This window comes from Roseivirga thermotolerans, from assembly GCF_014653175.1.
In the GTDB taxonomy this organism is placed as follows: domain Bacteria; phylum Bacteroidota; class Bacteroidia; order Cytophagales; family Cyclobacteriaceae; genus Roseivirga; species Roseivirga thermotolerans.
On record NZ_BNAG01000003.1, the window covers coordinates 634385 to 749727 of the forward strand.

Here is a 115343-nt window from a genome sequence, read left to right on the forward strand (position 1 = left end):
GAAGATACAGATAACCATGCCACAGAAATGGCCACTATTATTGCCGGAACCGGAAATACTTCGGTGTTAGGTTTAGGTGTGGCCTCCAAGGCTTCGCTTACTTCTTCTTTTCCACAAGACCTCTTTCCCGATGATCCAGAGTATTTTAATGATTGGGGTATCCAAATTCAGAATCATAGTTACGGTACGCGCATTGAGAATTTTTACGGTGCTTTGGCTTCGGCCTATGACGAGCATGCCTGGCAAACACCACCTGTTTTGCATGTGTTTTCATCGGGCAACTTAGGTTTGGAAACAAGCAGCGAGGGGCCTTATGCCGGGTTGACCGGGTATGCCAATTTATCGGGTAATTTTAAAATGGCTAAGAACACCCTGCTGGTGGGAGCTGTAGATACCCTTGATCGTCCGGTGTTGTTTTCGAGCAATGGCCCCACCTATGATGGAAGAGTTAAACCCGATTTAGTTGCTTACAGTATGTTTGGTTCGTCCAATTCTGCCGCGCTGACTTCTGGTGTAGCGGTGCTATTGCAGCAAAAATATAAGCAGATAAATAACGAACCAGCTCCGGCCGCTTTGCTGAGGGCTTTGCTAATAAATGGTGCTGATGATGTGTTTACGCCAGGACCCGATTTTAAAACAGGATTTGGCAGCCTCAATGCTTTTACAACCATGAGAGCACTTGAAGAAGAACGGTATATATCAGGAGTGTTGTCAAATGGAGTTGTGAATAATCATACGGTCCAAATTCCGCCAAACATTAGTGAATTTAAGGCAACACTGGTTTGGACCGATCCTGCCGCTGTGGTGAATAGTGACAAGGCTATTGTTCATGATTTGGATTTCAAAGTTTTGGATGTGCAGAGTAACGTTTGGCAACCTTTTGTTTTAAATCCTAATCCATCCAATCTTTCCGATGAGGCCGTAACAGGTCGGGATAGCCTCAATACCGTGGAACAAATACGAATTTTGAACCCTTCGCCCGGTTTCTATACCTTGAGGGTGGAGGCTTTTAATCACTTGGGCGAAGATCAACCCTATGTTATTGCCTACGATTGGAAGGCGGCCAACCAGTTCAATTGGGTGTATCCTACGGGTTCTGATCATGTGCCTTACAACGGTGAGACCACGGGTTATCTACGATGGAATAGTACGCTGGCTGCTCACAGTGGTGAGCTCTGGCTTACACTTAATGAAGGAGACACCTGGCAACAGATTGCTTCCGGCATAGACCTTCGGGCGGGTTTGTTCCGATGGCGTGCACCGGATACTACGGCTACTGCTCAACTCAAAATGGTTGTGGAGGGTAATGAATACCTTTCGGATGAGTTCGTGGTCCATCGTACCACTGTTCCTCGTATCGGGTATTTCTGTGGGGACTCTACTCGCATAGCCTGGAAGCAATTGCCAGCAGCGATGAGCTATGAGGTACTTAACTGGAACAATGGTTCCATGGAAACTGTGCTAAGCACTACCGACACGGCTGCGGTTTTTCAATCGGGTGGTTTGAACTCCCGGTTCCTCTCGATTCGTGCGGTACTAAAAAACGGTAAGAAAACTTTGGCCAGCCTGTCTGTAAACTATGAATTTGGAACGGGATGCTACTTGAATTCTTTTTTCATTACGGAGCAGCAAGAAGGAGGAGGAGTGGAGCTGGAGTTGGCCTTGGGAACTGTGGCGGGCATTGAGCAAATACGTTTTTTACACAGAGAAGGGGTGGAACCAATGAAAGAAATAGGAGTGGTTGCAGCCGGGAATTTTGGAACTACCATAACTTTTGTTCATGATAGTCCGGCTGATGGATATAATGGTTACAGGGTTGAGCTTCATTTCGAAAACGGAGAGCAAATTCGATCGGAAGAGTTAAGCACGTATTGGTTGAATAAAGTTTCGGCTGCGGTGTTTCCTAATCCTGTTGAAGCAGGGGGAGACCTGAATGTCTATCTTCGTGATAACCCGGTGACCCATCGAGCCTTTTTTACGCTCTACAATAGTTCCGGTCATGTGCTTCTTACCGAACCAATTGTGGCCAGAGGCTATAGTTTTAGAATACCAAGCCTTTCAAGAGGAATGTATTTTTATACCGTAACCAACGGTTTGAATAGTCAAAGAGGGAGACTGGTGGTGAAGTAATGAGCATCTAAATAGCGCATTGTCGCTTTGGCAAGTCAATGCTGAAATGAAACTACCTCACCTGGGTTTAAACGGTTTTGAGTTTTAGACCCAAACCGGAAACAGCCCTTCCATCGCTTTGAGACTTGTTTCTGATCTCTCCCTTACGGAGCTTGACTAGTATAGTACCCTGAACTTAATGGTGTGCTCAATCTTCTTCAGCGCAGTGATTAAGTCCTTGTCATAAGCCTTGTTGATGTCGGTGATCACATACCCAACAGTTTCATTGGTTTTGAGATATTGCCCATCAATGTTGGCATCGTGTTCGGCCAGAACTTTGTTGATTTTGGCCAGCACTCCCGGTTTGTTAGAGTGAATGTGAATCAATCGGTGTGCATTATTCAGTTTCGGTAGGGTGATATTCGGGAAATTCACACTCAACGCGGTATTACCGGTGTTGATATAATCCATGATTTTGTTTGGAACAAAATCCGCTATGTTTTCCTGGGCTTCCAGGGTGCTTCCGCCAATGTGTGGAGTTAAAATCGTGTTAGGTAGGCCAATTAACTCCGACTCAAACGGATCATTATTGCTTTTGGGTTCTTCCGGGAACACATCTACACCGGTTCCCCTAATTTTGCCCGATTGTATGGCAGCTTTTAAGGCGGGCACATCCACTACCGGCCCCCTGGCCAGGTTGAGGAAAATAACCCCGTTCTTCATGAGGTCGAAGTGCTCTTTGGTAAAGAAGCCGGTGTTTTCCGGCCTTCCATCAATGTGCAGTGTTACTACATCGGCCAGCTGCAATAGTTCTTCAAGGCTTTCGCATTTGGTAGCATTGCCCAGGGCCAACCGTTCTTCTATATCGTAGTAGTGTACTTGCATTCCCAGGTTTTCGGCTAAAACCGAAAGTTGTGAGCCAATGTTGCCATAACCGATGATTCCCAGCTTTTTACCCCTTATTTCAAAGCTGTTGCTGGCTGTTTTAGACCATTTTCCCCGATGCATATCAGCTGACTTATCGGGAATGCCCCGCATGAGCATAATGATTTCTGCTATGGCCAGCTCAACTACCGACCGCGTATTGCTAAAAGGAGCATTGAATACGGCCACACCTTTGGCAAGGGCGGCTTCTAAATCGATTTGATTAGTGCCAATGCAAAAGGCACCAATGGCCATCAGCTTGTCTGCCGCTTGTAACACCTTGGCTGTAACCTGTGTTTTGGAGCGTATACCAAGTACATGGATTCCCTTAATTTTTTCAACTAGTTCATCTTCATCGAGGCCTGCCGGATAGCTTTCTACAGAGAAACCATCGGCTTTTAGTTTGGCCAATGCATTGGGATGAACATTTTCCAGCAGGAGCATTTTGATCCTGTTTTTGGGGTATGAAAGGGCTCCACTCATTTTATTATCAAAAAGAATTTCGTCAAAACTAGGGGCTATATGATCGGCATAGGCTTTTACCTGGTCGCGTTCTATATTCTCGGTAAAGGCATAGAACTTTTTGGCCACACCGGCTTTCTTAACTTCATAGTCAGTATAGCCATCGCCAATCATATGAATTTCGCCTTCGAGGCGCAACTGCTCAATTTGCTTTACCTTACCACCATTGGAGGAAAGGACATTTTGCCTGTTGAAATCAGTAATGTTTCCTGATGCATCGAATACAAAGTCATTGGCAAAAACGTGCTCGGCTTTTATTCCTAAACCGGTTACCACCGGCACTATGAACTCTTTAAAACCATTGGAGACAATGTAGGTTCTGTCGGCATATTGTTCAAAAAAGTGCTTGTTTCTGCTTACCGACCTGGAAACGAGTTTTTTTAACCGGGTCACCAGCTCGTCCAGGTGTTCTCTTCTGGCATCGAGCAGACGGATTCTGGCTTCTAAAGACTCACGTAACGATAACTCTCCGGCCATGCCCAAATCAGTGACTTCTTTTATTTTTTGAAGTCTTTCTACTTTTTGAGGGTGTCCTGTCAGGGCAATTTCTCCCAGAATATCGAGCGCTTCTACCTGAGTAAAGGTGCTATCAAAGTCTATTACAAAGTGTACATTGGTAGTTATTGTATTCATCGGTTTTCCTTGCCCATCATTAGTCGGCATTGGTTGCCAAAAACTGCAGCCACTCCTGCTGCTATACCACCCAACAGGCCTGTTATCAGAAGCAAGAGCACCACATTTCCATTCAGGAAGAATAGTGTCGCAATTTTTCTTGCCAGAATAAAGTCGTTCGGGTTAGATAGCAACCAGGCGTTGACTATCCAAAATAAGGCGATTGCCAGAAAGGGAACAAAGAAGACGGCTGCTTTTCGTAGGCGAACGATTGCACCACTAATGAAGCCTGCAAGCATAACGGCCCACCAGGGTAGAAACATGGAAAATGTGATGCCTAATACTAAGGTGAGTATAAAGTTGGTGAGCTTTTTCATTGTTTTGGGTTTAGCGTTTGGGTGAATAAAACACCGGTAGGGTTTTCGGTAGATTGCATAAATTGGAGCTCCAGATATTCGCCAGCAGCCCAAATATCAACCAGGTCATCATAGTATTTGCTGCCCGGGTTGCCCGATTGCCCCCCCGGGTACACTCCTAATGCTTTGGGAGGGTCAGACATTTCTACTATCATTCGCCAGGAAGGGCCATGATTTCTTGATGTAGCATTTACAATTCCGCTGTTACCCCCAATGGGAAGGTTGAAGCGTGAGAAAGCCGGTAAGGCCTGAAGCAGGTGACCTACGTAGGTAGCTTTGACATCACCCCAATTGTAATTACCCAGTCGTTCTTTCCAGGTGTTTAGCTCCTTTACTCCTTCTTTGAATGAAGCCACAAACAGATCGGTGGCAGTTTCTATTTCGGGGGTGTTTACTCTGTCCATAAATGGATCGTCAGGAAAGTTTTTCAAAAGGTTAATGGTTTGATAGGTGAAGGGAGGAACCATTGCCAGGGTATCTGCCCTCAACTCGTCCCAGACCATTCGGTTGAGTTTGCTCCACCAGGCTTCCCAAACACTGGCACCTTTAGAGTCAGTGTTGTTGTAGAAGTTCCATGCTTTGGCATCGTTCAGATAAGCCAATTCTTCTTCAGACAAACCGTCAGTTGGCATTACTTTTAGCATATGAGGAAGCAATTCTGCGGCTTTCAGATTGTAGTTGTTGTTGTGCAGGTCTTTAAAGTCCTGAATGGTAAATTTCTTTTTAGACCTGAAGAAATCGTTTATTACCCGGTTTCTGTACATTTCGTACCCATCGTTGAATACGTAGTAAGGATAACTTTTGTCTACCGGGTGTTGGTTGGCCGAGCTCACAAAGCCTCTTTCCGGATTCTTTACATGTGCATTATGCGCCTGTGGAATCCATCCCTGCCAATCATGCTCAGGATTGGTTCCGTCCATTAAGAATTTACCCTGCCCCTTCCATTTATTAGGGAACCTTCCCTGAATCCATAAGGCTATATCTCCATCTCTAGAAGAAAAGACGAAATTTTGGGCCGGAGCTACAAAATGAACGAGAGCAGCTTCATACTCATGGTAGTTTCTGGCTCCGTTCAACTCAATTAAAGTTCTTTGATTATTTCCGCCCAAATGCCCTGTCCATTGCATGGCATATCCCATTTTCTGTCCATTGCCTTTAAAGGAGGTGTCATAACTCACGGGGCCATGGTGAGTGTATACAACCGTATCGTAAAAGGTCTCTCTTCCTCGTATAACAATCTCTTCTACTCTTTTGGTCGTTGGTTTCCATTGATTGTCGTGCCAGTATTCCTCTCTTTTTTCGTCTTTGAATTTTATTTTATACCAATCTCTTACATCACGTGTGGCGTTGGTAACTCCCCAGGAAATGTGGTTGTTAAAACCAATGACAATGCCCAGGGCTCCGGGCAAGGTAGCTCCAAAAGTGTTTTTCTCAGGGGTAGCGAGTTGCATTACATACCAAATGGAAGGAAGATTAAGCTGCAGGTGAGGGTCGTTGGCCAAAATGGCATTACCTGAATAAGATTTATCAGGCCCTACCGCCCAGTTGTTACTACCATTATCCGGGTTTGGTTTATGCAAAACATCAGTAATATAATCCATTGGAAAATCTCCTTCAGGAGTGTCTGGCACAGTAACTTCCCAATCACTCCAATCTGTTTCGGCTGGTATTACAGGGTCATTTGCATCAAAAAAATCAGGGAAAAGAAAGTCGAAACGCTCTCTTCCATAGTTGTTGATAAAGTTGGTAAACTCAAGGTCAGTCTCATATCCGGCCAGCATGTCTGTCATATACATTAGCAGTAGAGCTGTTTTTTTGAGTGTCCAGGGCTCTGGAGCATAATCCAAAAGCTTATACTCAACCGGGTATTTACTGGGTGACAAAGACTCTATATAGCTATTGATTCCATCGCGATAAGCCTTCAGGTACCCCAAAATTTCCGGATCTTTCTGCATGTTTTCCAAGGCTTTTTCGGCTCCAAAGAGCATTCCCTTTCTTCGCTGACTTCGGTCATAATCCAGGGCCGCACTACCCACAATTTCAGAGAGTCTTCCGGCCGATGCATGCGTTTGAAACTCCATTTGCCAAAGCCTGTGCTTCGCGGTTATATACCCTTGCGATCGGTATAAGTCTAAATTGTTTTGAGCAAAGACATGAGGGATGAGGTGTTTGTCGTAATGTACTTTCACCGGTGCTGAAAGGCCTTTAATACTGAGCTCCTCTGTGTTATCTTCAGAAACATCGTTTAACCAGATGCCTTGGTTGGGCGAAAGGAACTTACCGAGAGGGGGTAAAGGGTCAATTTTAGTGTTTAGTGCTAGGAATACACTCAAAGCCAAAAGAAAGGATAGTAAGAATTTTAGAAGCTTCATTGTCGATGAATTTGCTATGAATATAAGGTGATTTTAATGCAAATAGCTACATAGAAAGAGAACAAGTTCCAACATGATGTCTTCCGGGTTTGGTGGAAGTGAAGGTTTCTGTTGTGAGCTTTCTGCTAATCGTTCTACCTTTGTCAGATACACATGAAAGACTTTTCAAAAGAATTGACCGAGAGGGCCAAAAAAATCAGAGCTATTTTCTTTGATGTTGACGGAGTGCTAACCAATGGTAGTATTATTTACGACAACAATGGCTTGGAATCCAAGCACTTCAATGTGAAAGATGGTCAGATTATCAAGTACCTGAAGCAGTACCAAATCGCAACGGTAGTAATTACCGGGCGCGATTCCAGAGTAGTCAGAAACCGATGTAACGAGTTATCGATAGACAGGCATTACCACGGGGTTAAGGATAAAGGGGCGGTGTATGAAGATTTGAAAAAGGAGCTTCATTTACACGATAGTGAGATAGCCTATATTGGAGACGATATTAACGATTTACCCATTTTGAGTAGGTGTGGATTGAGCTGTACTCCGGCCGATGGTCATTGGCAGGTAAAGGAGCATGTTCATTGGGTACTGTCTAAAAAAGGTGGTGAAGGGGCTCTTCGTGAACTGGCCGATATGGTATTGTTGAGTCAGGGTAAGTATGAAGAAATTATTAACAAACTCTTGAAAGCATAAGATGAAAAAATTTGAGGAAGGGTTTCAACTGTCTGACAGTATTACGGTTGGCTCAGGTAAGATGGTTTTGTTTGCCGGACCATGCGCTGTGGAGTCTTATGAGGTGTGCGCGCGCGTGGCAGAAACCCTTAAGGAAATTTGCTTGAGGCTCGATATTCAGTATATCTTTAAGGCATCGTTTGATAAAGCTAATCGTACTTCGGCAAAATCCTTTCGAGGAGTAGGGTTAGACGATGGTCTACGAGTATTAGACCAAATCAAGCGTGATTTCCAGTTGCCGATAGTCACTGACATTCATGAGTCTTACCAGGCTAAACCTGTGAGTGACGTGGCGCAAGCATTGCAAATTCCCGCTTACTTATGTCGCCAAACAGACCTGCTTTTAGCGGCTGGTGAAACCGGTAAAACGGTGAAAATCAAACGCGGACAGTTTATGGCACCGGAAGATATGCAGTACGCAGTAAACAAGGTGAAATCTACAGGAAACGAAAAGGTTATTTTGACTGAAAGAGGAGTATCTTTTGGCTATCATAATTTGGTGGTAGACATGAGGGCACTTCCTGTAATGAGACAATACGCTCCCGTAGTTTTTGACGTTACCCATAGTGTGCAGCAACCCGGAGGCATGGGAGGGAGTTCAGGAGGGCAAAAGCAGTTTGCTCCCTATTTAGCCAGAGCGGCCGGAGCAGTGGGGGTCGATGGGTTCTTTATTGAGACTCATCCCAACCCGGAGAAAGCTTTAAGTGACGGGCCAAACATGATCCCTCTGCATAAAATGAATGATTTTCTGACCATGGCCAAAGCGGCCTTTGAAATGGGTCAGCAAGCAAATAATGACGTTGAATGAAAACAAGAAATAGAAAAAGCCCTTTAGCCCTAAAGCTAATGGGCTTTCTTTTTGTGGTGCTTCTGGTAAGTAGCTGTATTCCCAATGAAAAAATTGTGTACTTACAGAACAAGGAAGACGACCCTGCTTTGGCCAATGATACATTGATTGAACTAAAGAGAATTGACTACCGTCTTCAACCCAACGACATTCTTCTGATTAACTTTTTTTCCAAAGAGACCCAAGCTGTTGAGGATTATTATCCGATTTTTCAGAGAAGAGCCATGATGGGGCTAGGTGGGGGAAATAACAATAATGGAAATAATATCCTCAATGACCCTTACATGACTGGTTATCATATCGATAAAAACGGAGAAATAGAAATTAACGGTATAGGTAGAATAAAGGCGGCAGGATTAACTACCGATGAACTAAAGTACAGCATTGAAGATATAATTAGAACGAAAGATGGTGTAATGGATATTCTGGTTGGGGTTAAGCTGCAAGGAATTCCCTTTACAATTTATGGAGAGGTGGGGTCTCCTGGTAGTAGAGTAGAAAGAGTTTATGAGCTCACCTTACTGGAGGCCATTGCTACTTCTGGCGATTTGACCTTGAATGCCAATAGGGAACACGTGATTTTATTGAGAGATTATCCGGATGGTGTTAGAATTCATGAGATTGATGTAACAGGAAGAGCTATCATTCCCACCGAGTACTGGTTTATTCAACCGGATGATGTGATTTATGTTCCCCCTTTAAAAATTCGTGAGTTAGGTGTTGGTACCAGTGCCTTACAAAACCTCTCAGTAATTGTTTCTGTTATATCCAGTACAACATTGATTATTAGTTTATTGACCAGATTCTAATGGCAGGATCCGAATTCGATTTTTTTGATGAAAGCAATACAGGTTCGGGCGGGAGTTCAGGGAATATAGATCCTGTACTTATTCTTATAAAGGTAATAAGGAACTGGCCGGTAATTGTACTATCCTGTTTGCTAGGTCTGCTGGTGGTATTTATATATCACCGATATACGACCGAGCGGTATGCGCTGAAAGGATCGATTATGATTCCTGAGGAGAACCCAAACATAGCCTCCCAATTCTTTACCGACTTTATAGGTGGGGGCTTCAGTCCTAACTTTCTCAATGAGCTGGAGGTACTGCGGAGTGTAGATATTACTGCTGCGGCTATAGATTCTCTCGATTTTGGTATCGAATATTATTCAAAGGGAAGAATAAAAACCATTGAAGAATATAATACGCTTCCGTTTACCATATTTCCTACAGAAGGTCATAAACAGGTCTATAACAAAGAGTTTCTTATCAGCTTTACTGACAACAATAGTTTCAGACTTACATTTGCTGATAACGACAATCATGAGAAAAGTGAATTGTATCGTCCTAATAGCCTTATAAGTACGGATGAATACAGTTTCACGGTATTCTTCAACCGGACGGTCGATTTAAAAGATAAGAGCTATACTTTTAAATTTCGCGACAAGCAAAGCCTTGTTAATGAGTGGAATAGCCGATTGAAAGTAGACTATTTACGAGCCTTTACTACTATAGCCGAGTTAAAACTTACCCACAGTGAACCAAAGAAGGCAGCAGCTTTTATTAATACTGTGATGGACGTCTACAGAGGCTTGGAGCTTAAGCGAAAGGACGATTTAGCTGACAAAACACTATCCTATATAGATCGTGAGTTAAGGATTCTTGATGACACACTTTCTATCTATGAAACTAAGTTGGATAGAGTGAAAGTGGAAGAAAAAACCCTTAGTTTAGATAATGTCGGAAGTAAGGTAGAGTCGCAGTTGCTTTCACTGGAACGAAGAAAAGGAGAGGTGTTAGCCTCAATTCGGCAACTTCAACAGAACCTCGATTTTTTGGCAGATAGTACGAAATTTGAAGAAGCTTTTGTGCCGATCACTGTAACTGGCGATGATATGTTTGGCACTTACATTGAGCGTTTGCAGAAGCTATTGGTGGACAGGAGCAAACTTTTGATTACTCTGGCTCCGAAACATAAAATGGTAAAGGACATTTCTAATGAAATAGACGGCTTAGTCTCTCTGATTAGAAATAGTGCTCAAGTGCAAATATCAGGCTTCAATGAGGAACTAAAACAGATAGATAAAGATATTAAAGTAGCTGAGAGGGAGTTTGAGAATTATCCGGAGAAGCAGCGAAAACTAACAGATCTCCAAAGAATATATAATGTTTATGTGAGCATGTTTCAGTTCTTGAGACAAAGAAGAGCTGAGGCTGGAATTGCCAAGGCTGGAAATGAATCCAATGCTCAAATTGTTGACAAGGCGGTTTCTAATGTAAAGGCTATTTACCCCAATAAACCATTTAACTATGCTATTGGAGCGGGAGTTGGCTTAGGGCTTCCACTGCTTTTCTTTTTCCTAAGGGAAGTATTGAACGATAAGGTAGAGTTCAGAAAGCAGATCGAAAAGCTAACCTCAATACCGGTAATTGGTATGATTGGCCATAATAAGTATGAGGGCAACCTTGCAGTGCTTAAGCATCCTAAATCGATTATGTCTGAGTCCTTTCGGGCCATTCGATCGAATATGGCGTTTTTTGGAAGAGATCGAAAAATACAGACTGTCTTAGTAACCTCCAATGCCTCCGGTGAAGGCAAGTCTTTTTGTTCGCTCAACCTAGCTTCCATGTTGGCAGTTTCAGGCAAAAAAACCGTACTGATTGGTTTGGACTTGAGAAAGCCGAAACTCTATGACGATTTTGGATTGACCAACGACTTTGGAGTTTCCAACTATTTGGCCGGTTTTGTAGATAGGGATAAGATTATTCAAAAGACAGCTTACGAAAACCTAGACTTAATAGCTGCCGGGCCTGTGCCTCCTAACCCCGCTGAGTTGCTCATTTCAGATGAAATGAAGGAACTGATCCAGTACCTAAAGGATCATTATGAACAGGTGATTATAGATACACCACCGGTGGGTATCGTAGCCGACACATTCAACCTTACTCATCTGGCCGACCTCAATATTTTTGTGGTTCGCCAGAACTATACAGTAAAACAGGTATTTCCATTTTTGAATGATATTACCAAAAAAGGTATTGTGAAAAATGCCACTTTACTACTCAATGACTTTAAGGTAAACAGAGGCTATGGCTATGGTTACGGTTATGGCTACGGCTATGGTTACGGTTATGGCTATGGCTATGGCTATGGTTATGGCTACGGTAATTATGGTGGAGGCTACTATTCGGATGAGGAAACCCAAAGTAGTAAAGGGAATTTTTTAAAGAGATTTAAACGTTGAGACAGGAAAGAGTAAAAACTGTAATTGAACCAAGATCTGCCTGGTTCGATCTAAAGTTTCGTGAAATAGCTCAATACAAAGACTTACTCTTCTTATTTGTCAGGAGAGATCTTGTAGCCCAATACAAGCAGACAATACTAGGCCCATTATGGTATTTTATTCAGCCCATTTTAACCACACTTACCTACACGCTGATTTTTGGGAATGTAGCAGGACTCTCAACTGATGGATTGCCAAAAATGTTATTCTACATGGCTGGTGTTACATGTTGGCGTTACTTTTCTGACTCTCTGAACAAAACCTCTAATACATTCACCCAGAACGCTCAGATTTTTGGGAAGGTGTACTTTCCAAGGGCTATTATGCCCATTTCTATTACGATTACCAATTTGGCCATGTTTGGTATTCAGTTGCTCCTTTTCTTTGGCTTTTATGCATTTTATGTCATTACCGGGCAGTTTAGTTTGAATCTACAGCCAGAGTTGTTTTTGTTTCCACTACTTATTGTAATAATGATGTTGTTGGGTCTTGGCTTTGGTTTTATTCTTTCTGCCCTTACAACTAAATATAGAGACCTGAAATTTTTGATTACTTTCGGAGTACAGCTACTTATGTATGCTACTCCGGTCATCTATCCTCTATCTAGCTTACCTGCTAAGTACAAGCCTTTTATTTTGGCCAACCCAATGACTCCTATTATTGAGACGTTTAGGTTCATGTTTCTGGGTTCAGGTAGCATGAATTATATGCATTTGGGTTACTCAATTGTGTTTGCAATAGTACTGTTTCTTATTGGCCTCATTATTTTCAATAGAACAGAGAAGAATTTTATGGATACTGTATGATCCATAATTTGAGTGATTATTCTTTTCAGGCAATCAAGAAATGTAAGCTGAATGAAAAATTACTAATCGATTACTAAGAGAGTGAGTGACATAGCGATTAAAGTAGAGAACCTTTCCAAGCAATACCGACTAGGTGTTGTTGGTACCGGCACCATAAGTCACGATTTGAATCGTTGGTGGGCCAGAATTCGAGGCAAGGAGGATCCCTTCCTTAAAATTGGCGAAACTAACGACAGAAGTAAGGCAGGAAACTCGGACTATGTATGGTCTTTAAAGGATATAAACTTTGAAGTAAGGCAAGGCGAGGTACTAGGAATTATTGGTAAGAATGGAGCCGGTAAAAGCACGCTGCTTAAGATTTTATCTAAAGTTACCGGTCCTACTACCGGGAAAATAACCGCTTTTGGCAGAATAGGAGCTTTGCTGGAAGTGGGTACGGGCTTTCATCCTGAACTTACCGGAAGAGAAAACATTTTTTTAAATGGGGCCATTCTGGGTATGACCAAGGCCGAGATTAAATCCAAACTTGATGAAATAGTAGATTTCTCTGGCTGTGCACGCTATGTAGATACGCCCGTAAAACGATATTCTTCTGGAATGAAGGTGCGCCTGGCATTTGCTGTTGCAGCTTTCTTGGAGCCTGAGATTCTGATTGTTGATGAAGTGTTAGCTGTGGGAGATGCAGAGTTTCAAAAAAAGGCCATTGGTAAAATGCAAGACGTGAGCAAAGGGGAAGGTCGAACCGTTTTGTTTGTGAGTCATAATATGGAGAGTGTAAAAAAACTCTGCACTCGCGCAATTGTATTAGAGAATGGACAAGTGAAGTTTGATAGTGATGCTAATTCAGCAGTTAATTTTTATGCAAATGCACAGAAGCTAAAACTCAATTTACATAGTAATTCAGTTTGGAATTTTGAAGATGCTCCAGGGAATGAGAATATAAAAATTCTTAATATTAATGTTTCTCCTATAAATGGTGATGTTCTATCGATCAGTTCAGGGATAAAAATTGAGTATAGTTTCTATAATAGAAAAGAAGATATTAATCTAGCTACTACAGTACAGGTTACAAACCTCAAAGATGAAATCGTGATCCATCAAGGACACAAACTAGCCTATAATCCGAAGTCAAGAAGAGGGGTTTATACAATATCGTTCCATATACAGCCCTATATACTTAATGCTGGACACTACAAACTAGGTCTTATCTTTGGAGAAAATGCTAGGTACGTACTGTGGAAGGTAGAAGAGTTTATTGCGTTTGAACTATCTTCAGAGTTCGAAAAAGATTTGCCTAAGGTATTACCAGGGACACTCTATTTAGATATGAGTCCTGAAGTGAATTTCGAACCAGTAGGATAGAATATGTTTGTATGAAAAGAATACTGAATTTTTTAAAAAAGGTCCCTGTTATAAATAGAATTATTGATTCAATTCTTGAAAAAAGAAGAAGTTATTTAATTCTTAAAAAAGGTGAGAACCTTAAAAGCTACGATTATTTAGCTGTGTACTTGACCAAGTTAGATAAAGCGCATGCCAAGAAAGATCGTGATCTTAAAAAACTCCATAAAGACCTCAATAAACTAAGGAAGCAACAAGTTGAATCATGGAATTCTTTTGTCTATTGTAAAGGGTATTTTTATCAAGGGTATAAGAGAGTGGGTATCCATGGGATTAAACCGACTGAGGCAAGAATGAAGAGCTATGATGTATATGATTTCTTTAACGCTAATGGTAGGGTATTAGATATCGGCTCAAATAGTGGCTTCCTTTCGATTTACTTATCTGATTATTACAAAGAAGTTGTAGGGATTGAACTAAACCCTTATCTGATAAGGATGGGTGAATGTGTTAAAAATCATCTTGGAGTTCGAAATGTTAATTTTATTAAGGCAGACTTCATGAGCTACAGTTTCAATAATCAGTTTGACGCGGTTTTCTCACTTTCGAATCACTTTACGATAGATGGTAATTTGAACATGAGTTTTGAGGATTATATATATAAGATATACAATTTACTCAATAATGGAGGAGTACTTTTTTTTGAGAGTCATAATATTAATGGAGATGATAGTGATCTTGATCAAAAGTTCCTTATCGCAAGCCAATATTTTGATTTAAAGAAGTACAAAATGGTGAAGGCTTTTTATCCAGCGGATATCGATAAGCTATTTGCAGTGTTCATTAAGAAACCTTCTATATCTGAAAAATACTCATCTTTTAGTTTGGATAAGGCGAGGCACGAATATGAGTATTGAGCTCCTATTCTTTATTGTTTATCTACTTACAAACAATTGAATCAGTTTAAGGATACGGTAAAAAGCTTTTTGAAGTCTTTAGGTATTTGGAGCTTCTACATATCCTTCAATGAGTATCAACGCAATCGAAGTTTAAGTAAGACTCAAAGGGCTCAGCTTAGGAGAATAAAGTCTGCTGGACAGGTTAAAGTGTTTTTCCTAGTAATTCATGACACGATTTGGAAGTATGATTCTCTCTTCCGCCTCTTGCAAGAAGATAGTAGGTTTTTACCTTATATTGTTGTAATTCCTTTCGTTAGAAACGGTCAACCAGATATGGAGCTTTACAAGAAAGTTGTAAAGTTTTTTGGAGATAAAAACTATCCTAGGTTGTCTGTATACAATAGGGATAATAATGAATGGTTGGATTTACAAGCTACTTATCAACCAGACATCGTTTTTTTCACCAATCCACATCGACTTACTTTTGAGAAGTATTACTCACAAATATATAATAGCGATGTGCTTACTTGTTACGTACCATATGCATTCGTAGTAATCCATTCATTACGAATTCACTATGCACAGGAAATTCATAGGCGACTATGGAAGTACTTCGTTGAAACAAAAACCCATGGGAAGTATGCCACAAGTTTCTTAGGTAAGTTTAATAACCGTGTGGTTGTTACAGGTTACCCAGCGTTAGATACTATTTTTGATTCCAGCTATTCGCCAAAAGATGTTTGGAAGGTGAAGGATAGGAAAAGCGTCAAGAGAATTATTTGGGCACCTCACCATAGTATTGAAGGTCAAGGGAGTAAATTGGATTACTCTTGTTTTACTCTCTATGCCGATTGGTTTATAAAACAACTTAGAAATAGAAGTGATATTCAAATTGCCTTCAAACCGCACCCGCTATTAAAGGAAAAGCTATATAAGCACCCCGATTGGGGTAAGATGAGAACCGATAGCTATTATAGGAGTTGGCAAAATCTACCCAATGGTCAACTGGAGGAAAGCGAGTATTTAGATCTTTTCTATTATTCGGATGCAATGGTCATGGATAGCGCTTCATTTATGGTAGAGTATCTATATTTCCATAAGCCCATAATGTTTCTAGTACATGACGAATTGGTATCAGAAAGGTTCAATTCGTTTGGTAGAGAGGTTTTCTCACATCTATATCATGGTAGAAATAGTAATGATATCAGTGATTTTATAGATGATATTGTAATATCTGGCAATGATAGTCTAAAGAATCAAAGGGAGCATTTCTTTTTTAACGAGGTACTTCCCAAGGGCGAGAAAACGGCCAGTGAAAGAATATATCATGAATTGAAAAACGTTTTATGTCCTTGAAATCAGAGATCAACTATAAACTTACCGGAACAAAAGCCGAGACTCTTCATATTTTGTCTGAGGCCGGCTATAATGTGCCGAAGATTTACTTTTTTACTACCAAAGATTGGCATACTAATAAGCAGAAGGTCATTCTTGAAATTATAAGACAATTTAAAGACAGTGGCAAATTGGCTGTCAGAAGCAGCTCAATCGCAGAAGATACTATTAACTCTTCAATGGCTGGGGCCTTTACCAGTCTACTAAATGTTTCCTGTAAGGAGTCTGATTTAACTGCCGCCATAAATCGGGTAATAGGTTCATATAATGAAGAAGAGTCAAATCAGGTTTTGGTTCAACCAATGGTGACAAATGTGGTAATGAGTGGAGTGGTAATGACTCAGGTTCTAGACGATGGGTCTCCTTACTACGTGATTAACTATGATGATAAGTCTGGTTTGACAGATACTGTAACGAGTGGTAGCTCAATTAACAAAACTGTATATATATATAATGGAGTAAAGGAAGAAGATTTTGACTCTGAACTACTGCTTAAAGTACTTAAATTGATTAGAGAGCTTCAGTCAACATTCCCCGATATTCCACTTGATATAGAGTTTGCAATTGACTCTGAAGGTTTAGTACACCTTTTACAGGTACGTAGGATAGTTACGGTTGATAAATGGGATAAGGCCATAATAAGTCAGGTATCGTCCAGAATGATATACTTGAGGCAATTTATTCATGAGGCCTTCAAGCCCCGTCCAGATCTATATGGCAGCACCACATTGCTGGGATTTATGCCAGACTGGAATCCTGCAGAGATGATTGGAGTATTACCTCACCCTCTTGCTAGGTCGCTTTACCGAAAGTTAATTACCCAATCAACTTGGCAACTGGCTCGCGAGCAAATGGGGTATCGCAAAATGCCCAAAATGGACTTAATGGTTTCACTTTTCGGAAGGGTTTATATAGACGTAAGAAAGAGTATCAACTCTTTTCTACCGGACGGATTACCGGGAGGTATAAGTGAGAAATTAGTAAATGCATTTGTGGATAGACTCAATCGTAACCCTCACCTTCATGACAAGATAGAATTTGAAATAGTTCATACTGCCTTTGATTTCTGTTTCGAGGAAGACTTTGAATCGAGATATAGCGGTACTCTTAACAGGGAGGAGTTTTTGGTGTACAAAAGTTTACTGAGAAAACTTACCGAAGATGCAGTCATAGATAAATTTAATAGTTCTCTTAATCGTTCACTAAGAACCATAGACCTTCTGAAAGAAGCCCAGTTATTTCAGATAGGTTCTTCAGAAGAAAAGAACTCTTTTTTACTCGCAAGTTGTATAAGTAAATTAATTGATGAATGTATTGAGTTGGGGACATTACCATTCTCAATTTTAGCAAGACATGGTTTCATAGCAGAGTCACTCTTGAGGTCTGCAGTGAGAAAAAATGCTATTTCGAAAGAACGACTATTAGAATTCAGAAGAAGTATAATTACTATTTCTGGTAAGATGAGTGAGGATTATTCGTCAGTTATTGAGGGTAGATTAAATAAAGATACTTTTCTTCAAACCTATGGTCACTTAAGACCTAGTAGCTACGACATACTCTCTCCTAATTATTGTAATAGACCCGATTTGTTTTCTGAAGCTCGCGTTATGAGTGGAAAGGAATGCAAGTCTGAATTCAAACTAACAAACAAAGAAGAGTCTCAATTGAATGTACTGATTTATGAAAGTGGGTTTAATGGGATTGATGCTAAAAGACTTATGCATTATGCAGAACAGTCTATAAAAGGCAGAGAGTATGCCAAGTTTATTTTTACCAAGCATTTGTCAGATATTCTTGAGTTAGCAGCTAAATGGGGTGAGTTAAAGGGATTTTCTAGGTATGAGGTTTCAATGCTGGAGATTGAGGACATCCTGAATATGTTATTTGAACCTCTCACAAATGACATTAGACCCTATTATCAAGATAAAATTTCAAAAGCGATCGAAAACTACGATATAGCTTCTTCTTTTAAGTTGAGTTACCTCATTCGATCTGTTCGTGATGTCCATATTGTTCCTATGCAACGAAGTGCAGCTAACTTTATAGGAAATACCAGAATAGAGGCTGAGGTTGTACTAATTGAAGCAAGTAGCAGAAGTGCTCCAGACATGGAGGGAAAAATAGTATGCATTGAAGGAGCAGACCCTGGTTACGATTGGATATTTACTCGTAAAATAGGCGGGCTTGTAACCAAATATGGAGGTGCCAACTCTCATATGGCCATTAGAAGTGCTGAGTACGGTATTCCGGCAGCAATAGGGTGTGGAGAGCAACCTTTTGAACGAGTATTGAGAGCCAGGAAGTGCTTATTGGATTGTAAAAGCAATCGACTTGAGCCCATAACTATTCAAAGCTAAATGAGGATTGGGATTACAATGAGAATTACAAGGGCAGATTCCTACGAGGAATATAGGGACTCCATTGCCCAAGATTGGAATAAGTTCATGGCTTCTAAGTTCTCAAAGGATCAGTATATGTTCATTCCTAATATAGAAGATTCGGTTACAACCTTTGTCCGAGACTGGGGAATAGACATGATTTTTTTGTCTGGTGGAGAAGATATTGGTACCGACAAATCAAGAGATAATACTGAAACAATGCTGATTAAGTATGCTTTAGATTCCAAGATACCTTTAATAGGCGTTTGCAGAGGTATGCAAATGATTAATGCTTTTTTTGGGGGTAATACTGTAGATGGAGGAGAGACATTCAGAAAAAGACACGTTGCGCATGACCATGAGATTTTCTTCTTAAAGAAAAGAAGAGTGGTCAATTCGTATCACTCTCGAAAAATCACGGAGAATAGTCTTGGCAAAGGGTTGTCTGCTTTGGGCTTTGACTCAGTGGATGGAACGGTTGAGGCCTTGGGATATAAGCATGTATTGGGACTAATGTGGCATCCCGAAAGAGAGAGGGATATAGATAAAGATACAGCAGATATTATTATAAATCACATTCGTGAATATGGAAAATAAAGCAATTATCCTTGCCGCAGGAAGAGGTTCAAGAATGAAGGAACATACTGAGACGAAACCCAAGTGTCTTACTGAACTAGCTGGAAAAACCTTATTAGATTGGCAAATTGAGGCGCTGAGAAAGGCTGGGATAGAAGATGTCTATGTGGTAAGAGGTTACAGGAGTGAATTGATAAATCGGCCAGGATTACAGTATATAAAAAATGAAAGATGGGCAGAGACTAACATGGTCGCTTCGCTTTTTTGTTTTGACTCTTCAATAAGAGAACCTACCATTATATCATACTCAGATATTGTCTATCATAAATCTCATATCGAAGAGCTTAAGAAAGTTGAGTCAGATATAACGATTACTGCCGATAAGGAATGGTTCGCACTTTGGAAGCTTAGATTTGAGAATCCTTTTGAAGACGCTGAGACATTCATTACCAAAGATGGAAGATTAAATGCTATAGGAGGTAAAACTCATCACTTCAATGATATTGAAGCTCAATATATGGGCTTGATTAAGTTATCTCCCAAAGGGTGGGGAATTGTACGGTCTGTTTATGATGAGTTGCCTCAAGAGAGGAAGGATAATATTGATATGACTTCACTACTAAATTTACTTCTTGAAAAAGGAGTGCCAATTAATGTGGTTTATGTTAAGGGTCAGTGGTGTGAGGTAGACTCTTATGATGATGTATTATGTTATGAAAGAGAGTTGAATAAAAACCCGGAATGGGCACATGATTGGCGATGAAATATAAATATCTATCAACACAAGTGCCTCGAGTCAAAATTGACTATTCATATTCGGTTTTTGAGGGGGAGAGGTTTTTGGATGCTTGGTTTACAAGTAGGCAAGTAGTACAAGGTAATAATGATTCTGTTTGTTACAAACTAAATCGAATAACTGGCTCTAGCACCGAAGGTTTGTTTTTAGAGTGGATAGGTATTAAAAACAACAAAGGTGAACTCAACAAAGAAAAATTAAACCTACTAGTCAAGAGGTTCGAGGTTACAAAGAAGATATACTCATCCTATGACGAAAATTTTAGGCCTAAGGATAAGAGCTTGTACAACGAGTATAGGTTGTATCAGCTCTTTAGCTTAGTCTTATGTAAGGAGTATGCTGATTCAAACCGACTTCCACTGCTAAATGCTCTTCTTAAACTAAATGATATTGTTTTGAGTGTGTATGAGATAGGTGAGGAATTGGATGTGGAATTGCTAAGAGAAACGTTAGCTCAAGAAGTAAGATTTGTCTTAGAACTTAGAAGGGATTAAATGTCGAATAATAAAAGAATAGTGCTTTTGGCTGGAGAGACGAAAAGAGCACGAACCTATGCCCAGCAATTGGAGAGAGTTTGGCAACTCGATCGGAATGTTGAAATTCTAGGTGTGTTCTATGGTCAAACGCTGAGAACTTGCCCTGAGTCTCTTTTAAACGATGAGACTGGTGAGTATTTTGATAAAGAGAATATCTTTATTCCAGATTTAAACGAACCCATTGAAAAGACATTTGATCGGAATGGGTGGATTTACCATAAAATTATTAGCGATGATGTAAATTCGGAGGAGTTATTGACGCTTTTAGAATACTTATCGGTGGATGTGGTGGTTTATGCAGGCTATGGTGGGCAGATTTTAAAAGGCAAACACTTTAATGGCAAAAGAAAGTACCTCCATATGCATCCAGGAAGTTTGCCCGATGAACGCGGCAGTACAACTCTATTTTACAGCATCCTGAAAGGGCATAATTGCACAGTAACATCATTCTGGATGACTGAAAAGATAGATGATGGTGAAATTCTATACCAGGAAGAATATGTAGTTCCTAATAAAGGAGTTGATTTGGACGGTTGGTTTGATCATGTAATTCGTGGGGATTGCTTTTTCAAGACCATGAAGCGGTACTTATCAGGAGAGTTGAGCTCTTTTAAAGTAGATACATCTAAGTCTGAGGAATATTACATCATACATCCGGTTTTGAAGCACGTGGCATTAATGGGTTTAACCTGATTTGGAATTTGTATTTGATCTGATTTGAGTTTTTGTAGAGAGTTGTTGTTGCCTAAAATAGAAGATATTCGTGGCAACCTTACTTTTTTTGAGGTGGGTAGTAACTTTCCTTTCGAAATTAAAAGGGTGCATTGGATTTATGATGTACCTGGAGATGAGGAAAGGGGAGGTCACGCACTCAGACATAGCCATGAGGTGATTATAGCCTTGTCCGGAAGTTTTGATGTAGAGGTATTCAACGGCAAAGACTTTGATATATTTCCTCTTAGAAGATCATACAAAGCTCTATATGTTCCTAACCTCTGTTGGAGAAAATTGACGAACTTCTCCACTAATTCACTGGCACTAATAGCCTCTTCAAACTTTTTTGATAAGACAGAATATATCTATTCAATAAAAGAACTTGCAAATGACTCGGAGTTTAAGAAAAAGTACGGTCTTTGATTGTTCTATTCTAGATTTAGATAAGGCTCATACCTTGAAAGGTAATCTTACGGTTGTTGAGAACCTGAAGAATATACCGTTCGAAATAAAACGAGTTTACTATCTCTATGATGTTCCTGGTGGGAGTGAGAGAGGTGGACACGCTCATATAGAGTTACAACAATATCTAATTGCTGCTAGCGGAAGCTTTGATGTTAAATTAAGTGATGGTACTAATACAAGAACAGTTTGTCTGAATAGACCATATTATGCCCTTCACATTGTTCCTGGAATTTGGAGAGAATTACAGAACTTTAGTTCGGGTTCAATCTGTCTTGTGCTGGCTTCTCACCCCTATGACGAAACCGATTATGTTCGAAGTTTTGATGAGTTTATCGTAGCAAAAGAGAGAAATAATGATCATATGCGTTGCAGGTAAACATGCTCTAGCTGTAGAAAGCCTAAAGTATCTTGTTAAAGAATTTCCAGAGTTTAATTACTGTGTAGTTCCATCTGATACTGATGATGGTTGTACTTCTTGGCAACCATCACTTAAATATGAGTCTCATAAGTTGGGTATTCCTAGTATAAAATTAGAAGAGGTCTATCCATTGGATAAACTAATATTTTTCTCCTTTCAATTTGATAGAATATTAAAGCCGGGATTGTTTAGTTCAAATATGCTCTTTAATATTCATTATTCACTTCTGCCATTTTACAAAGGGATGTATCCAGCCGTACATCCAATTTTAAATGGTGAAGAACAAACAGGAGTGACTCTTCATAAGATAGATCATGGTATTGATACCGGGGATATAATTGATCAAAAGATTGTGAAGATTGATCACTGTGATACCAGCCAAGATTTATATCTGAAGCTTACCGAGGCTGGTGTTCAATTATTTAAAGAAAATGCTAGAAAACTATTGTTGAATAAGTTTGTAGCTTCTTCACAGCCGAATCGTTTAGGTTCCTATTATTCTGTTAACTCGTTGAATTTTAGTAACCTGTGTATAGACTTTAATAAAACGGCAATAGAGGTCCATAATCAGTTTAGAGCCTTTTCATTTAGGCAGTACCAGTTACCAACTTTTAATGGAAGGAGAATATATAAGACATCTGTAACCAATGAAAGAAGCGTACAAAAACCTGGCTCAATAATAACTGATGATTCAGTTAAAACTGTGATATCATCAGTCGATTATAACCTTGAGTTGTATAAAGATTATTACGATGAACTTTGGTTGGCTTGTATCAATGGTAGTCTTTCTCAGGTAAAGACTTATGCTTCAAGAGTATATGATATTAACTTAAGGAATAATCGGGGTTGGAGTGCGATTATACTGGCAGTCTTCCATGGACATAAGGAAATAGTTCAACATCTGATTTCATTGGGGGCTGATGTCAATTGTACTAACTATAGGGGAACAACCCTCCCAATGTATGCTCTCACTTATTTCAAAAATAGTGGAGATCCCAGCATGTTACATTTGTTAGGAGCATATGAACTAGATATCAAGTTAGAAGATGAATCTGGTAAAAGTATATTTGACTACTGTGATGAAACACAAGCGGTTCTTCTCCAAAAAGCGTTCAAGTCTTAATCCTCCAAAATGGACATAAAATTTTTGTCGTTCGATAAGATTAATAACCAGATTGATCAAGAGTGTTTAGAGGCATATAAAAGAGTGTTTGATTCCAGATGGTACATTTTAGGGGAAGAAGTAAATACCTTTGAGTCAGAGTATGCTTTATTCTCTGAAACTAAATATGCGGTTGGTGTATCAAATGGTTTAGAGGCTTTGCACCTCTCTTTGCGAGCTTTAGGCGTTGGAGAGGGTGATGAAGTTATCGTTCCTTCCAATACCTTCATCGCCACCGTTTTAGCGGTAAGCTATACAGGGGCTACTCCTGTATTTGTCGAACCTCGAGAAGACACATTCAACATTGACCCTGAGAAAATAGAAGGAGCAATCACGAGTAGAACGAAAGCCATTATTCCGGTTCATCTTTATGGGCAAGCCTGTGAAATGAAGCAGATCATGGAAATAGCAGATAACTATAAGATATATGTTGTTGAAGATAATGCTCAAGCTCAGGGCGCAACTTTCAATAATAGAAAAACGGGGAGTTTTGGCCATGTCAATGCAACCAGTTTCTATCCTGGTAAAAATCTTGGTGCATTAGGGGATGCTGGTGCTATAACAACAAATTGTTCAGAATTATATCAATCGCTTAAGACAATAAGAAACTATGGCTCAGAAAAGAAATATCATAATCAAGTAATCGGATATAACGCTAGGCTAGATGAGATTCAGGCAGCATTCCTTTCTGTAAAACTTAAGTATTTGAACGACTGGAATAAGGAACGAAAAAAGATTGCTAAATGGTACAATGAAGGTATTATTTCAGACAAGGTTATTAAAAATGAAATTGCTCAAGGAGCTACTTCAGTCCATCATCTATACGTGATTCGAACAGATCGAAGACCAGAACTACAACAATTTTTATCTCAAAAAGGAGTTGAAACACTCATTCACTATCCTATTCCTCCGCATCTTCAAGGGGCTTATAAATACTTAGGCTTTGCAGAAGGAGCTTTTCCAATTGCTGAGAAACTTGCGCGTGAGGTTTTAAGCTTACCACTTTATATTGGAATGAAGAAGGATGAAGTGGATTATGTATGTGATTTAATTAATCGGTTTTGATATAATGAACAGAGTTGAAGGACCATTGGTGAGTATAGTAGCTGTTTGTTTCAATCATGAGCAATTTCTTATTGAAACCTTGAATAGCATAAGAAGCCAATCATATTCAAATGTTCAATTAATTATTGCTGATGATTGTTCAAAAGATAACTCAGTAGATGTTATTAATCGCTGGATTAGGAAACACTCTGTTAATTGTGAACTTTTGGTTCATGATGTCAATCAGGGGGTATGTGCGACACTAAACGAAGCTTTTAATCTAGTACGAGGACAATACTATCAAATGATTGCTTGTGACGATGTTATGCTCCCTGATAAGATTGAGAAGCAGGTGTCTATTCTAGAAAAACATAAGGAACTATCTGTCATTCACTCTTCAGCACATCGAATAAATGAAGATGGTGAGGTTCTTGATTATAATTTCATTTTAGGAGAGAATTTGGAGGGTATGCAAAATTCCCAACTTCTACTTGAAGGTATGATAAACTCCAGTAAAATTATTGCTCCTACAATATTGTATAGAACCAAGCATTTACCATCAAAGCCTCTGTACGATGAGTCCTACTTGTATGAAGACCTCTACTTAAATCTTAGACTTCTTATTGAAGGTAGAAAGTTTTATTTTATAGATGAACCTTTAGCAAAATATCGTGTCTCAAGTACCTCCTTGATTAGGAATACTGAATTGAAATCTCGATTAATGAGTGACAGAATGAATATTCTGAGAGAGCTATTACTGGGGATTGATAGTAGGATTGATTATGAGCTTTTTACGTATTTCAATAGTCATATTGGTTTGAAGCAGGCTTGTTTAGATTTCATTTCAGGGAGAATTGGTTTGCAACAATTTGGTATGAAGCTAAGATCACGGCTCCTTAAGAAGAAATAGTTAATTTGAAAGTTGTATTCATAGTCCCTAATCTGACTCCCGGAGGGATTCAGAAACAGGCTTATTTACTCGGTAAGTACTTTTCGAAGAGTCTTGGGTTTCAGGTAACTTTTGTTGGAATGATGGCCTATGATGAAATCTATGTTTCTCAATTAAAAGAAGAAGGAATATCAGTTATTTTCAGACCCGACCTGGGGGATGTGATTTGGAATTACAATAACCATGGCTTTTTTAGAAGAGCTTTTGGTTGGTTCCGGCTTTGGGTTTTTCAGCTTAGCTTTGGAAGAAGCCTTCTTTTTACTTTTACACGCAATGCCGATTTATTCATGAATGTTTTGGTGAATTTTAGTCTGATTAAAAGGTCTTTTAGTTTTGAAAGGGGAGGGCATGACTCAATTAAACCTGAAAGTCCAAGCATGATAACATACTTAAGAAGAAAGGCCAATCCTATTTATGTTGCCAACTCGAATCACGGCAGAGATTCAATGGCTAAAATCAAAAATATTAATCCTTCAATAATTTATGTAGTTCCGAATGGTATTGAGCTTAACTCATACATGCCTAGAAAAAATGAAGGCTCTAAATTAAGAATAGTGATGGTGGCGAATTTTTTCAACGAAAAGGAGCATTGCTTTGTCATCGAAAGCCTATTTAAAATTCCGCTAGTAGAATTAAAAAGAATAGAATTGAAATTTGTTGGGTTAGGGGGTGGAAGAGATTGCCAAGACAATTTTAATAAAGCCCAAAAGTTAGTTAATGAACTTGGTATGTCTGAATATATCCATTTTGAAGGCCAAACAAACAATGTCGAGAATTTGTTGTCTCAAATGGATATTGGTTTGCTGGCTACCAAGTCTGAAGGTTGTCCAAATGCTATTTTAGAGTATATGAGAGCATCTTTGCCAGTTTTGGCCAGTAAAATACCGGGGGTTCAAGAAGTAATAAGCAAAGCAAATGAGCAGTTTCTGTTTGAAAACGGTAATGTTAAGGAATTTCAGTCTAAGCTTTTGTTTCTACTTTCCAGTAAACATATGAGGGAAAAAGTTGGTAAACAGAATCGCTTGCATGTTGAAATGAACTTTAGTGTGCAAAAGATGTGTGGTTTATATTCAGATATTTTGAGGAAAGAGAATTTGTTGAACTAAGAATGAATCACTACTTAATCACTCGCTTTAATTTAAAGGTTGCAGGTTGGAACTCAACACGGGATGGGGACCCCATTACCAATACGGAATGGCTATCACATAGATTTGAGTTATTCGAAAAATATTGTTTTCCGTCCATTCGAAATCAAAGTGACCAAGACTTTACTTGGTTAGTGTTCTTTGACTCGAATACTCCGGAAGTTTTTAAGAATAGAATTGAAAATTTCGCAAAATCCTTCCCTAATTTTCAACCGCTTTTTATATCGAGCCTTCAACAACTTATTCCAACCACCAAACAGGTTATTGCTAAATCTTCAAGTACGAGCTTTATAATTACTTCAAGGGTTGATAATGATGATCTTTTACATCGCGACTATATTAAGGTTGTGAAGTTTTTGGCAAAAGAGGAGGATGGGTTGGTTATTGACCTTAGAAAGGGATATCAATTGATTAATAATCAGGAAAAAAACGAGATAAGACTATATAGATATAAATTCAATCCTTTCATAAGTCTTGTGGAACACAGAAGTTGTTTCAAGTCAGTTATGCAAGTTAATCATAGCGACTGGAAAAGGTCTAAAAGTATTGTTGTAGAAAAGCATAAACGACTCTGGATTGAGCATGTGCATAGTAAAAATAAACTTAATGATCAAAAGCCGTATCTCTTTCTAAGTATGAAGCGAGATTGGACAGATTTTGGAATGTTAGACAGCATGAATTGCGATTCATTTTTTTCCATACTTATGCAAAATGCTGGATTAGGGTTTAAAAAGATTGCCAGAAGGGTTGGTGTTTAAAGCAATTGACTCGTGCAATGAAGTATTTACCGAGCATTTGCTTGGTATGAATTAAAGTATGGGTAAGATCAGCACTAACTTAGTTTCAATAATTACTCCGGTATTTAATAGGGAGGCAGATTTGCCCTTAACGATTCATAGCGTTTTAAACCAAACGCATAGTAATTGGGAGCTACTGTTAGTAGATGACGGGTCAACAGATAATTCCTTGAATATTGCCCGATTATTTTCGAGTCAAGACCATCGAATTCACTCTATACGAAGAGATGACTCTTTACCCAAAGGAGCTTCTGCTTGCAGAAATATTGGGATAGATAGGGCAAAAGGTGATTTTATTATGTTTTTGGATTCAGATGATCTTTTGGCCCAAAGCTGCTTGGAGCACCGTGTTCAAACAATAATTGACAAACCATATGATTTCATTGTTACTCAAACAGGAATCATAAGAAAGAGTAATCCACAAATCAAAAAAATATGGAGTTCTTTACTGCATAAAGATGATGTTGAGGCATTTGTCAAAATGGAAGGTTGGTGTGTATCCTCAACTTTCTTCAGAAGTGATTTCGTGAAAAAGTATAAGTTCGACCCTTACGCTCCTTCTTTACAAGATTGGTCGTTTCATTTATCAGTTCTGTTAGACCGACCCAATTATAGAAAATACCCTGATTCAAATCCGGATGTTTTTGTGCGCTCTGGCCATGGCGGACGAATATCCGTCACCAATAATTCTCCTGACAGACTGGTAAAAAGATTAGAAGTATTTTTACGAATGGAGCAGCAATTGATTGCGAAAGGATATCTAGAATATGCCAATAGGCTTGATAGGCAGTACCTGAAGCATTTAAACCATGCAGCCATATTCTTCGAGGGTAAAGATTACACAGAACTAAAAAATGTGTGGAGGAAATCCTGCTCCTATACAATGCCAATTGCGAGAAGTATTAACTTTTACCTAACCTTGCAGCGATGTGTTAGATTCTTAAAACTAAGGATTTTTCACGGTGTTGTTTATAAGGCGGCTAGAGCTGTTTTTCCTAAACATCTTTTTTTGCCAAATCGAAGAGAAGTATTACTACAGAATCCAATACCATTAGAAAAAGGAGTTGAACAGCTAATTCCGCAAACTCAAAAAGTCACCAAAAAATGAGCGAAATTAAGAAAGGGGTACAAATCTTGGATTGTACCCTTAGAGACGGAGGCTATTATACTAATTGGGATTTTGATAAACAGTTAGTACAGGCCTATTTGAATGCGTGTAATAAGCTACCTATAGATTGGATAGAAATTGGTTATAGAAGCCCTGCCAAGGAATCTTACCTAGGGCAATATTTCTACTTACCTGAATACTTGATTCGAGACACAAAATCTAGAACTACAAAAAAAATTGCTCTAATTCTGAATGAAAAGGACATCGATCCTCAAACTGTGAGAGCTTTACTGGGTGATTGTATCGGTCATGTAGATATGATCCGAATGGCTGTTAATCCGATCCGAATGGATCAAGCCATTGAGTTAGCAAAGAGAGTGAAAGAAATGGGATTTCTCGTTGCTTTCAATGTAATGTACATGTCTACGTGGGATCAAATTGAGGGGTTCTACGAGAAGTTGTCTCAGTTGAATGGTTTGATCGATTATTTTTATTTGGTTGATTCCTACGGTGGAGTATATCCTGCAGAAGTAACCAAGGCTGTTGAGAAGGTTAGATCAAAACTTGATGTAAGCATAGGTTTTCATGGACACAATAACCTCGAGTTAGGCCTAATCAATACCTTAACAGCAATAGAGGCTGGAGCAGATGTGGTAGATGCAACATTTACCGGAATGGGGAGAGGAGCAGGAAACTTGAAAACAGAGTTGTTATTAACAAGCCTCAGTTCTCGTCATGGTTTATCAGTAGATTTTAATGCCCTCGGTAATGTAGTGGGAGCCTTTGAACGTTTGCAAAAGGAATATGGCTGGGGTACCAATCTTCCATACATGGTTTCTGGAGCTAATTCTTTGCCCCAGAAGGAGGTTATGGAATGGGTAACGAAAAGATTCTACTCAGTGAATAGTATAATTCAGGCCCTAAACAATCAAAGCGAGGGTATTGAAGACAACCTTAAACTCTCTCTTTTTAATTCAAAAAAGCACTATAAGACCGCACTAATTGTAGGTGGTGGCGACTCTGTGAAGCAACATGAAGAAGCTATTCTTCATTGGGTTAAGAAGCAAGATGAACTTTGTATCATACATGCGAGTTCCAAAAATGCCAATACATTCATAGAACTCTCAAAAGATCAGTTTTTTTGCCTGGTTGGCAATGAAGGACACAGACTAGAAAACCAGGTGCATGGTAGTTTTGGCTTTGTAACTCAATGTGTTTTACCACCATATCCTCGAAAAATGGGTACCTATATTCCGGCCACTCTCGAGAAAAAAAGTGCGGAACTGAAAGAAATCACCTTCACCAATAGAGTTAAAGATTCTCACACGGTCTTGGCACTTCAAACGGCTTTGGAACTGCAGGCACAAAGTATTTATGTTATAGGCTATGATGGTTATTCGGGAGATGCTGTTAGTCAGAATGAGATTGAACTTTCTACAGAAAACGAAGCCTTGTTCTTTGAATTTGTAAAAGTTGGCACTCAACTTAGCTCGCTCACTCCAACACGATACAAAGGCCTTAAGCCTGACTCGGTTTACTCACGCATATAAGATATATGAAGGATATCACTTTTTTCTTACCTACCCGGAAAGGAAGTAGCAGGGTAGTAAATAAAAACACAAGAAACTTTGCCAAGGTAGAGGGAGGGCTCCTTGCTGTTAAGCTTCGGCAGCTTATGGAGAGTAAGGAGATTGCTGAGATTGTTCTTTCAACAAATGATGAAGAGTGCATAAGGGTAGCTTCTCAGTTTGGCGACAAACGTCTGAAGATTATAGAACGCCCCGAACATCTTTGTTTAGATACTACACCTTTGACTGATTTAATTAATTATGTTCCTGAGGTTGTAAGCTCTACCCATGTTTTGTGGGGGCACGTTACCACTCCCATGGTGGACGGTAAAGAGTATGACAGAATCGTTTTGAAGTATTTTGAAGGACTAACAAACGGTTTTGATTCTCTCGTTACAGTTAAAAGACTTCAAAATTTTCTAATTGACCCGGATTTGGGAAAAGTAATGAATGCCCAAACTCATATTGAGAATAGATGGCCGAGGACACAGGACTTGAAACTTCTGTATGAAGTAAATCACGCTGCCTTTATTACTGCCATTGATAACTACCGGGATATTAATGACCGTGTGGGTGTTAATATAATGTTTTTGGAGCAAGACAGCATTCAGTCTATTGATGTAGACTGGGAAGACGACTTTAGAATAGCTGAAGCCGTGTATTCAAATTTAATGAATGGTTAAAACAATATTTTGGGACTTTGATGGGGTTATAATGAACTCTATGCCAATCCGAAACAAAGGGTTTGAGTTAGTGCTAAAGGATTACCCATCAACTGAAGTTGCTCAACTCATGGCTTACCACTTATCAAATGGAGGTCTTTCCAGGTATGTGAAATTCAGATACTTTTTTGAAAAAATAAGAAAGGAGATTAATGTTACGGACGACAAAATCCTGAGATATGCATCTATGTTTTCTAAAGTTATGCTGAAGGAACTTAAAAATCCTGATTTATTGATTGATGATAGCCTAGCTTTTATAAAGAGCAACTACGGCAGGTTTGATATGCATATTGTTTCGGGGTCTGACCAAACTGAATTGAGGCAAATTTGTTCTTCAATAGGTATAGATCAATATTTCTCCACTATCAATGGTTCTCCTGCCAGTAAGACGGAAATTTTAAAAGAGTTATTAAATCGCTTTGAATATCAGACTCAGAACTGCGTCCTCGTGGGTGATTCCATAAACGACTTGTCTGCAGCAAAATCATTTGGTATACACTTTATTGGGTATAATAACCCAGCACTAATGAGTCTGTCAGATTCCTATCTGGAAAGTTTTAGAGAATTTTAACCCACGGTGTGAAGCGTAAAAGAATAGTACTCGGAATAATTCATACATCCTTAGGTGAACTTCAGTGGATTGTTCCGTACTTTTATTGCCTCTCTAAGCAGGATAAAAATTTAGAGTTCGTCTTACTTTTTTTTTCAAAATCTGTATTCAGCAAAGCGCAATCTGAGGAAGCCCACCTTAAAGAATTCAGTCAGATAGGCCGAGTAATCCACAAGAAAGATATACTGCCTTTTTTGCTTTCTTATAGAAAAAACATTGTAGCAGTTTATAAAGACTTTTGGCCCATACATAGACACAGCCTGGCTTCGGCAATTCGATTTTGTTGTCCCAAGGCCACTATGTATTTATATCCACATGCCAATGCCATTTATAGCCTTGATGGTACGGTTGAGAAAAAGGATGATCCAGTTTTAATATCTAAACATGATCATGAATGTTTTGACTACCTATTGTTGAATACCCAATGTGATATTGGATACTGGCGCTTGAGGGTTCCCCAAAATGTGTTAAAAATAGTAGGAAGTCCTGCATACCAGTCAACATGGACAGACAAGGTTAGAGAAACAGCATCAGTTAAAATATCTTCTATTAAGCGACAGTCGGAGGGCAAAAAAATAGTAGCAGTCTTTACCCGACCTGCAGATTCAGAGTTCTTAGATCCTAATGATTATCAATACTTAATTCGATCGATCATTGAGGTTTTTGTATCAAAGAGGGAGTATTTCTTAGTTTTTAAGCAACACCCCAGAGAAGACTCTACCTACTTATTGAATGAATTGAAGGAAGTTAATAATAGTAGCTATTGCCTGTCTGATATTAGTCCAATGCATTTGTGCTCTGAAGCCTACTGTTCAATTAGTTTTTGGTCATCGACCATAACTGATTCGCTGGCTATGAAATGCCCGGCTGTTGAATTTTTCAGGTACCATCAACGGGGTAATGATAAGTGGTACCCCATAAAAGGCAGTGTGAAAGAGTATAAGTCATTTTATTCTGTACTTGGTTTATGCCTTGCGGCATCTAATAAGCAACAGCTTGAGATGGCGATTCGAAATCTTGAAAAGAATAGGGATAAATTGCTAAGTCAACAAATGTTAGCTATGTCTCAGGTGTTTGGCAATGAATTGAGGTTAGAATCCTTACCAGAAAGACATGAAAAACTGGCTACTCCTACTTTTTCCGATTGGTTGAGAGTTGCCATCTCTACGGTTAAATCTTACTTTTAGCTAGTCTGAATTGAAAGAAATCAACGGAGACCTCATAATTATACAAGCCAGAATGTCCTCTACCAGGCTTCCCGGTAAGGTGTTACAGCCAATATGGAAAGGAAAGAATCTGCTAGATTTGCAGCTCGAGAAATTTCAGAGATTAGGTACTCCTTTAGTTGTGGCTACCACTGTAAATCCATCGGATGATGCCATTGTCGATTGGGCCAAAAAGAACAACGTAGAGGCTTATAAGGGAGATGAGCAGAATGTGCTAAAGCGTTTTATCGATTGTGCCAGGCAATACCAGGCTAAGAACCTGATCCGTGTTTGTTCTGATAATCCCTTTATTCAGTCCGATCAGGTTCCGTATTTTCTAAATTCCTTAGCGCAGGGGGTAGACTATATTAGTTTTTGTAACCATTCCGGTATTCCGGCTATAAAAACCCATTGGGGACTTTTTGTAGAGGGAGTAAGGTTAGGTGCATTGGAAAGAGCTTCGGAAATTCTTGAAACCCATGCTGAGGAAAAATTCTATTCAGAGCATGTGACTAACTTTATTTACGGAAATTCTGAACAATTCAAGATAAAGCTCGATCAAGCTCCTGAGGCTGTTGATTCGCGAAGCGACCTTAGGTTTACTATCGACACGCCAGACGATTTCCAAAATATGCATAGCTTGCTCCAATTAGCTGGTTCAGAGGCTAATCTCGAGCAATTAATTGAATTAGTTGACGCTAACCCCAATATTAAATCGGTCATGCGTCAAGGAATTGATCAGTTCAATAAGTGAGTGTTTAATAATATGCTCATTGAACGTTAAACATTGAACATTTTAGAATATGCCTCATACTTACTTAATCGGTGAAATAGGACAGAACCATAATGGCTCTGTAGATTTAGCCAAACTCTTAATAGATAAAGCCGCTCAACCTGTTAAGGATGAACTCTTTGGCTTGGAATTAAAACCTTGGGATGCCGTAAAACTGACCAAGAGAGATTTGGCAGAAGAGCTATCCGCTTCGGCCATGGCAAAACCCTATAATAGCCCACATAGCTTTGGAAAGACCTATGGAGAGCACAGAGCCAAGCTTGAGCTCAATGATGAGCAGCACTTTGAATTGTATCAGTATGCTAAAGAAAAGGGGCTGGATTTTGTAGAGACGCTCTGCGCTATTGGCTGTTTAAGCATGCTTAAGCTATTTACCCCTGACAGGCTGAAAGTAGCAAGTCGTGACCTTACCAATCTGCCTTTACTCAATGCTATGGCCGAAACCAAAATTCCAATGGTTATTTCTACAGGCATGGGTGGAGTAGAAGAGATAGACGATGCATTGGAGGTAATTACTAAGCATCATAATAAGATAACCATCTTACATTGTTTGTCGCAGTATCCGAGTGAATACAAAAACATCAACCTCAATAGCATTCATTATTTAAAGGAACGCTATGCAGGCTTTGAAGTCGGTTATTCCGATCATAGCATAGGAATAGCCATACCTTTAGCCGCGGTGGCCATGGGAGCCACTACCATAGAAAAGCACATTACCTTGGACCGAACCATGAAAGGGACAGATCAGGCCGGCTCGTTGGCTCCGGATGGAATGCGTAGAATGGTTAGAGATATTCGAAACCTTGAAATGGCTTTTGGTGAAATGAAGAAGGAGAGAAGTGAAGCCGTAGAATTGGCCAAGGTGAAGTTGGAGAGAAGCATTGCTACCAAAAGAAATATGAAAAAAGGAGAAGTGGTGACAGAGAATGATGTACACCTGCTTAGTCCTGGAGATGGATTTCAATGGGCCCAGAAGAACGAGGTACTCGGAAAAGTACTCACTCAAGATGTGCCAGCCGATGAAGTGATTTATGAGAAAATGTTAGGTTAACCGCAGAGACGCGAAGCCGCAAAAAAGTAACTTCCGCTTCTTTTCTTAAAGAGCCTCATAAGTCAAAAAATAAAAACAATAACTGAAAAAATGCTCGAGAATGAGATTTCAAAAGTAATTGTTAATGCTGCATTTCAAGTCCATTCAAACTTGGGGCCAGGTTTGCTGGAAAGTGCCTATGAGCATGCTTTACTTTATGAGCTGCAGCAAACAGGTTTGAATGTTGAAAGACAAGTTGAACTGCCCTTGATATATAAGAAAGTTGAACTAAACTGTGGTTATAGAATTGATTTGTGGGTTGAAAGACTCGTTATAGTGGAGTTGAAAACTGTTGAAAAGTTTGATCCACTGCATGTAGCACAGCTATTGACATATTTGAAACTCACTGACAACCATTTAGGCCTGTTATAAACTTTAACTCGACCTTAATTAAAAACGGAATTAAACGAGTGGTAAATAACCTTTAAACAAAACCGCCAAAATACAGAAGAGTACAATTGATTCTTAGCGACTCTGTGTCTTTGCGGTTCCAACTTATGCTACCCAAACTAATATTAACCGATATCGATGGCGTCTGGACAGACGGAGGCATGTACTACGACCAGACAGGTAATGAATGGAAAAAGTTCAACACCTCTGACAGTGCCGGAGTACTTTTTGCCCGAAAGTTGAACATCCCCGTGGGGATTATAACCGGTGAGGACACTCAAATAGTAGCTAAAAGAGCCTCTAAGCTAAAAATTGATTTGCTCTTTCAGGGAATTCAAGATAAGGTGAAGGTGGCTCAGGAATTGGTAGATGATATGGGTATAGACCTTACAGATGTTGCCTACATTGGCGATGATCTGGGAGACCTGCAGCTTCTTAAAAAAGTAGGTACTTCGGCTGCTCCAGCCAATTCACCAGATTACATAAAAAAACATGTACATTATGTGACCAATAAGGCAGGCGGTGAAGGCGCTTTTCGAGAGTTTGTGGAGTGGATAATTCAGCAAAGTGGAATAAATATCGAAGACCTACTTTAATCGATTATCGTCACCATAAGCCCGTCTGCAGGTAGTCAAGTGCTTGCAATCGTCTTTTGCTCGGTAAGCAAAACCCTCCCTTAGCGTGACGAAAAAATGAACTTGATTACTATTTCTAAATGCCAAATAAGTTGGTGAAGGAGAAAAAACATTTCTTAGTCATTTGGCCCACCATTAGGAGAGACTGGGTAAGTACATTTTATAAACTTGAAGACCAGTTTCGGTTTACATTCATTCCTTCAACTTTTCCTCAAGAACCAAATTTTGCCGATTGCTTTGAATGTCGGTATTGGTCAGAGTTTAGTTCTGTTCAGCAGCTCTTAGATGAGGTTAAACCTGATGGAGTGATATTTATGTCCATAGAGTCTGGCTTGAGCATGGCTACTAACTATCTGGCTCAAAAAAGAGGAATTCGAACTTTCATTCTTCAACATGGTATATTTACTAACTATAAAGATTACAGGAATAGAGAAAAACTTTGGAGAAAGAATAGCCTCGCCAGGGAAACCAAAGACTCCCAGGTTCAAAAGGGATTTAGTACTTTGAGATTTCTAAAGAAATCGCTTATAGGCACCGATCGTTTCAAACTTTTATCAATAGCAATTTATACTAAGTTACAACAAAATGTTGGGCCCTATTGGGCAGCAAAACATTTGCCTCTTTCTATTAAAAAAGCCAACCAATACATCTGCTATAGCCCATTTAATGCCACAATACATAGAGAAACAGATAGGGTTTCTGAACATGAAATAAGCTATGTAGGTAGTCATGAGCTAATGAATTATTTGAAAAAAGAAGAGCCTTTGACGGACAAGCCCTTTTACCTTCATATTGATCAGGCCCTGGCCCAGAATTCGTTTGGAGAAGAGACTGTTAGCAGAGAAGCCATGATAGGATTCTACCAAAAACTCAATGATTATTGCCTGAGCCAACAAGCATCCTTGTACATCAAACTTCACCCGGAATCATATAAGTCTGATTGGCTACCGAAGCATGATAATATCCATTACATTCGGCATGTAGATAACTTCAATCAGATTATTCAAAGCGCGTTGGGCTGTTTTGGGTTTTATTCGACCATGGTGATACCGGCTGTTTATTGGAAGCCAACTATTTTATTTAAAATTACCTATTCCGGTTTGCAAGAAGAGCTCGGAAAAATGGGAGCGGCCCAGATTCTTGATTTCCATGACTTTCAATTTTCACAGTTCAGCTTTCAGAAGTTTGAAAATCCACAACTCATTAAGACTTATTTTATTCAACCGGAAGGAGTCTGTGAGGATAGCCTTGCCAATCGCTTAAATGAGCCAACTTAAAGTCTACCTATATCCTAGCCTGGGTGGAAGTTTCAGTATGAATCGCTATTTAAATGGCGTAGTTCAGGGTTTGAAATCTAACGGGCTGGATTATGAAATCGTGAGGCCAAAAGGATCGGGTTTAATAGCAAAATACCTGCACTATATTTTACTTGTTTGGAGAAGAAAGAGAGAAAAGGGCAAACACTTAATAATTAGTGAGAGGTATGCCTACCTTTTGCCATTTATGGGTAAGGAAAGAATTGTGGTTTGCCACGATCTTCACACGCTGTATCCGGAGTCTAATACAGCTTGGATACACAGGCGTATTTACAGACTTTTTCTCAAATTGATGAGCCGTGCTGAGCGTGTGGTTTGTGTTTCCAATCATACGAAAGGCGATTTGCTAGAATTTATGCCCTCTTTTAAAAAACATGAGGGAATTAGAGTAGTTCATAATGGGATAGAACCTTTTTGGGAGGAGAGTGGAGAGGTAAAAACGAATCATGAGGTTTTAAAGACTCTTTTTAAAAGTAAAAGAGTAGTGCTTTCGGTAGGAACGGACGCATGGTATAAGAATAATTCCTGGTCGCTTAAGCTCATGTACGAGTTGCCTGAAGATTTTCATTTATTACGCATAGGCTCGTTCAACTCTTCCAATGAGGAACTCATTAAAGCACTTGATATAAAGAATAGAGTTACCAGACTACAAAACCTGAGTGACTCTGACCTAAAGCATTGTTATCAGAATGCTGAGGCTCTCCTTTTTCCATCATTGACAGAAGGCTTTGGATGGCCGGCTTTAGAAGCAGCACTGTGTGGTTGCCATGTAATTTCGAATGGCACGGGAGCGTTGAAAGAAATTTTTGAAAATACACAAGGTCTGGTGAAACTTGATGAGGCCAAAAGATTCTTGACGAATAACGATAAAGAGAGTGCCTCTTTGAACTATAAGTTTTGGAATGCTCAGGTTATAGAGCTAATCGCATGAAAATATTATTCGTACATCACAGATACCATACCAATCTTTTCAATTGGTTCAGAGGGTTTCGTCAGAATGGTCATGAGGTGAAACTGTTGGTGTATAAGCCAGATACTGTTAATCTTCCCGATCTTCCCGAGTCTGACTATTTGCCTCCTTCCAGATGGTCAATGCGTAAAATGGAAAGGAATCCTCGTAAGCGTGGTGACGGTGTAGATAGTTTTTCACCTTATTATTATCCGTCATTCAAGAGTCTCTATAGGTACTTTAAAGAGCAAAAACCAAAGCTGGTTGTGATCAGACCTGTTTTTTCTCGTTTCGGATATATGGTTCTTTTTTTATCCGTGCTATTTAGGTGCAGGATAGTGTTCCATAGTCGCATTAGAATTCACAGACACTACACTAAGCCGAAGTTGCTGGTATTTAAGTTTGTTTTGGGCATACTCAATGCCTATTGGATGTCTCCCTGCAAGGGAAACCCTGAAAAATATCCCCTTGCATCAAAGCGATTGGTCTATTTTCCTTTTCTAATACAACCCCAGGTTGAAAACAGAACTTACTTCAAAGGTGGGAAAGTCAACATCCTCTGCGTGGCTAAATACTATACCTCAAAAAACCCTGGACTCATGTTAGAAGCCTTCATAAAACTAAGGCAAGAGTTTGAGGATATTCGGTTAACCATTTGCGGAACAGGCGATGAAAACGGGGAATATTATGAAAACATGGTGAAACGGAAGGAGGAGCTTCCATTTGCAGAAGATATCCGGTTATTAATCAACCAGCCACTAACTGGAATGTCCGGGCTTTACGCCTCCCATGACATTTTTGTGTTGCCTACCCGTCACGATCCGGCTTCATTCACTGTGTTAGAGGCTATGGCTCATGGATTGGCTGTTTTAACCACAGATGTTGATGGCTCTTCCGGCTATATCGAAGAGGGTAAGAATGGCTATATTACAAGGTCAGGAGATTTAATGCATTTAATAGAACGGGTAAAGGAAATAATTCAAGATAGACAAAGCCTGGAGAGTTTTGGGGAAAGATCATTGGATATGGTAAAACTGTTGCATGAACCCGGGCGTGTATCTGCAGATTTTATAAAAACAGTAGCGGGATGAACGTTTATATTTTTATATGGAATTTTGAAGTAGGCGGAGCACAAAAGTTTGTAATAAAGCTTGCGAATGCTCTTCATCGGAGAGGTGTTGGTGTGACGATGTTGGTAGCGAACCCCTCCGGGGCATTTCGTTCTCTTCTAAATCAGGAAGTGAAAATTGTTAAGTTTCAAATTCCCAAAACTAATAACCCTATAAAGATATGGAAGTGCTATAAACGACTGACTCAAATTTGTGAGCCCAATTCTATGTTTGTTGTCAATGGGCCAAATAACTTTAGACAACTAAGTAGGTTGAACCTCATATTTCGGCAATGGAATATTGTTGTGAGACTTCATAATGATATCGTAATTAAACCGTCATTTCTTTCTGTATTAAAAAGAATAGAGATGCGGCTTTTGTTTAATCAAAAGAAAGTGCGAGTTCTGGCAATGTCAGATAAGCAGTGTGAAAGTCACAGGGATATTTACAGGCTAAAAAGAATTCAGCATATACCAAATTTTTTTCCCGAGATCCAGTCTGACGAGGAAAATAGGCCTGACCCTCGTGAAGGGATAAAGGCTGTGTGTTTGGCTAGGTTTTCACCGGAGAAAGGATATCAGTATCTGATCCCTGCATTGGCGGAAATTAAAAGCGGGCTTCATGTAGATATTTATGGGGATGGCCCTATGAAAGAGGAATTGGTTGCTCTTGCCAGATCACTTAATTTATCTAATGTGTCCTTTTTGTCACCAGTTATAGAAGTAAATGATATACTGCCTAAATATCATTTTCTGATAATGCCCTCTACCTATGAAACTTTCGGCAATGTTATAATTGAAGCTTTTCGTCATGGGCTACCAGTAGTATCTACGGATTGTGATGGGCCATTGAATTTTGTTGTCAAAAACAAAAATGGTCTTTTGGCGGAAAAGGGAAACATAATAAGCCTAGCCAATAAGATAGATGAAATGTACTTGGCTATTCACAATAATGATTTCGATTCAGATACCATAAAGAATTCTGTTTCTGAGAAGTATAGTGAGGAATTTGTTATAAACTCTTATCTGAAGCTATTCAAATAGCAACCACATATGCTATTCAATTCCTTTGATTTTGCCATATTTCTCCCGGTAGTTTTTCTGCTGTACTGGTTTGTATTTAAGCACAGCTTAAGACTTCAGAACGCCCTGATTGTGGTGGCCAGTTATGTTTTCTATGGCTGGTGGGACTGGCGTTTTCTTTCTTTAATACTGTTCAGCACACTGGTCGATTTTCTGGTGGGCAAACAGCTTGAAAAAGAAGCAAAAGATAACAAGCGAAGGCTCTGGTTGTGGCTTAGTGTTGTGGTTAACCTGGGCTTTCTGGGCTTCTTCAAATACTTTAATTTCTTTCTGGAGAACTTCCAGGCTGCCTTTTCATTCTTCGGTTTTGAAATAGGAGGGCGAGCTCTTTCCATTGTGTTGCCGGTGGGAATCAGTTTTTATACTTTTCAGACGCTCAGCTACACCATCGATGTATACAAAAGGAAGCTGAAACCTACCCAGGACTTCATAGCTTTTGCTGCTTTTGTTAGCTTCTTTCCTCAGTTGGTAGCTGGTCCAATTGAGCGAGCAACTCACTTGCTCCCACAGTTTTATAGGAAGCGGCAATTTAGCTATCCGCTGGCTGCTAACGGTTGTCGTCAGATTCTTTGGGGCTTCTTTAAGAAACTGGTAATTGCCGATAATTGTGCGGAGTATGCCAACCTGATTTTCAACAACAGTGAATCCTATTCAGGAAGTACACTGTTCTTAGGAGCCTTGTTTTTTGCATTTCAGATTTATGGGGACTTTTCCGGTTATTCGGATATTGCCATTGGTACTTCCAGACTATTTGGTTTTGACCTGATGAAGAATTTTGCGTTTCCGTATTTCTCGAGAGACATAGCCGAATTCTGGCGAAGATGGCATATTTCACTTTCCACCTGGTTCAGAGACTATGTCTATATTCCTTTAGGTGGCAGCAGGGGTTCAAAGTGGGGGCAAATTAGAAATGTCTTTATCATATTTCTGGTGAGTGGCTTTTGGCATGGGGCCAACTGGACCTTTATGGTCTGGGGTGGACTAAACGCTTTATACTTTCTTCCTCTGCTTTTACTCAAGCTCAATAGGTCTAATATGGAGGTGGTGGCCGAGAGAAGCTCTTTTCCATCTGCCAAAGAATTACTACAGATGGGGATAACCTTCATTTTAACAGTTCTGGCTTGGGTATCCTTTAGAGCTGAGGACATCGCTCACGCCTGGCAGATTTATGTAGGTATTTTCGACTCTACACTGTTTACAGTTCCAAGGGAGGTGCTTTCCAGCAAACTTTTGATGTGTATTGTTTTAGTCCTTTTCTTTGTTTTTGTAGAGTGGTTGGGGAGAAGAAGAGAGTTTGCGATTGAATATCTGTTGGAGGCACACCCTCGTTGGTTGAGGTGGTCTTGGTATATATTTCTAATCTTCCTGATGGGTATGTTTATGCAAACCGAAGAGACACCGTTTATCTATTTTCAATTCTGATGAAGGTATTTCTTAAGCGCATATTGATTTTCTTTTTGGTGGCTATTCCGGGGTATTGTGTAATTCTGGTTGCCTGGTCCAACTTAATTCCTTTCGAGGCATTTAAGAAAAACATGAACTACAAGATGGGAAGCTATGGGCACATGTATACAAGAACCAATGAAGCGAACAATATACAGAAGACAGACGTTTTGGTGTTGGGTTCTTCACATGCCTACAGGGGCTTTGACCCGAGAATATTTAAGAATGAAGGAATCGAACTATTCAACCTTGGATCGAGCAACCAGACTCCCCGACAAGGGTTGGTTCTTTTAAAAGAGTATTTAAACCAAGTGAAGCCTGAGCTAGTGATTTATGAGGTTTATCCCGGTATTTTTCAGCAAGATGGTTTAGAATCTACCTTAGATATTTTGGCCAATGGCCCATTTTCCTGGCCTGTTGCTACATTGGCTTTTAAAGCCAATCATATTAAAGCATACAATGCTCTTATTAATCGTGCATTTCTGCAGTTTTGTGGAACTTATGAGTCTTACAATGAGCCTTTAGTAAAACCAAAAGACGGGGATACATATGTAAGGGGAGGGTATGTTCAAAAAGATGATAGTTATGTTCGAGCACAGAGAATTAAGAATGCGTATTCATGGAATATTCGTCAAGACCAGTGGAGTTATTTTCTAGAAATTGTCGAATTACTGAAAAAGGAGAAAGTAGAGCTTTTAATGGTACAATCCCCAATAGACTCCACCTATTTTGAGAATATACTTAATAATGATGAAGTGGATAGTCGTTTTAGTGGTCTGGGGAACTACATTAACTTTAGTCGGCTAATGAAACTGCACTATAAAGAAGACCTTTATGACCTGCATCATTTAAAACAAAGCGGTGTGGAGAAGTTCAACAAGGTTTTGATTGAAACTTTAATGGAGGAAGGGTATTTGAAGTGAAAATTCTATTTGTTCAAAAGGAGGGAGGCATATTTGGCGCAGAGAACTACCAGCTCAAAGTAATTCCCGGGCTAATGGCTAAAGGAGTTGAAGTGGAGTTCCTTAGACTATATACAGATTATCAAGGCGGTAAAGGAGGAGCATTTATCGAAAGGCTAAACGCTTTAGGTGTCAAGACTTTTGAAGTAAACATTGGGAAATACCCAACCCCACGGGTACTTAAGAAGATAAAGAAAATTGCCAACGGTGGTAACTACGATATAGTACATACCCATCTGATTCACGCAGATTTACACTTAGCGCTGATAAAGACCTTTATGAAGTTAGAACCCGCGTTGGTTTCAACCAAACATGGGTATGATAACACCTTCACGTCTAAGTTTGGTTTTGATGCTTCTAAACAATCGAGCACCCCGTATTTTCTTATAAGCAAATGGGCTGAGAAGCGAATGTGTGCTTCTTTTACAATTTCGAATGGTTTACGAAATTTCTTTATTGCCACGGGATTAACCAAACCCGAGAAAATGAGGCTAATTCACTATGGCTTTGATATGCCTGATAACTATCTGTCTAAAGGTAAAAAAGAGTTTAAAAAAGCCTCCAAGCAGGTGATTATTGCCGGTAGGCTAGTAGCCTTTAAAGGGCATAGGTTTCTTATAGAGGCCATGAAGATGGTAGTTAGGGTTTTTGGATCTGAGGTTAAGTTATTGATTGCAGGTACGGGAGCTCTGGAAGCTACTCTTAAAGAGCAAGTAGAAATACTTGGGCTATCTGAACATATCGATTTTCTGGGGTATAGTACAGAAGTTGGGGCATTGATGGCTAACTCCGATGCAGTAGTAGTACCTTCTATTTCAGAAGGATTCGGTGTGGTGTTTCTTGAAGCCTTCTCGGCCAAAACGCCTGTGATCGCGTGGGATGTTCCTGCAGGTAATGAGTTGATGGAGCATGGTAAAACAGGATATCTCGTTCAACCTTATGATGTGACCAGTCTGGGTCAGCAGATTATAAGCGTTTTGAACGACCCTGAAGGACAAACCTCCGTTACAGAAGCTGCTTATGAAAAGCTAAAGTCTTATTTTAACCTGGAACGAATGGTGGATGAAACTATTTCCTTCTATAAAGATGCTCTTAGTTGAGTAACTGGGTATTGATAGCTGTGCTGCAATTACCTGTAATCACATAATGATGCTATTGATTCGAAAGGAAAATCATAAGTTTAACCAGTTACTAACCCTCTAATTAACTAGTCTTTGGCTCCATTTGAGATACCGGGTTTAATTATTTCGATAGTCTTTTTTTCATTGATTATCTATTTGGTTGGTCAGCGTAATGTGCCTGCCCAGTTTCGGAACATAGTATCCGGTACAATTCTGATTAGAATATTTGCGGTTTTAGCTTACGCATTGGTCGTTTTTGGGTTGTACGGAGGAGCTGGAGATCCTGTGGTTTACTTTAGATGGGGGCAGCGCTTTGCTGAGTATTTCAGGCAATTTGATTTATCGCCCTTTTTCGATAGAGATGTTTGGAGAGGGCCTGCCTTCACGGGAACCAACTTTGTGGGGTACCCCGCAGCATTGGCCATATTGCTTGTTGGGGAAAGCTTTCGGGGTACGTGGTTGCTATACTCGGCTCTTTGCGTAGTTGGGTTGCTCTATTTTGCCAAAGTGTTCTACAGGGCCTATGGTGGAGCAGAATACAAAACATACCTCTATATTCTTTTATTGTACCCTTCACTTTGGTTTTGGACAGCTAATGTGAGTAAAGATACGTGGATGGTTTTTGGCGTGGCAGTCTTCCTCACCGGCATGGTAGATAAAGGCAGAAAGCAGAACATTTATGTAATGGCTTTCGGCCTTTTGTGGTGCTATCTTGTTAGACCACAGTTGGCAGCTATGCTTGCTTTTGCTCTAGCCGGAGCATACTTCTTAGGAACCTTGAAGAAGCTAACCTTTAAAAATGTTTTCATTCTTGTTCTCTCTGTAGTGGGAGCGTTTTATTTTCTTTCTGTGGTAGGAGTTGAAGACGTTACCGAGGTGACTGATTTTGCTGAGCAAACACAAAGAAAATCGTCCTACGGAGGGAGTGAAATTTCTCTGTCACAGGGGCCATTAAAGTTTATTCAGGCTCCTGTCAATATTTTGCTCAGACCCTTCCCTTGGGAAGTCGGAGGGTTTCTTCAGATAATAAGCTTTTTCGATGTCTACTTCATATGGTATCTGGCTTTTAGGAATTGGCGGGCAGTAAGAAGATCCTTTTCTATGATCCGAAAGGATAGACTGATTGCGTTCTGTTTTATTTTCATAGGTCTTTTTGCTGTGGGTGCGGGTTTAGCACTGGTGAACTTGGGGCTAATTGCACGGCAACGTATTATTCTATACCCGTTTATGTTCATGATTATATATGCTTACAGTGATAAACGGATTGCCTTTTTGAGAAAGAAAAGAAGAGAAGAGCAAGAAAAACGATATCAGGAAATTGCAGAACTTCAGAAAGCCTAAATTTTTACTTATTGGAGGCTTTGCTTCCTCCTTAATCAATTTTAGAGGGCCATTGCTCAAAAGGCTGGTACAAGACTTTGAAGTGTATGCAGCAGCCCCTTTTATAGATGAAGATACCCGAAGTAAGGTAGAAGCCATTGGAGCAAAATGCGTATCTAACTCTTTTGAAAGAACAGGCCTAAACCCCATAAAAGACCTGAAGGCATTAATGGCCTTTAGAAAACAGGTTAAAGCAATAAAACCTGATTATGTGCTGGCCTACACTATCAAGCCCGTTGTTTTTGGGTTAAAAGCCGCTAAGTTCAGAAACGTGAAACGATTTGCCCTAATAACTGGTAAAGGGTCTGGTTTTGATGAGAGTAGTTTCAAGTCCAGAACGATTGCCAGGTTGGTCAAAAAATTGTACCGAGATACCTTGAAATCGGTTGATGGAGTGATATTTCAAAACAAGGACGATAAAGATTTTTTTGTTCAGCATAAACTGGTCGGTCATGTAAACAGGGTGGAGGTAATTGAAGGAACAGGAGTAGACCTAGAATACTATCGTCTAAAAAGCAAGCCCTCCATACCTGAAAAGGTTAAGTTTCTTTTTATTGCTCGTTTGATCAAAGAGAAAGGAATACCGGAGCTTGTTGAGGCAAGTGAGATTTTGCGTAAAAAAGGACATGCTTTTGAGGTACAGCTCTTAGGCTGGATTGATCCTAATCCCGGAGGAATATCCAAAGCAGAGATCGATAGCTTACACAATTCTGGAGTTATAAATTACCTGGGCACTACCAGTGACGTAAGGCCATATATTGAAGCGGCTGACGTTTTTGTGCTACCCAGCTATTATAATGAGGGGCTTCCAAGAACCATTCAAGAAGCCATGGCCATGAAAAAACCGATTATTACTACAGATCATCCCGGTTGTAGAGAAACAGTCGAAGAACACAGAAATGGATTTCTTGTCCCCGTAAAGGACGCAAAGGCTCTAGCAAATGCTATGGCTTATTTTATGGAACAACCCGATCAGGTTCTGAAAATGGGAGCGGAAAGCTATGAAATAGCGAAAGAAAGGTTCGATGTAAATAAGATTAATGAGCGTTTGCTTAACTTCATGGAGTTAAATGATGTATAGGCATTTTTTTAAAAGAGCTTTTGATTTTGTGGCTGCCCTGGCAGCCTTTTTATTGTTGAGTCCTGTTTTTATACTCACCACCGCGCTGCTAACTCTAGCCAATGCCGGAAAACCCTTCTTTTTTCAACTTAGGCCGGGTAAAAATGGCGAAGTATTTCGCATCTATAAGTTCAAAACCATGAACGATAAGAAAGACTCATTCGGGAATTTATTACCCGATGCGCAACGGCTTACCAAAATTGGCCAGTTGGTGAGAAAACTGTCTCTTGATGAAATCCCACAGTTGCTTAATGTAATAAAAGGCGATATGTCGCTGGTTGGACCAAGACCTTTGCTGGTAGAGTATCTGCCATTGTACAATGAACAGCAGGCAAAAAGGCACAATGTAAAACCGGGTATTACAGGGTGGGCACAAGTGAATGGTAGAAATAGCCTCGATTGGCCGGCAAAGTTTGAATTAGATGTTTGGTACGTTGAACATCTATCCTTTTGGTTAGATATTAAAATCCTATTTTTGACTGTCAAGAAGGTTTTTGTGAGGGAGGGAATAAGCTCCAACAGCTCAGTGACAATGGAAAAGTTTAAAGGAAACGAATCATGATTCTTATAGGTGCCTCAGGCCATGCAAAAGTAATCATCGATATTCTTGAGAAGAATGACGAGGCAGTTGAGTATTTGCTTGATGCCAATCCGAATATAAAGGAGTTGGCGGGCTACGAAGTTATAACAGATACTGGCCACAACTATGCTTTAGATAAACAGTACATCATTTCTATAGGTGCGAATAGTATCCGGCAAAAGATTGCCGGCCTTCATAACTTGACCTATGGGTGGGCCATTCACCCTTCGGCAATTCTAGGCGATGATGTTTCTATTGGACAAGGTACGGTTATAATGGCCGGGGCCGTGATCAATTCCTCAACACAGATCGGGAATCATGCCATTATTAATACTTCTGCTTCGGTAGATCATGATTGTAAGATTGGAGATTATGTTCACATCAGTCCAAATGCCACCCTTTGTGGAACGGTGGAGGTGGGAGAGGGCACACAGGTGGGCGCAGGTGCAACTATAATCCCTAACCTTAAAATAGGTAAATGGGCTACTATTGGAGCAGGAGCGGTAATCATCAGTAATGTGCCAGACCATGCTGTGGTAGTAGGTAATCCGGGACGAGTGATTAGATTGAATAATGGAGAAGAGTAAGATTTGGCTGTCATCTCCCCACATGGCCGGGAATGAACAGAAGTATGTGGCATCGGCTTTCGAGTCTAACTGGATTGCTCCGTTAGGGCCTTTGGTCGATAAGTTCGAAGAAGTCTTGTCTGGTTATGTTGGGGTGGCTCATTGCGCAGCCCTTAGCAGTGGTACAGCGGCTATTCACCTAGCCTTAGAGATATTGGGCGTTGGCCCTGGCGATGATGTAATTGTGCAGTCCTTTACCTTTTGCGGATCCATAAACCCTGTGTTGTACCAAAAGGCCAATCCCGTTTTGGTAGATAGTGATCCCGAAACCTGGAATATGGACCCTGAATTACTGCGTGAGGTAATACTGCACCGGATTAAGACGACCGGAAAGCGACCTAAAGCCGTAATTCCAGTGCACTTGTATGGCATGCCGGCCAGAATAGATGAAATCGTAGAGGTTTGTCGTGAATTTGAGATTGCCGTAATAGAAGATGCAGCCGAGGCACTCGGGTCAAGCTATAAAGGACAAAAACTCGGCAGCTTTGGCGACTTTGGTATACTGTCGTTTAATGGGAATAAAATTATTACTACCTCAGGAGGAGGCGCTTTGCTGTCACCTAACAAAGATCGGATTATTAAGGCCCGTTTTTTATCAACCCAGGCGCGCGATCAGGCAGTACACTATCAACACAGTGAGTTGGGATATAATTACCGTCTCTCCAATGTACTGGCCGGAATAGGCGTAGGGCAAATGGAGTTATTGGAACAATTTGTAGCGCTCAGGCGCAAGAATTTCGACTTCTATTGCCAGCTTTTTGATGGCAGCCCGGTCACGGTTCATAAAGAGAGTTCAGACCAGTCATTTTCAAATCACTGGCTAACCACTGTGGTTTTTCCCAAGGACCATGAAAAATTGAACAAAGAAGTTTTCATGCAAGCATTTTTGGAAGAAAATATTGAATCGAGGCCTTTGTGGAAACCAATGCATATGCAACCTCTCTATAAAGGAGCCGAAATGCATGGTGGTGCTGTATGCCACGATTTATTTCAACGCGGATTATGCTTACCTTCAGGTTCTAATTTAACCAATGCCGATCGCGATAGAATAGCATCAGTAGTTCGAAAAGTGTTGAGAAATGCTCAATAAGTTTAAAACCCTTAATGTTCTGCCAAGATGGATTATTGTGATGATCGATCTTACCATATTCTCTTTGGCAGCACTTATTGGGTACTTGCTTCGACTCAATTTTCAAATTGATGAACTTTATGAGTTCGACTTTTTGCGTGGTATAGCCATTTACACCATTTCCGGCCTTATTGCCTCGCTGCTTACCCGTAGTTTTGCCGGAATTATCAGATATACCGGTATTCAGGATACTTTAAGAGTTCTATATGCCAACCTGGTTTCTTTGCTCATTGTATTTGCCATTAATTACCTTTCTGAAAATGCCCTACCATATTCAGTTGCACTCATAGCTTTTCTTGTTTCACTGGTTATATCCATTAGTTATCGTTTACTGGTTAAAGAACTGTTCGCCTTTTATAGAACAGTGCCCAAGAGCCAGCGTAAAATACTTATTATGGGAGCCGGCCGATCCGGTATGATTACCAAGCAACTACTGGATAATGACACTCGGTCTAATGTTAAAGTAGTGGGCTTTCTGGAAGACAACCCCAGAAAAATTGGTAATGTAATTGGCGGGGTAAGGATTTTTTCAGCCAAAGATGAGTTCGAAAAAGTAGTGATTAAACACAATCCCACAGAACTAATATTGGCAGCTACCAAGCTTTCGCTGGAGCGTAAAAACGATTTGGTAGACCGTTGTCTGGAGTTTGGAATTAAGGTTACCAGTGTTCCTTCTGCCGACCAATGGATTGGTGGAGAGTTCGATATCAACCAGATCAAAGAGGTGAAAATTGAGGACTTGCTGGGCAGAAACGCCATTGTGCTCAAGAATAAGTTCATTAGCAAGCAGCTCAACGATAAGTGTATCCTCATTACCGGGGCTGCAGGCTCCATAGGGAGCGAAATTGTTCGTCAGGTTGTACGTTATTCGCCTGCCAAGGTAATTTTGCTCGACCAGTCTGAAACGGGTTTGTTTGAAATTGAGAATGAGATTAGAGGGCTCAAGAAGATGGGTGAAGATCTTATCTCGTTTGTGGCGGACATCACCAATACTAACCGACTTAAGGAATGCTTTTCGCGCTTCAGACCTCAGGTAATCTTTCATGCTGCTGCCTACAAACATGTGCCCATGATGGAGCTAAATGTTCCGGAGGCTGTATGTTGCAATGTGCTGGGTACCAGAAATCTGGCAGACCTTTCGGTAGAGTTCGATGTGGAAAAGTTTGTGATGATTTCAACCGATAAGGCTGTTAACCCCACCAGTGTAATGGGAGCCACCAAACGAGCGGCAGAGGTATATGTACAAAGCCTTAATGAATTTTTGGTAAGTATAGATTCCGGTTCAACAAAGTTTATTACAACGCGATTTGGTAATGTGCTGGGGTCAAATGGATCGGTAATTCCCATATTCAAAAAACAGATTCAGGCTGGCGGACCAATTACGGTTACCCATCCTGAAATTACCAGGTATTTTATGACCATCCCGGAAGCTTGTAGCCTTGTGTTGGAGGCTGCTACCATGGGAGATGGAGGAGAAATTTTTGTCTTTGATATGGGTAAGTCCGTTAAGATTGTTGATCTGGCCAGGCGTATGATCCAGCTTTCCGGGCTAGTAGAAGGCAAAGACATCGATATAGTTTTTACCGGCCTAAGGCCCGGAGAAAAGCTCTACGAAGAGCTACTCGATGATAACGAGAACAACCTGGCCACTCATAATCCCAAAATAATGATCGCCCAAACCCGTAAACTGGACTTTAAGATGGTTAAGGAGTGTCTTGATCGTTTGGACGAATTGGCAACATTTAGCGAAGGTTATGCCTTCAGTGATGTGGAAATAGTCCGTGTTCTTAAGTCTATGCTCACCGAATATAAGAGTAAGGCCTCTAAGTTTGAATCACTGGACTAAGACACTATTTCCGACACCACTCAACCTCGCAAGGGTATCTGTCATAGCTAAAGCCCTCTATTCAACAAAGCACAAACAATCTGGCTCGAAGAATAATTGATCTGATGTCCGGACTAATTTCCAGGGCTGGCAGCGCGAAAAGGTTATCTAAACTTAGGTTTCTTTCTGGAGGGGGAGAAGAGTTCTCCAAGGAAGTTATCAGGTAAGTACATCTCCAATCTTAATGAGAAGATATAATAAGCATCGTTGTTTTCTCTACCTCTTATAGCCCCTTTCTGCCGGGCGGTATAACCACCTTCAACCGATCTGTCATATACCTGAACAGCAATATCTGCCATTGGTGAGCCCGGACCACCATTCCATTCTATGATTTCATCTCGGCTCGGATAAAAGGTTGCCACATCGTCAAGGTAATCAGTAAAGGTAAACCTTCTGGCACCTTCAATAAGAATATCGATGTACTGGTTGGCTTTTAACCTAACTCCAATACCAAATGGAATTACGGTTACATTTTTAGGATAAGAACTAACTGGTGCAGCTTCTTCTGTTTGAATTTCCCAAAGCCTTACGGTGTAATTGCCTTCTTCTCCGGGAAGAAATGTCTTAGGACGGTTAGTAGAACGCCCAATACCAAACATCAGGTAAGGGTTAATAATTGGTCTTCTGGTATAACTTCCGTCAACAGGAATTAGGTTGAAAATGGCAAGGGCAGAAACTTCTAAGTTTTGCGATCTGAAATTCAGGTTTCTGATGTAGCGGTCGTCCTCATCTCCAACATCGGTACGATTACTGATTCGCTTTGAAATGAACCCAGACTTGCCTTCAGCATCACTTCCGCCTATCTGATACCAGTTTACGTCTACACGCAGTGAGAGCTGCGAACCGAACTTCTTTCTCAGGCCAACACCTAAACTTGGGCCCAGGGCAGACTGAAGACCATCATAAAAAACATCGTGCATGTCGCCATGATAGGTAGAAAAGCCTACGCCATAGGAGAACATCCATGTGCGATCTCTACGTCTGGAATAGAAGGATTGGGCGTTTGCAAGTTCAGTAAACGCTAAGATAATAAGTAAAGTGAAAGTGACCTTTTTCATCTTAAAGCTTATAGTAAAGCTAATTAACTTCTTATTGGGTTACAAACTATCTTAGCTGAGGCTCTACAAATTTATGATTATTTACTGTAAACGAAAAATCTCCAGCCAAATGACTGGAGATTTGTACACCCGGAAGGAGTCGAACCCTCAACCTCTGGAGCCGAAATCCAGCGCTCTATCCAGTTGAGCTACGGGTGCCTGCGCTTAAAAGAGTGCTTCTATTAAGCCAATGCCTGTTGCACTTTGGCAGCAGCATCTTTCAGTAATATAGCCGATTCTACCGCCAAACCACTTTCATTGATGATTTGTGCAGCTTCTTCTGCATTAGTTCCTTGTAGTCTTACAATGATTGGAATGTTGATGTTGCCGATTTTCTTGTAGGCCTCAACCACTCCGTTGGCTACACGATCACAACGAACAATTCCTCCAAATATATTGATCAGAATGGCTTTTACGTTAGGATCTTGCATAATTATTCTAAAGCCTGCTTCCACAGTTTCTGCGTTTGCGGTTCCCCCAACATCCAGAAAGTTAGCCGGTTCACCACCGGAAAGCTTAATAATGTCCATAGTTGCCATGGCAAGTCCTGCTCCGTTCACCATACAGCCTACGTTACCATCTAACTTCACATAGCTCAGTCCGTACTTGCCTGCTTCTACTTCTGCCGGATCTTCCTCCGTTATGTCTCTCAGTTCGGCAAGATCTTTATGTCTGAAAAGCCCGTTATCGTCCAGGTTAACTTTGGCATCAACCGCCAAAATCTGGTTGTCAGATGTTTTTAGTACCGGGTTAATTTCAAACTGAGAGGCGTCAGAATCTTCATAGGCTTTGTAAAGGGCGTGAATGAATTTCACCATTTCTTTAAAGGCTTGTCCTTCCAGGCCTAGTTGAAAGGCTACTTTTCTCGATTGAAAGCCTTGCAAGCCCACTCTTGGATCTATCCACTCTTTAATAATTTTCTCTGGAGTTTCTTCGGCTACAGCCTCAATGTCCATTCCACCTTCAGTAGAAGCCATAATTACATTGCAGCCTTTGGCCCTGTCTAACAATATAGACAAGTAGTATTCTTTGGGCTCAGAATCGCCAGGATAGTAAACGTCCTGAGCGATCAATACTTTGTTTACTTTTTTACCCTCTGCTCCGGTCTGGTGAGTTACCAAAGTTCCTCCCAAAATGGCTTCAGCCTTAGGGCCAACCTCATCGAGGCTTTTGGCCAGTACCACACCATTAGAGCCAGTTTCTTGTATCTTACCTTTCCCACGGCCTCCCGCATGAATCTGAGCTTTCACCACGTACCAAGAGGTTCCGGTTTGTTCGTTGAGCTTTTTAGCAGCCTGAGTGGCTTCTTCTGGCGTGTTTGCAACTATGCCTTCCTGAATTTTTACCCCGTATCCTTTAAGTAATTCTTTTGCTTGGTACTCGTGAATATTCATGATGCTTTTAAATTTGGTGCGAAGCTAAATCTTTGGGCCTATAATAACAAGTGAATTTCGTTTATTAGAAGTTTGTTGCTGCTCTGTTTAGATTCGATTCATTATGTTTGGGATGTATGGCAGAAATTATCCTTAAGGCACAGAATATTTCCAAGGCCTATAACAACCTTCAGGTTCTCAAGAAGATCGATCTGGAGATTGCCGATCGAGAAGTGGTTTCCATTGTTGGTGCCTCGGGAGCGGGCAAAAGTACCTTATTGCATATTTTGGGCACCTTAGATAGGCCCGATCAGGGCACCTTGAATATAGTAGGGCAAAATGTACTTGCTCTTTCTGCCGCCAAACTGGCCAGGTTTAGAAACAGTGAGATTGGGTTTGTATTTCAGTTTCATAATCTGCTGCCTGAATTTTCGGCTTTGGAGAATGTATGTCTTCCCGGTTTTATTTCCGGTCTTTCTGAAAAAGAAGTGAGGCAGCGAGCGTTGAACTTGTTAGAAATACTGGGCTTGGCCGATAGGGCTACGCACCGACCTTCCGAACTTTCGGGGGGTGAACAGCAGCGAGTATCTGTGGCTCGTTCGCTCATCAACGACCCCAAAGTGATTTTTGCCGATGAGCCAAGTGGAAACCTTGATTCTAAAAATGCGGAATCATTGCATAAACTGTTTTTCGACCTTCGCGACAGGTTCAAAAAAACGTTTGTGATTGTTACACACAACCAAGCTTTGGCTGAGTTATCTGATCGGCAGATCGAGATTAAAGACGGACTTATCGCGTCATCTTAATTACCTTACAACGGATTGATGATTTACCGTATAGCGATTTAGGTAAATAGAATCCCAAACGAAACCCAATCCTAAGGTATGAGTCGTTGCTGCCATCACCTCGGGGAGTGCCTGCCGCAACGGGAGCCACCGGAGGGTTAAGCGCGGCCCTTGGGTCAGACAGTAATCCGAGGGTATTGGCATCTACACCATTGGTTTCTGAGAAAGAAGAAGGGTCTCGGTATACCGTACTCACATCGTCTAAATAGCCCGTCATGGTAAGTGTATATTGGGCTTCTATTTGTAGATCTACATTTCTCGACATAAAAAAGTTGAATCCAAAACCAAGCGGAATAGCCAAGGCCAAACCTCCATACTGAACGCCTTCCAGCGAAAGGGGGCGAAGATCATAGGTGGTTCCCGCAAGTTCTGTTTTGGGGTTGTTGCTGGTAATGCCTATGCCCAAATGCAAGTAAGGGTTGGCAAAGGCCCTGTCTTTATACCCGGAGGCAGGGTGCCTGAAGGCGTAGTACAAGGCCTGGACGGTAAATTCTACGTTGGTAGCTTTGAAACTAAGGTTTCTCGTTTTGTTGGCCGGAAGTGGAGATAGAGAATCGTCAGCTTGAATTTTATATATGCTCAGGTTAGTTCTTATGGCAATTTGGTCGGTAAACAAATGTTCGTAACCTATCGTAGCGCTCAGGCCCGTCTGAAGCTTTGGGTCTTGTGCCCTTCGTAATTCTCCGAAATAGGTATTTAAACCAAAGCCAACAGAGGCTTTTGACAGTCGGTCAAAATCGCCTGTGGTTACATATTGTTGAGCGTGAATGCTAGTGTGAAGGCAAATGACCAACAGCAGCGGAACGAAAAATCTCATATTCTTCCGAAATGACAGGTTAGGACACAAATTTATCATTCGAACGTAGAAAATCGAGTTTTATTCGGTTTTTAATTGTGCAATCATATGCTCTATATGTTTTCGAGCCCCGAACAGGTCGGAATAGATGGCTGCAACTTGTTGTTTTGAGTCAATCAGGTAGGTTATTCGTTTGGGTATATTCACAATAGGCATGAGCGCACCATAGACTTTACAAACATTTCCTGAAGGGTCGGAGAGAAGCTCAAAGGGTAGGTCGTGCTTTGCCCTGAATCTTTTATGAGTAGCTGGCGAATCTTTACTTATGCCAAATACATGAATGTTGAGGCCTTTGAAAATGTGATGTTGATCTCTGAAGCTACAGGCTTCTTCGGTACATCCGGGGGTAAAATCTTTCGGATAGAAGTATACAATGCAGGGTAGGTTTTCCGGTAGGCTAACCAAAACGTTCTCGCTATTCTTCAATTGGAAGGAAGGTGCTTTTTGACCAACTTTTAATGCCATATTTTATCGTTCAAAATTGAATAAGTGCATCTTTGTGCATGTTTTCAAAAGGGGTAATTTACATGATGTTGGCCACATTCGTTTTTGCTGTCATGAATGTGTTGGTAAAATATCTACCTAATATCCCCGCAATAGAAATCATTCTTTTCAGGTCAATTGTTTCGTTTTTTATGTCGGGGGTAACCTTGCGAATCAAGAAAGTGCCTTTGTTGGGGAATAACAGAAAAGTTTTGCTCATCCGTGGTTTGGCCGGAGCCTTAGCTCTGATGATGTTCTTTACTACTTTGCAGGAAATACCACTGGCGAGCGCGGTAACTCTTATGTTTCTGGGGCCAATTTTTACCACGCTTATTGGTATATGGGTGGTCGGTGAGAAGGTGAGCCCCATTCAGTGGTTATTCTTTGCCTTGTCGTTTGCCGGAATAGTTATGATTAAAGGGTTTGACCCAAGGGTGTCTCCATTTATGGCCTTGCTTGGGGTTGGCGCTGCATTTTTCTCAGGTGTGGCTTACAATATGATTCGAAAGCTCAAAACATCTGAACATCCGTTGGTAATCATCTTTTATTTTCCACTGGTTACTTTGCCTATAGTGGGGGTATACTCTGCTTTGCATTGGGTTCAACCGGAGGGTATCGAGTGGCTTCTTTTGCTTGGGGTAGGGGTATTGACTCAAATTGCCCAGTATTTCTTAACAGTCGCCTATCAGTCAGAAGAGCTGTCTAAAGTTTCGAATATTAATTTTATTGGTATTATCTATGCCCTCGGTTTTGGGTTTTTTCTGTTCGATGAAACCTTCAATGTATTGACTTACCTTGGCATGACGGCCGTAATGGCCGGGGTGGTATTAAATGTAATTTTCAAAAGCAAAAAGAAAAACCATGAAGCTGTACCAAATTGATTCTTTCACCCAGACTGTTTTTAGTGGAAATCCTGCCGGTGTATGTGTTTTAACCGAACCCTTAAGGGAGGATGAAATGCAGGCTATTGCCTCAGAAATGAATTTGTCGGAGACGGCATTTGTGGTGAAAAAAGAAGGTAGGTATGACTTGCGATGGTTTACTCCGGCTCGCGAGGTACCACTTTGTGGACATGCTACTCTGGCCTCGGCCTTCGTACTGTTTTCAGAAGGTTTTCATACGGCCGATGCTCCCATTGTGTTCGACACGCTGAGTGGTGAATTGGTAGTTAAACAGATGAGCGATGGTGCTCTGGAAATGAACTTTCCTTTAACAATGCCTTCGAGCTACAGCGGAGACCAACAGCATATCATTCAGTCTACATTTGGTCCTTCGGTGATTGATGTACTTGAGGTGCCCAACGAATTGATCGTGATTGTTGATTCTGTTCAAATCTTGGTGGGGTTAAACCCTTCAATGGATAATGTGGCTAGACTGGCGGTAAATGGAGTAATGGTTTCAGCATGGGATGAAACAGGTACTTACGATTTTGCTTCACGATACTTTGCTCCCAATCTGGGTATAAACGAAGACCCGGTTACCGGATTTATCCATACCATATTATCGCCTTACTGGGCTGTGAAAAAGGGACAAACGCAGTTCAAATGTTTGCAAGCCTCAAAAAGAAGGGGAGAACTTTTTGTTGAAACACTTAGTAACCGAACACTCATAAGAGGCTTTGCGGTCAAAGTTTTTGAAACGGAGCTTGCTATGTAAAAATGGCAGCTTCTTTATAGGTCAATTTCCAACACGAATAGAAATTCAATCCTTCTTAAGAATAAAGGCTGTGCTGGCCGGGATGGTCATTACCCGACTGCTGCTTTTAAGGCCTTGTTCATTCACTTGGTTGCCATCGGCCACGAGTGTCCATTCACCGTCTGGCAGCTCAATGGTTTTGTTAAGTCCACTTCCGTTGAGTAACACCAATATCGTATGCCAGTTATCTCCATTAGCATTATTTTTTAACTGATAGGCCAGAAAGTTCTCTCCCTCGTAAGGCAAAAACTCAAGGTGTGCTTGAATTTGCGCGGTAGAGGTCATGCGAAAAGCCGGATGATTTTTTCTCAAGGCTATGAGTTGCTTGTAGTATTTAAAAACCTCTTTATACTTTTCTTTTCGCCTCCAGTCGAGCTGGTTGATGGAGTCAGGAGAGTTGTATGAGTTTTCTACTCCTTGTTTAGTTCGGAGAAATTCCATGCCGGCATGGAGAAACGGTACACCCTGAGAGGTGAGCACAATAGTTTCGGCCAGTTTGTGCATTTTAATACGCTCTTCTTCGCTGGCTGTAGGGTTAGAAATTTCTAGCTTGTCCCAAAGGGTATGGTTGTCATGGCAAGAAACATAACTAATGGTTTGACCGGGTTCTGCGGCCCATGGTGCCTTAGAGTAATTCACTTGAGAATAATCTATCTGGGGATGTTGGGTAGATGCTACTATACCAAATTTAATGCTCTCCTTTAGTCCGGTCCGCTGACTTACAAAGCCACCTTCTTCATGTTCAAAGACGCTTCCTTTTAGGCCATCGCGCAAGTCATCGCTAAATGCGGCCACATGATTTAGCTTGTATGTGTTTGCTTTAATTGCCTGTTGATCCTGAGGCAATGGTGATGCTCCGGCCGTCCACCCTTCGCCATAAACAAACAAGCTGGGGTCTATGGCCCTTACGGCTTCACTTACAGCATTCATGGTTTCAATATCATGAATGCCCATAAGATCGAAACGGAAGCCATCGAGGTGATATTCTTTGACCCAATACTGAACGGATTCAACAATGTATTTTCGCATCATGGCCCGTTCTGAGGCTGTTTCATTGCCGCAGGCAGAGGCATCGGAGAAGCCTCCTTCCTCATTTTGTCTGTAGTAATAGCGCGGAACAAGTTGGTTGAAGTTAGAATCTTCTGTTTCACCGGTGTGGTTATAAACAACGTCCAGAATAACCCGAATGCCATTTTGGTGGAAGGCCTGCACCATTTCTTTAAATTCTTTGATACGAACAGCTCCGTCATAAGGATCGGAAGAAAAGCTACCTTCGGGCACGTTGTAATTGAGCGGATCGTAACCCCAGTTGTATTGAGGTTCGTTTAGCCGTGTTTCGTCTATGGATCGGTGATCGAAGGTGGGTAGCAGATGTACATGTGTAACCCCCAGTTCTTTTATATGGTCTAAACCGGTGGTCAGCCCCTGAGGGCTACGGGTTCCGGTCTCTACGAGCCCGGCATATTTACCCGGCCGACCGGATCCCGAAGAGGGGTGTATGGTCATATCGCGGATGTGCAACTCATAGATAATAATATCGGTGTAATTATTGAGAGCAGGTCTTTTGTCTAAGTTCCAGCCTTCCGGATCAGTTTCGTCCAGATCAACAATCATGCTGCGCCTTCCGTTTACCCCTACCGCAACGGCATATAGGTCGGGCTTTTCTTGCATCCATTGGCCTTCCTGATTCACCTGATAGGTATAGTATTTCCCTTTGAGGTTTCCCGAAACACTAAAGGTCCATGTTCCTTTTTCAGCCCGTTTCATGGCATAAGTGGCTTCAAGATTATCGCCATTACCCGAACTATATATCTTTAGACGCACCTCTTTTGCCGCAGGCGACCACAGCCTAAAGTGAGTAGCCGATTCGGTATAAGTGAATCCAAGGTCGCTACCTTCGTATACCGGATAGTCGGTTAAGTGTTCATAATGAGGTTGTTTTTCGCAAGAGAACATAATTAGAAAAATGCCGATGAGGAGGAAAGTCTTTGAATACATGGATGAATAAATTTAATGGGCGGTTTCTACCTCATTTTGCAATGAGGCTTCAGTGGTTTGGTCTTTTACTAAAAGCCACAGCGCGGCCGAAATGCCCAGGCAAATGGCACTAATAATGAAGATTACGTTTTTATTTTCGGACTGATCTATAAAGCCACCTAAGTAGGAAGCCACCAGCTGAGGTAACACTACCGAAAGATTAAAAAGCCCCATATAGAGCCCCATTTTGTTTTGATCTACGGTTTCGGACATTATGGCAAAGGGCAAACTAACTACCGCTGCCCAGCCAATGCCCAATACAACCATAAACCCAAAGAGTGCGGCTTGTGTATGACCAAACATAACAATAAGGAAGTAGCCCATAGCCATAATGGCTATACATAGCATATGTGTTTTTACACGCCCAATACGTTTGCTTAATGGTTCTAATACCAGTGATGGCAATAAAAAACCAACAGTATTCAGTACGGCAAAAGATACCCCGGTAATAAAGCCAATTTCATTGTTCTGAGCATCGGTTAGTTGATCGAGGGTAGCAAAGCCCATTATATTCTCTTTTATGTAAGAAAAGGTGTAAATAAACATGGTTTGCACACCAACCCAGGTAAAGGCATGGGCTATACAAATTTTAAGAAAGGCGAGTGAATTAGTCTTTTTTCCGGTATTGTTCGTTTCTATTACCTCATCTTCCGGAATGAGCTTTTGAGGCTCTTCGATAAAAAATGTGGGTATAATAGAGAATAGGAAAACCAAGCCGGCTCCCAGATATATGAGTATATAGTTGCTCACAAATGCTCCTATGAGATAGGCTACAACTCCAAAAAAACCGGATATGGTTTGCATCCAGGTATAGCCTTTGGTACGCACATCTCCACGAGGTGTAACATCGGCAATAACCGAACGCGTTGGGTTAAAACTAATGTTGATGGCCAGATCGAGCGAAAGAGCTACGGCAATGGCAACCCCAATCATTTCTTCTATGCCCAGGGCTTTGCCTATGATATCGATATTCGGTAAGGCCAGAAGCATTAGTGCTGCTATAGTGCCACCTACAAGGATAAAGGGTCTTCTGCGACCTCCCCAAAACCAGACCTTATCGCTTATTAGTCCAACAATTACCTGTCCTAAAATGCCGGCAGCCGGACCGGCAATCCACACGTAGCCAATCTCTTCAAGATTGAAGCCGAATTTGGTATTCAGTATCCAGCTGAGAGCAGCAATTTGAACGGAGAGGGCAAAGCCCATTGCCGTGGCAGGTAAACTGAGTACTATGAAGAATGGTTTGGTGAGTTTTTTCTGAAAGCTAAGCATGGCCAAAAGCGGTTATTAACGAGTAATATACCGGTTTCCTTCCGTTTGGCTTATGCCAACGTTTGCATGCTGTTTTTTCCCAAAAAAGAGGGGCCAAAAGGTGGCCGGATGAACCGGCTCGCTTATCTCACATTGAATGTAGTACGGCCTATTTCGTAGTTATCGGCCCAGATTACTACTTTATGGTCGCCTTTCTCAAAGTCAGTGCCCTTGTCATAAACAAAACTTAAGGCCTGCTGCGAGTTGTCGAAAATTATTTCTTGAGCGGCAGTGAAGTAAATCTCTCGTCCGTCTACGGTAAACGACCCGGAACCTCTGGCTACATCGAATATTACATTGCCGGCAGGGTCTATTACCTGAATCAAAATACGGTGAGCTCCAGCCGGAGCCACTTCATTCTCGGCCAGATTAAAAGTAACTTTTACCTTTTGAGCCTGTCGCTGCCGGAAGTCTCCTTCGCGTTCGCGCCCACGGTCGTTTACGTTATAAACCTGAATGTTTTCGGCTTTCAATTTGGCGGCCAGGCCAATGCGTTGTTGAAGTTGCTGTTGCTTTTGCTGCGCTTCGTTGATGGTTTTGGTAAGCTCGTTTTGCTCTTCTTTTAACTCATTATTTTCTACCAGCAACTGAGAGTTAATGGCTTGAAGATGAGCTATTTCTTCATCTTTGGCTAAAAGGAGTTCTTCGTAGCCGGTTACCTTTCGGTCTAATCGTTGTATGAGTGCTTTGTTGGCTACACGCGTACGTTGAAGCTGATCTCTTTCTGCTGTAATGGAGTCTTTTACAGCCACCAGCGAGTCGATATCTCCTCCCAATTTGGCAATCTCAGAAATCTTATCGCTCAGCTCAGTAGATATGCTGTCCAGTTTAGAGGTGAGGAGCGTTCGGGTAGCATCGTATTCTGCTTGCAAGGCCTTTTTCGCCTGTTGGTCGGTATAAATCTTATAGCCAGACCCTAATACAACCACGGCAATAGCAACGATTAGAATAATCCGGATTTTGTCTTTTTTACCTTTTTCTGAAGGTGCCTCACTCATTTTTTGTCTCTTTAAATCAACTTTTTAACGACCTTTCGGCCAAAATATGGGCGAATTACCTAAACTTTTTTTAATAATTCAAAGCAGCACGTATGGAGCTTGGGGCCGACTATTGGGATAAAAGGTATGAGACTGGTGCAACCGGATGGGATATTGGTCATGTTTCTACACCTCTAAAGGCTTATTTCGATCAGTTACAGGATAAAAGCTTGCAGATACTTATACCGGGGGCGGGGAATGCCTATGAAGCAGAGTATCTCTGGCAAATGGGTTTTAAAAACGTATTCGTAGTAGATATTTCCGAAAAGCCATTGCGGAGTTTTGCCGAACGGGTAGGGGATTTTCCGAAAGATCAGCTCATTCATGCCGATTTTTTTGCGCTGAAAGGAGATTACGATGTGATCGTTGAGCAGACTTTCTTCTGCGCTCTTAGCCCCGACTTAAGGCCTGCCTATGTAACGCAATGTGGTCGGTTGCTGAAAAACGGAGGTAAACTGGTAGGGCTTTTATTTCGCACAGCCATGAATTCGGACAGGCCTCCTTTTGGAGGTTCTAAAGAGGAGTATGTGAAGCTTTTTTCGGAGAGTTTTATACTCGAAACTATGGAGTTGGCGGTTAATAGTATTGAGCCAAGAGCTGGCAATGAGCTGTTTATCAAACTGTTGAAAAAATGACCGGCAGCTAGAAGTGGAGTATGTAGTGCCCGCGGGTGAGGCCGGGATCTAAAAATAAAAGACCTGCTTCGAAAAGGTCGATAGAGACAAAAATTTCGTCTTTCTTTCGAATGGTATCCCAGGCATGGCTCATTTCTTTAGACCAGTGAATATCGTCAATTACAATAATGCTTTTGTGATGGCATGCGGCCAATACGGATTCATAGTAGTGGAGGGTGGGGGCATATCTATGGTTAGCATCCAGATAGGCCATGTCTATTTTGGGCAATCTATGAAGAACGAGTGGAAGGGTCTCATCAATTGGGCCTTCAATAAGCTCAATGTTCGGCCGGTTGAATTGGTCGAAATGGCTCCTGGCCATGTGGCAAAGGATGGGGTCGCCTTCGAAAGTGGTGAGATGAACCTCCGGTGTAGTACTCATGTAAAGGCTGTTTAGCCCCAATGAGGTGCCCAACTCCAGCACCTGTGTCATATTAAATTGCCCGATAAGGGTATGTAAGAGTGCTGAGAATTTTGGTGGGGTGCTGGCATGTTTGGCCAAGGAAGAAACTGTGCGCTGTTTGGAGGAACTAACTCTGGAGCCTGCTCCAAAATCGGTGAGCTGTATGTATTGATGGTTATTGAGCAATTGTTGTCTTAGCTGTTCAACAGAGTTTATGCGGAACGACCGGCAGGGCTTGATTAATTCGCGGTATAGCTTGTATACGAAAGGAGAATGCAGCGAGTGCTCATCGGCTTGTTGTAGCCAGTAGTTTATAAATGCTAAAACCTGAAACAAGACTAGTTGAGTAAGAAGGGCACAATCATGTTGAACTCCGGAATCCTAACTTCAAATTCCTTGCCGTCCACAATTCGTTCCATTAGATAAGTACCGTACATTTTTCCGTAGCCGGATCTTAGGTTACAGCCGGAAACATACTCGTGTTTTTGTCCGGGCTCCAGAATGGGTTGTTGCCCTACTACTCCTTCGCCCTCAACTTCTCTTACCGTATTGTTAGCATCATGGATAAACCAATGGCGTCTATGCAACTTAATGGTATAATCTGCATTGTTCTCTATGGTAATGCGGTAAGTAAACACAAAGTGCAACTGGGCCGGGCTGGAATACTCGGGTTGATAACTGGTTTCAACACAAACCTTAATGCCTTTTGTGGTTGCTGTAACAATCATTTAATTCTCTCTTGTTGTTCTGATTTTCAGTGGCTGGCAGCCGAAGAAGCCTAATTACAAGGAAACTTCAGGTACTTAAGTTCCTTGCTAAACCTCTGGATTAGTAAATCAAACAACTTAATATTGAGTTTTAAAGTTAGAGATTACTTTCAAAATTGCTAATTCAGTAATTGAAAATTCAATGACAGTAAAAATTGAAGAGAGTTGGGGTAGGGTGCTGAGCCCTGAGTTTGAAAAAGACTACTTCCGTGAGCTAACCGATTTTGTGAAATCTGAATACGCAACTCATACGATTTACCCCAAAGGAAAAGACATTTTTAGAGCTTTTGATGCCTGCCCTTTCAACGATGTAAAGGTGGTTATTCTTGGGCAAGATCCTTACCATGGTCCGGGGCAGGCCAATGGCTTGTGTTTTTCTGTACATGAAGGGGTGACCTTTCCGCCCTCTTTGGTCAATATTTTCAAAGAAATTAGAAACGACTTGGGTAAAGAAATTCCTCCGAATGGTTCACTGGAGCGTTGGGCCAGGCAGGGAGTATTACTACTCAATGCAACCTTAACAGTGCGAGCGCACCAGGCAGGCTCTCATCAAAATAAGGGGTGGGAAACTTTTACCGATGCTGTTGTAAAGGCATTGGCATCTCAGAAAAAAGGCTTGGTATATATGCTCTGGGGTAGCTACGCCCAAAAGAAGGCTGCAATAGTCAGTGCTAATGAAAATCTGGTACTCAAATCTCCTCACCCCAGCCCACTTTCTGCTCATAGAGGCTTCTTTGGCTGCGGCCACTTTAGCAAGGCGAACCGGTATTTAGAGGAAAAGGGTTTAGGCCAGATTGAGTGGTAGATAGGAGATTTAGAACTTACTCTCCAAAAACTCATTCATGGTTTTTATACCTTTCTGATCTTTGAGCCATTCGGCCACGGCAATGGCTCCTCTGGCAAAGCCCTCTCGGGAATGAGCCGTATGTTTTATTTCAATGGTATCAACCGGAGAGGTGTAGGTAATTTCGTGTGTTCCCGGAGCGGGGTCTATACGCTCAGAAACTATGGCCAGTTCATCGGGCTGGTTAGTGGAATGATTCACCCATTTCTTCTTTTGGGTAAGGTGTTTCAGTATGCCTTCTGCCAGTGTAATGGAGGTGCCGCTCGGAGCATCTTTTTTAGAGGTATGATGAATTTCTTTGGTACTTACTTCATAAGCCTGCGAGGCCATTAACTGGGCCAGGTATTCATTGAGTCTGAAAAATATATTTACTCCAATGCTGTAGTTAGAGGCAAATAGGTAAGTGCCCTTGTGTTGCGAGCAATAGGCATCAATCTCCGGTTTTTGATCAAGCCAGCCGGTAGTGCCCACGGCTACCGGAATTTGTCTTTGAAGACACCATTTAATGTTCTCAACGGCTGCTTCAGGCTGGCTAAACTCAATGGCTACATCAACGGTTTTGGGATCCAGTGTTTCGAGTAATTCACGGTTGTCTACATGAATTCGTTCAACCACATGGTGGCCTTGGGCGGTGGCCAGTTCATCTATGAGTTGGCCCATTTTGCCATAACCTAAAAGTAAAATATTCATTTGCCTATGGGTAAAGTAAGCTTCATTCCAATAAAAGGAGTTCCGTCATTGATCACTCCAAACTTGGGTTTCAAATTGAGCGAAAGGTTATCGTCTACATTGAATCCTTTTAGGTGAGCATCTACGGTGGCATCTATAATCTGAAGCCCGTATATGCCAACCATAGTGAGTACCACCAAATCACGGTTTCTGCGCCATGCATCAGCATTTCGGCTAAAAACTCGTATGCGATTGGCATTCTGATCTTGCGGGTCTTTAGCCCGCTCAATGGCTAGTTCTGTTTTAAAAAAATGATATCGGTCATCATTAAAATAGATGAAGTATATGGCGGTGCCGAAACCTCCGTATAGTATGGGCACCTTCCACCAGCTGTCATTATAAATTTGCCCCCAGCCGGGAATCATGGCCGATCTTCTGGCTGCCACTTTTGGATTGTAGTACTTGCCTTCTGTTTTCTTGATTTTTACCGTATCGCCATACGTTACGCCATTCTTAATAGCTCCACTTCGTTGCTGAGCTTGAGCACTCAGCGCCACGATAAGCAAAGCGATAGCGTAAACAGATTTTAGGTGCATTATAAACTAATGATTTCCAAAATGCGGTTCAGGTCTTCGGTAGAAACAAATGGAATTTTTATTTCTCCTCTAAACTGACCGTCTGCTTTGAGACTTACCCGTGTGCCGAAGTGTGAAGACAGCTTGGTTTGAATTTGCTGCACCTCATAGTTTTTATGATGGTTACTGCCTTTCTTTTCCGGTTTGGGGTCGTCAACGCTTTTGGACATCAAATCACGTACCAGCTGCTCTACTTTTCTAACAGAAAGTCCTTCATCTACGGTCTTGTTGTAAATATAGAGCTGCTTGGCCACGTCTTCAACATTAATGATAGCTCTGGCATGACCCATCGATATTTTCTGGTCTCTGATACCGGCTTGAATGTCGGGAGGCAGCCTGAGTAATCGCAAATAGTTGTTAACAGTTGTTCTGTTTTTGCCTACCCGGTCTCCCAGCTCTTCTTGTTTGAGGTTGCATTCATCGAGCAGTCGCTGGTAGCTCAGGGCTATTTCAATAGCGTTTAGATTTTCTCGCTGAATGTTCTCAATAAGGGCCATTTCCAACATTTGTTGGTCATCGGCCGTACGAATGTAGGCAGGAATATTTTCCAGTCCGGCTATTTTAGAAGCCTGAAACCTGCGTTCTCCTGAGATCAGCTGATATTCCTTATCGCTTAGCTTGCGAACAGTAATTGGCTGTATAATCCCCTGTACCTTTATACTTTCTGCCAGCTCTTCCAGAGCGGTTCTGTCAAAGTGGGTACGAGGCTGATATGGGTTTACCTGTATTTGGTCTAACGGAATTTCATTGAGACTACCACCTGCAGAAGAGGCAATGTCTGATGAAACGGTGTTGTTCGTAGAATCCTCCAAAAGTGCCCCCAGGCCTCTTCCTAATGCATTCTTACGTTTTGGAGATTTAGCTGCCATGCTCAAAAATTAAACTTTATTCTTTTCTGCAATTTCTTTAGCCAAACTTAAGTAGGCCAGTGAGCCTTTACTTTCGGCATCGTGCACAATGGCCGGAATACCGAAACTAGGCGATTCGCTCAACTTCACATTTCTTGGAATAATGGTTTCAAAAACCATGTTCTTGAAATGCGTTTGTACTTCTTCGACCACCTGATTGCTCAGGCGCAGGCGTACGTCATACATGGTGAGCAGAATGCCTTCAATTTCGAGGCTTGAATTTAAACGTTTCTGTATAATAGTAATTGTGTTGAGCAATTTACCGAGTCCTTCTAAGGCAAAATACTCGCACTGAACGGGGATTATTACGGAATTTGAAGCTGTAAGTGCGTTGACGGTAATGAGCCCCAGAGAAGGGGCACAGTCTATGAGTATAAAGTCGTACTCATCGCGTACTTCGCTTAGCACTTCGCGCATTTTTTCTTCGCGATTGCTAATGTTAACCATTTCTACTTCTGCTCCCACCAGATTGATGTGTGAAGGAACAAGGTGTAGAAAGGAAACTTCGCTTTCTATAATGCAATCACGGATGTCGGCTTTGCCCACCATGCATTCGTAAATGCTCTTTTCAATTTCTCTGGGGTTGTGCCCCAAGCCAGATGTTGTGTTGGCCTGTGGATCGGCATCAATCACCAGTGTTTTATATTCCAGCACGGCAAGACTTGCGGCCAGGTTCATGGCAGAAGTGGTTTTTCCGACCCCGCCTTTTTGGTTTGCTATGGCTATAATTTTGCCCATGTATATTTAGAGTGAAAGGGTTTCTCCAATTGTTGGTAGTGTTAGGGTTACACCATTGGCCTCGGCTATTTGCATAGCTTGTTCATGGTCAATGGCCACATAGGGGAAGGTGTCGAAATGAACACCAATAAGCTTATTGCATTTCACCATTTCGCAGGCTTTCATTGCATCTTTTACCCCCATGGTAAAATTGTCGCCAACCGGCATTATAGAAAAATCAAGGCTAAACTCTTCTCCAATGAGTTCCATGTCTTTGGTCAATGCGGTGTCTCCGGCATAGTAGAAGCAGCCTTCACTGTTGTGGATAACTACTCCGGCCGGGTGCCCTCCATAGCTGCCGTCTGGCATAGAACTGGAATGCACAGCATTTACCAGTTTTAGGGTGCCAAAGTCAAACGTTTTGGCTCCGCCATGGTTCATAGGATGGTTACGTTCCAGCCCTTTATTGCCAAACCAGGTCACTACTTCGAAGGTAGAAATAATGGTAGCATTGCTTTGCTTGTAAATAGCTTCCACGTCCGCTACATGGTCTCCATGACCATGGCTTAGTATAATGTAATCGGGCTTTATGGAGTTAATATCTACTCCCTTGGCCAACTCATTAGGTGTTATAAATGGGTCGAACAGTAATTGCTTACCCATGGTCTCAATTAGAAAAGACGAATGTCCGTAGTAAGTGAATTTCATGTTTCGGCCTGAATTTTCTCCTGTTAAGTAGAGGGTACAAAGATATAAGAATAGGCGAAAGATTAATCCAGAGTTTATGCACACAATCAAGGGGTAGATCGTTGATAACTTTTTAAGGTGTTGATAGCCTTGGACTTATTATGTGTGAAAGGAGTTGACCTTTTATAAGGCCTTTAAAATGAGGGGTATGAAAGAAGCTTTTGAAATATGAGGCCAAGAAACCTTGGGGAGTACAAGGCAACGTTTTTCAGGTACTTTAAAGTAAGAGAGAAATTAAATGCTGCTGTTAGGCTGGGGTTTAGAGGGTTTCGAAATGGTCAATCGTAGTGTTTTGGCAAGGGCAATGGGTACAATAAACGAGCGTCTCAAAATCATTCCATCGTTATTCTTTAGCTATTTGTCTGTATAAGAACTTAGATTAGAGCGAATACTGCTAGTTTACGAGTAGAGCATTACGTTCTAAAATAAGCCATTTAAATGGCTAAAGGAGAATAACGAGTTTTACGTTTTTGAGACGCTTCGTCTTATACTTTTATTTCTTCTTTCGGCCTTTCTGTTGTTGTTTCTTAGCTTCCTGGCTTGCCTTCATGGCATTCTCCAGTCTTTGCTGAAACTTAGATTTGCCTTTTGTCGCATTCTTCTTCTTATTTTCCTCCAGTTGCTCTCTGATTTTATCTTCATCGATAAACCTTCTAATCATGGTTTGCTGACCGAAAGTAACCAGGTTGGAAATAAAGTAGTAGAAGCTAAGACCTGCCGAATAGCTGTTTAACACAAACATGAATACTACCGGCATTATATAACCAATGTTTTTCATAGGCCCCTGCACAGTACTTACCTGATTGTTGGACCAGGTAATGGCCAGAGTAGAAAGGGTCATGAGCAAGGTGAACCCACTAACATGCGACCCATAGAAAGGTATGGTAAAACCAAGGTTAAAGAGCACATCGTAGGTAGAAAGGTCTGTGGCCCACAGAAATGATTCTTGCCTAAGTTCTATGGAATTCGGGAAGAAGAAGAACATAGCGAACAAGAAAGGCATTTGCAAAAGCAGTGGTACACAACCACTAATTGGGTTCACGCCCATTTCTCGATAAAGCTTCATCTGCTCCTGCTGCATCTTTTGCATGTCGCCACCGGTTTTTTCCTTTAGCGCATCCAACTCAGGTTTTAGCACTTTCATTTTCGCCATCGAGAGGTACGACTTTCTGGAAAGCGGGAAAAGAGCCAGTTTAATAATGAGTACTATGATGATAATGATGACACCATAGTTGGAGATGTGTTGTTCCAGAAAGCTGAAAAGCTGAACAATGATATATTTATTTACCCAGCTAACCAGCTTATAGCCCATGTATACATTGTCATCATAAGCTTCTGTTACTCTTTTGAGTACTTTGTAACTGTTCGGGCCATAGTAATAGGTAAAGTCAGCTCCATTGTAAAGATTGTCTACGGGCATTTTGAGTTCCATACGCCCGAGCTCCACATAAGAAGTGTCATTTACAGGAGCGTTAAACAAGGTGCCACTGGTAAATCCATTTTGAGATATAATACCTGCATTAAAGAACTTCTGCGAAAAACTAGCCCACTTTATTCCCTCACCAATGTTTTCTTGCTGAGCTTCGTTAGACATCTCTTTCAGATTGTCTGAATCTTCCGTAAGGGTATAGTAGCGTACGGTGGTTTTGTTTCGTGCATCGTCCAAATTGGTTTCGAAACGCTTCATTTTGTCTTCCCAAACCCAGGTTACTTCGTTGGAAAGTACCTTGTTCTGAAGCCCGTTCAGTTTGAGGTTATAATGGAGGTCATAACGATCTCCAAACAGCGTATAGGTTTGTTGTACAGTAGAGCCATCGGCCAAGGTGGCTGTAAATACAATTCGGGTAGAATCGCCCGCCTGAACTAGTTCGGGTTGGCTGTCCGGAACAAAGTACAGATCGGTCAGGTCAATAATACCATGGGTTGTTCCTATTTGCAGATCGAGGCTAGAACTCTCACTATCGAAAAGAATGAGCGGCTCTTTTTTATGGTTGAGGTACTCTTTCAGTTCTACTGATTCAATGATTCCACCTTTGGTGCTAAAATTGTATCTGGCCTTTTCTGTTTCAACCTGAAACTTATTGTTTTCTCCGTTCATGGCAGAGGCAAACACACCATACTGAGAGCTAAGCACAGAGTCTTGCTCTGCGGCATCAGGTGCTTCAGTCTGGGGTTTTTCTACCGCAATATCTGCCGGAGTGTTTACCGTTGTAGAATCGGTTGTTACAAGCGGTTGCTCTTGCACCGGTGGCTTAAACACCAGGGAGTAACCAATCAATAAGACCGCAATTAAGACAAGGCCAACGGCCTGATTTCTGTCCATATGTATACTAATTAATTTTTCTTCGATTTAACTATCGCATCAATAAAACTCACAAAAAGTGGATGCGGATTCATGACAGTACTTTTTAATTCTGGGTGGAATTGAGTACCCACAAAATAGGGGTGGCCGGCAATTTCCATAATTTCAACAAGCCCAGAGTCAGGGTTTATACCCGTTGCTTTCATTCCGCCATCTTCAAAAGCTTGCAGGTATGTGTTGTTAAACTCATATCTGTGTCTGTGCCTTTCTTCAATGGTTGTACTTTGATAGGCCGCATAAGACTTGCTTCCTTTTTTGAGTTTACAAGGATAAGCCCCTAAACGCATGGTGCCACCATAATCCTGAATATTTTTTTGATCTTCCATAAGATCTATTACCGGATGAGGTGTCTCTTTGTCCATTTCGGAAGAAGCGGCTCCCTCAAGCCCCAATACATTGCGGGCAAACTCTACCACCGCGCACTGCATGCCCAGGCAAATGCCAAAGAACGGTATATCATTTTCTCTTACATAGCGAATGGCTTCAATTTTTCCTTCAATACCACGTTCTCCAAAACCCGGAGCTACCAATACCCCATCCATGTCGCGTAAAGTTCTATGTACGGATTTGGAAGAAATACCCTCCGAAGAAATCCAGTGAATGTTCACTTTACACTCTAAGTGGGCGCCAGCATGAATGAACGCTTCTGCTATAGACTTATAGGCATCGGGGAGCTCTACATATTTTCCTACCAAACCAATGTTTACCTCATTGGTAGGGTTTTTAAGCTTACTAAGGAATCTGCGCCATTCCTCAACTTCCGGTTGCTCTTTGTGAGGAAGTCTAAACTTGGTAAGCACTCGCTCATCCAGTTTTTCTTTTCTCATGAGCAAAGGCACATCATAAATAGTGTCCGCATCGAGTGCTTCGATAACCGAGTTGAGCTGAACGTTGCAGAAAAGAGCCAGTTTTTTGCGAATGTCGTTTGGAAGGGGTTTTTCTGATCGGCAAACCAGTATATCCGGTTGAATTCCTGCCTCAAGCAATTGTTTTACAGAGTGCTGAGTGGGTTTAGTTTTAAGTTCTTTTGCCGCGCTCAAATAAGGAATAAGCGTTAGGTGGATGACCAGGCAGTTCGACTCGCCAACGTCCCACCGAGCCTGGCGTACAGCTTCAATAAACGGGAGTGATTCAATATCGCCCACGCAACCTCCAATTTCCGTAATCACGATATCGTAGTTGCCCGTTTCGCCCAGTTTAAAAAAGTTGCGTTTAATTTCATCGGTAATGTGCGGTATTACCTGCACAGTTTTACCCAGATAGTCGCCCCTTCGTTCCTTGGTTATAACATCGTAGTAGATGCGTCCGGTTGTAACATTATTGTCTTGTGAGGTTCTAATATTTAAGAAACGCTCGTAGTGCCCCAAGTCAAGATCCGTTTCGGCCCCATCGTCTGTCACAAAGCACTCTCCATGTTCATAGGGGTTAAGTGTGCCCGGATCTACATTAATATATGGGTCGAATTTTTGGATGGTGACGCGGTAACCTCTGGCTTGCAATAGGTTGCCAAGAGATGCCGCAATAATACCTTTTCCAAGGGAAGATGTTACCCCACCGGTAACGAATATGTATTTAGCTGATGCCATAAGTTTGGATAAACAGAAATTAACTTATGGGACACAAAGGTAAGACTTTTCATTTGAAACCGCCCCGACAAATTTATTCTTTGTGTGAACTGCCCGGACCATTTTTTGAATAGCCCTGAATAAAGCCCTAACTTTGCAGCCTTTTAGCTTAAACCTCATGAATCTTTCTTCGAAACTACAAGAGCCAATCTTTAAAACCGTTGGCAAGGTGGCAGATAAACTAGGGTTGGAAACCTATGTAGTAGGAGGTTATGTAAGAGACCTTCTGTTAAAAAGAGAAAGTAAAGACATAGACTTTGTGTGTGTGGGCAGTGGTGTGCAACTGGCAGAAGAGGTGCATAGAGCTCTTGGAGGGAAGCTTCCTTTTAATGTTTTCAAGAACTTTGGTACGGCCAGTATTAAACAGTCTGACTGGGAATTGGAGTTTGTGGGTGCCAGAAAAGAATCTTACCAGAGAAGCTCACGTAAACCAGTAGTTGAAAACGGTACCTTGCAAGACGATCAGAACCGCAGAGATTTCACCATCAATGCCATGGCCATTTGTCTTAATGAATCTAGATATGGTGAGCTGGTCGATCCGTTTGACGGGCAAAACGACTTAAAGGAAAAGCTTATTAAAACCCCGTTGGCTCCTGAAACAACCTTTTCAGACGATCCGCTAAGAATGATGCGTGCCATAAGGTTTGCCTCTCAGCTGAAATTCGATATTGATGCCGATACTTTCGAAGGTATTTTACAGATGAACGAACGGATTGGTATTGTGTCTAAAGAAAGAATTATTGTTGAGCTCAATAAGATTATTCTTTCCGAAGAGCCTTCTTATGGGTTTAAGCTACTGTTTCATAGTGGTTTGCTAAAAGAGATATTTCCGGAAATGGTTGCACTACAAGGTGTACAAACCATTGAAGATAAATCGCACAAAGACAATTTTTATCATACCCTGCAGGTGCTAGACAATATAAGTCAAAACACCGATAACTTGTGGTTGCGTTGGGCGGCCATATTGCACGACATTGCCAAGCCGGCTACGAAGCGGTTCAACAAAAAGGTGGGGTGGACCTTCCATGGCCACGAAGATAAAGGAGCCAGAATGGTGCCGGGCATTTTTAGGAGGATGAAGCTACCCATGGGGGAGCCCATGCGCTACGTGCAAAAACTTGTGAGGCTACATCTTAGGCCTATTCCACTGGTGAAAGAGGAAATTACCGATTCGGCCGTAAGGCGATTGCTCTATGAGGCCGGAGACGATATTGAAGACCTCATGACTCTCTGCAGGGCCGATATTACTTCTAAAAATAACCTGAAGGTGAAGCGTTTTTTGAGCAATTTCGATAAGGTTGAACAAAAAATGCGCGAGGTGGAGGAGAAGGATAAAATTCGTAACTTTCAACCCGTTATCACCGGAGAAATCATTATGCGTACTTTTGGCCTTCAACCGGGCCGCGTAGTTGGTGAACTCAAAGAGGCGTTGAAAGAAGCAGTGTTGGAAGGTGAAATCCAGAATGAATTTGACGAAGCCTACAGGTTCCTACTTAAACTAGGTGAGGAAAAAGGCTTAGTTGTTGTAAACGATAAGAATTAATAACCATAAAATGATGAAGTTCAGACTTTTGCTGATGGCCCTGGTACTCACGTTGAGCAGCCAAATCAGTTTTGCACAAGACAGCACCTACATTTCTAATGAATACGCTAAGGCTGTTGCGCTATATAATAGAGCGCAGCGCTACAACGATGGGGTACTTACCCGTCAGGCTCTAATGGAAATGGCTATTCTTAGCCCCAGAGATACGTCCGTGCTTCGGTCGTTGGCAGAGCTATATTTCAATAATGGGCAGTATGTTTCAAGTGCAATGGTTTCTATGGACATGGTGAAACTGCACCCAAATAATATGGTGGCCCTTGAAATTGCAGCATTGAGCTACGAAAGTCTCCGCCTGTACGACAAAGCCATTGAACAATACGAGGCCATGTGGCTGAATACAGAAAATACAACTATTCTGTATCAGATAACTTATTTACAGTACATGATTGATAGGTATGAAGAGGCCAAGGCAAACCTCAATATTTTGCAGAGCAAAATTAAAGATGGTGATAAAATTAGTCTCTCTAAACAAGATGGCTCTGTACAGGAAGTTGCCTTTGCTGCAGCTCTTCAAAATTTGAGAGGATTAATTGCCAAAGATCAAGGCAATGTAGAAGCTGCCAGAACCCACTTTACCAAAGCATTGGAGATTACACCTGAGTTTGAGGCCGCCAAAAATAGTCTGGCCGAACTGAACAAAGGATAAAAACCAACAGCACTTTATTAAAACCAGGCTTTTCAAACAACCGGCATTCATGGCAATGAGGTGGTTTGAGAAGCCTTCTTTTTTTGTCGGGCACCTAATTTTTTGAGTCGGCTCCGAATATCCTTATCTTTCTTATGCAACCCCGGGCAGACTTTGGTGTCTTTAGCCCGATCTTAAAGAATTGAGTACCGGTTATCACAATATTCATCAGGGAATTATCGATCGCTGTTTGCAGGGCGACCGATTGGCTCATTATGAACTATACAAGCTGTACTCCAGAGCAATGTACAATACCAGTTTGCGCATAACTGGTAATGAAATGGATGCAGAAGATGTGTTGCAAGAGTCCTTCGTAAGTGCTTTTAAGAACCTGGCAAACTATAGAGGGACTGCCTCTTTTGGTAGTTGGCTTAAAAGAATAGTAATTAATAATGCGATTAACCTGGTAAAGAAGAGGAGGTTCGATTTAGAGTCTGTGGAGGGTAAGGAAGATGCCGAAGCATTGTTAGAAACCAAAGAAGATGAAGCCGATGTGACCTATGATTTTCAACTCGTAAAAGAAGGGATCAACCGGTTGCCGGAGGGGTATCGATTAGTGCTCACTTTATACCTTATTGAGGGCTACGACCACAAAGAAATTGCCCAAATTTTGGGAATTACAGAGTCAACCTCCAAATCGCAATTCAACAGGTCGAAGAAAAAATTAAAAGAGATAGTTAAGGAGGAATTGAAATATGCAGGATAATGACAAATTGGAAGCGTTGATTCGCAATAACCGCGAGTCGTTCGATTCTCACGAACCAAGGCCTGAAAACTGGCAGAAGATTGAAGCCGAACTTGGCTTTGACCAAAGAAGAGATAATAAAACTCAGAGCCTTTGGCTGTGGAAAGCCGCTGTTATTCTCCTGTTGGGAGTGGTAGCCTTTCTTTTGGCCGACAAATACAATCAATCCGAACCTCTGGAAGAGCAACTGGCCAGTGTGCAGCATTTTGAGGAGTTAGAAACCTTCTACACTTCATTGATTAACAACAAGAGAGAGCGACTTTCTGAAGTGAAAGGAGAGTCTAGTTTCGATTTACAGGTTGAGATGAAGGAGCTGGATGAGATTTATTCTGACCTGAGAGAACTGTTTCTGGAGAGTCAGCCCTCTGAACAGGTGTTGGAGCGGCTGGTTCATTTATTAAGGCAAAAGCTCCATGTAATAGATAGTCAGTTAGAAATTATTGAACAGGAGCAACTGCCTGAAGAAATGAAGAAAGAGATGGAGGTAAACTCCCTTTGAGCTAGGCTTTTTCTACCGGATTGGCAGAGTCAATTACAAAGCCTTTTTCACACTTCAGCGTGCGTTTCGGGTAGTTTTCTATGAGCTTAAAGTCGTGGGTTGCCATTAAAATGGCGGTTCCGCTTTTGTTAATTTCCAAAAACGTCTTAAAAATCCCTTCAGATACTTCCGGGTCAAGGTTACCCGTAGGCTCATCGGCAATAAGCAGTGATGGTTCGTTTACAAGTGCGCGTGCAATAACCACTCGTTGTTGTTCGCCTCCGGAGAGCTGGTGAGGCATTTTGCTCGATACAGAGCCAAGGCCTACACGCATTAATACTTCGGCCAGGCGGCTTTTCATTTTTGCCTTGTCTGTCCAGCCGGTGGCACGCATTACAAAATATATGTTTTCGGCCACGTTACGGTCGGGCAGGAGTTGAAAGTCTTGAAAGATGATACCCAGCTTTCTTCTTAGTAATGGAATTTGGTTTCGTTTGATGTTCTCAATGTCGAATCCGGCAATCCGAATGCTGCCCATGTGTAAGGGGAGGTCGCAATACAAAGTTTTGAGGAGAGAGCTTTTTCCGCTTCCTGTGCGGCCAACCAGATAAACGAATTCACCTTTGTCTATTTTAAGGTTTATGTTGTTTAAAACAGTAGTGTCTTCCTGAAAAATGCTCGCATCTACTATGCGCACTATTGGCTCTCCCGAAAATGTCATTTAGATTTCTAGTTTTTGAAGTTTGCCAAAAGGCAATTCAGTAATCAATTTTCTTAACGCCACCTCTTTGCCTTCTAGTCCATACTTGTCCAGATTTTTCAGCGGACGATCGGCTCTAAAGTAGGCTATCAATACAAAGTTTTCGTCTCTCAACTGAATGTAGTCAGGAATTTTGGCCTTGCCTTTTACTTTGATGATGTACATTTCTGATGTTAGCTCCGGAGTATTTGAATAACCCGGAGCTTTAACTATTGTTTTACCCATTGGCCTTGGCATGATCTGCTAAAAACTGAGCCAGTCCCTTATCAGTAAGCGGATGGTTCAACAAGCTGGTAATAACCTTCAGTGGGCAGGTGGCTACATCGGCACCAATCTCGGCACATTGAATAAGGTGCATGGTGTGTCTGATAGAGGCGGCCAAAACTTCGGTCATGTAACCGTAATTGTCATAAATGCCTACAATTTGTTCAATCAACTGAAGTCCGTCATAGCTGATATCGTCAAGCCTTCCAATAAATGGAGATACGTATGATGCCCCTGCTTTGGCTGCCAGCAAAGCCTGACCGGCCGAAAACACCAGGGTGCAATTGGTTCGTATACCCTCTGCTGTAAAATATTTAATGGCCTTAACTCCATCCTTAATCATCGGAATTTTAACCACAATCTTGTCGTCAATCTTGGCAAGTTCTTTACCTTCTTTAATCATTCCGTCAAAGTCAGTAGCAATTACCTCGGCACTTACGTTATCATCTACAATGTCGCAAATGGCTTTATAGTGGGCCTTTACATTGGCTTCTCCGGCAATGCCTTCCTTGGCCATAAGTGAAGGATTGGTGGTTACGCCATCCAAAACACCAAGGTCATAGGCTTCTTGAATTTCATTCAAATTAGCGGTGTCAATAAAGAACTTCATGTTTGTTTTTTTAGCTTGAAAGATGTACAAAGCTAGTGTTTTTTTTATACCGACAGACAGTGTAAAAGCATGCATTTTAGGCATTCACAAATTGTTTTTTAGGAAGGTATAGTTTTGGCTTTCTTTATGATGAATTATTTATTTTCTGTTAATTTTGTGAATAACACACGTTAGTTTTTATGATTGTATGGCTAAAAAGGTCAATAAAAGGGTTCCTGGAACCTCATCCAAATTCGGTAGCCATAGGTTACTTAGACAAAGGACATTATGCCATAAAAGAAATTAAGAACAACTTTCCTTCGCCAGAGACGGACTATTTGAAAGTTCAGACCCTCGATTTTGGAGAGGTATGGGTTTGTTCGCGCTGGCAAGATGAGCACTATGCCATTGTTAACCCGGACAGGGAGGAGCAACCGTTGGTTAGTTCAGAGAACTTGGGAATAACAGAGCGAATTACCCGTACACTTACATCCATCACTCAACATCGATCTGCTACGGAGTGGGAAGGGGCTGTAGAAGAATCGGTGCTGCTAGAAGAACTTGAAAAATTCACTGACGAGGGATATTCCGCTTATAGTTCAAAGAAAGAGAAAAAAGAAATAGGCAAGGCCTATGCCGGGCAGCCGCCCCACAGTGCTGGTTTTATAGAGGCTCTTTTGGTACAGGCCTGGCGCAAGAGCTTTCCCGACTTTTGCTGGAGCGAAAGGAACCATCGTCAAATGACTCAACCATCGGCAGAAGACTATTTTTCACCGGTCACGGCCTGTGTGGAGTCCGGAATGGCCGTAAGGCAATCTAACGAAGATCGTCCTTTGCCCTGGTCTGTGGTGCACGGATGGAAAAGCCAATGGAAGCACGGACATACTTTTATATCGGTAGCACATCATAAAGCAACCGATGCCGTGTTGATGCTCGAAGCCGGTAATGGTAATGGTTTAAGCGGTGTGGGTTTGAGAAAGTTAGGCGCGCTTGCAGAGTTGAACTACAGGGTGCCCGAACAATGGTGGCTTACCCCCGGTATCTGGAGTTGGAATAGGGTGAAGAAGGTGTATCCTTACAGATCCATGGCTTCTCTCAAGGTGAAAAACTTACAGTGGGTTAAGCTATAGGAGGTTATGGTTTATGCAGAGCCTGGGTCAGGGCATTCTTTAGTTTATGTACTCCTTTTTCTTTACAAGGGCCAATTGGTCGCCCTCCAGAGGTAAGTAGCCATACTCGTAGCAGAAATAGTAGGTGGCTCCTGCGCGGGTGGTGTAAGTGCTTGTATGATAGTCAAAATCAAACCCCTTTTCTATCAGTCTTGAGCGGGCTATTTTTGAGGTTCCCTCAGGATTTAGTTCTTCCAGAATTCTTCTGTTTCTTCTTAGCAAGTAGTGAACGTTTCGCATGTAATTGTTGGCATCCGAGTTCAGCTTATTGTTATAAGCGTTTCTACAGGCATCATCGCAAAACTTTTTGTCCGCCCTACCACGGAGCACTTCACCGCATTCCAGACATTTTCTTTCGTTCATGGTGTGTTTGTTGAATAGTCTAAAATAGCGAAAAACAGCAATTATCCGTTTGCAAACGACTACAAACACTTACAGCCATTTAATTACCGAATGTTCGGAGTGAACAGCTCTTACTTTGCCAGTGTCAAATCGGAAAACCCGATACGACACCAACAGATGTTAAAATGTTAAAACTAAATTTTATAATCATGCAAAATTTAAGAAACCGCGTACAGTTAATTGGAAGATTGGGACAGGATCCTGAAGTAAGAGTGTTGGCCAGTGGCAAAAAGCTGGCTACTTTTTCAGTGGCAACTATCGACTCCTACAGGAACGCTAGTGGCGATAAAGTAGAAGAAACGCAATGGCACAATGTGGTGGCCTGGGGTAAGGTGGCAGAGATAGCAGGAGAATATCTTTCGAAAGGACAGGAGGTGGCGCTTGAGGGCAAGCTTACTCACAGAAGTTATGAGACGAGTTCTGGCGAAAAGCGGTATGTTACGGAGGTTAATTTAAACGAACTCCTTATGATTGGTGCTAAGAAATAGCATTCGGTTATTATAGATAAAGCTAATCTGATGTTGGTGAAGTTGCTCTGCATCAGATTAGCTAATTACGATGTCCATAATGGTTTGATAGCTAATGAACACACCAATTATTGTAACCATAATCATGAAGGCTTTGTTGGCTGCACTTGTCTTTTTCTGAGTATTTGTTTGCATAGTCTTTTCCATGCTAAACAAGGTTGCAAATCAGAGGCCATTGCGTTTAGAGCGTGTATGGGCTGTTTTTCGATAATATATAGGCTCATAAAGAGAATAATTCCCATAATGGGATAACATGATGGAAGGGGTATCCGGTTGTCGTTATCGCCATCTCTCCATAACGGTTACCCAAAACCCATCACCGTAGGTAACACTTTGAAGTTTCAAACCCTCGTTGTCATTTTTCAAGAGTTTATCCATTGGGAACTCGGTCGTTTTATTCCAGCGCTGCATGTAGTTGGAGGCATTTCGGTCAGCATATTCGGTCATTACCAATAACCACTTACCGTCTAAATACTTCAGTGTAGTAATGAACCAGTTCTTATCCCAATACTCCTTAATTTTTTCTTTGGGAAACTCATCATACCGACCATAGTACTGATTGGTGAACTTTTCGTAATTGTTGGTTTTGTTAAAAACTATGGCCCACAGCCCGTTCCCATAAGCCGCCTCAGTAATGTAGTAACCCTCTTTCCAGGATTCTTTTATTTTCTCTTCTGGAAACTGCCCGTTAGTGGACCAGCGTTGTTTGATGAATTTATTGTCGAAGGAAGTCATTACCAGACTCCATTCGTCATTGTAGTAGTCGAGACTGGTGATTATCGAATTATTTTTATTCCACAACTCTTTGATTTCGTCTTTAGGAAAATTGTCTCTTCGCCTATATGCCTGCCATGCACCAAAATCTTTTTGCATGAATACATACCAGTGATTGTAATCGTATACAGCAGCTTTGTAATTATAGCCGGCATTCCACGAATCTCCGAGCATCGGAAAATTGTCTGACTGGATTACATCATGAAAGTTGAGCGAAGTGGCATCAGATATTTCCACATCAAGTTTAGAAACTTCGATTTTAGTCGTTGTTTCCGGAGTGGTAGTGGTGGGAGTATTTGTTATTCCGGCTGCGTCATTCCATCCTTCTTTAATGGCATTGAGTCGTTTGAATTTGGCCGGATGACTTGAGTAAGAGTCGTCTTCAGGGTGGCCAATGGCGTTCATGGCTGCCTGGGCATCTGTAAGTTTTGCACCTAGTTTCTGCAAAACAAACCCACTGAAACGATCGGCTTCTAACTCCATTTTGCGAGATTCCTCATTGCCGGTTCTTCTTAGGGTGTGTCCCTGTAAGTGATGCCCAATCTCATGTGCCAGAATGCTAATTGATGTCCAGTCATTACTGGCGGCATTCGATATTTTTTGCATAAACTCCCTGTCATAAACAATGTAGCGAAATCCGTCATTGAGGGTAACTGCGGCACAATTGGCAATATTAGGGCAGGGTACCATAATGAAGTTCGGAGCCAGGCCAAGTACCCTGAGAATTTTTTTGGTTGCTTCGTTAGCATCCTCTCCGCTGGAGAACGACCGTTGCATTTGCATGCATAGCAAATCGGGTGTTCCGCCTTCACCGTATGTGCATACAAACTTGGTTTCCAGGTTCTGAGCAGGTAAAGACAACGAGATAAAGAGTAGAAGGAAGAGTAATACTTTTTTCATGGTTCAGAATGGTTTGCGGTTAGGAAGATTATTCTGAATCGGTTAGAGGCAGTCTCCTCTAAATATAGGAAAAAGTCTTTACTCTACCGTAAGCGATTCGCACTCCTTTAAAAAGTCGGCCGATACCTCCAGACCCAATCCCGGTTGGTCGGGTATTCGTATATCCCAGTTTTTCTGATACTCCATTCCGCCTACAATTGGGTCGAATTGATGAAAAAGAGGGCTGTCTAAGTCATAGAAACGGACCAGGTCGGAGAGATGAGCCAGGTGAGTATTGGCAGTAAAGAGCAGGCGACTTTCTACAAAACCACCAATCTGACAAAGAATGCCGTAGCGTTCAGCTACCTTAAGTATTTTTCGTGCCTTATACAATCCACTCGATTTGCCGAGCTTAATATTGAAGTAATCGCAATAACCACCTTTTACCAGCTTCCTGGCGTCTACATGGTCCATGAGAGACTCATCGGCCATTATTTTAACAGGACTGTTATTAATTACTTTCTTAAGTTGGTAATAACGCCTCTTATTTATTGGTTCTTCGCAGTACTGAATATTCAGGCTGGCCATTTCATTCAGACACCTTATCGCCTCTTTTTGAGTCCAGCCTTGGTTAGCGTCCACCCTTAGGTCTATAGAATTGCCAACCGCTTGACGAATGGATTTAATACGTTTGATGTCTTTGGAAGCATCATCTCCCAACTTGATTTTTAGAGTTTTAAAACCCTCTTGTACCTTTTCAAGGGCATCGTTGGTCATGGTCTCTACAGAATCCAGGCTTATGGTAAAGTCTGTTCTGATAGTTTTTTCGATCCGTCCGCCCATTGTGAGATAGAGTGGCTCGTCACAACTTTTAGCCCATAAATCGTGGCAGGCAATGTCGATAGCCGATTTTATGCCCGTGTGTCCAAAAATTATTCGATCCATGAGTTTTGATACATGGCCCACTTCTCTCGGGTCCTCATTGAGGAGTTTTTCGGCCAACATTTTTCCGACTATAAAACAGGTTTCGGGTGTTTCGCCAACAATCGGAGGAAATGGACTACACTCTCCCCAACCACAAAGACCCTTTTGGTTGGTGACTCTAACGAATATGCTGGTGGTAGTATCTCTTTTGCCCAGCGAGGTGGCAAATGTTTTTTTTAAGGGGATGTGAGCCTTAAAGAATTCTATCTTTTTTATTTTCATGAGCTTTTTTACTTCCTCGATTCCTCAATAATGGCAACGATAATGGCCGTGATCATAAGCCCAATGGCAGCCCAGCCCAAGCTGCTGGTTACTCCTTTAAAGATGAGATAGTAAAGAGCTGCACCGGCACCACCTCCTATAAACGGTCCTAAAACGGGAATCCAGGCGTAGGACCAGTTAGAGGATCCCTTGCCTTTAATGGGTAGAATGAAATGAGCCAGCCGGGGGCCAAAGTCTCTGGCCGGGTTAATGGCATAGCCTGTACTTCCGCCTTGGGCCATTCCAATGAGAGCAATGAGTCCGCCCACCACCAAGGGGTTTAGGCCTTCGGTAAATTTATTGGCGCCAATCATCATAAGTCCGACAATTAGAATCATGGTGCCTAGCATTTCACTGATGAGGTTGGCACTTTTTTGGTCTATGGCTCCGGCAGTACAAAAAACTCCCAGTTTGGTGGCTTGGTCTTCCGTTTTTCTCCAGTGTGGTAAATACTGTAGCCAGGCTAGCGTAGCTCCAAAAATTCCACCTAGTAATTGAGATATGATATAACCCGGCACAATTTGCCACTCAATTTCACCGGCCATGGCCAGTGAAGTTGTGACTGCCGGATTAATGTGGGCCCCACTAATATTGCCCACAGCATAAATGCCAAAAGTTACGGCTAGCCCCCATCCTAAGGTGGTAATTACCCAACCGGAGCCCTGGGCATATGATTTATTCAGAGAAGTGGCGGCATTCACACTATTCCCAAAATAGAGAAGTATAGTAGTGCCGATAAATTCAGCCAGATAAACAGACATGTGAAGTTGAAAAGTTTATCGTGATAATACGATAATGAAGGGAATAAAAAAAGGCATCAGGATGTCGCACCGCTACAACCGCCTACCCTTGCTCTGTTCCCAGCCTGGGGGAGTTCAGCAGGAGCTGGTCGCATCCCTCTGCCATTGGGGGGCAAAGGTATTAAGAATTTACGAAAGGGAAAACGGTGAAGTAAAAATTGATAGAAATACCTAAATTCAGGTATTTCTTTCGTGCCTAAAGAAAGCTTTGTTTGTGTTCTGACCATGCACGATACGTCAATACAGATACAATTACCTGATGATTGTTTATCTCCGGGTTTATTTTTTTCTAATTAAACAGCGTGCATATGAAACACCAACTCAACATTTCAGATGAAAGATTTTATAGAAGTCTTGGTAAAATTTATTTAAATAGAACTCCCGATCCGGAGGATCCACCGACTGATCCGCAGCCGGATGACAACTCGGAGGAATCTGGGTCTACACCTCCACCAGGAAGCGGCACCTAATTAATAGCGAATGATAAAATCGGTTTCGAGAGTTTTAAAGTGTTTAGTAGGTCTAGCCTTTTTGCCGGCTGTTCTATTAGGCCAAACAGAACAGGAACAAGAATGGACCAGGTTAATCAAAGAGGCGGACGACTACAGTATAGGGGCAAAATATGATTCAGCTCTTTTACTTTCTAATCAAGTTGCCCTGGCGGCAGAAATGGAGGAGAACTATGAATTTATGACCAGAGCATATTTTGTTATGGCCTCTGTTTATTATCGGATTAGAAAGCTGGATTTGGCTATTGATGAGTATGTAAAGGCGAAAGAGACAGCCCGCAAATGGGGAAACGAGAGTTTTGTTGTACGAGCCGATTTAGGTTTAGGTGTGGTTTACCATCAGTTTGGGTTTAATGCTTTAGATGAATCACATCCAACCTACGATACTGTTCAAGCGGTTCTGTATTTAGACTCTGCATTTAAAATGTTTACCATGGCTCAAGAGTATTACATGAGAAATGCCCCGGATAACTATCTAATGCTTGCTTATACAGCCACTAATTTGGCCGGAAATTATTATGCACGTAAAGAATTTATCAAATCATCTGTGTATAGAAAAGAGGCCATTGAATTGTATGAAAGGGTAGGAGAAAAGTCAAATGCCATTAGTCATACTTACTTTTTAGGAAGTACTTATCTCCAGCATTTTAAACTGGACCAGAAGAATCATAGGCCTTATTTAGATAGTGCCAAACACTTCCTATTGTTTTCTCATGTTAAAAGCTTAGATATTCCCTTAACGGAAGTGGCTAGAAACGCGAGTAAAGATTTAGCATTTGTTCATCAATATCTTAATAACACAGATAGTGCACTCTATTATTGGAATCTGTCAGATTCGCTTTTAATAGAAATTTATTCCAGCAATTATGAAGATAGAGTATTGGAGTACAGGGCTCAGTATGAAACAGCTTCGGCAGAACTTGAAGCTGAGCAACAACGTTTTAGAGCACTTCAACAAGAAAGGAATAAAAGAATAGTACTTATTATATCCATTGCGGTGGTTATCATTTTTTCCATTTGGCTATACATCATTGACCAGAAGCGTAAGAATATAAAGGCAATTGCTGCTAAAAATGAGGAACTGAATAAGCAGCGAATCGATGAACTTTTGCAGCAGCAGGAGATAGCTTCACTTCAAGGGATCTTAGAAGGGCAAGAGCAGGAGAGAAAGCGCGTAGCCATAGACTTGCACGATCGATTGGGAGGTATATTGTCCATGGTGAAGCTTCATTTTAGTGCTGTGGAAGAAAAGCTGCCACAAGATAATCCGGAGAAGAAAAAGTTTCTGACCGCCAGTGAGTTATTAGACTTGGCAGCCGGTGAAGTGAGAAATATATCTCACAACCTACTTTCTGGCGTGTTGGCCAAGTTTGGGCTGGTGCCGGCTTTGAAAGATCTGGCCGATCGAATTAACGAATCTGGTGAAATTAAGCTTCATCTTATTCAGCACAATCTGGATAACGCTTTAAATGGTGAGCAAGAATTGCAGCTCTACCGCATTGTACAGGAACTAATCAGCAACATACTGAAACACTCTGAGGCCAAAGAGGCCACCATTCAGCTCATTCGTAATGAAGACAGCGTAAACCTTATAGTTGAGGACGATGGAAAAGGCTTTAATCCAAACGAAGGCATTAAGGGAGGAGGAATAGGGTTAAGCAACCTTAAGGCCAGAGTGAATAAGTTAAACGGCAATTTTCATATAGACTCAGGCAAAGGAGCGGGTACAAGTATTTCAATAGACATTCCAATTATAAATGATTAAGATTTTTGTAGTAGACGATCATCAGGTAGTCATTGATGGGATTTCATCTATTTTTTCAGAAGTTGATGAAATAGCCATCATTGGCAGTGCTCTCAATGGCAAAGAAGCCTTGCGCAAGCTGGAAACCTTGTGGCCCGATGTACTGCTATTAGATATCAACATGCCGGAAATGGATGGTATTGAACTGGTTAGAGCTTTAAAACAACAGGGGCGCGAGATTAAAACGTTAATTCTAACCATGCACAACAATCCCCAGTTTACCAAGCAACTTATTGAAGAAGGAGTACAAGGATGTGTGCTTAAAAATGCAGGCAAGAAAGATTTGATTTTTGCTATTAGCGAGATTCATGAAGGCAGGCGATATTACACGCAAGCTGTAACCGACTCGTTGGTGGAGAGTCTTGAAAAAACGCAGGCAGCTATAGACGAAGTGCAGCTTACCCGAAGAGAGGTTGAGATAGTGAAGCTTATAGCCCTTGAACATACTACCAATGAAATAGCCGAAAAACTATCCATTAGTGCCTACACGGTAGATACACACCGAAAAAATATTATCAATAAACTAGGTGTAAAAAACTTAGCCGGCTTGGTAAGATTTGCCTTCGAGAAAAATCTCCTTTAGTCTCCCGTTAATATTAGTTTTTTAACCTGAGTTCGATGTACGAAAAGAACGTCATGCCGGAAAAACAGGTCTTAAGCTCTCAAAAAGGGCTGTTTTATCCGGTATCTCAACAGAGCCTAAATGAGATTGCGGATATTTTCCTTTGCGCATGTGAAGTTTTCAGAGGAAAATTCCGCAATGACGTCCTAAGAGGGGATATTTTACTACTTACTTACATCGAATTCAGTTTTTTTTAAACAGAGAGTGGAGGTGTATTCATTGGACGGGGAAAACTCAATGCGCAAAACTCAAAGGGCGTTAATCCTCTTCACGAGTAAAGAAATCCCGTTTCATATAAAGTTGAAACTCCAGCGGGCTGCTTTCTTTGAACTCATCTACTTCCAGGTCTTCATAGATATCCTCATCAAACTGCATGTCCGTTTTTTCAATCTTTCCGTCCGGATGAACAATCAGCTCAGTGCCTGAATAATCTATAGGATTGACAGAAACCAATACCTGATAATCGTCAAACACCCGTTTGAAGTACTTGTAAACTATAGCGTCTTTTTTCCCCATCGGGTCATTGTTAATTGTTTCAATATAAAATTAATTACTACACCACTGCCAATACCTATGAGTGCACCGGCCAGAATATCGCCAGGAAAATGAACCCCTAAATACACACGGGAGTAAGCCACCAAAGCGGCCCAGGGAAATAGCCAGCCAATGTAACGCACCGAATCTTTAAGTAGAAGCCAGCAGAACATAGCTACTGCAAAGGAGTTGCTTGCATGGCTGGAAGCAAAGCCGTATCGGCCTCCACAACCTTTTAATAAATGAACCTGCCCTTCCAGCTCCGGGTCGTAGCAAGGTCTTAAACGTTCCACCCAAGGTTTAAGTAGGCCGGAGGCAGTCTGGTCGCTCAGAAGAATGAGCAAGCCAATGCCGAGCAATACTGCCCAGGCCGGTACCTTACTATATCTTATGAGTGAATACAACAGAAAAGCATAGAGGGGAATCCATACGTATTTATTGCTAATCCATGGCATTAACCAATCAAATAGTGCATTATGGGTTCCGTTTAAAACACGAAACAAGTCTTTGTCCAGTGCCTCGAGGTATGAAATTAAGCCAGCCAATCGATTCCTTTTTTAAGCATGGTCAATGTTTGGGCTTCGGCCGATCCTTCTTTGGGTTGATGATCATATTCCCAGCCCGCCATGGGAGGTAAGCTCATTAGTATAGATTCTGTTCTTCCGTCTGTTTCTAAGCCAAACTTTGTACCTCTGTCCAGCACTAGATTAAACTCAACATAACGGCCTCTGCGAAGCATTTGCCAACTCTTTTCTTTTGGGCCAAAGGGCTTCACGCTGTTCTTAGCCATAAAATGAGTGTAAATCGATGGGAAAGCAAGACCCACATCCTTCACAAAGTTGAAAATATCCTGCTTGTTTTTGCCGTTATCGGCCGACAGATGATCGAAGAATATTCCGCCAATTCCCCGGGTTTCCTTCCTGTGTTTTATATAGAAGTAATCATCAGCCCACTGCTTAAACTCTTGGTAGTAATGCGGATCATGTTTGTCGCAAACGGCCTTTAACTTAGAGTGAAACCATCGGGCATCTTCCATGTCTACATAATGAGGGGTAAGGTCTATGCCTCCTCCAAACCAATAGGTTCCATTAGACATTTCAAAGTACCTGATGTTCATATGAATAATAGGTACCCAAGGGTTTTCAGGGTGAAGAACAATAGAAACACCAGTGGCAAAGAAATGACCTTCTGAGAGACCAAATGAGTTCAATATTTTTTCCGGAGTTGGCCCAAAAACCTCAGAAAAATTAACACCACCTTTTTCTATGATATTTCCTTTACGCACTATCCGACTGCGTCCGCCACCGCCACCCGGACGCTGCCATTTGTCCTCTTCAAAAATGGCCTTTCCATCAGCATTTTCCAGCGACTTGCAAATATGGTCCTGTATATTTCTAAAAACGGCTGCAATGTCTTCTTTAGTCAACTCCGGCATGGCGCAAAATTAGCTTTTTAGTGCGAAGATTAAATACTGACCAAACAATTAGACGGATACAACCTTTTATTTTATTCTATACAGAGTGCAATCAAAAAGCTAATGATCGTTAGGTTTTTCGGCAATCGATTGAATTATTGACTAACTTTGACGAGTAGATCAGGATAAAACCTCATGGATTTGACCAAAGAGATTAAGAAGACAGCGAAGACAACGACAGCGAATCAAATTCCTAAAAATATTCTAGAAAAGGCCTATCGGCTTATGCAAACAGCCTATAATATGGCTGTTCTGTACGATGAGAATCGGGCAGTTTGTAGTAAGTATGTGCATAGCACTTCTCGGGGTCATGAAGCCATTCAATTGGCAGCAGCCTTTCAATTGAAAGCATACGATTTTGCTGCCCCTTACTATAGAGACGAGTCCATTTTGTTGGGAATAGGCATGCAACCACACGAGTTGATGCTCCAGCTTTTGGGAAAGAAAGACGATCCCTTTTCCGGTGGAAGAACATATTACGGACACCCTTCCCTTAAGCGAGAAGGCTTCCCTACCATACCGCATCAGAGTTCAGCTACGGGCATGCAGGCCATACCAGCCACAGGCATGGCTCACGGTTTGCATTATCTGGAAGAGCAAGGCCTTCTGAAGGGTAACAACAAGCCTGTGGTGTTGTGCTCACTTGGCGATGGTTCTGTAACCGAAGGGGAGGTTTCCGAAGCCATGCAAATGGCGGTACTGCACAAATTACCTATTGTATACCTTATTCAAGACAATGATTGGGGGATAAGCGCTACGGGCAGCGAAATGCGGGCCATGGATGCTTTTGAGTTTGCTGCCGGATTTAAAGGTATGGAGCGCATGCGTATAGACGGATCTGATTTTGTGAACTCCTACGAAGGCATGAAGCAGGCTTTTCAATATGTAAGAGAAAAAAGAGCCCCAATATTGGTTCATGCTAAAACCCCGTTGCTAGGACACCATACATCAGGTGTGCGAAAAGAGTGGTACAGAGGAGACCATGACCTGGATATACACCAGAAGAGTGATCCAATTCCTAAGTTGAGAAAAAGCCTCAAGGCTGCGGGTTACAAAGAAACTGATCTGGTGAAGTTGGAAGACGAGGCAAGAGCCTTTGTTCAGTCAGAATACGCCAGAGCACTTAATGCCGATGATCCTGATCCGGCTACTGTTTTAGACCATGAATTTGCACCCACTCCAATTACCGAAGAAAAAGGCCAAAGAAAACCGAGAGGAGCTGAGAAGGTGGTGATGGTTGATGCGGCTTTGCATGCAGTTGATGATATTTTGAAAAACCATCCCGAGGCACTTTTCTATGGTCAGGATGTGGGCGGAACTCTGGGAGGTGTTTTTCGCGAAGCGGCTACGCTTGCCCAGAAATATGGAGACTCAAGGGTGTTTAATACCCCTATTCAGGAAGCATACATTGTAGGCTCCACAGCCGGAATGTCGGCAGTGGGCGCCAAGCCCATAGTGGAGATTCAATTTGCCGATTATATATGGCCGGGGATTAACCAGTTAGTAGAAGAACTATCTAAAAGCTGCTATCTCAGTAAGGGGCAGTTTCCCATACAGTCGCTCATAAGAGTGCCAATTGGGGCCTATGGTGGAGGTGGGCCGTACCACTCTGGAAGTGTTGAGTCTACTTTGCTCAACATAAGAGGAATAAAGGTAGTTTATCCGTCCAATGCAGCCGACATGAAAGGTCTGATAAAAGCGGCTTTCCACGATCCTAACCCGGTGGTTATGCTCGAGCACAAAGGCTTGTATTGGTCTAAAGTTCCTGGTACTGAATTGGCAAAGACTTTCGAACCGGATTCGGAGTATATTATTCCTTTGGGTAAGGCCCGTATAGATCAGGAAGCTTCTGAAGAAGCTGTTGAAAATGGAGAGTCTTGTGTGGTAATAACCTATGGCATGGGCGTATATTGGGCCAAGGCGGCCAGCAAGCGCTTTGAGGGACGCGTGGAAATACTGGATCTAAGAACCCTAAATCCAATTGACTGGGAAGCGATAAAGGTTGCGGTTAAACGACACAACAAGGCTATGGTACTTACCGAAGAGCCTTTGTTGAATTCATTTGCCGAGTCTTTGGCCGGTCGAATATCCCAACACTGCTTCCAGGAACTTGACGCTCCGGTTATGGCCTATGGTGCCGAAAATCTGCCGGCTATTGCACTCAATGTAGACCTGGAGAAGGCCATGCTGCCAACTCCGGAAAAGGTAGAGGCACAGCTGGAAAAGTTGTTGAACTATTAATCTAAAAGGTTGTAGGAAGTTGCTAAGGCAGGGTTTTTAGCCTGCCAAGAGCTTTTTTATTGCTGAGCCTGACTGAGGCATTGTGCTTAGAACGGATAACCCACCGCAATATTCCAAACTGTTTGTCCCTGTCTGGAACGAGAGAATGGCATTTGCCAACGCAGACCCTCCGGAAAACGAGGGTCTTTTATTTTGTGGCCGGCATCGAACCTGAAAACCAGGAAATTAAAGTCGAACCGCAAACCCAGCCCTGCTCCAATAGCAATCTCCTTGTAAAAATCGGAAAAGCTGAAGGCACCACCGGTCGAAAGACGCTGTACCTGCGAAGGGTCGTCACTGGCAAACTCCTGAAAACGCCATACGTTGCCCGCATCGATAAAGAAAGCCCAATCGATAAAACTGGTGATATTGCCCCTGTATTCCAGGCTAAGCTCTAGCAAAATCTCACCCGGCTGCTCAAACCGATAGCTTTCTCTGCCCGTTCGTAACGGAACCAATTGGCCATCAATTATTTCGTTATTGCCATCTTCATCCAGTTTATAAGGGTGAGCCGAACCCGGTCCCAGTCGTCTTGGAAACCAGGCCCTGTTGCTGTTGCTACCTCCGGTAAAGAAGTAGCGTTCGTAAGGTAAGGCCTTCTCATCGCCATAAGGCAGGGCGTAGCCCACGTTTACACGCCAATGCAGCGATTTGTCTTCTCCCAGCGGAATATACTTTCGGTAGTCCAATTGAGCTTTGCCAAACTTAAAGTAGGTCAAAGAGTCGCTTTCCAATAGGCCGGTACCGATCAGGTTGTAAATGGTGCCTCCCGCTTCCAAAAACACACGTAAATAGTCCGATGGTTTTTCTGTATTGCCATAGTTGTTATTAAAAATGGCGTTGAAGTTTGTGGCAGAAACAAATGATTTATTAAAGGCCTGAGCCAGTGTATTTCCTTGTAGTTCAAGATCGTCCAGTTGCTTTTGAAATGCCGAATCAATTCTGGATGTGTTTACAAGGTTAATTTCCGATACGTTTAAACGATAGGAAATATTACCTTTCTCGTTTTGCCATGAATAACCGTATGAGCCATTAAGGTTTTGCCTGGAATATTCCGGTCTGTTAATAAATGAATATCCCAAAACGAGAGAACTTTTGGCATTGAACGATCTGCGGCTAAGCTCACGCGAATTGAAAGGGGTTACGAACCGGGGGAATGTAAGGCTCACATTGGCTCCGTATTGAAGGTTAGAAATACTGAATGTTCCTTCCTGTTCGGTAGCAGAAGAAACACCATCAGAGCCAATAAAACCATTGAACTGAAGGATTTCTGCACCTCCAAAAGTATTTCTGTTTCTCAAAGAGAGGTTGTAGAAGGGGCCAAAAGTTCCTTCCGTTACATTCACACCAAGTTCTTGGGTAAGCTGATAGCGTTGCAGTGGTGCGGTGTATATGTTGGCTACAAACTTATCTTGAACCAGTGTAGTGTCAAAGTTCACATTGGCGAATCGGAAAATGTCCATGTTCAAAAGTTGGCGTTGGGTGTTCACCACATCAGAATATCGGTAGAGTTGGTTAGGTTCTAGCTTAAGACGGGTGTCCAATACCTTTGGAGAAAAGTATATGTCTGAGAAGTTGTATTTAATACCCAGATAGTTCATTGCATCTAAGATTTCCTCATTTCCACTGGTGTTGAACACTATGGAGTCAATCTTAAATTGTTTGTGAAAATCTCTGTTGGCAGGCTTGTTTATGATGGTGGTTATCCATAGGTCTTCAGACTTGGGTGCGTATTCGACCACAAACTCTATAAATCGCTTATTAAACTCAAAATACCCATTGTTTCGGAGCAACAGGTCCAATCGGTCTTGTTCTTTTTCCATGTTGGCCCGGTCATAATACTCGCCCACCTTTAAGTGCGAATTGGCCTTTGCCTCGGTGATAATTCGGGTAATGGTTGTGTCGCCAGTACGAAGCATTAGGCTATCTATGAAGCTGCGTTTTCCTTCTTTTATGCGAAAGGTTTGGGTTATTTTGCGGCCTTTTTCTTTGGTTTCTATGGTCACTGCAGACTTCCTGAAACCCTTGCTCATGAGGTAGTTTCTAATACGAACAGCCGACTGTTCAATCAATGCGCTGTCGTATACGGCCAAAGGAGATCCGGTGCGCATGCGCCCATTGCCAAGCCGCAACTCCTTGTTGTAGCGGTCTACCTTTCTGCTTTTCTTGGCTTCAAGCTTTTTGGTAGATTTGCCATTGGCTTGCCGTTCTTCGATTCGGGCATCAATTTCTTCTATGAACTCTTCTTTTTCGCGAGCCACTTTGGCGGAGTCGAAGGCCCTTTCACCGGTTTCATAAATATAGGCACCAATAGGGCCAATAATGGGGAAACGAGTATTAGGCTCAAGCAAAATCTGATCGGCTATATCATTTTTATTTGCTTTTTTTACACCGGCAATCTCCTGTTTATAGAGTAATTTTTCACCTTGTTCAAGGTATTTTACTCCCGTACAAGAGGCCAGTAAAACCGAAATGATTAATACGTAGAATAGTCTTTTTCCTCGCTTCACGAACAACATCAATATGCTCTCTAAACGCCAATCAAAGTACTTTAAATCTCTGCAATTAAAAAAATATAGACAGGCCGAAGGTAAGTTTTTGGTAGAAGGGGCAAAAGGAGTGGAGGAAGTACTCAAATCCGATTGGGAAGTGGAAGCGCTTTTGGCTACTTCGGAGTACCTGAAAACGTTAGATAAGGGGTTATTTCGGAAAAAATTTGATTTGTTTGAAGTAAAGGAGAACGACTTGTTGCAGGTGGGTACCTTTAAGTCGAATAGTACCGGGCTGGCTGTGGTTAAAATGCCGGAACAATCGCTCAATGCCAATTGGGAAGAGGAAATGGTGCTGGCTCTGGATCAGGTTAACGACCCGGGTAACCTGGGGACAATTGTTCGCATTGCAGATTGGTATGGAATAAAGCAAATTGTTTGCAGTCGGGATACTACCGATGTATTTAGCCCCAAAGTAATTAATGCTACCATGGGATCTTTTACTCGCGTAAAGGTGCATTATACCGATTTGAGGAGCTTTTTATCTGAGTGTGAAAGACATGTTTACGGAGCTCTGTTAGACGGTCAATCCATTTACCAAACGAAACTTCAACACGGAGTTATCCTAATGGGGAGCGAGTCGCATGGTATATCGGAAGAATTGAGGCCACTGGTAACTCACTCCATAAAAATACCGGGTCGGGGAGGAGCTGAGTCGCTCAATGTGGCAGTAGCCACTGCCGTGGTGTTGGATAATTTTGCCCGAAATATTTAAGCTTCGCTACTCGCTTCGGCCATCATTTGCTCAGCTGTTTCTTTGCCCAAATATTTATCGATGATGTAATGGGCAATATAGAGGATGGGGGTAAGGCCTACGGCAATTATAAATTTATAGATGTAGTTGGTTACTCCCACGGCCAAAACCTGAGTGATACTCCACGGACCTAAGAAATAAAAGGCTACAAAGAGTACCACAAAACTATCGATGAGCTGCGAAACAAGAGTAGAGCCTGTTGCTCTGAGCCATATTTTTTTCTTTCCTGTAATTTTCCGCAGCTTATGAAAAACAAACACATCTACAAACTGACCCACTACAAAGGCTACCAACGAAGCAAAAATAATGTTTAAGCCTTGTGAGAGAACTTTTTCAAATGCGTAGTTAATATCAAAAGGCTCTCCTTTTTCATTTACAGCATTTACTTCGAGCCAAAAATCGGCCGGAACAAGCTTCATGGCCAGAAAAATAACGAGAAAAGCGTAGGCAATAAGCCCTACTGTAATGAATGTGATTCTTCTAACACCTTTCTTTCCAAAGTATTCATTAATGATATCGGTAGTTATAAATACCACTGGCCAAAGCACAACACCGGCCGTTAGGTTAAACTGCAGCAGGAAGTCTCCGAAGAGGGGAGTATTGAGAGGTTCAAATCCAAGGGTCTTTTCAAACGAAAAAATTTTACCTCCAATCAATTCTGCAATCAGCGCATTGGTAATGAAAATACCACTGAGAATAATGAAAAGGCTATTTTTCTTATCGGAGAGAATTGATTTGGCCATACTAGCTGTCTAATATAAACTCTTCTCCTTCAATAGCCAGGTACGATTCTGCAAAAAACTCCCGTGCTTCTGCCTCAAGTGGTTCCAGTTCTTTGTATCGGGCCGAAAAATGGCCTAACAGTAATTTCCCTACATTAGCTTTTTGGGCAATAGTGGCAGCTTCTTTGGCCGTGCTATGGTAGGTAGAAGTGGCTCTGTCTAAATGCTCTTCTAAAAAAGTAGCTTCATGATAGAGCATATCTACCCCTTCAATTATGGGTATAATGGACTCATCATATTTGGTGTCACTACAGTAGGCATATCGAAACGACTGACGAGGCGGGAGCGTCATGTCTTTATTTTTATACAGAAGCGTACCGTCTTCAGCATAAATGTCTTCTCCTTTTTTAAGGCGAATGATGTTTCTTACGCTCATGTCATCGGGGAGCATTTCTCTACGGATTCTCCTGTTCTTTGTTTTTTCTTCGAACAGAAAGCCGCTGCACGGAATGCGGTGATTGAGCGGAATGGAGTGTACGCAAATGAGTTCATCTTCATGGATTACCTGACTGCGGCTGGCATCTACTTCAATAAACTTGAGATCATAATTGAAGATGGTTTCAGAGTAGCGGAGTTGCAGAGTAATTATTTCGGCCAAGCCCCTGGGGCCATAGAGGTTCAATGGTTTGTTTCTTCCCATAAGGTGCATGGTTGAAAGCAAGCCCATAAGCCCCAGGTAATGGTCGCCATGTAAGTGCGATATAAAGATATTGTTGATGCGCTGAGCCCTGAGCTTGTAACGTTTGAGTTGTAGCTGAGTGCCTTCACCGCAATCCACCAGGTAATACTTGCCTTCTACATTAACCAACTGCGAGGTGTGGTTTCGCCTGTGCGCAGGCGTGGCAGAACTAGAGCCTAATATTTTTACCCTGATGCTCAAACCTAAGCTTTATTCTTCTTCCTCGCTTGGGCTATTTGCCAAAATAAGGTCTTTGGCAGCTTCGTCAGTGGCCAAAACTGTCAAAACATTTTTTAGCTGAGAGATGGTTAAAAGTTTATCTACAAAAGAAGTGACTTCGCTAAGAATAAATGCTCCGCCATTTTCGGTATAGGCTCTGTTGCCGGTGAGCAGGGCGCTTAGTCCGGAAGAATCGGCATACTTGGTTTCAGAAAGGTTAAGTATTAGGTTTTTAACTCCTTGAGCCTGAAGGGATACTAGTTCCGATTTTAGTTCAGGAGAAAGAGTAGAGTCTAGTTTCTCTTCCTGAAGTTTGAATACGGTAAACAGCTCTTTTTTGTCTATTGAAAACTTCATAGGTTATGCTTTGCTAAATAATTTTTAATGTTTTTTTCAATGCGTTCTACAACGTTTGTTCCAGTTTGCTTTTGGAAGGTTTCACCTGTCACTTTTTCATACAATTCAATGTATCTGTCAGAGATAGACTGTACCACCTCGTTGGTCATGGTAGGAATTTCCTGCCCTTCCTTACCCTGAAATCCATTTTCTATGAGCCACTGTCTCACAAACTCTTTCGACAGCTGCTTTTGTTTTTCTCCTGATGCCTGCCGGCTCTCATAGCCCTCTTTGTAGAAGTATCTGGATGAGTCAGGTGTATGAATCTCATCGATCAGGTAAATTTCATTGTTGAATTTACCAAATTCGTACTTGGTGTCAACCAATATGAGCCCTTGTTTGGCGGCTATTTCAGTGCCTCTTTCAAACAGTGCTCGGGTATATTTTTCCAGTTGAACATATTCTGCTTCGGCCACTATGCCCTGTCTGAGAATCTCTTCCCTTGAAATATCTTCGTCATGGCCTTCTTTGGCCTTGGTGGTAGGGGTAATGATAGGGGTGGGCAGTTTATCATTTTCTTTGAGCCCTTCGGGCAGACTTACTCCGCAAAGAGTTCTTTTTCCTTCACGGTACTCCCGCCAGGCATGGCCTGCCAGATAGCCTCTAATGACCATTTCTACCGCATAGGGTTGGCATTTTAGACCTATGCTCACATTGGGGTCGGGCGAATCGGTAATCCAATTGGGAACCACATCTTTAGTAGCTTCCAGAAATTTCTGGGCTATTTGGTTCAGTACTTGCCCCTTGTAAGGAATGGGTCTTGGTAGTATTACGTCAAAAGCAGAAATGCGGTCGGTGGCCACCATGGCCAACTTGTCTTTGAAAAAGTAGATGTCTCTTACTTTACCGCTGTAAAATCCTGTTTGATTGGGGAACTGGAAATTAGTCTCCTTAACACCTTCGATCATCGGGTAAAAATAGTCAAAATTCGTTTGCTGATAGCTGGCGAATTAATTTTCTGTTGTGCTCATTAACTGGCCTCGGGAATAGGTTTCTGTTTTGAGTAGTTTTTGCTCTTTGTTGTAATAGGTCCAGGTGCCTTGTTTCACATCGTAGAGGTGGTTTCCCTTTACTTTTACTTCGCCCGATTCAAAATATTCGTAGTATCTGCCCGATTTCTGACCATTGAGATAGTTGGTTTCCGTATGCTTCTTGCCACTGGCGTAATAGGAAGTTTCTACTCCTGTGTTGCGTCCATATATGTATGGGACAGATTTTACGAGCTGTCCTTGTTCATTGTAGAACTTAACCAGTCCGTTTATATGGCCTGACTCGTGTGGGGTTTCAGTTTCTACCTGACCATTTTCATAGTAGGTCTTCCAGGTTTTGGCCTTTTTTCCATTTACATATACTTGTTCGGTTTTTAATTGGCCAGACTTATAGTATTCTCGTAGCACCCCATCTTTGGTAATGCGGGTGTAGTTTTCTACCCACATTTTCTCACCGGTTTCGTAGTAGGTTGTGTTAATTCCTGTTTTTGCTCCTTTCTGAAAGTGCTGTACTTCTTTGGGAGCACCACTTTCATAGTAGGTTTTTCTCACCCCATCATTTATTCCGTCTATGTAGGAGCCTTCTTCCAGCAGCTGCCCGTTGGGGCTGTACTTCTTATAGGCTCCGTTTTTGTAACCGTTTACATAGCTGTAAACGCCTTCTTTCTCTCCGTTGGAGTAAAAGGTTTCGTAGGTGCCGTTAATTACGCCATTGCTGTAGGTGAAAACAGAAGAGGGTTTCCCATTGGCGTAGTAGGTTTTGGCCGGTCCGTTTTGCTTCCCGTTCAGGTAGGTGAATTCTTGCTTTATGTTGCCATTGTGAAAATACTCAATAGCAGGCCCATTGGGAATTCCGTTGGTAAAGGTGGTTTCTCCTTTAAGTTTACCATCATCGTAGAAGGTTTTAACCTTTCCATTCAAAACGCCATCTATGTAACTGCCCTTTTGAATAGGTGCTCCGTTTTTTGCGTAGACCTCAAAAGGGCCTGTTTTCTTACCATTCTTATAGGTGGTTTTAGAGAGTGTCTTGCCGTCTTCATAATATTCTATGAAGAGCCCCTGAGGTTTTCCTTCAACAAACTCACCCTTCATGGCAATTTCTCCCTCTTCATAGTATCGGGTGTATGAACCGTGAATTTTGGTGGTGTCTCCATCAAGAATAGTGTAAACCTCTTTTACATTTTTAAACTCGGGAGGGTAGAATTTCTTTATAGTATCTTGACCATAGACGTACTGAACCGCGAGAAAAGCAATGATGTTGAAGATTGATCTTTTCATAAAAAAAGCCTTACGTAAAATTACGTAAGGCTCAGGTATTTAGTATAGTAATCCTACATTTTCTCGATAACAATGGCCGAAGCTCCGCCACCACCATTGCAAATACCGGCTACCCCAATTTTGCCATCGTTTTGTTCCAATACATGGCAAAGAGTGGTTACAATACGGTTTCCTGAGGCTCCCAGCGGGTGGCCGAGTGCCACGGCTCCACCATTTACGTTCACCTTGGCACTGTCTAGCTCCAGGGTTTTGTTGTTGGCAATAGCTACTACTGAAAACGCCTCATTAATTTCATAGAAATCTACCTCTTCTTTAGATACTCCGGCTAGTTTCATGGCCTTAGGTATGGCCAACGCAGGGGCTGTGGTAAACCAAAGCGGATCTTGCGCTGCATCGGCAAAACCACGGATTTTGGCCAGTGGTTTTACTCCCAATTCTTCGGCTTTTTCTTTGCTCATGAGCACCATGGCCGAGGCTCCATCGTTTATCGTAGAGGCATTGGCGGCAGTAACTGTGCCTTCTTTGGAGAATACCGGGCGGAGAGCCGGTATTTTATCGAAGAATACATTTCTGAATTCTTCATCTTCGTCCATAATTACAGGATCGCCTTTTCTTTGCGGAATTTCTACGGGGATAATCTCACTTTTGAATTTGCCTTGCTCTGTAGCCGCGGCAGCTCTTTTGTACGAATTAATGGCATATTCATCTTGTTCTTCGCGAGAAATGTTCATTTCTCTGGCGGTGTTGTCAGCACAGTTGCCCATGGGGAATCCGTTGTATACTTCCCATAAACCATCTTTTAAGAGTCCGTCTACTAACTCACCATTACCATATTTGTATCCGTAGCGAGCCTTGGGTATGTAATAGGGTATGTTAGACATGCTTTCCATACCACCGGCTACTATTACCTCTTGTTGGCCGAGCATAATGGACTGTGCCGCGAGCATAACCGACTTCATTCCCGAAGCACACACTTTATTGATGGTAGTGCAGGGTACTTCGTGGCCGATGCCGGCACCAAGGGCTGCCTGACGAGCCGGAGCCTGTCCTAAGCCGGCCGAAACTACGTTGCCCATAAAGACTTCCTGAACTTGCGATGCAGCCACACCTGCTTTTTCCAAAGCACCTTTAATAGCTATAGAGCCTAGCTGAGTAGCCGAAAAACCGGCTAGTTTGCCTCCAAAACTACCAATTGGTGTACGTGCTGCAGAAACAATATATACTTCCTTCATATCTAAATTATAGTTTTCCTAACGAGTGTTAGCAAAGATAAGAAATAGGCTCAAGATTGAAAGGAGAATGAAAAGGAGATGTCGGGTATAGGATTTAGTTAAGAAGTACTCATTTCCCACAAACCTTTAAAATTGAGAAGCTTTGTGGTTGAACTACCGGCCGGTCGTCAATCAACTTACCAGTCTGGTTTGTCAGAGTCTTTCTTCTGGGTGGCCTTTCTCTTCTTTTGTTGCACATACTGGATCTCATTGTTTTTCATGGCCTCCAGTATCATTTGAGCCTTTTCTAGCGGAATGTTCATTTCCTTCAGCTTCTCCATGAGCTTTTGCATAGGGTCATCTTTTTGCTCACCCTCTTTTTGCTCTTGTTGTTCTTGCTGTTGTTTATCGTTTTTTTGCTGCTCCTGCTCTTGCTGCTCTTTGTTCTGATCGTTCTTTTGCTCCTGATCTTGTTTTTTTTGCTGATCTTTTTGGTCTTTCTGATCCTTGTTCTGTTGATCTTGCTTTTGCTCTTGTTGCTGATCTTTCTTTTGGTCTTGCTGTTGCTGCTCTTGTTGTTGTCTTAGCAGTTTTTTCAGCAGCTCATAATTGTATCGGGCTTGTTCGTTAGAAGGGTTTTTGAGCAAGGCATTCTTAAAATTGCTGAGGGCAGAGTTCATAAAAGACTCTTTTTCATCGGGCGATTGCTCACTCATTTTGTAGGCAATTATACCCAGCTGATTGTGGGCCGAAGAAGCAAGAACTGGCTCTGCTGCACCGGCAACGGTTTTGTAATTTTTATCGGCAATATCAAAATAGCGAAGGTCTCCGCTAATGGCGCTTAACTGAGCACTGTCTTGCACCTGGGTTTTGCCGCTGCTTATGTCGCTCAATAAGCCCATGTTGTCTCCCCCATATGACAGTAAATAGGCTGCATGGGCTAGGTTTAAACGGGCCTTATAGTCTTCTACTTCTAAACTATCGAGCAGAGATACATAGGCCGTAACAGCTTCGGCATACTGGCCTGTTTCGTAGGCTTCTTTGGCCGTACGCTTAAGCTTGTTCGATCGGGCAATTTTATTTACCGGATCTGTAACCCCTCCCAGTATAATCAATAAGCTGATAATGTATTTCATATCCTTAATGTCTTTCTTCTAATGAGCGCATCCAGAGCCAAAAGCACCAGCGCACCCAGCACGAAATAATAAAACTTATTGGCCGAGGCATCGATCATTCGGGCATCGCGCAATTCGCCCTCTACTTCATTTATAGCCCTAATGAGTCGAGCTACATCGTTTTGATTTTCATTGATTTCGAAGTATTTGCCACCGGTATCAACGGCCAGTTTTCTTAACGATTTGGAGTTGAGCTTTGTTACTACCTCCTGCCCATTTCTGTCTCGTTTAAAACCATTGGCCTGCCTTATTTTAGAACCTGTTTCTGTTCCCACACCAAGAGCAAACAACTGAATGCCACTTTTTACAATCTCTTTGGCAGCCTCATCAGTTTCATCGCCAAAATCTTCTCCATCGCTAATCAATAAAACAATCTTTGCCTTTTGTTGGGTAATGGGCGATTCAGAATCTTCGAGCTTGTCTAAAGCCATTCGTAGGGGAGCACCAAAATCGGTTCCTGCGTTGGGCACCAGGCTGGTGTTGAGAGTGCTGATGAATAAACTAAGCGCACTCTGGTCGTAGGTAAGAGGACATTGTACAAAGGCTTCGGAGCTAAAAATAATCAGGCCAATGCGGTCAGAACTAAAGGCGTCTACAATGTTTTTAAGTTCAAATTTAATTTTCTCCAGTCGGGTAGGTTGAATGTCGAAGGCGTTCATAGATTGCGATAGGTCTACCGCTATATATATATCCTTACCCTCCGACTTCACCTCTTTAGTGGTTTCTCCAAAAGAAGGGCCCAGCAAGGCTATAATAAGCAAGGCCATGGCCATGCTACGGAGCAAAATCTTGAAAACGAGCGGTCGAAAGGAGGTTTGTAGCCTCCTGGCCACCATGAACATTCGAATAATATATGCGGAGTAGGCAATTATGAATATGCCTATAAATACCCACTCTGTTGTTCCAATACTTTTAAACCAGGTCATATTTCAGAAAGCCAAATATATAGAAGTATACCTTTATATATAAGCCACTCATCAAGTGTGGCCATTTAGTGGGTGTTAAAGATTGTTAAGGCTTGCTAAATCGACAACTAGGTGTTACACCTATTTTTTAAATCTAAGGAAATATACCTACTAAAAGGCTTTGGGGAGGCTCTACATTTGAAACATAAGTAAAGCATTATGAAAACGCTCAAAACCTTTTTCGCCTTCTTTGTTTCGCTACCCTTATTGTATTTGCCGGTAGAGCTGGCACTGGGTGAAAAATCGGCTGATGCGAATGCGCTAACTAGTGAGCAGGTGGCCTTCGACTCCCATAGCTTCTCGGCAGGAGAGTGGATGACCAGCAATTTGGCACTGGTTAATGAGCAGGCGAAAGTTTCTAAAGAGCACTTTACTTATGAAGAACTTGAAACCGTAAAGCCCGAAGGTTGGGAACTTCCCACAATGGAGCAGGCTGTTAGTTTACTAAAAAGCATGGGATTCAACCAGAGTTCAGGATATATTCCTTCTGACTATTATAAGGTCAACTGGCAGTATTCAGGCTATGTAGACCCAATTTTGGGCAAAGTAAATGAAGGCGAGAAGCTTCTGTTGTGGGTTAAAGACAATGGTCAGCACAACTACATTTCCATTAGCAAAGACAATTTAGAATTCACCCCTGGAAAAACACTGGCACATGCCAGACTTTCGGCCAGGCTGGTAAGAAATTAGCATATACATTTAGTGTTTTGGTTAAAAGGGGCTTCTCAGATGGAGAAGCCTTCTTTGTTTATATAGCTTAATCTTTACTCGATTTAGCACCGATTATTCTTGGAATTGCATAAATTTAATCCTATTCCTACCGAGTGATCTCATGGCTCAATCCAAGATTGACGATTTTATTTTAGGCGTAGTGAATGCAACCAATTCGCTTATAGCTTCCAAACTGGAAGAAGGGATTCAGATTGCCCTGGATACCCTGTGCGATCATCTCGACATTAGTTCATCTTTTATTTACAAAAACCATAGAAACGAGAACGGAGAGCTCCTAAGCTCCATTAAGTATTTTTCGAGCAAAACCGTGATTCCTGAGCGAGTTGCTCGCAATCAGGATGTTCCTCTTTATCGCATGGAGAAACTAAGCAAGGAATTGGCAGCCGGCAGACCTTACATGTTGGTTTACTCTGACAGCGACAGCGAACTAAGGGCGCATATGGGGTTAGACCATACGAAACTCGTGGCTTTCTTTCCCATAATAGTAGATGACGATTTTTGGGGAGCCATAGGCTTTGCTGACTTTAGCAAAGAAAGAAAACTGTCAGAGCCGGAAAAGCAATTACTCATGACTTTGGCCAATGCAATAGCCGGTTCTATCAGGCGAGAAAGGCTCGAGTCCAATCTGGAACAGTTGGTGCAGCAACGTACAGCAGAGCTTCAGGACCACAAACTGCGGTTTCAGTTGGCGCTGGAAAGTACACAAAATGGTTTTTGGGACTGGCTGCCACAAGAAAACAAGATTTTCTGGTCTAAAAACATGTACGACAACCTGGGCTACGAACCGGGCGATCTTCCCGATTTGATTGAAGGCTTCTATGACCTCGTTCATCCGCACGACAGGGCAGAGGCCAGGCGAAGATTCAATAACTATCTCCAAAATAAAGTGCCCTACGAAATGGAATTCAGGTTGAAGAAAAAGGATGGTAGTTACCGATGGTTTCTTTCAACTTGCAAAGCTGTTTGGGACGAAGAAGGCAAACCCATTCGTGTGGTGGGAAGCCATGCCGATATTCATACCCGCAAGGTAAGTACCGAGCTGTTGGCTCGACAGGAAGAAAAGTTCAGAACAGTTATTCGCACCGACCCCAACCCTTTATTTCTCGTTAACAAGCGAGGTAAAATAGTGCTGCACAGTAAAAGGTCGTGCGAGGTGTTTGGCTATTCGGATGAGGAACTCAACGGGCTTAATGTACTGCGATTGTTGCCTCCCGACAAACGAAGCAAGTACAAGCAACTACTCAACGACTTTTTAACCAAACCCCGAACTCAGGTACTTGATTCTACTGCTGAGATAAAGGCCAGAAAGAAAAACGGCCGACTATTTTGGATAGAAATGGGCTTGAGCCCGGTGAGTATTGACGGTGAAACCATGGTGTTGGCTGTGTTGACCGATGTAACCCGAAAACGAGAGGCTGAGCTAAAGCTCAAAGAAAGTTACCGGCAAATGAATAACCTCATAAATAACTTGCCGGGGGTGGTATATCGCTGCCGAAACGATGAGTCATGGACCATGGACTATATCAGCCCGGCTTGTGAACAAATTACAGGATACAGACAGGAGGAGTTTTATGGCGATCCGGCCATTACAACTTTTGGTAACTTGATTATACCAGATGACAGGGATGAGGTTTGGGAGCATGTGCAGCGTTCGGTGAACGATCAAAAGCCTTTTCGGATGACATACCGAATAAAGGATAAGCAGGGCAGAATAAAGTGGATATGGGAACAGGGGGTAGGTGTGTTTGAAAACGATATGCTGGTGTGGCTGGAAGGCTGCCTTTTCGATGTGACCCCTATTATTAGAAATCAGGAGAAAGTTCAGCAGGCTATATACAGTACTGAAGACAAAGAACGCAGAAGGATTGCTTCAGATTTGCACGATGGTGTACAACAAACCCTGGGGGTTAGCTATATGAATCTTAAGCATCTGGATGAGGAGGTCGCAAAGTTTTCGGAGGCACTACAAAAGAGATACTACAAAAGCCTTAAGTATTTAGAGCAGGGTATTAAAGAAAGTCGCAATATTGCCCATCAGCTATTGCCTAAAGATGTAGAGGAACTGGGGCTTGTAAAAGCCCTGGAACAATTAATTTCCGATACCATTAATGGCAACGGCACCGAGGTTGAATATTATACCAATATTACAGCAAGACTACCGGCCGAGGTAGAGCTAGGGTTGTATCGGGTAGCCCAGGAAACCCTAAATAATATAATGAAGCATGCCAAAGCCAGTAAGATTAGTGTGCAGCTCATTAAAACGGCCGATGAAAACGTGCAAATGATGATAGAGGACAACGGTGTGGGTTTTGATAAAAACAAACTAGATATTTATAAAGAAGGATATGGCCTGACAAGCATGAAAAACCGGGTATGGTCAATGTCTGGTAGGCTATCAGTAGATAGCAACCCGGGAAAGGGTACTTGTTTGGTGGCCATTATTCCAGCAAAGCTTAAAGTATATGAATAAGTCAATTCGCCTTTTTGTGGCCGATGATCACCCTATGATTTTAGAAGGATTGGTCTCCTTTTTAAGCCAAATACCAGAGTTTAAAATTTGTGGCACAGCCTCCAATGGTCTGTTGGCCTACGAACAACTTAAAAGTCTGGAGGTAGACATACTGCTCACCGATATTCAAATGCCCCAGCTCAATGGTATTGAACTGGTTGAACGGTTGATTGCCGAAAATAGGGATGTGAAGGTAATAGTACTCACCATGTTCAATGATGTGATCTTCGTAAAACGCCTCTTGCAATTGGGGGTTATGGGCTATGTATTAAAAGATGTTGGGAAAAATGAGTTAAGGCAGGCCATTGAAACCGTATATAAGGGAGGGCAGTTTTACTCCTATGAAATTACTGAGATAATGATGAGCAAGCTCAGGGGAAATGGAGTAGGTTTTAGCCTAAAAACTGACCTTACCGATAGAGAGAAAGAAATTTTGCAGCTCATTTTAGAACAAAAGAGCAATAGAGAAATTGCCGATCAGCTATTTATTAGTGCCCGAACGGTGGAGGCTCATAAACGAAACATGTTAGAGAAAACCGGTAGTAAAAATCTGGCCGGGCTCATCATTTACGCAATCGAAAACGAGATTTTCAAGAAAAACAATTCTTAGTAAAAGCAAATCTAGGTGTTTCACCTATAGAAGAGTTAGGTGTTTCTCAGATGTTTGTGAAAAGTAAGTCCCCTTACTTTGTAAATGTGATCAAGGGAGGGCGCAAAGAGGCCAATAACCAAAGATATGATCAGACTGAATTTTACTCTGCGCTCCCTGAGATTACATTTTAGAAATCTCCTTTTCACCTAGATTGACTGTAGCTAAGGCGGACTCTATGTCTTAAAAAAAGAGCATTGTCAAATGCGGTTTTCCAAAGACAAACAATAACAAACATAAAGACATCAGTTGGGTACTTTGTGTGAAGTTGGTTCATCGATCCGACACGAAAGATGATTATTTAAGTAGAGTTGATAGTTAAAGTGCCGCAGAGGTTGTCTTAAGAGTGTTATCTCTTTCTTCCGGAAATGAGCTGCACGCTTAAGGCAGCCTCTGTTTTTTTTGGACAAATTTCTGCTATCGAGTAGAAGAACAATTTTTAAATAAACGCTGGTAATCGGGTAAAACTTTGCTCCATACAAGTTCTTTATCGTAATACTCTAGATGTGCGGCCTGGCCGTGGTTAAGATAATAACTTGTTCTTTTTCGGGGTTTCTGTTGCTTAATTTGAGTAATTAAAGCATATCGCTACATCTTCGGTAATTGGTATTGTACAATCCAATCAGATGCATTTAGGGCTATCGCTTTTCAGGGAAAATATCGCTATTATTGAGATTGTCTCACACCACTTTCACGCAATAGATTATTAGCACCGTTCGAGGTTTGTCTATTATGGAACACCCGGGTAGGGTTCCATCAATCCATTATGTATGAACAAAAATGAGTTGATGAATAAAAGAGAAGTGGATAATAATGTAAATGAGTCATTACAGGTATACAAAGACCTTTTCGATAAAATCGATTTGGGTATTGCCAATTTTTACGTTCGAAGAACTGGCAAATCCATAAAATCAGTGTGCTTTCATGTGATCAACCCCAGCTTTGAAGAACTTCTGCAGGTGGAGTCAGCAACAATACTTGGTAAGTGGTTTCCTGAGAAAAAAAGAAATGCCTACGACTCTCCTTTTCATTGGCTCATTAGTCGGCTTGGTGAACCACGAGCAGAGAAGTCAAAGTTTACCCATTTCTTTAATTCAGTAAACCGCTGGTGTACCGTAGAAATAATTCCCCTGCAAACAGACTACTACGGACTCATACTAACCGATGAAACGGAAAAAGTAAATATGGATACCTCCATTCAGCATCAGTTGGAGGTACTGAAGAGAGTTGGAGAACACCTGCATGTGGGTGGTTTTGAATATGACCTTTTAAGCCATACCATGTACTGGTCTGACGAAATGTTTACGATCCATGAGTTAGACATAGGCGAGGCACCAGACCTGGAGCAGACACTAAGCTTCTATACCTCTGCCGATCGCCCCAAACTTAGAGAAGCTCTTAAAGCCGGTCTGGTAGATGGTACTCCTTTCGATTTGGAACTGGAGATAATAACTGCCAATGGCAACAAAAAACAAGTGCGTATTTTTGCACAGCCCATATTCAGGCACAATCGGTTGGTGAAACTTGGTGGAGGAATATTAGACATTACTGTGTTGTACAAAAATCAGCACGAGCTCAATCAGCTCAACCGTGAGCTGGAGAGATCCAACAAAGAACTGGAGGAGTTCGCTTACGTGGCATCGCACGATTTACAGGAACCCATCAGAACCATTTCGGCCTTCACCGAACTTTTAGTAACCCGCCTGGGAACCAATCTGGACGATAAATCTCAAATGTTTGTGGAGTATATTTTGGGAGGAACCAGCAAGATAAAACGCATGATCAATGACTTGTTGGCTTACTCCAGAGTAAATACTTCCAAGAATCCTTCGGTTGTATTTAGCACTCAAACGGCTCTGGAAAATGTGTTGGAGCTATTGCGCAAAAAAATATATGAACACAATGCTACCGTAACGTACTCGTCCATGCCGGAAATATCCTTTCAGCAGAGCCTTTTTGAGAGGTTGCTCATGAACCTGATAGACAATGGGTTGAAGTACAATAAAAGTAGTAAACCCAAAATTCATATTGAAGCTTTAGAATCGTCTGGGTTTGTCACTTTTTCCGTAAAAGATAATGGTATTGGTATCCCGGAAATTTACAAAAACGATGTGTTTGTAATCTTTAAGCGATTCGCGGGCGAAGAAGTGCAGGGTTCAGGCATGGGGCTGGCTATAGCTCATCGCATAATTTCTAAGGGAGGTGGAGATATATGGTATGAATCTACTGAAGGAGAAGGCACCACATTCTTCTTTAAGCTACCCAAAAAATAGTTCTGAATGTTTTTTTGACCATTTTATAGATTTTTCAGTGGGCTGGCTTGTCTTTAGGAGTGTTTTAAAAACTACGTGAATCACCTACATCCATTACACAGAGAATCACATACAGGAATTCGAATTTAATCTAAGTAATTGCACACTTTCCATAACTAGGCAGATCTGGTAATTCAGATGGCCGGTTAGCGATGAGACTCAACCTCGGAATCGATTTGGCGTAAGCAATTGCATTTTATAGAGAAAATATCGCTGGTAGTTATTTTTTATCGGGCATTAAACCCTTAAATTATACCTATCTGAGCTAAGGGTTGAGTTTTTAGAGCTTAGGATTAAACGTTTCGAGGGAAAATACAGATTCCTGCTATGACCAAAATACTCCACATAGAAGATAATCATACCGATGCCATTCTTTTACAAGAATATGTATCGATGTTCGATCATGACAAGGAGTTTAGAATAGAACATGTGGTTGACTTTTGGGTGGGTATGGAGTGGCTCGAAGAGGAAACCTTTCATGTGGTGTTTCTAGACCTGGGTTTGCCGGGTATCAAAGGGTTAGAAGGGGTAGAGCGAATTGTTAATAATTTTCCTGACATATGCCTTATTGTTTTAAGTGGTAATCAGAGCCTCGATTTGGCCAAAGAAGCCATACAATTGGGTGCGCAAGATTACCTTTCAAAGCACGAGATGTCGCCTACCCAGATCGAGAAGTCCCTCATATTCTCTCTGGAACGCATAGAACTCAGAAGAAAGGTAACCACACAAAGCGCTAAGCTCGAAAAACTTTCCGCAGCTGTAGAACAGTCTGCCAATATTATCCTCATTACCAATATTGACGGAAACATAGAATATGTTAACGACAGGTTTGTGGAGGTAACCGGCTACACCAAAAGAGAGGTAATAGGGAAAAAACCAAGCCTTTTAAAGTCGGGTCGTCAAGACGAGGAGGTATTTAAACAACTTTGGGATACTATTATAGAAGGAGATACCTGGTCCGGTAATTTCATAAACAAACGCAAAAATGGTACCCTACTCTACGAAAAGGCCATCATAAGCCCAATAAAAGACGAAAACGGCCGAATAGTTAATTTTCTGGCAGTTAAGGAAGACATTACAGAATTGAAGGCCATGGAAGAGCGTCTCGACTTCACGCTTGAGGCCGCCAATCTGGGTACATGGGAGTGGAACCTGAAAACCAACGAAATGCTCTACAACTTTGAGTACGCCAAAATGCTTGGCTTCGAAGTGTCTGAGTTAGACAAATCGCTGGGCTTTTCAAGAAGCAGAATTCACCCGGAAGACTTTCCTGAATCTTTGGCCAAACTAGAGCAGCATGTAAAAGGAGAGACAGATAAGTACGAGGCCGTATACCGTATTCAGCACAAAGAAGGGCACTACATCTGGATTTATGATACGGGTAAAATAATGGAGTACGATAGCCAGCGCAACCCTATTAAAGTGCTGGGCGTGCATGTTGATATTACGGCCCTCAAAGAGCAAGAAGAAAAAATAAGATTTGAGAAAATACAGCTTCAGAAAACCCAGAAGTTGGGTCGTATTGGTAGCTGGTATTTCGATTTAGAGCAGGAAGAATTTACTTACGTTTCTCCTAAGTGCCGAGCCATACTGGGCTTTCCGGCAGAGCAGAAAATTGATCGGGAAACTATTCTGGATGCTATATATGGAGAAGATAGAGAGCTTTTTATTACTGACTTCAAAAAAATGTGCGATGGTCAGCACATTGAGTTTTTACACAGGGTAGAAAAGAATAAACAAGTACGATGGGTAAAAGTGACTGGCGACCCCGAGTTTAACGCCAAGGGTAGGTTGCTAGGCGTATTGGGTTTAGTTCAAGACATTACGGAGGAAAAAGAGCGACAAATTGCCCTGGAGCAAAGCGAACTCAAATTCAGAACCATATTTGACAATGCCACTGTGGGTATTGTATACCAGGATTCGGAAGGGCAAATTCTAGACTCCAATAAAAAGGCTGCGGAAATTTTAGGCTTAGACCGCGAGGTGCTCGACACCAAGGGAGCGAAAGATCCTGATTGGTATTTTATCGATGAAGACCACAATCAGCTGGATTGGACAGCCATGCCTTCGGCCAAGGTGGTCGAATCTAAAAAGCCGGTATTGGGCGATATTGTGGGGATTTTCAATCCTAGAAAGTCAGCTATTGTCTGGATCCTCATAGATTCATTTCCGCTTATAGATCAGGCTACCAACGAGCTTAAAACCTGTACCATATTTACCGATATTACCGAGCGCAGAAGGCATCAGCTGGAAATTAAAGATCGGCAGGCCAAGCTTCAGGCTGCTCAAAAAATTGCCAACTTTGGCCACTGGACTTACAGCTATAAAACCGATAACTACACCTGGTCTGACTCGGCCTATGAGTTATTCCATTTAGACAAAAAGATTCAACCCTCCAGAGAGGTGTTTTTTAAGTTGGTTCACCCAGACGACCGAAAGCGCCTTAGGGACCTCATTAAACAATCGAGAAAAAGCCATAAAAACACTCATGTAGAGTTTAAGGCTTTACTGCCGAACGGAGAGGTGCGCTATTTTGAAGATTCCTGGGAAACTACTTACGACCCAGAAGGTAACCCTGATTCTGTTTTGGGGGTGTATCACGACATTACCGAGCGAAAAATTGCCGAGAATGAGCTCCACGAAGTGAAAGAAAAGCTATTGTCCATTCTCGACTCGTTCGATGATATAGTCATTATAATAGACAGAAATCTTCGCTACAAAGAGGTTTTTCCTGGTGGAGACCCCGGTGATTTGCTGGCCGTACCAGCCAAAATGATTGGCAAAAAAATAGCAGACTTTATGCCCGATGATGTGAGTCAGCTGGTAAAAGAAGCCTTTGTAAGAATTAAGGAGTCTTCCCAAACCGAATCCATTACCTATAGCATACAGTTTGGAACAAAAACCAAATGGTTCGATGCCAAACTTTCCGCTCTGCACGACCAAAAAGGCATGTTCAACGGAGTAACCATGTTGGTGAGAAACGTAACAGAGCAGAAGTTGAATGAACTTGCCCTGCAGGAGAGTGAGAGCAAATTTAGAATGCAGTCTGAATTTTTACCACACATTCTATGGACAGCCGATTCGCAAGGAAAAACGAATTACATTAATGAAGCCGGCCGACACTTCTATGGAGATAACATAAAGTACTACCATCAGGGAAGAAGAAACGGGCTTCATAAAGACGATCGGGAGCAGGCCCGCCTTAAATGGGAAGAAGCACTGGCCAACAAGTCTTCCTATTTTAACCTGGAACGCCACAAAGACGCTTCTGGCAAGTACAAGTGGTTGAGTGTTAAGGCCAATCCAATATTAGATGAGAATCAGAACATTATCTCATGGATTGGTGTATCTACCAACGTGAATGCAGAAATGGAGGCCAAACGGCAGAATGAGAAACTGGTGTTCGATTTGAAGGAGCGCGTAAAGGAGGCTAAGTGCCTCTATGGTATTTCTCATCTGGCCGAGTCGGGGCTGTCTTCCAAAGAAGACTTGTTGCGCCAGGCCGTTCAGCTTATTCCACCAGCTTTTCAGTATCCGGAGTGTACGCAGGCACAAATTATTTTTGATGATAATAAATTCAATAGCGGAAAATTCACCTACAAAAACAGGTATAGCTCTCCGTTGCGAATGGATGGTGTTGTAGTAGGAGAGGTAGCCGTGGCCATTGCTAAAAGAAATTCAGAAGGAGAAGAAATTAACTTTTTGCCTGAGGAGGTTTCTCTTATGGATGCCATTTCCGAAAACCTGGGGCTTATTTTAAAACACAAACGAGCCGTTCGCTTGGTGGCCGAAAGCGAGCAAAGATTCCGGGTATTGTTGGAAAACGCCACAATAGGTATAGCACTGCTCAAGGACTATCGCTTTGTAGACTGCAATAAGCGAATGAGTCAAATATTCAATATGCCCATTTCTGAGCTCAACAATAAAGCCATGTGGGAACTGTCTCCTTCGCACCAGCCGGGAGGGAGAACCTCTGAAGAAGCCACCAAATATCATGTGGGCCAACTAGAGGTAAGGAAGGATGAGAACTTTATTTGGTATTACAAAGACGGCCAGGGCAATACCATAATTGCCAATATTCATCTCAATAAAATTGAACTGAAAGATGGAGAGTATGTAATGGCCTTCTTACGCGATATTACCCAGGAGTATCAGGCAGTGAAAGCTCTGGAAGAGTCGGAAAACAAGTATCGAAGTATCTTCGAAAACATTCAGGAGGGCTATATTCTTGTCGATACCAACGGAGAAATTCTTGAGCTAAACCCGGAGGGTGCCCGTATTTTGGGTAGACCATCGCAAAAGCAATTGCTCGGTAAAAACATTAATAATTTTATACCCCATTCCAGCAATCTTTTTGAGGTCTCCGACCTAAACAAAACCCGGCATAATATTGAGGTGCTTTTCAACACCGAGAGCGGTGAGAAACGCTGGCTCAATTTTAACGTGCAAACAGTTTTTAAGAATGGTGCTCCGTATTTGTTTGAGTCTACCTTTAGCGATGTAACTGAGCAGCACAAGTTCAATGAATTTTTGAGCTTTACCGTAAAACTGTACGAAGCCTACCAGAAAAGCCTTGAAGAACTCATTCAGCGTGGAGTGGAATATGCAGTAGAACTACTCGACTCTAACTGCGGATTCTATCATTTTGTAGATGAAGACGAGGGTAAAATTAAGTTTGTGCAGTGGAGTCAGGAGGGTGTTTCTGCTTCCAACACAAAGAAGAGAATCCCCGATTATGAGATAGAAGAAGCGGGCATTTGGAAAGACTGTATAGACAAACGCAAGCCTGTAATTCATAGTCAGGAAGAACAAATTGGCGATAAGGGAATACCGGAAGGTCACCCTCAACTAAATCGCGACCTTGAGATACCTATAATAGATGGCAACAAAGTGGTGGCTATTTTAGGTGTTGGTAACAAAGTAGCTGAGTACAGTACCAGAGACATTGAACTGCTCACCAACTATGCCAACTTGCTACATTCGCTGGTTAAAAAGAAAGAACTGGAAATAGAATACCTCAACACACTCGAAACCTTTGAAGAGTCGCAAAATGTAGGCCGAATTGGTACCTGGCGATACGACATGCAGTTTGAAGAAACCTGGTGGTCCGATGTCATGTTCGAACTGTACGGCCTTAAAAGAAAAGACGGAGTACCTGTGCAGGAGTGGCTGGAATATACCCACCCGGATGACCGCGAAATGCAGGTGGCTAAGTTTGCAGAGTCGCTCAAGACGGGCAAATACGAATGTGAATACCGCATTGTACTCAAGTCGGGCGAAGTACGATATCTCTTTGCCAAGAGCCGGGTAGAGTACGATGCCAATGGAGAACCTAAAAGACACATTGGTATTGCGCAAGATGTTACGGCCATTAAAAAGGCGCTATTGCTTATTCAGGAACAGTCCCAGCAGTTTCAAAACATAGTTTCTTCATTGCCGGGCATCGTTTATCGCCTCAAGTTTCCTTCAAGCCAAATAGAGTTTATCTCCGAATATCTACATAAGCTGCTGGGCTACTCGGTAAATGAAATTGAAGAAATTGGTCATGAGAAGTTCTTAAAGCAGGTCATTTATAAAGAAGATTTTGAGAGCAGCATTCAGTTTCTCAAAAACGTGCTCAAAGAAGAAAATGAGTATTCATATACTTTCCGCATGATGACCAAAGACGGAAAGATAATTTGGGTGAGTAACACCGGCAAATTGGTGTATAAAGAAGGCAGCGAGTATGTTTTGGAAGGCTTTATTCACGATATTACGGATAGGGTTCGTTCGGAAGAGCGAATTCTCAATGCCGTAATGGAAGCTTCGGACCAAGAACGATCAAGAATTTCTAAAGAAATTCACGATAGCCTTCAGCAAACCCTTACCATTGCCTCTCTAAATTTGGAGTTTGTGCGTATGGAAAAGGCCAAGTTGAGCGATAAAGTGAAGAACAAGTTCGATATAGGGTACAACTACCTGAAAAAGTCGCTCAACGATTCGCGGGCTATTGCTCACAGTCTGATGCCAAAGGCCATAGAAGATTTTGGCTTTGTTTCGGTAGTAAAAGATACCATCAGCGATTTGAACCAATCCAGCCAGGTAGAGTTTGAGTTTCTGACCAACATGGAAGGTATCAGGCTTAAAGTACCTATAGATACCAGCTTGTATAAGATAGTACAAGAAGCCACCAATAACATACTCAAGCACTCAGAGGCCAGGTATGTAACCATACAATACATGAAGCTGGGCGATGTAGTGCAATTGACTATTGAAGATGACGGTAAAGGATTCGATGCCAGTAAGTTGAGTCAAAGTAAAGGTGGTTTTGGGCTAGCCAATATGAAAAATAGAGTATCGTCCTTTGGGGCCGAAATTTATATAGATTCCCATGTAGGACACGGTACAACCATTATGATAGAATTTCCATTCACTAAAGACATACTGTATTATGAGTAAGATTAGACTTTTCTTGGTAGATGATCATAAAATGATCAGAGATGCACTGGAAGCCTACATTTCTGAAGACGATAGGTTTGAGGTGGTAAACCATGCCAATCATGGAGAAGAAGCGCTCCAGAGAATCAAGGAAAATCCTGACTTTGATATTCTGCTAACCGATATTGTAATGCCACAGGTGGATGGTATTCAGTTGGTGAAGCGGCTCAAAGAAATGACTTATCAGTTCAAGATTATAGCTCTCACTATGTTGAGTGAAACTCAGCACATTAAGAAAATGCTTAACTATGGAGTGAATGGATATGTACTGAAAACCGCCAACCAATCGGAAATTATTCAGGCCATTCTCGATGTTCACGAAGGCAAGAGCTACTATAGTCCGCAGGTAACCAATACCATTATGGACTATCTGCGAGGAGAAAAAACATCATCGCAAAAAGTAGTGGTAGATGTGCCCCTTACCCGAAGAGAAAAAGAGGTCTTGCATCTTATAGTAAAAGAATACTCCAATCAGGAAATTGCCGATGAGCTTTTTATTTCCATAAGAACAGTAGAAGCCCATAAACGAAACCTATTGGAAAAGACTGGGCATAAGAATATGGCCGGATTGGCCATTTGGGCAGTGGAAAAGCGTCTTTTCTCGGATATTTAGGTTCTAAGGGAATTGCCTAGATTTTGTAGGTGATCTTACAAAGCCCTACTAAGTGAAATTTTTACAACAATCCATTACAGAAAACACCACCCCATAGTGGTGTTTTTCTGGTTTTTTACAAGCCTTGTTTCACTCACATATTAGCCATGGCAGATGGTGACCTTAGTGTTGAAAGAATAACACAATTGAAATCCAAAAGCCATGAAAAAGTTAATGTGTATTGCAGTCTTGCTACTCGGTTGTAGCACTGCATTTTCCCAAACGTACTATTATAAGCACCAGGGGAAAAAAGACTTCAGTTTTCAAGTAGCCCCCACAGTTGCCACTTATGGCGACAATCCTCTTTACGGATTTTCACTCGGAGTGAACTTCAAAGAGGTATTCAACTTCAGCTATTTCCACACCAGAGATTACAAGTCTAAAGAAGGTTCTTACATGGACACCCGATGGGCAGGACTTTACACGGCCATTATGTTGCCGGTAAACGACTGTTTTCAGGTGGGCCCCACCTTTAGAATGGCCGCGCTCGATGCCCAGTTCGAGAAACCTTACTTCGGAGTTGAGGGCAGGGTAAACCTGGCCTGGAACACCAAGCTCGGGTTCGAATACGGCAAGAGCAATGAACGCGCAATGAGTGTAAAATTAATCTGGAACATTTACTAAAAGGAGGGAGTCATGAACGCTGTACAAAAAAATCAATCAGAAGAAACTAAGCATATAGAATTTGGTAACAATACCTCTAAGGTGCTTACCAACATGTCGGCCGAGTTTAAGTCTCCGCTCAATGCTATAGAAATGACGGCTCAGATGATGGAAGAAATCATGGAGCACAAAAGCGAAGACCTGCTCAAGCTGTTTTCAAAATACATTAACCGAATTGTTAATGAGTCTAAAAAAGCGGCTGGACTGGTAGAAGATACCTTGCTTTTAATGGAGCTCAGCAATGCGGAGCCTAAAGTAGACATTACCTCCTATGGTTCAGACGATATTTTCAAAGAGCTTACTATTTCGTTCGAAAACTACTATCCGTTTAAGAAATTCGATTTTGTAGGCATTCAGCAGCATGTTGAGGTGCGTATAGACAACGAGTCTTTCATGAAAGGTCTGAAAAGACTGGTGAGTCTGGCTCTGGAATTTAAGGGAAGCGAAATGCCCAAGCTGGGTATTAACCCCAATGAGCATGAGGTAGAGCTTACTTTTGAGGTGCCCGGACTTAAAATTGCCGAGCAAGACCTGGAAAACATATTTGAGCCTTTTTCAAAGCTCTCTGAAGAATACCTCATCGAAGGTTTGCCTTTGAGATTGGGCTTAGTGAAGCGTTTGCTGGCCAATAGCCAGGCACAACTCACAGCTTCGATTCATGAAGATGGACATGCCGTGTTTCATGTAACCATGACTCGTGCTAACACAAGCCTAAAAGTAGTTTCATGAAAAAGCTAGTGTTTGCACTGCTTTTGGGCCTGCTGGTACAAGATTGCTCCGAGCTTTATGAAAATCCGGAGCAGGTGTACCTTATAGAAGAAGGCCGACACGATAGTAAGGTGGTCGCAGGGTTTGTTGGCGATAAGCTCAGAACCTTAAAGTCTTCAACCTTGCGTTTTACGGCAAGATTTGACGAATCGGCCCGTTATAACCTGGGCAACAAAAACCAGGAAGATATTAACAAGCTGTTTGGGTTTGCCGATGCTAATAGTATGCACCATGACAACAGCATACGGTTTGGTTGGCGATACAGTGCCCAGAAAGATCAGGTTGAAATATTTGC

At 41.8% G+C, this 115343-nt stretch carries 106 protein-coding genes, 1 tRNA gene and 1 other RNA gene (2 of these 108 running past the window's edge); 67 read left to right on the forward strand and 41 right to left on the reverse strand.

All coding sequences use genetic code 11. The features are described from left to right. A protein-coding gene (locus IE164_RS12780) for a S8 family peptidase (RefSeq protein WP_189630621.1) crosses the window boundary here: on the forward strand, nt 1-2130 show its 3' portion. 693 nt of this gene lie to the left of the window's left edge; only the last 2130 of its 2823 coding nucleotides appear in the window; the start codon falls outside the window, past its left edge; it ends in the stop codon at nt 2128-2130. 156 nt (nt 2131-2286) lie between these two features. On the opposite strand, the gene serA is transcribed toward IE164_RS12780, so the two are convergent. Genes serA through IE164_RS12795 form a run of 3 tightly spaced genes read right to left on the reverse strand, consistent with a single transcriptional unit; the run spans nt 2287 to nt 6955 of the window. Then, the gene (serA, locus tag IE164_RS12785) at nt 2287-4179 is read right to left on the reverse strand and encodes a phosphoglycerate dehydrogenase (RefSeq protein ID WP_189630821.1); all 1893 of its coding nucleotides are present in this window, start codon (nt 4177-4179) and stop codon (nt 2287-2289) included. A gap of 5 nt (nt 4180-4184) precedes the next feature. Further along, nucleotides 4185-4544 (reverse strand): hypothetical protein, encoded by a 360-nt coding sequence (locus IE164_RS12790; RefSeq protein ID WP_189630622.1) that lies wholly within the window; start codon nt 4542-4544, stop codon nt 4185-4187. Then, nucleotides 4541-6955 (reverse strand): penicillin acylase family protein, encoded by a 2415-nt coding sequence (locus IE164_RS12795; protein WP_189630623.1) that lies wholly within the window; start codon nt 6953-6955, stop codon nt 4541-4543. Before IE164_RS12795 ends, IE164_RS12790 begins: the two co-directional genes overlap by 4 nt. A 153-nt stretch (nt 6956-7108) precedes the next feature. Between IE164_RS12795 and IE164_RS12800 the strand changes: the two genes are divergently transcribed. From IE164_RS12800 to IE164_RS13005, 42 genes are all read left to right on the forward strand, one after another. After that, nucleotides 7109-7648, forward strand: coding sequence for a KdsC family phosphatase (locus IE164_RS12800; protein ID WP_189630624.1), 540 nt, complete (start codon nt 7109-7111; stop codon nt 7646-7648). A gap of 1 nt (nt 7649) precedes the next feature. Then, nucleotides 7650-8495, forward strand: coding sequence for a 3-deoxy-8-phosphooctulonate synthase (gene kdsA, locus IE164_RS12805; RefSeq protein ID WP_189630625.1), 846 nt, complete (start codon nt 7650-7652; stop codon nt 8493-8495). Then, complete coding sequence (locus IE164_RS12810; RefSeq protein WP_189630626.1) at nt 8492-9343, forward strand: polysaccharide biosynthesis/export family protein; 852 nt, start codon at nt 8492-8494, stop codon at nt 9341-9343. Before kdsA ends, IE164_RS12810 begins: the two co-directional genes overlap by 4 nt. Continuing rightward, nucleotides 9343-11778 (forward strand): polysaccharide biosynthesis tyrosine autokinase, encoded by a 2436-nt coding sequence (locus IE164_RS12815; RefSeq protein ID WP_189630627.1) that lies wholly within the window; start codon nt 9343-9345, stop codon nt 11776-11778. The genes IE164_RS12810 and IE164_RS12815 overlap by 1 nt, the downstream gene beginning before the upstream one ends. After that, complete coding sequence (locus tag IE164_RS12820; RefSeq protein WP_189630628.1) at nt 11775-12623, forward strand: ABC transporter permease; 849 nt, start codon at nt 11775-11777, stop codon at nt 12621-12623. The genes IE164_RS12815 and IE164_RS12820 overlap by 4 nt, the downstream gene beginning before the upstream one ends. Before the next feature lie 81 nt (nt 12624-12704). Next, complete coding sequence (locus tag IE164_RS18540; RefSeq protein ID WP_229838673.1) at nt 12705-13985, forward strand: ABC transporter ATP-binding protein; 1281 nt, start codon at nt 12705-12707, stop codon at nt 13983-13985. An 11-nt stretch (nt 13986-13996) separates the two neighbouring features. Next, nucleotides 13997-14881, forward strand: coding sequence for a class I SAM-dependent methyltransferase (locus tag IE164_RS12830; RefSeq protein ID WP_189630629.1), 885 nt, complete (start codon nt 13997-13999; stop codon nt 14879-14881). Between the two features lie 36 nt (nt 14882-14917). After that, the gene (locus tag IE164_RS12835) at nt 14918-16219 is read left to right on the forward strand and encodes a CDP-glycerol glycerophosphotransferase family protein (RefSeq protein ID WP_189630630.1); all 1302 of its coding nucleotides are present in this window, start codon (nt 14918-14920) and stop codon (nt 16217-16219) included. After that, nucleotides 16216-18615, forward strand: coding sequence for a PEP/pyruvate-binding domain-containing protein (locus IE164_RS12840; protein ID WP_189630631.1), 2400 nt, complete (start codon nt 16216-16218; stop codon nt 18613-18615). The genes IE164_RS12835 and IE164_RS12840 overlap by 4 nt, the downstream gene beginning before the upstream one ends. An 87-nt stretch (nt 18616-18702) precedes the next feature. Beyond that, nucleotides 18703-19233, forward strand: a complete 531-nt coding sequence (locus tag IE164_RS12845; protein ID WP_189630632.1) for a gamma-glutamyl-gamma-aminobutyrate hydrolase family protein — start codon at nt 18703-18705, stop codon at nt 19231-19233. After that, nucleotides 19223-19975, forward strand: coding sequence for a phosphocholine cytidylyltransferase family protein (locus IE164_RS12850; RefSeq protein ID WP_189630633.1), 753 nt, complete (start codon nt 19223-19225; stop codon nt 19973-19975). Before IE164_RS12845 ends, IE164_RS12850 begins: the two co-directional genes overlap by 11 nt. Beyond that, complete coding sequence (locus IE164_RS12855; protein WP_189630634.1) at nt 19972-20502, forward strand: hypothetical protein; 531 nt, start codon at nt 19972-19974, stop codon at nt 20500-20502. The genes IE164_RS12850 and IE164_RS12855 overlap by 4 nt, the downstream gene beginning before the upstream one ends. Further along, nucleotides 20503-21237 (forward strand): formyltransferase family protein, encoded by a 735-nt coding sequence (locus tag IE164_RS12860; RefSeq protein ID WP_189630635.1) that lies wholly within the window; start codon nt 20503-20505, stop codon nt 21235-21237. A gap of 48 nt (nt 21238-21285) precedes the next feature. After that, complete coding sequence (locus tag IE164_RS12865; RefSeq protein ID WP_229838674.1) at nt 21286-21681, forward strand: sugar 3,4-ketoisomerase; 396 nt, start codon at nt 21286-21288, stop codon at nt 21679-21681. Continuing rightward, entirely contained in the window at nt 21647-22099 is a 453-nt protein-coding gene (locus IE164_RS12870) for a sugar 3,4-ketoisomerase (protein ID WP_189630637.1), read from the forward strand. Before IE164_RS12865 ends, IE164_RS12870 begins: the two co-directional genes overlap by 35 nt. Beyond that, nucleotides 22077-23264 carry a formyltransferase family protein gene (locus tag IE164_RS12875; RefSeq protein ID WP_189630638.1) on the forward strand — a complete coding sequence of 396 codons (1188 nt, stop codon included), beginning with the start codon at nt 22077-22079 and terminating at the stop codon, nt 23262-23264. The genes IE164_RS12870 and IE164_RS12875 overlap by 23 nt, the downstream gene beginning before the upstream one ends. A gap of 9 nt (nt 23265-23273) precedes the next feature. After that, the gene (locus tag IE164_RS12880; protein ID WP_189630639.1) at nt 23274-24368 is read left to right on the forward strand and encodes a DegT/DnrJ/EryC1/StrS family aminotransferase; all 1095 of its coding nucleotides are present in this window, start codon (nt 23274-23276) and stop codon (nt 24366-24368) included. A 4-nt stretch (nt 24369-24372) separates the two neighbouring features. Beyond that, nucleotides 24373-25257 (forward strand): glycosyltransferase, encoded by an 885-nt coding sequence (locus tag IE164_RS12885; protein ID WP_189630640.1) that lies wholly within the window; start codon nt 24373-24375, stop codon nt 25255-25257. 5 nt (nt 25258-25262) lie between these two features. Then, the gene (locus tag IE164_RS12890) at nt 25263-26402 is read left to right on the forward strand and encodes a glycosyltransferase family 4 protein (RefSeq protein ID WP_189630641.1); all 1140 of its coding nucleotides are present in this window, start codon (nt 25263-25265) and stop codon (nt 26400-26402) included. A gap of 2 nt (nt 26403-26404) precedes the next feature. Continuing rightward, the gene (locus IE164_RS12895) at nt 26405-27199 is read left to right on the forward strand and encodes a glycosyltransferase (protein ID WP_189630642.1); all 795 of its coding nucleotides are present in this window, start codon (nt 26405-26407) and stop codon (nt 27197-27199) included. A gap of 58 nt (nt 27200-27257) precedes the next feature. Next, entirely contained in the window at nt 27258-28346 is a 1089-nt protein-coding gene (locus IE164_RS12900) for a glycosyltransferase family 2 protein (protein WP_189630643.1), read from the forward strand. After that, entirely contained in the window at nt 28343-29896 is a 1554-nt protein-coding gene (locus IE164_RS12905; protein WP_189630644.1) for a hydroxymethylglutaryl-CoA lyase-like TIM-barrel protein, read from the forward strand. The genes IE164_RS12900 and IE164_RS12905 overlap by 4 nt, the downstream gene beginning before the upstream one ends. A 5-nt stretch (nt 29897-29901) precedes the next feature. Next, nucleotides 29902-30597, forward strand: coding sequence for an acylneuraminate cytidylyltransferase family protein (locus IE164_RS12910; RefSeq protein ID WP_189630645.1), 696 nt, complete (start codon nt 29902-29904; stop codon nt 30595-30597). Continuing rightward, on the forward strand, nt 30590-31207 hold the full coding sequence (locus tag IE164_RS12915) for an HAD family hydrolase (protein WP_189630646.1): 618 nt from the start codon (nt 30590-30592) through the stop codon (nt 31205-31207). The genes IE164_RS12910 and IE164_RS12915 overlap by 8 nt, the downstream gene beginning before the upstream one ends. An 8-nt stretch (nt 31208-31215) precedes the next feature. Next, on the forward strand, nt 31216-32433 hold the full coding sequence (locus tag IE164_RS12920; RefSeq protein WP_189630647.1) for a hypothetical protein: 1218 nt from the start codon (nt 31216-31218) through the stop codon (nt 32431-32433). Nucleotides 32434-32443: 10 nt separating this feature from the next. Then, nucleotides 32444-33205, forward strand: coding sequence for a cytidylyltransferase domain-containing protein (locus tag IE164_RS12925; protein WP_189630648.1), 762 nt, complete (start codon nt 32444-32446; stop codon nt 33203-33205). 49 nt (nt 33206-33254) lie between these two features. After that, nucleotides 33255-34295, forward strand: a complete 1041-nt coding sequence (locus IE164_RS12930; protein ID WP_189630649.1) for an N-acetylneuraminate synthase family protein — start codon at nt 33255-33257, stop codon at nt 34293-34295. A gap of 90 nt (nt 34296-34385) precedes the next feature. After that, nucleotides 34386-34706 carry a GxxExxY protein gene (locus IE164_RS12935; protein ID WP_308440969.1) on the forward strand — a complete coding sequence of 107 codons (321 nt, stop codon included), beginning with the start codon at nt 34386-34388 and terminating at the stop codon, nt 34704-34706. 125 nt (nt 34707-34831) lie between these two features. Beyond that, nucleotides 34832-35320, forward strand: a complete 489-nt coding sequence (locus IE164_RS12940; protein WP_189630650.1) for a 3-deoxy-D-glycero-D-galacto-nonulopyranosonate 9-phosphatase — start codon at nt 34832-34834, stop codon at nt 35318-35320. A gap of 119 nt (nt 35321-35439) precedes the next feature. Continuing rightward, nucleotides 35440-36636, forward strand: a complete 1197-nt coding sequence (locus IE164_RS12945; RefSeq protein ID WP_189630651.1) for a polysialyltransferase family glycosyltransferase — start codon at nt 35440-35442, stop codon at nt 36634-36636. Continuing rightward, complete coding sequence (locus IE164_RS12950; protein ID WP_189630652.1) at nt 36623-37606, forward strand: glycosyltransferase; 984 nt, start codon at nt 36623-36625, stop codon at nt 37604-37606. Before IE164_RS12945 ends, IE164_RS12950 begins: the two co-directional genes overlap by 14 nt. Continuing rightward, on the forward strand, nt 37603-38715 hold the full coding sequence (locus IE164_RS12955) for a glycosyltransferase family 4 protein (protein ID WP_189630653.1): 1113 nt from the start codon (nt 37603-37605) through the stop codon (nt 38713-38715). Before IE164_RS12950 ends, IE164_RS12955 begins: the two co-directional genes overlap by 4 nt. Then, the gene (locus tag IE164_RS12960; RefSeq protein ID WP_189630654.1) at nt 38712-39776 is read left to right on the forward strand and encodes a glycosyltransferase; all 1065 of its coding nucleotides are present in this window, start codon (nt 38712-38714) and stop codon (nt 39774-39776) included. Before IE164_RS12955 ends, IE164_RS12960 begins: the two co-directional genes overlap by 4 nt. A 9-nt stretch (nt 39777-39785) precedes the next feature. Further along, complete coding sequence (locus IE164_RS12965) at nt 39786-41237, forward strand: MBOAT family O-acyltransferase (protein ID WP_189630655.1); 1452 nt, start codon at nt 39786-39788, stop codon at nt 41235-41237. Next, nucleotides 41237-42181, forward strand: coding sequence for a hypothetical protein (locus IE164_RS12970; protein WP_189630656.1), 945 nt, complete (start codon nt 41237-41239; stop codon nt 42179-42181). The genes IE164_RS12965 and IE164_RS12970 overlap by 1 nt, the downstream gene beginning before the upstream one ends. After that, a complete protein-coding gene (locus IE164_RS12975) occupies nt 42178-43320 on the forward strand; it encodes a glycosyltransferase family 4 protein (RefSeq protein WP_189630657.1) in 1143 nt (380 codons plus the stop codon). The genes IE164_RS12970 and IE164_RS12975 overlap by 4 nt, the downstream gene beginning before the upstream one ends. Nucleotides 43321-43434: 114 nt before the next feature. Next, nucleotides 43435-44682 (forward strand): hypothetical protein, encoded by a 1248-nt coding sequence (locus IE164_RS12980; protein ID WP_189630658.1) that lies wholly within the window; start codon nt 43435-43437, stop codon nt 44680-44682. After that, nucleotides 44660-45802 carry a glycosyltransferase family 4 protein gene (locus IE164_RS12985; RefSeq protein ID WP_189630659.1) on the forward strand — a complete coding sequence of 381 codons (1143 nt, stop codon included), beginning with the start codon at nt 44660-44662 and terminating at the stop codon, nt 45800-45802. Before IE164_RS12980 ends, IE164_RS12985 begins: the two co-directional genes overlap by 23 nt. Beyond that, on the forward strand, nt 45795-46403 hold the full coding sequence (locus IE164_RS12990) for a sugar transferase (RefSeq protein WP_189630822.1): 609 nt from the start codon (nt 45795-45797) through the stop codon (nt 46401-46403). Before IE164_RS12985 ends, IE164_RS12990 begins: the two co-directional genes overlap by 8 nt. Next, nucleotides 46400-47008 carry an acetyltransferase gene (locus IE164_RS12995; RefSeq protein WP_189630660.1) on the forward strand — a complete coding sequence of 203 codons (609 nt, stop codon included), beginning with the start codon at nt 46400-46402 and terminating at the stop codon, nt 47006-47008. The genes IE164_RS12990 and IE164_RS12995 overlap by 4 nt, the downstream gene beginning before the upstream one ends. Beyond that, complete coding sequence (locus IE164_RS13000) at nt 46995-48137, forward strand: DegT/DnrJ/EryC1/StrS family aminotransferase (protein WP_189630661.1); 1143 nt, start codon at nt 46995-46997, stop codon at nt 48135-48137. The genes IE164_RS12995 and IE164_RS13000 overlap by 14 nt, the downstream gene beginning before the upstream one ends. Beyond that, entirely contained in the window at nt 48127-50022 is a 1896-nt protein-coding gene (locus tag IE164_RS13005; protein ID WP_189630662.1) for a nucleoside-diphosphate sugar epimerase/dehydratase, read from the forward strand. The genes IE164_RS13000 and IE164_RS13005 overlap by 11 nt, the downstream gene beginning before the upstream one ends. Nucleotides 50023-50165: 143 nt before the next feature. Here the strand turns inward: IE164_RS13005 and IE164_RS13010 are convergent, their stop codons facing one another. The 3 genes from IE164_RS13010 to sucC all read right to left on the reverse strand — a co-directional run bounded on the left by IE164_RS13010 (nt 50166) and on the right by sucC (nt 52552). Continuing rightward, nucleotides 50166-51119 carry a hypothetical protein gene (locus IE164_RS13010; protein WP_189630663.1) on the reverse strand — a complete coding sequence of 318 codons (954 nt, stop codon included), beginning with the start codon at nt 51117-51119 and terminating at the stop codon, nt 50166-50168. Nucleotides 51120-51243: 124 nt separating this feature from the next. Continuing rightward, a tRNA-Arg gene (locus IE164_RS13015) sits at nt 51244-51317 on the reverse strand. 23 nt (nt 51318-51340) lie between these two features. Further along, on the reverse strand, nt 51341-52552 hold the full coding sequence (sucC, locus tag IE164_RS13020; RefSeq protein ID WP_189630664.1) for an ADP-forming succinate--CoA ligase subunit beta: 1212 nt from the start codon (nt 52550-52552) through the stop codon (nt 51341-51343). A gap of 116 nt (nt 52553-52668) precedes the next feature. On the opposite strand from sucC, the gene IE164_RS13025 reads away from it, so the two are divergent. Continuing rightward, nucleotides 52669-53337 carry an ABC transporter ATP-binding protein gene (locus IE164_RS13025; protein WP_189630665.1) on the forward strand — a complete coding sequence of 223 codons (669 nt, stop codon included), beginning with the start codon at nt 52669-52671 and terminating at the stop codon, nt 53335-53337. Here IE164_RS13025 and IE164_RS13030 read toward each other — a convergent pair. Then, nucleotides 53321-54193, reverse strand: coding sequence for a hypothetical protein (locus IE164_RS13030; protein ID WP_189630666.1), 873 nt, complete (start codon nt 54191-54193; stop codon nt 53321-53323). The genes IE164_RS13025 and IE164_RS13030 overlap by 17 nt on opposite strands. Before the next feature lie 60 nt (nt 54194-54253). Then, entirely contained in the window at nt 54254-54697 is a 444-nt protein-coding gene (locus IE164_RS13035; protein ID WP_189630667.1) for a peroxiredoxin, read from the reverse strand. A 38-nt stretch (nt 54698-54735) separates the two neighbouring features. Here IE164_RS13035 and IE164_RS13040 point away from each other — a divergent pair, with 38 nt between their 5' ends. Together IE164_RS13040 and IE164_RS13045 are read left to right on the forward strand one after the other, a co-directional pair. Beyond that, nucleotides 54736-55596, forward strand: coding sequence for a DMT family transporter (locus tag IE164_RS13040; RefSeq protein ID WP_229838676.1), 861 nt, complete (start codon nt 54736-54738; stop codon nt 55594-55596). Next, nucleotides 55577-56371: a PhzF family phenazine biosynthesis protein gene (locus tag IE164_RS13045; RefSeq protein ID WP_189630668.1), complete on the forward strand. Its 795-nt coding sequence runs from the start codon at nt 55577-55579 to the stop codon at nt 56369-56371. Before IE164_RS13040 ends, IE164_RS13045 begins: the two co-directional genes overlap by 20 nt. A 45-nt stretch (nt 56372-56416) precedes the next feature. On the opposite strand, the gene pulA is transcribed toward IE164_RS13045, so the two are convergent. From pulA to IE164_RS13060, 3 genes are all read right to left on the reverse strand, one after another. After that, the gene (gene pulA / locus IE164_RS13050) at nt 56417-58408 is read right to left on the reverse strand and encodes a type I pullulanase (RefSeq protein ID WP_189630669.1); all 1992 of its coding nucleotides are present in this window, start codon (nt 58406-58408) and stop codon (nt 56417-56419) included. Between the two features lie 12 nt (nt 58409-58420). Continuing rightward, the gene (locus tag IE164_RS13055) at nt 58421-59719 is read right to left on the reverse strand and encodes an MFS transporter (protein ID WP_189630670.1); all 1299 of its coding nucleotides are present in this window, start codon (nt 59717-59719) and stop codon (nt 58421-58423) included. Nucleotides 59720-59841: 122 nt separating this feature from the next. Further along, entirely contained in the window at nt 59842-60756 is a 915-nt protein-coding gene (locus tag IE164_RS13060; protein WP_189630671.1) for a DUF8428 domain-containing protein, read from the reverse strand. 92 nt (nt 60757-60848) lie between these two features. Here IE164_RS13060 and IE164_RS13065 point away from each other — a divergent pair, with 92 nt between their 5' ends. Further along, the gene (locus IE164_RS13065) at nt 60849-61430 is read left to right on the forward strand and encodes a methyltransferase domain-containing protein (RefSeq protein ID WP_189630672.1); all 582 of its coding nucleotides are present in this window, start codon (nt 60849-60851) and stop codon (nt 61428-61430) included. Between the two features lie 7 nt (nt 61431-61437). On the opposite strand, the gene IE164_RS13070 is transcribed toward IE164_RS13065, so the two are convergent. After that, nucleotides 61438-62208 carry an O-methyltransferase gene (locus IE164_RS13070; RefSeq protein WP_189630673.1) on the reverse strand — a complete coding sequence of 257 codons (771 nt, stop codon included), beginning with the start codon at nt 62206-62208 and terminating at the stop codon, nt 61438-61440. A gap of 2 nt (nt 62209-62210) precedes the next feature. Continuing rightward, on the reverse strand, nt 62211-62600 hold the full coding sequence (gene apaG / locus IE164_RS13075; protein WP_370299093.1) for a Co2+/Mg2+ efflux facilitator ApaG/CorD: 390 nt from the start codon (nt 62598-62600) through the stop codon (nt 62211-62213). Between the two features lie 181 nt (nt 62601-62781). Between apaG and ung the strand changes: the two genes are divergently transcribed. Next, complete coding sequence (gene ung / locus IE164_RS13080; protein ID WP_189630674.1) at nt 62782-63444, forward strand: uracil-DNA glycosylase; 663 nt, start codon at nt 62782-62784, stop codon at nt 63442-63444. Nucleotides 63445-63453: 9 nt separating this feature from the next. On the opposite strand, the gene dapB is transcribed toward ung, so the two are convergent. The 7 genes from dapB to pyrG form a co-directional block, all read right to left on the reverse strand. After that, a complete protein-coding gene (dapB, locus tag IE164_RS13085; protein ID WP_189630675.1) occupies nt 63454-64173 on the reverse strand; it encodes a 4-hydroxy-tetrahydrodipicolinate reductase in 720 nt (239 codons plus the stop codon). Continuing rightward, nucleotides 64170-64748 carry a DUF5683 domain-containing protein gene (locus tag IE164_RS13090; protein ID WP_189630676.1) on the reverse strand — a complete coding sequence of 193 codons (579 nt, stop codon included), beginning with the start codon at nt 64746-64748 and terminating at the stop codon, nt 64170-64172. Before IE164_RS13090 ends, dapB begins: the two co-directional genes overlap by 4 nt. Then, the gene (locus IE164_RS13095) at nt 64748-65656 is read right to left on the reverse strand and encodes a ParB/RepB/Spo0J family partition protein (RefSeq protein ID WP_189630677.1); all 909 of its coding nucleotides are present in this window, start codon (nt 65654-65656) and stop codon (nt 64748-64750) included. The genes IE164_RS13090 and IE164_RS13095 overlap by 1 nt, the downstream gene beginning before the upstream one ends. 9 nt (nt 65657-65665) lie before the next feature. Next, nucleotides 65666-66433 (reverse strand): ParA family protein, encoded by a 768-nt coding sequence (locus tag IE164_RS13100; protein ID WP_189630678.1) that lies wholly within the window; start codon nt 66431-66433, stop codon nt 65666-65668. Between the two features lie 6 nt (nt 66434-66439). After that, on the reverse strand, nt 66440-67120 hold the full coding sequence (locus IE164_RS13105) for a metal-dependent hydrolase (protein WP_189630679.1): 681 nt from the start codon (nt 67118-67120) through the stop codon (nt 66440-66442). Between the two features lie 532 nt (nt 67121-67652). Further along, nucleotides 67653-69482, reverse strand: a complete 1830-nt coding sequence (gene yidC / locus IE164_RS13110; RefSeq protein WP_189630680.1) for a membrane protein insertase YidC — start codon at nt 69480-69482, stop codon at nt 67653-67655. Between the two features lie 11 nt (nt 69483-69493). Further along, complete coding sequence (gene pyrG, locus IE164_RS13115; protein WP_189630681.1) at nt 69494-71107, reverse strand: CTP synthase; 1614 nt, start codon at nt 71105-71107, stop codon at nt 69494-69496. 157 nt (nt 71108-71264) lie between these two features. Between pyrG and IE164_RS13120 the strand changes: the two genes are divergently transcribed. The 4 genes from IE164_RS13120 (at nt 71265) to IE164_RS13135 (ending at nt 74678) form a co-directional block, all read left to right on the forward strand. Then, nucleotides 71265-72689 carry a CCA tRNA nucleotidyltransferase gene (locus tag IE164_RS13120; protein WP_189630682.1) on the forward strand — a complete coding sequence of 475 codons (1425 nt, stop codon included), beginning with the start codon at nt 71265-71267 and terminating at the stop codon, nt 72687-72689. Nucleotides 72690-72699: 10 nt separating this feature from the next. Next, nucleotides 72700-73395 (forward strand): tetratricopeptide repeat protein, encoded by a 696-nt coding sequence (locus IE164_RS13125; protein ID WP_189630683.1) that lies wholly within the window; start codon nt 72700-72702, stop codon nt 73393-73395. Between the two features lie 181 nt (nt 73396-73576). Next, on the forward strand, nt 73577-74140 hold the full coding sequence (locus tag IE164_RS13130) for an RNA polymerase sigma factor (RefSeq protein WP_189630684.1): 564 nt from the start codon (nt 73577-73579) through the stop codon (nt 74138-74140). Further along, a complete protein-coding gene (locus IE164_RS13135; RefSeq protein ID WP_189630685.1) occupies nt 74130-74678 on the forward strand; it encodes a hypothetical protein in 549 nt (182 codons plus the stop codon). The genes IE164_RS13130 and IE164_RS13135 overlap by 11 nt, the downstream gene beginning before the upstream one ends. 1 nt (nt 74679) lies before the next feature. Here IE164_RS13135 and IE164_RS13140 read toward each other — a convergent pair whose 3' ends face one another. From IE164_RS13140 to fsa, 3 genes are read right to left on the reverse strand one after another with little or no spacing between them, the layout of a single operon-like run. After that, entirely contained in the window at nt 74680-75378 is a 699-nt protein-coding gene (locus IE164_RS13140; RefSeq protein WP_189630686.1) for a cell division ATP-binding protein FtsE, read from the reverse strand. Then, complete coding sequence (locus tag IE164_RS13145) at nt 75379-75582, reverse strand: fructose-6-phosphate aldolase (RefSeq protein WP_189630825.1); 204 nt, start codon at nt 75580-75582, stop codon at nt 75379-75381. It abuts the gene before it with no gap. A gap of 52 nt (nt 75583-75634) precedes the next feature. After that, nucleotides 75635-76291, reverse strand: a complete 657-nt coding sequence (fsa, locus tag IE164_RS13150) for a fructose-6-phosphate aldolase (protein WP_189630687.1) — start codon at nt 76289-76291, stop codon at nt 75635-75637. 179 nt (nt 76292-76470) lie between these two features. On the opposite strand from fsa, the gene IE164_RS13155 reads away from it, so the two are divergent. Then, nucleotides 76471-77400 carry a hypothetical protein gene (locus IE164_RS13155; protein WP_189630688.1) on the forward strand — a complete coding sequence of 310 codons (930 nt, stop codon included), beginning with the start codon at nt 76471-76473 and terminating at the stop codon, nt 77398-77400. 39 nt (nt 77401-77439) lie between these two features. Here IE164_RS13155 and IE164_RS13160 read toward each other — a convergent pair whose 3' ends face one another. Beyond that, nucleotides 77440-77802, reverse strand: a complete 363-nt coding sequence (locus IE164_RS13160; protein ID WP_189630689.1) for a hypothetical protein — start codon at nt 77800-77802, stop codon at nt 77440-77442. 188 nt (nt 77803-77990) lie between these two features. On the opposite strand from IE164_RS13160, the gene IE164_RS13165 reads away from it, so the two are divergent. Then, entirely contained in the window at nt 77991-78329 is a 339-nt protein-coding gene (locus tag IE164_RS13165; RefSeq protein WP_189630690.1) for a single-stranded DNA-binding protein, read from the forward strand. A gap of 57 nt (nt 78330-78386) precedes the next feature. On the opposite strand, the gene IE164_RS18580 is transcribed toward IE164_RS13165, so the two are convergent. The 5 genes from IE164_RS18580 to ffs all read right to left on the reverse strand — a co-directional run bounded on the left by IE164_RS18580 (nt 78387) and on the right by ffs (nt 82167). Continuing rightward, a complete protein-coding gene (locus IE164_RS18580; protein WP_262891754.1) occupies nt 78387-78515 on the reverse strand; it encodes a hypothetical protein in 129 nt (42 codons plus the stop codon). A gap of 132 nt (nt 78516-78647) precedes the next feature. Next, complete coding sequence (locus IE164_RS13170) at nt 78648-80042, reverse strand: DUF7477 domain-containing protein (RefSeq protein WP_189630691.1); 1395 nt, start codon at nt 80040-80042, stop codon at nt 78648-78650. 78 nt (nt 80043-80120) lie between these two features. Continuing rightward, nucleotides 80121-81227, reverse strand: coding sequence for a mandelate racemase/muconate lactonizing enzyme family protein (locus tag IE164_RS13175; RefSeq protein WP_189630692.1), 1107 nt, complete (start codon nt 81225-81227; stop codon nt 80121-80123). A gap of 8 nt (nt 81228-81235) precedes the next feature. Next, complete coding sequence (locus tag IE164_RS13180; protein WP_189630693.1) at nt 81236-82027, reverse strand: MIP/aquaporin family protein; 792 nt, start codon at nt 82025-82027, stop codon at nt 81236-81238. A 52-nt stretch (nt 82028-82079) separates the two neighbouring features. Further along, an RNA gene (gene ffs, locus IE164_RS13185) (signal recognition particle sRNA small type) lies at nt 82080-82167 on the reverse strand. A gap of 379 nt (nt 82168-82546) precedes the next feature. Between ffs and IE164_RS13190 the strand changes: the two genes are divergently transcribed. Then, complete coding sequence (locus IE164_RS13190; protein WP_189630694.1) at nt 82547-84340, forward strand: sensor histidine kinase; 1794 nt, start codon at nt 82547-82549, stop codon at nt 84338-84340. After that, entirely contained in the window at nt 84333-84962 is a 630-nt protein-coding gene (locus tag IE164_RS13195; RefSeq protein ID WP_189630695.1) for a response regulator, read from the forward strand. Before IE164_RS13190 ends, IE164_RS13195 begins: the two co-directional genes overlap by 8 nt. Before the next feature lie 297 nt (nt 84963-85259). Here the strand turns inward: IE164_RS13195 and IE164_RS13200 are convergent, their stop codons facing one another. Genes IE164_RS13200 through hemF form a run of 3 tightly spaced genes read right to left on the reverse strand, consistent with a single transcriptional unit; the run spans nt 85260 to nt 86970 of the window. Further along, on the reverse strand, nt 85260-85517 hold the full coding sequence (locus IE164_RS13200) for a hypothetical protein (protein WP_189630696.1): 258 nt from the start codon (nt 85515-85517) through the stop codon (nt 85260-85262). Next, nucleotides 85496-86080 (reverse strand): phosphatase PAP2 family protein, encoded by a 585-nt coding sequence (locus IE164_RS13205; protein ID WP_229838678.1) that lies wholly within the window; start codon nt 86078-86080, stop codon nt 85496-85498. The genes IE164_RS13200 and IE164_RS13205 overlap by 22 nt, the downstream gene beginning before the upstream one ends. After that, entirely contained in the window at nt 86068-86970 is a 903-nt protein-coding gene (gene hemF / locus IE164_RS13210; protein WP_189630697.1) for an oxygen-dependent coproporphyrinogen oxidase, read from the reverse strand. The genes IE164_RS13205 and hemF overlap by 13 nt, the downstream gene beginning before the upstream one ends. A 174-nt stretch (nt 86971-87144) precedes the next feature. Between hemF and IE164_RS13215 the strand changes: the two genes are divergently transcribed. Continuing rightward, entirely contained in the window at nt 87145-89250 is a 2106-nt protein-coding gene (locus IE164_RS13215) for an alpha-ketoacid dehydrogenase subunit alpha/beta (RefSeq protein WP_189630698.1), read from the forward strand. Between the two features lie 86 nt (nt 89251-89336). Here IE164_RS13215 and tamL read toward each other — a convergent pair whose 3' ends face one another. After that, a complete protein-coding gene (gene tamL, locus IE164_RS13220; RefSeq protein ID WP_189630699.1) occupies nt 89337-91799 on the reverse strand; it encodes a translocation and assembly module lipoprotein TamL in 2463 nt (820 codons plus the stop codon). Between the two features lie 13 nt (nt 91800-91812). On the opposite strand from tamL, the gene IE164_RS13225 reads away from it, so the two are divergent. Then, nucleotides 91813-92553 carry a TrmH family RNA methyltransferase gene (locus tag IE164_RS13225; protein WP_189630700.1) on the forward strand — a complete coding sequence of 247 codons (741 nt, stop codon included), beginning with the start codon at nt 91813-91815 and terminating at the stop codon, nt 92551-92553. Here IE164_RS13225 and IE164_RS13230 read toward each other — a convergent pair. From IE164_RS13230 to IE164_RS13265, 8 genes are all read right to left on the reverse strand, one after another. Continuing rightward, entirely contained in the window at nt 92550-93335 is a 786-nt protein-coding gene (locus IE164_RS13230) for a queuosine precursor transporter (protein ID WP_189630701.1), read from the reverse strand. The two genes, IE164_RS13225 and IE164_RS13230, sit on opposite strands and share 4 nt — an antisense overlap. Before the next feature lies 1 nt (nt 93336). Next, nucleotides 93337-94254 carry a ribonuclease Z gene (locus IE164_RS13235; protein WP_189630702.1) on the reverse strand — a complete coding sequence of 306 codons (918 nt, stop codon included), beginning with the start codon at nt 94252-94254 and terminating at the stop codon, nt 93337-93339. A gap of 9 nt (nt 94255-94263) precedes the next feature. Next, nucleotides 94264-94629 carry an STAS domain-containing protein gene (locus tag IE164_RS13240; RefSeq protein WP_189630703.1) on the reverse strand — a complete coding sequence of 122 codons (366 nt, stop codon included), beginning with the start codon at nt 94627-94629 and terminating at the stop codon, nt 94264-94266. After that, nucleotides 94626-95576 carry a phosphoribosylaminoimidazolesuccinocarboxamide synthase gene (locus IE164_RS13245; protein WP_189630704.1) on the reverse strand — a complete coding sequence of 317 codons (951 nt, stop codon included), beginning with the start codon at nt 95574-95576 and terminating at the stop codon, nt 94626-94628. The genes IE164_RS13240 and IE164_RS13245 overlap by 4 nt, the downstream gene beginning before the upstream one ends. Nucleotides 95577-95618: 42 nt before the next feature. Next, a complete protein-coding gene (locus IE164_RS13250) occupies nt 95619-96935 on the reverse strand; it encodes a toxin-antitoxin system YwqK family antitoxin (RefSeq protein WP_189630705.1) in 1317 nt (438 codons plus the stop codon). 53 nt (nt 96936-96988) lie between these two features. Next, on the reverse strand, nt 96989-98167 hold the full coding sequence (locus tag IE164_RS13255) for an acetyl-CoA C-acyltransferase (RefSeq protein WP_189630706.1): 1179 nt from the start codon (nt 98165-98167) through the stop codon (nt 96989-96991). Nucleotides 98168-98343: 176 nt separating this feature from the next. Further along, nucleotides 98344-99282, reverse strand: coding sequence for a hypothetical protein (locus tag IE164_RS13260; protein WP_189630707.1), 939 nt, complete (start codon nt 99280-99282; stop codon nt 98344-98346). Next, nucleotides 99279-100247, reverse strand: a complete 969-nt coding sequence (locus IE164_RS13265) for a vWA domain-containing protein (RefSeq protein ID WP_189630708.1) — start codon at nt 100245-100247, stop codon at nt 99279-99281. Before IE164_RS13265 ends, IE164_RS13260 begins: the two co-directional genes overlap by 4 nt. Before the next feature lie 198 nt (nt 100248-100445). Here IE164_RS13265 and IE164_RS13270 point away from each other — a divergent pair, with 198 nt between their 5' ends. The 9 genes from IE164_RS13270 to IE164_RS13310 all read left to right on the forward strand — a co-directional run. Beyond that, nucleotides 100446-100976: a hypothetical protein gene (locus tag IE164_RS13270; RefSeq protein WP_189630709.1), complete on the forward strand. Its 531-nt coding sequence runs from the start codon at nt 100446-100448 to the stop codon at nt 100974-100976. Between the two features lie 142 nt (nt 100977-101118). Then, nucleotides 101119-103488 (forward strand): PAS domain-containing protein, encoded by a 2370-nt coding sequence (locus tag IE164_RS13275; RefSeq protein ID WP_189630710.1) that lies wholly within the window; start codon nt 101119-101121, stop codon nt 103486-103488. Next, nucleotides 103481-104137, forward strand: coding sequence for a response regulator (locus IE164_RS13280; protein WP_189630711.1), 657 nt, complete (start codon nt 103481-103483; stop codon nt 104135-104137). The genes IE164_RS13275 and IE164_RS13280 overlap by 8 nt, the downstream gene beginning before the upstream one ends. A gap of 827 nt (nt 104138-104964) precedes the next feature. Next, nucleotides 104965-106449: a sensor histidine kinase gene (locus IE164_RS13285; protein ID WP_189630712.1), complete on the forward strand. Its 1485-nt coding sequence runs from the start codon at nt 104965-104967 to the stop codon at nt 106447-106449. A 366-nt stretch (nt 106450-106815) separates the two neighbouring features. Beyond that, on the forward strand, nt 106816-112926 hold the full coding sequence (locus IE164_RS13290; RefSeq protein WP_189630713.1) for a PAS domain S-box protein: 6111 nt from the start codon (nt 106816-106818) through the stop codon (nt 112924-112926). Next, on the forward strand, nt 112919-113578 hold the full coding sequence (locus IE164_RS13295; protein WP_189630714.1) for a response regulator: 660 nt from the start codon (nt 112919-112921) through the stop codon (nt 113576-113578). The genes IE164_RS13290 and IE164_RS13295 overlap by 8 nt, the downstream gene beginning before the upstream one ends. 201 nt (nt 113579-113779) lie before the next feature. Continuing rightward, nucleotides 113780-114241, forward strand: a complete 462-nt coding sequence (locus IE164_RS13300) for a hypothetical protein (RefSeq protein ID WP_189630715.1) — start codon at nt 113780-113782, stop codon at nt 114239-114241. Nucleotides 114242-114253: 12 nt separating this feature from the next. Next, nucleotides 114254-115009, forward strand: a complete 756-nt coding sequence (locus IE164_RS13305; protein WP_189630716.1) for a sensor histidine kinase — start codon at nt 114254-114256, stop codon at nt 115007-115009. After that, nucleotides 115006-115343: the 5' portion of a hypothetical protein gene (locus IE164_RS13310; RefSeq protein ID WP_189630717.1), read on the forward strand. The gene runs 247 nt beyond the window's last position; 338 of the gene's 585 nt are visible here — the first part of the coding sequence; its start codon is at nt 115006-115008; its stop codon lies off the right edge, out of view. The genes IE164_RS13305 and IE164_RS13310 overlap by 4 nt, the downstream gene beginning before the upstream one ends.

Excerpts from the sequence above, each read along its gene's own strand:
- IE164_RS18580 (WP_262891754.1), bottom strand. The coding sequence starts at position 78,515 with ATGGAAAAGACTATGCAAACAAATACTCAGAAAAAGACAAGTGCAGCC.
- IE164_RS13005 (WP_189630662.1), top strand. The coding sequence starts at position 48,127 with ATGCTCAATAAGTTTAAAACCCTTAATGTTCTGCCAAGATGGATTATT.
- IE164_RS13155 (WP_189630688.1), top strand. The coding sequence starts at position 76,471 with ATGATTGTATGGCTAAAAAGGTCAATAAAAGGGTTCCTGGAACCTCAT.
- IE164_RS12880 (WP_189630639.1), top strand. The coding sequence starts at position 23,274 with ATGGACATAAAATTTTTGTCGTTCGATAAGATTAATAACCAGATTGAT.
- IE164_RS12795 (WP_189630623.1), bottom strand. The coding sequence starts at position 6,955 with ATGAAGCTTCTAAAATTCTTACTATCCTTTCTTTTGGCTTTGAGTGTA.
- IE164_RS12915 (WP_189630646.1), top strand. The coding sequence starts at position 30,590 with ATGGTTAAAACAATATTTTGGGACTTTGATGGGGTTATAATGAACTCT.
- IE164_RS13090 (WP_189630676.1), bottom strand. The coding sequence starts at position 64,748 with ATGCACCTAAAATCTGTTTACGCTATCGCTTTGCTTATCGTGGCGCTG.
- IE164_RS12930 (WP_189630649.1), top strand. The coding sequence starts at position 33,255 with ATGCCTCATACTTACTTAATCGGTGAAATAGGACAGAACCATAATGGC.
- IE164_RS12870 (WP_189630637.1), top strand. The coding sequence starts at position 21,647 with ATGACTCGGAGTTTAAGAAAAAGTACGGTCTTTGATTGTTCTATTCTA.
- IE164_RS12800 (WP_189630624.1), top strand. The coding sequence starts at position 7,109 with ATGAAAGACTTTTCAAAAGAATTGACCGAGAGGGCCAAAAAAATCAGA.
- IE164_RS13245 (WP_189630704.1), bottom strand. The coding sequence starts at position 95,576 with ATGATCGAAGGTGTTAAGGAGACTAATTTCCAGTTCCCCAATCAAACA.
- IE164_RS12970 (WP_189630656.1), top strand. The coding sequence starts at position 41,237 with ATGAAGGTATTTCTTAAGCGCATATTGATTTTCTTTTTGGTGGCTATT.
- IE164_RS13140 (WP_189630686.1), bottom strand. The coding sequence starts at position 75,378 with ATGACATTTTCGGGAGAGCCAATAGTGCGCATAGTAGATGCGAGCATT.
- fsa (WP_189630687.1), bottom strand. The coding sequence starts at position 76,291 with ATGAAGTTCTTTATTGACACCGCTAATTTGAATGAAATTCAAGAAGCC.
- IE164_RS13240 (WP_189630703.1), bottom strand. The coding sequence starts at position 94,629 with ATGAAGTTTTCAATAGACAAAAAAGAGCTGTTTACCGTATTCAAACTT.
- IE164_RS12990 (WP_189630822.1), top strand. The coding sequence starts at position 45,795 with ATGTATAGGCATTTTTTTAAAAGAGCTTTTGATTTTGTGGCTGCCCTG.
- IE164_RS13295 (WP_189630714.1), top strand. The coding sequence starts at position 112,919 with ATGAGTAAGATTAGACTTTTCTTGGTAGATGATCATAAAATGATCAGA.
- IE164_RS13225 (WP_189630700.1), top strand. The coding sequence starts at position 91,813 with ATGCTCTCTAAACGCCAATCAAAGTACTTTAAATCTCTGCAATTAAAA.
- dapB (WP_189630675.1), bottom strand. The coding sequence starts at position 64,173 with ATGAATATTTTACTTTTAGGTTATGGCAAAATGGGCCAACTCATAGAT.
- IE164_RS12850 (WP_189630633.1), top strand. The coding sequence starts at position 19,223 with ATGGAAAATAAAGCAATTATCCTTGCCGCAGGAAGAGGTTCAAGAATG.
- IE164_RS12960 (WP_189630654.1), top strand. The coding sequence starts at position 38,712 with ATGAACGTTTATATTTTTATATGGAATTTTGAAGTAGGCGGAGCACAA.
- IE164_RS12875 (WP_189630638.1), top strand. The coding sequence starts at position 22,077 with ATGATCATATGCGTTGCAGGTAAACATGCTCTAGCTGTAGAAAGCCTA.
- IE164_RS12815 (WP_189630627.1), top strand. The coding sequence starts at position 9,343 with ATGGCAGGATCCGAATTCGATTTTTTTGATGAAAGCAATACAGGTTCG.
- IE164_RS13270 (WP_189630709.1), top strand. The coding sequence starts at position 100,446 with ATGAAAACGCTCAAAACCTTTTTCGCCTTCTTTGTTTCGCTACCCTTA.
- IE164_RS12830 (WP_189630629.1), top strand. The coding sequence starts at position 13,997 with ATGAAAAGAATACTGAATTTTTTAAAAAAGGTCCCTGTTATAAATAGA.
- IE164_RS12885 (WP_189630640.1), top strand. The coding sequence starts at position 24,373 with ATGAACAGAGTTGAAGGACCATTGGTGAGTATAGTAGCTGTTTGTTTC.
- IE164_RS13215 (WP_189630698.1), top strand. The coding sequence starts at position 87,145 with ATGGATTTGACCAAAGAGATTAAGAAGACAGCGAAGACAACGACAGCG.
- IE164_RS12810 (WP_189630626.1), top strand. The coding sequence starts at position 8,492 with ATGAAAACAAGAAATAGAAAAAGCCCTTTAGCCCTAAAGCTAATGGGC.
- IE164_RS13125 (WP_189630683.1), top strand. The coding sequence starts at position 72,700 with ATGATGAAGTTCAGACTTTTGCTGATGGCCCTGGTACTCACGTTGAGC.
- IE164_RS13250 (WP_189630705.1), bottom strand. The coding sequence starts at position 96,935 with ATGAAAAGATCAATCTTCAACATCATTGCTTTTCTCGCGGTTCAGTAC.
- IE164_RS13290 (WP_189630713.1), top strand. The coding sequence starts at position 106,816 with ATGACCAAAATACTCCACATAGAAGATAATCATACCGATGCCATTCTT.
- IE164_RS12910 (WP_189630645.1), top strand. The coding sequence starts at position 29,902 with ATGAAGGATATCACTTTTTTCTTACCTACCCGGAAAGGAAGTAGCAGG.
- IE164_RS12935 (WP_308440969.1), top strand. The coding sequence starts at position 34,386 with ATGCTCGAGAATGAGATTTCAAAAGTAATTGTTAATGCTGCATTTCAA.
- IE164_RS12845 (WP_189630632.1), top strand. The coding sequence starts at position 18,703 with ATGGCTTCTAAGTTCTCAAAGGATCAGTATATGTTCATTCCTAATATA.
- apaG (WP_370299093.1), bottom strand. The coding sequence starts at position 62,600 with ATGATTGTTACAGCAACCACAAAAGGCATTAAGGTTTGTGTTGAAACC.
- IE164_RS13165 (WP_189630690.1), top strand. The coding sequence starts at position 77,991 with ATGCAAAATTTAAGAAACCGCGTACAGTTAATTGGAAGATTGGGACAG.
- IE164_RS13040 (WP_229838676.1), top strand. The coding sequence starts at position 54,736 with ATGTTTTCAAAAGGGGTAATTTACATGATGTTGGCCACATTCGTTTTT.
- IE164_RS13010 (WP_189630663.1), bottom strand. The coding sequence starts at position 51,119 with ATGAAAAAGGTCACTTTCACTTTACTTATTATCTTAGCGTTTACTGAA.
- IE164_RS13120 (WP_189630682.1), top strand. The coding sequence starts at position 71,265 with ATGAATCTTTCTTCGAAACTACAAGAGCCAATCTTTAAAACCGTTGGC.
- IE164_RS12995 (WP_189630660.1), top strand. The coding sequence starts at position 46,400 with ATGATTCTTATAGGTGCCTCAGGCCATGCAAAAGTAATCATCGATATT.
- IE164_RS13300 (WP_189630715.1), top strand. The coding sequence starts at position 113,780 with ATGAAAAAGTTAATGTGTATTGCAGTCTTGCTACTCGGTTGTAGCACT.
- IE164_RS12955 (WP_189630653.1), top strand. The coding sequence starts at position 37,603 with ATGAAAATATTATTCGTACATCACAGATACCATACCAATCTTTTCAAT.
- IE164_RS13000 (WP_189630661.1), top strand. The coding sequence starts at position 46,995 with ATGGAGAAGAGTAAGATTTGGCTGTCATCTCCCCACATGGCCGGGAAT.
- IE164_RS12940 (WP_189630650.1), top strand. The coding sequence starts at position 34,832 with ATGCTACCCAAACTAATATTAACCGATATCGATGGCGTCTGGACAGAC.
- ung (WP_189630674.1), top strand. The coding sequence starts at position 62,782 with ATGACAGTAAAAATTGAAGAGAGTTGGGGTAGGGTGCTGAGCCCTGAG.
- IE164_RS12905 (WP_189630644.1), top strand. The coding sequence starts at position 28,343 with ATGAGCGAAATTAAGAAAGGGGTACAAATCTTGGATTGTACCCTTAGA.
- IE164_RS13100 (WP_189630678.1), bottom strand. The coding sequence starts at position 66,433 with ATGGGCAAAATTATAGCCATAGCAAACCAAAAAGGCGGGGTCGGAAAA.
- IE164_RS13035 (WP_189630667.1), bottom strand. The coding sequence starts at position 54,697 with ATGGCATTAAAAGTTGGTCAAAAAGCACCTTCCTTCCAATTGAAGAAT.
- IE164_RS12790 (WP_189630622.1), bottom strand. The coding sequence starts at position 4,544 with ATGAAAAAGCTCACCAACTTTATACTCACCTTAGTATTAGGCATCACA.
- IE164_RS12945 (WP_189630651.1), top strand. The coding sequence starts at position 35,440 with ATGCCAAATAAGTTGGTGAAGGAGAAAAAACATTTCTTAGTCATTTGG.
- IE164_RS13230 (WP_189630701.1), bottom strand. The coding sequence starts at position 93,335 with ATGGCCAAATCAATTCTCTCCGATAAGAAAAATAGCCTTTTCATTATT.
- pyrG (WP_189630681.1), bottom strand. The coding sequence starts at position 71,107 with ATGGCATCAGCTAAATACATATTCGTTACCGGTGGGGTAACATCTTCC.
- IE164_RS13025 (WP_189630665.1), top strand. The coding sequence starts at position 52,669 with ATGGCAGAAATTATCCTTAAGGCACAGAATATTTCCAAGGCCTATAAC.
- kdsA (WP_189630625.1), top strand. The coding sequence starts at position 7,650 with ATGAAAAAATTTGAGGAAGGGTTTCAACTGTCTGACAGTATTACGGTT.
- IE164_RS13190 (WP_189630694.1), top strand. The coding sequence starts at position 82,547 with ATGATAAAATCGGTTTCGAGAGTTTTAAAGTGTTTAGTAGGTCTAGCC.
- IE164_RS12860 (WP_189630635.1), top strand. The coding sequence starts at position 20,503 with ATGTCGAATAATAAAAGAATAGTGCTTTTGGCTGGAGAGACGAAAAGA.
- IE164_RS13030 (WP_189630666.1), bottom strand. The coding sequence starts at position 54,193 with ATGAGATTTTTCGTTCCGCTGCTGTTGGTCATTTGCCTTCACACTAGC.
- IE164_RS13105 (WP_189630679.1), bottom strand. The coding sequence starts at position 67,120 with ATGAAATTCACTTACTACGGACATTCGTCTTTTCTAATTGAGACCATG.
- IE164_RS13095 (WP_189630677.1), bottom strand. The coding sequence starts at position 65,656 with ATGGCAGCTAAATCTCCAAAACGTAAGAATGCATTAGGAAGAGGCCTG.
- IE164_RS13060 (WP_189630671.1), bottom strand. The coding sequence starts at position 60,756 with ATGAGTGAGGCACCTTCAGAAAAAGGTAAAAAAGACAAAATCCGGATT.
- hemF (WP_189630697.1), bottom strand. The coding sequence starts at position 86,970 with ATGCCGGAGTTGACTAAAGAAGACATTGCAGCCGTTTTTAGAAATATA.
- IE164_RS13160 (WP_189630689.1), bottom strand. The coding sequence starts at position 77,802 with ATGAACGAAAGAAAATGTCTGGAATGCGGTGAAGTGCTCCGTGGTAGG.
- IE164_RS13275 (WP_189630710.1), top strand. The coding sequence starts at position 101,119 with ATGGCTCAATCCAAGATTGACGATTTTATTTTAGGCGTAGTGAATGCA.
- IE164_RS13135 (WP_189630685.1), top strand. The coding sequence starts at position 74,130 with ATGCAGGATAATGACAAATTGGAAGCGTTGATTCGCAATAACCGCGAG.
- IE164_RS13175 (WP_189630692.1), bottom strand. The coding sequence starts at position 81,227 with ATGAAAATAAAAAAGATAGAATTCTTTAAGGCTCACATCCCCTTAAAA.
- IE164_RS13260 (WP_189630707.1), bottom strand. The coding sequence starts at position 99,282 with ATGAAATACATTATCAGCTTATTGATTATACTGGGAGGGGTTACAGAT.
- IE164_RS13180 (WP_189630693.1), bottom strand. The coding sequence starts at position 82,027 with ATGTCTGTTTATCTGGCTGAATTTATCGGCACTACTATACTTCTCTAT.
- IE164_RS13255 (WP_189630706.1), bottom strand. The coding sequence starts at position 98,167 with ATGAAGGAAGTATATATTGTTTCTGCAGCACGTACACCAATTGGTAGT.
- sucC (WP_189630664.1), bottom strand. The coding sequence starts at position 52,552 with ATGAATATTCACGAGTACCAAGCAAAAGAATTACTTAAAGGATACGGG.
- IE164_RS13305 (WP_189630716.1), top strand. The coding sequence starts at position 114,254 with ATGAACGCTGTACAAAAAAATCAATCAGAAGAAACTAAGCATATAGAA.
- IE164_RS13170 (WP_189630691.1), bottom strand. The coding sequence starts at position 80,042 with ATGAAAAAAGTATTACTCTTCCTTCTACTCTTTATCTCGTTGTCTTTA.
- IE164_RS13195 (WP_189630695.1), top strand. The coding sequence starts at position 84,333 with ATGATTAAGATTTTTGTAGTAGACGATCATCAGGTAGTCATTGATGGG.
- IE164_RS13265 (WP_189630708.1), bottom strand. The coding sequence starts at position 100,247 with ATGACCTGGTTTAAAAGTATTGGAACAACAGAGTGGGTATTTATAGGC.
- IE164_RS12895 (WP_189630642.1), top strand. The coding sequence starts at position 26,405 with ATGAATCACTACTTAATCACTCGCTTTAATTTAAAGGTTGCAGGTTGG.
- IE164_RS13200 (WP_189630696.1), bottom strand. The coding sequence starts at position 85,517 with ATGGGGAAAAAAGACGCTATAGTTTACAAGTACTTCAAACGGGTGTTT.
- IE164_RS12950 (WP_189630652.1), top strand. The coding sequence starts at position 36,623 with ATGAGCCAACTTAAAGTCTACCTATATCCTAGCCTGGGTGGAAGTTTC.
- IE164_RS12900 (WP_189630643.1), top strand. The coding sequence starts at position 27,258 with ATGGGTAAGATCAGCACTAACTTAGTTTCAATAATTACTCCGGTATTT.
- yidC (WP_189630680.1), bottom strand. The coding sequence starts at position 69,482 with ATGGACAGAAATCAGGCCGTTGGCCTTGTCTTAATTGCGGTCTTATTG.
- IE164_RS13285 (WP_189630712.1), top strand. The coding sequence starts at position 104,965 with ATGAATAAAAGAGAAGTGGATAATAATGTAAATGAGTCATTACAGGTA.
- pulA (WP_189630669.1), bottom strand. The coding sequence starts at position 58,408 with ATGTATTCAAAGACTTTCCTCCTCATCGGCATTTTTCTAATTATGTTC.
- IE164_RS12965 (WP_189630655.1), top strand. The coding sequence starts at position 39,786 with ATGCTATTCAATTCCTTTGATTTTGCCATATTTCTCCCGGTAGTTTTT.
- IE164_RS13065 (WP_189630672.1), top strand. The coding sequence starts at position 60,849 with ATGGAGCTTGGGGCCGACTATTGGGATAAAAGGTATGAGACTGGTGCA.
- IE164_RS13145 (WP_189630825.1), bottom strand. The coding sequence starts at position 75,582 with ATGTACATCATCAAAGTAAAAGGCAAGGCCAAAATTCCTGACTACATT.
- IE164_RS12855 (WP_189630634.1), top strand. The coding sequence starts at position 19,972 with ATGAAATATAAATATCTATCAACACAAGTGCCTCGAGTCAAAATTGAC.
- IE164_RS13045 (WP_189630668.1), top strand. The coding sequence starts at position 55,577 with ATGAAGCTGTACCAAATTGATTCTTTCACCCAGACTGTTTTTAGTGGA.
- IE164_RS13055 (WP_189630670.1), bottom strand. The coding sequence starts at position 59,719 with ATGCTTAGCTTTCAGAAAAAACTCACCAAACCATTCTTCATAGTACTC.
- IE164_RS13280 (WP_189630711.1), top strand. The coding sequence starts at position 103,481 with ATGAATAAGTCAATTCGCCTTTTTGTGGCCGATGATCACCCTATGATT.